Here is a 115343-nt window from a genome sequence, read left to right as displayed (position 1 = left end):
ACATCACGCGCGCCCATCCCTACATATAAGGCTTCGGTATTCTTCAGCTGATAGTCGGTACCATCAACACTAACCGTACCGGTACCACCAACGTTAATAATACCCAGCTCGCGGCGTTTTAAAAAATATTCAGCTTTTAACGGTTCCGGTGCGTCCAGCTTTACCGGGCCTGCAACCGGCACTGCGCTGCCAACCACAACCCGCTCGTAATGGGTGTAACACAGCACCAGCTTATCGGCCTGCATCAGGTTATCTACCAGAAAATGCTGGCGCAGCTCGTCGGTATCATAGTGTTTTACATCGTCCGGATGAGTCGGATAACGGCTTTCAAATAATGTTGTCATAATCACCTCTTAGAAATTTAAAATTCAGCGGGCCAGCCAGCCACCATCAACAGCCAGCACATGGCCGTTTACATAGTCACTGGCGCCTGAAGCCAGAAAAACCGCCGCACCAGCCAGATCTTCCGGCTCGCCCCAACGGGCAGCCGGAATACGGGCGGTAATAGCAGCATTACGCTCAGTGTCGGCTTGTAGTGCGGCGGTGTTATCGGTTCGGAAATAGCCAGGTGCTATCGCATTAACCTGAATATTATGCTGGGCCCATTCGTTGGCAAGCGCCTTGGTAACGCCGGCAATAGCATGTTTACTGGCAGTATAAGCGGGTACGGTAATACCCCCGCTATAAGACAGCATGGAGGCAATATTAATTATTTTTCCCTGCTTGCGCGCTATCATCTGCTCGCCCAGCCGCTGGCTCAGTAAAAAAGCGGCATCTAAATTTACCGCAATAACTTTATGCCACTCCCGCATTGGGAATTGATGAGCCGGTGCCCGGAAAATAGTGCCACCACAGTTCACCAGAATATCAATCTGACCTGTGGCCAATGCATCCGAAGCCAACTGCTCTACTGCCTGCTCATCACTTAAATCAGCAGCCAGCGCGGTAGCTTTGCCACCGGCATCGGTGATTTTTTGCACGGTATCCTGACACCCCCCGGCTGCAGAGCTGGTACAGATCAGTTCAGCGCCCGCGGCGGCCAATGCCACAGCAATGGCCTGTCCCAGACCCCGACTGGCGCCGGTTACCAGGGCTCGTTGCCCGTTAAGGGAAAATAATGCTGTCATCGCTACCTCCATTTTTTTAAGTTTACCGGCTACTGGGCCACTGCTTTTAACACCGGTATTGGCCGCATTCAGCCATTTTTGTTCATATATGGAACAGTGCAAAAAATAAAATCCACCACAAAGAACAAATTAAACAACAACTTAATTAAATCTGACCGGCTTTAGTTACAATTTAGGCTGATTTTATTTAAAGCATTAATTGACAGATTTTAGTTGATGGTGTTAGCTTTTTGCCATCGGTGGCACAAAATTGCAAGCTTTTTTTGCCACCGGTAGACAGGATACCAGCTTAGTACAGAAATGAATAAGCAGACAAACAAATCAACAGGCAGCAAACTGTTTTGCTTCTGAAAAAAATCGAAAAATGCCGGGCACGACCCAGGCAAAGATAACAAGACAAATCAGGACGAGGTGAACACAAATGGCTTATCGCAACACGCAATTTCGCCCTACCAAATTGGTACGGGCGCTGACACTGGCTGGTATGGCAACGCTGCTTAGCGCGTCTCCGGCGTTATTGGCCCAGCAAACTGACGAAACGACTGCTGAGCAAGCACAGGAGCAAGAGGTTGAAGTGATTACGGTAACCGGCAGCTTTCGTGGCAGCCTGGCCAGTGCACTGAATCAGAAACGATTTGCCAATGGTGCCACTGACACCATCGTGGCTGAAGATATTGCCGACTTCCCTGATCTTAACTTAGCCGAATCGTTACAACGCCTGCCGGGTGTTGCTATCAGCCGCGTTGCCGGTGAAGGCCGGCAAATTTCAGTCCGCGGACTCGGTCCTGACTTTACCCGGGTTCGGATAAACGGGATGGAAGCGCAGTCGACCAGCGGTGGTACCGATGCGGTGGGTGGCGCCAACCGGGGTCGTGGTTTTGATTTTAATACGTTTTCATCAGACTTGTTTACCGAGCTTACTGTGCGTAAAACCGCTGCAGCCCATATTGAAGAAGGCTCGCTCGGCGCAACAGTTGACTTACGTACCGCCCGGCCATTTGATTTTGATGCTTCAACGTTTACGGCCACCGTACAGGCCGGCTATAACGATCTGTCAGAAGAAGTCGATCCGAAAGCCTCGTTTCTATACAGCAATATTAATGAAGACAGCACCTTTGGTTATCTGATCTCCGCGGCGTTTTCCGAGCGCAATATCCTCGATGAAGGTGCCAGTACCGTACGCTGGGATAACTCCAACGATTTTGGCAGTTACCAGGGCAGTGCTGATGCCCCTGAGTTGCAGGAAATTAATGATGCGTTCCGGCCCCGGTTGCCACGTTATGACTCATATACTCACAATGTAAAACGCACCGGTGTGGCGGCAGCCTTTGAATACCGTCCTACGATGGAAACCCGTTTTAATCTCGATGTTTTATATTCCAAAGACGATTCAAGCCGCAACGAAGTATTTACGCAGGGTATTTTAAACAATAACTCGATTGCCGCTGCGATGAATGTGCTGGATTACGAAGTTGATAATACCAACACCGTTACCTATGGCTCGTTTGAAAATGCCGTGGTACGCAATGAAAACCGTTATGACGAATTATCCACTGATTTTCTGCAATTTACCCTGTCAGCTCAGCATCAGCTGACCGATGATTTAAAAATCGATGGCATGATTGGCCGGGCCAAATCTGAGTTTGATAACCCGATCCAGACGACCATCGTTATGGAAAAACGTGGTGTTGATTTCAGTTACGATTACCGGGGTGGCAAACGCACAGCACCAGAGCTGCTGTTTGGCGCTGAGGTGTATGATCCGACAGGCTGGGCTACTAACAGTGTCCGTTTACGGCCACTGGGTGCAGAAAATACCTTCGACAATGCCGGCATCAACCTGGAGTATGCGCTAACTGACAGCATGAGTTTGCGCGGCGGGCTGCACTATAAAGCGTTTGACTTTGAAAGCCGCGAAGCACGGCGACGTTCTGAAAATACTGCCGGTATCGAGATGACGCCAGATGTCATTGCCAGCTATGATTCAGGCCTTGGCTCACAGGGTCCCTGGTTAATTCCGGATCTGGCAGCGATTGATGCGCGCTACGACATTTACAGCAATACCGGTGAATTTGAAGTCAGTCCGGATTTCCGGCGGGTAGACAATTACTCTGCCGAAGAAAAAACTTTAGGCGCCTATCTGCAGCTGGTTTTTGACACCCAGTTTGGTGATACCGCAATTCGTGGTGATGTTGGTGGCCGTTATGTGCGTACCGATCAGTCATCAACTGCCTGGGCGACGTTAGGTGGCACCCAGACACTGGTAACGGCTGAGCACGATTACAACGAGTTCCTGCCATCCTTAAACCTGGTATTTGAACCGATGGACGATGTGATTATCCGCTTCGGTTATGCCGAAGTGATGGCCCGGGCCGGCCTTGGCAGTATCCGGCCTAATGTCTCGGTATCAGTATCGGGTGGTTCCCGCAGTATCAGCGGTGGTAACCCGACGTTGGAACCGACCAAAGCGAAAACCTACGACTTAGGCTTAGAGCTGTACTTTGATAATGAATCCTTACTGGGTGTGGCGGTATTTCGCAAAGACATTGACAGCTATGTGCAGGGCCTGCGTGAAACCAAACCCTTCACTGAAACCGGATTACCGATTCAGGCGGCTATTGATGCCTGTAACGCTGGGCCAGGTTATGGTGAAGCCGCAGGCTGTACTGAAAATGATGTCTGGCAAACCAATACCCCGTTAAATGGCCCTGGTGGCGATTTATATGGTTTTGAAATTCAGTATCAGATGCCCTTTACCTTCCTGCCGGAATTCTGGGATCGCTTTGGCTTTATTGGTAACTTTACCTATGTTAAAGCGCAGCTTGATTACGTTAATGCGGACGGCCAGATCCTGGCGACCCGCGATTTACAGGGCTTATCGCAGAATACTCACAGTGCCACCCTGTACTATGAAGATGAAAAATTCAGTGCCCGGGTATCAATGGCCTATCGTGACCGGTATTTAACCAATGCCCTGGGGCGCAACAACAACGATATGGAAGGCACCAACTCAACCCGAAATGTCGATGCGGCACTGGCTTATCAGCTGACCGATCAGTGGAAAGTGAGCTTTGAAGCACTTAACTTAACGGATGAAGTCGACGATCAGTGGGTAGATTCAAGTGGTAACCGCTTAACGTACTACCATGGTACCGGTCGCCAGTATTATCTGGGCGCCCAGTACAAGTTCTGACACTTTGCAGCAGGCCTTAATGGCCTGCTTTTTCTCCCGGTGACAAACCTCCCCCCTGGTGGTTTTGTTACGTAGTACCTTCGCGAGCCAGGAATGGCCCGATTTTTTCTGACGGATCGCCGTATTAATTTAACAGGTGTTTTATTGTGAATAAGGGTGTTCGATATTCATTGGCTACACTGAGCCTGGCATTGCTGGCGGGATGCAACCCCGCTTCCCCTCCTGCCAAACAACAAACCACAACCGACAGCGCTGCAGCCGATGCCGTGGCCAGTTTGCACGTTGCCAATCCCTCTTCGTTTGCCCGCACTGAAGACCTGTATCTGCCTTTTACCGATTTAGGCCTGGCAGCAAGCGATGCTGACAATCTGGTAGCAACCCTTGACGACAAGGCTATACCTTCCCAACTGATTGACCGCAGTGGCGACGGTCAGGATGATACGTTATTTGTCCAGCTGGCATTAGCGCCGGCCAGCCGGAAACAGCTGAATATCAACACTGATCCGCTATTGTTCAGCCAACAAAGCTGGCCAGCAGCTACTCAGGCTGAGCTGTCCCATAAAGTGGGCGGTGAATGGCAGGACGCCAGATACACTGGCGGTACTTTTCAGAACGTGACTGAGCTGACGCCGCCAGCACAATATACCGATCATTCAGAATGGATCCGTTACGAGGGGCCGGGTATTGAGTCTGACAAAGTGGGCTACCGGATTTACCTGGACTGGCGCAATGGCTTTGATATTTTTGGTAAAAAAACCTCAGAGCTGGTGCTGCAAAATGTCGGTCAGGATGGCTATCAGTCGTATCATGAGTTGGCAGACTGGGGCATGGATATCTTAAAAGTAGGCAAGTCACTTGGCGCCGGTGGCTACGGCTACTGGGACGACAAACAGGTGCAACTGGTATCAGAAGTTGGCCGGCATAACGCTAAAGTGATTGAAAATGGCCCGCTGTATTCGGCGTTGCAAATTCAGTATCAGGACTGGCAAATTGCCGGTAAAACCATCAACCTGACCGCTGACTTAAGCATGACAGCCGGCTCCCGCCTGGTAAATACCCGGCTTAAGTTAACTGAGCCGCTGGACAATCTGGCCATTGGCCTGGTCAGATTACCTGACACAAAACTGCTGCAGGGCGATCTGGATATTCCCGGCCATAGCTGGACTTATCTTGCCACCTGGGGTAACCAGAGCTTATCAGCGCCCGACAGCAAGCTGGGCGTGGCAGTGCTGTTTAAACGCGGCCAGCTGCTGGAGCAGACTGAAGACAACAACAGCCATGTCGCGGTGATGCGTCCGGCAGGTAATGAGCTGGAGTATTACTTTCTGGCGGCCTGGGATGGCGAACCCGGTGGGATCAGCAGCGAAGCAGAATTTGTCCGCTATCTGCAGCAGCAGGTTGAACAACTGACATTAACGCCAAGGCTCAGTCTGAAAACAGCGTTGGGCCAACAGCAAAAAGCCGGCCCGCTGACAGCGGAGGTGGCATTAGACTGGAGTGAGCGTTTAGCGAAAAGCGAAATGGCCCGGCAAACCCCTTTTTATGCCTACGGCGGCTGGGATTACGAGCGCCAGCGCCCCAGTAAATGGGAATATACCACCGGTTTGCAGCTGCAGGCTTATGACGACCTGCTAAAACTGCGACCTAACCCCGAATGGCAGCAGGTTCTCAGTGATGTAATCGGCTCTTTTATTACCGCTGAAGGCGATATCCGTACTTATAAAATCAGTAACTACAACATCGACAGTTTAAATACCGGCAATATGTTGTTACGTGAATATCAGCGCAATCCGCAGCCCCAGTATAAAAAGGCGCTGGATTTACTGCGCCGGCAACTTACTGAGCATCCGCGTACCCGTGACGGGGCTTTCTGGCACAAAAAAATCTATCCTCATCAGCTGTGGCTGGACGGTGTTTATATGGGCATGCCTTTTCTGGCCAGCTACAGTAAAGCCTTTGAGGACGGCCATGCTTTTGATGAAGTGGTAAAAGAATTCACCATCAGCCGTGACAAGCTGCGCGATCCTGCAACCGGTTTGTATTATCACGCCTGGGATGAAGCCAGGGAGCAGAACTGGGCAGACAAAGACAGCGGCCTGGCCAGTCAGTTCTGGGGCCGGGGGTTAGGCTGGCTGGCGATGGCACTGGTCGATGTGCTGGAGATTATTCCGGAGCAGCAAACTGAACTGCGGCAACCGTTACTGGCTATGACAGCTGAATTAGCTGAGGCACTGGTTAAGGTGCAGGATCCGGCGACCGGCACCTGGTATCAGATCCTGGATAAACCCAATGCACCCGGTAATTATTTAGAGTCGTCGGCCAGTAGCATGTTTACCTACTTTTTTGCCAAAGGCGTTAATAATGGATATCTGGATGCCCGCTATAAGGACACTGCCTTAACAGCCTTCGAAGGCCTGGTGGATGAGTTTATTCTGGTGCACCCCGATAACAGCGTCAGCCTGGTTAATACGGTACAGGTAGCCGGTCTCGGCTTTGGCCGCGACGGCAGCTATAACTATTATATGAGCGAACCGCTGTTCAGAAACGACGCCAAAGCAAATGGCCCCTTTATTATGGCTGGTGTGCAGATTGCCAGATTACTCAGCGACAACTGAGTATCGTCGCTGTTTTGACGGGCCGGCATTAGCCGGCCACTTCTGAGGTGTTTTATGAGACTGACCGGCTGGCTGTTTGCTTTGCTGTTTACTGCGCTTTGTGGCGGCAACGTCGCAGCATCAGAGATCATTCGTTTAACCGTGGCCCAGAACCCGGATGCCGGCTTTCGCAGCATCCAGCAAGCCATTAACAGCCTGCCCGATAACGATATCCAGGCGATTATTCAGATAGGCCCGGGTATTTACCGGGAAAAGCTGTATTTAACCCGCAACAAGGTGGCGTTGATTGGCAGCGGCGCTGATAACACCGAAATACGGATAGCAGAGCTTAGAACAAACTGGTTAAAACAACACCCCAGCGACTGGGGCGCCGCCGTAGTCAATATTAATGCCGCTGATATCGCCCTGCTGAATCTCAGCATCGTTAACAGCTACGGTGAGCTTACCGGCGATAACGAACATCAGTTTGCTGTACGTGGCTTTGAGCAGGCCACCCGGATCATTACCGCCAACTGCAGAATTATTGCCGGTGGTGCTGATACCTTAAGTCTGTGGAATAAAACCGATGGCATGTATTACCATGACAACTGCTATTTTGAAGGCCATACCGATATGGTCTGTCCGCGGGGCTGGGCATTTTTCAGCAACAGTACCTTTGTTAATAAAAAAGCCTACGCTACCTTGTGGCACGATGGCGAGCTGGATGCCCGGCAGAAACTGGTGGTACGGGATTCATCCTTTGACGGTGTCCCGGGCTTTATGCTGGGCCGGCGCCATTACGATGGCCAATTTTACCTGATTAATAATCGATACAGTGCCAATATGGCTGACAAGCCGCTGTTTCGCCATACCTACCCTGAAGAGCCCAGCCGTAACCGCGCAAATTTATGGGGCGATCGCTATTATTTCAGCCACCAGAACCCTGCCCAGGCAATTTATCCGTGGCTTAGCGCCAACTTAGCAAGCCACCCCCAGCAGCTTACAGCTGAACACATTACCGCTTTATGGACCTTCGACAACCGGTGGGACCCAGAGCAGCAACTGCAGACCCTGCTGAATAGCATTAAGGAGTAAGCGATGAAAACCCTATTTACGCTGTTAGCGGCCGTTACGCTGACAATTAACCTGCTGCAGCCATTGCAGGCCAATGAACTTAAGCCACTGAAGCTGCATCTGGTGGGCGACTCTACGATGTCTGATAAGCCTAATCTGGCTTATCCTGAACGTGGCTGGGGCCAGTTGTTACCGCAGTTTTTAAGCCCGCAACTGACCGTGGTAAACCATGCAGCTAATGGTCGCAGCACCCGCCGCTTTCTGAACGAAGGACGCTGGCAGCTGCTGTTAAGCGAGCTGGGCAAAGGCGATTATGTGCTGATCCAGTTCGGCCACAATGACTCTAAACAATCAGATCCGGCGCGTTATGCGGCCGCTGACACTGATTATCAGCGCTTTTTAACACAGTTTATCGCCGAGGTGCGTCAACAGGGTGCCACCCCAATGCTGGCCAGCCCGATTTGCCGGCGTAATTTCGCCGAAGATGGCAGCTTAAAACGCGATTTAGCCGCTTATGCCAGTGCTGCGGCTAAGGTTGCGACAGAGACAGAGGTGAGTTTTTTTGATTTACAGCAGCACAGCTGTGATTTCTGGAAGCAATTGGGTAAAGCAGCCGCCCAGCCCTATTTTATTCAGGTACCGGCAGATTTATACGCCAAGTTCCCAGCTGGCACCGAAGACAATACTCACCTCAGCGTGCAGGGCGCCAGTAAACTGGCCCAGTTTTTTGTCCGGGATTTAAAAGCACAGCAGCACCCATTGGCAGCTTATGTTTATCGGGAATTGTTGTAGATGAAAAGTAAACTAAGAATCGAATTGCTCTAAGCCAACCGTGTCCCGCAAGGATGCGGGAGACGAGCCCCCAGGGAAGGGACTCTTTACTGCGAAGGGGGCGAGTTGGCGTGAGCAATCCGGTTCGATGTTAAGCTTACTCAGATTATTCCGGTGCTTTTGACACCCCAACCATGGCCGGACGTAACAACCGGCCATTTAATTCATAGCCTTTTTGCATCACAAAAGTCACGGTATTCGGTGCAACATCAGCAGAAGGCTGAATAGTCATTGCCTGGTGTAAATCCGGGTTAAAAGGCTCACCTTGCGGGTCAATTTGCTGCACCCCATATTTGCCAACCGTATCCAGGAAGCTTTTCATGGTCAGCTCTACCCCTTCGACAATACCGGTAAAGGCTTCATCTTCGCGGTTAATAAACGCCAGCGCCCGTTCCAGATTGTCAACCACCGGCAATAAGTCACCGGCAAATTTTTCCAGCGCAAATTTATGGGCTTTTTCAACATCCTGACTGGCCCGGCGACGGGCATTTTCAGCGTCTGCTTTAATGCGCAGCATTAAATCCTGCTGGTCGGCCAGTTTAGCCTTGATTTCAGCCAGCTCAGTTTCCAGTTTAGAAATTACCGCCTGCTCACCCGATAATTCAACGGTATCAGCCTGCTCGTTGGCTTTGTTCTCCGGCTGCTGGGTATCCTGTTTCATCTCTTCAGCCTGCTCGTTCGGCTTTGCTTGCTCAGTCATGCTAACTACTCCAAATGAAAGTAGGTCTATTATGGGGATGGATTCTGTCGATTCAAGTTTAAATTTAAACGATGAGCACAGGCTTCCACTAAGGGCACCAGTCTGGCGTAGTTCATCCGTCTGGGGCCGAGCAACGCAATAAACCGATGCGGCTCAATCTGGTAGCGCTGGCTGATCACACTGACCGGTGCCAGTTCGACAAAGCCAGACTCTTTTCCCAGGATCAGTTTCGGATGCTCATCTGTCGTTACTTTCTGCAGTAAATTAATTAAACCGGCGGGTTGCTCCAGCATCTGAAACACCTGCTGTAATGCCGGATTATGCTGATACTCAGGACTTAATAATAACTGATGCTGGCCAAAAATCATCGGCTGGTGCTGTAAAAACTCATCCAGGCTCAGCTGCCCCAGTACATTATTTATCAACAGCTGGCTGCCGCCGGTTTCTTTTTTGGCCATCCCGGCAAGACGGGCAATACCATCCTGCCACTGGCCATTGGCCAGCGCTGCATTCAGTAGACAAAGCACTTTGCCAAGGGTGGCGCTGTCGATACTCTGGGCACAATCGAGCACCCGATGCAGAATATCACCATCTTCATCCACTACTACCAGCAATAAGCGGTCACTGGCCAGCCGCACCAAATCAATCTGCCTGACTTCGCGACCACTGGCTTTAGGCGCACTGATAATGGCCACACAGCCTGTCAGGTTAGTCAGCAGCTGGCCGGCTTGCTGACACAATAATGATACCGGCAGAGTTGGAACCAGCCGGCGCTGAATTTCAGCCTGCCAGCGACCACTTAGTGGCTGCATGGTCAGCATTTTATCGATAAACAAGCGGATACCACTGGTGGTGGGCACCCTGCCGGCAGAGGTATGAGGCGAGCGGATAAAGCCCTGCTGCTCCAGTTGTACCATGGTATTACGGACAGTAGCGGAGCTGACATCCAGTGCCTGATTTTCGGCAATAAGCTTGCTCGATACCGGCAAACCATCAGCCAGATACTGCTCAACAATCAGCTTTAAGATCAGCTCTGCCCTGGTTAGCGCCACCGCCATACTACCTAATACCTTATTCAGTGTTGGCTATTGATCTGGGGGCTAAATTAACAATATCAAGTTGATAAATCACTAAAAGCGCGCTGAGGCTGGTCGCGGATGAATGAGGCCGCTATACTGGCAAAATGGCAGCCGGGAACAAAACTATGAGTCACGCTTTTACTAAAATTGGTCTGATTGGCAAACCCAATCATCAGGGTGCCAACCATACGCTGGTCAGCCTGTATCATTTCCTGTCAGCCAAAGGTCTCGAGGTTTATGTAGAAGAACGGGTAGCCCAGTCGTTAGCACTGGCCGATGCCAGGGTGCTCGATCTGGTCGACCTTGGCAAAACCTGTGATTTAGCGATCGTTGTCGGCGGTGATGGCAATATGCTGGGTGCAGCAAGGGTGCTGGCACGGTTTGATGTTGCCGTTTTGGGGGTTAACCGCGGTAATTTAGGCTTTTTAACCGATTTAGCGCCTGAATTTTTTGAACAACCGTTATCTGATGTGCTGGATGGCAACTTTGTTACTGAAAAACGCAACTTACTGGAAATCTCAGTTCACCGCCATGGTAGCGTGAAAAGCAGCAACAGCGCAGTAAACGAAGCCGTTTTGCACGCCGATAAAGTGGCGCATATGATTGAGTTTGAAGCTTATATAAACAACGAGTTTGTTTATAGCCAGCGTTCAGACGGCTTAATCGTCAGCACCCCCACCGGCTCTACCGCCTATTCATTATCCGGAGGCGGGCCAATTTTAACGCCGGATTTAGACGCCATGTGTCTGGTGCCGATGTTCCCGCATACCTTAAGCAGCAGGCCATTGGTGGTATCAGGCAACAGTGAAATATGTTTAAAGGTCGCCGACAGCAACGATGCCCATCTGCAAATAAGTTGCGACAGCCATGTCATTCTGGCCGTCATGCCAGGTGATGAAATTTATATCCGTAAACACCCTACCCCACTGCGGCTGGTGCATCCACCGGGCTACAGCTATTACCACGTGCTGCGCAATAAACTGGGCTGGGGCGCAAAACTTTATTAGCGCGCAGCCTTTGCTTAAAAATCCGGCTTGCATAATTGCTAATAACTGTATAAATTTACACTGTATCTAAACACAGTATTTAACAGTAATTATTCCTGACGGGAGTCACAGCATGCTAAGCCACCTTCATATCAGCAATTTTGCTATCGTCCGGGCACTGGAAATTGACTGGCAAGCCGGTATGTCGACCATCACCGGCGAAACCGGCGCCGGTAAATCTATTGCCATTGACGCCTTGTCACTGTGTTTAGGTGAGCGCGCAGACGCCACCGTCGTGCGTCCCGGTGCCGATAAGGCCGATATTGTCGCAACCTTTGATATTGCAACACTGCCACAGGCCCAGCACTGGCTGGAACAGCAGGATCTGGCAATGGGCAGCGAATGTATAGTGCGGCGGGTCATTAATAATGAAGGCCGCTCCCGCGGTTATATTAATGGTGTGCAGGTGCCAGCCCAGCAACTTAAAGCGCTGGGCCAATATTTACTCAGTATTCATGGCCAGCATGCTCACCAGCAACTGTTAAAAGCCGATTATCAACGTCAGTTACTTGATGCATTTGCCGATAATGCGCCACTTCGCGCTAAGCTGAAGCAATGTTATCAGCAATGGCAAAGCTCTAAACAGGAATACCAGCAACTACAACACAGCCAGCAACAACGTGATGCCCAGCGCCAGTTACTGGAATACCAGGTGGCAGAGCTGGATCAGTTTGCGCCAGCAGATGATGAATTTGCCCAGCTGGAAGCAGAGCAAAGCCGGCTGAGCCATGGCCAGACGCTGTTAAGCCAGAGCCAGCAGTGTATTGAACAACTATATGACAGTGATGAGGGTTCTATTTATCAGGCCCTGTCAGTGGTCAATCAGCAGCTGGAGCAGCTTTGTCAGCTGGATAACAGTTTAACGCCACTGCAGCAGATGTTGGCAGATGCGCTGATGCAAACCGAAGAAGCCAGCCGTGAGCTGCGCCGCTATGCCGACAAAGTTGAGCTGGACCCGGAGCGGCTGCAGGAAATCGACGAGCGAATGGGCCAGTGGCTGACATTAAGCCGCAAACATCAGGTTAGTTATGAGCAGCTGCCAGAGTTTCATCAGCAACTGGCCGGGCAACTGGCAGAGCTGACCGGTGATGATAAGCGATTAGTGCAGCTGGAAGCCGAACTGACCGAAGCAGAGCAGCACTATCAGCAACTGGCTACCGAGTTGCATCAGCAGCGCCAGCAGGCGGCCGGCAAGTTAAGTGCGCTGATTGCCGCTAGCATGCATGAACTAAGCATGGCAAATTCGCGCTTTGAAATAAATGTGCAGGCCCTCAGCCTGGAGCAGGCCAGTAGCCATGGCTGGGATCAGATAAGCTTTACGGTATCGACCAATCCGGGCCAGCCGTTACAGCCGCTGGCTAAAGTGGCTTCGGGCGGCGAGTTGTCCCGGATAAGTTTAGCAGTGCAGGTTATTCTGGCAGATAAAATTACTACCCCTACCCTGATATTTGATGAAGTGGATGTTGGGATCAGTGGCCCGGTCGCTGCCGGCGTCGGTAAGCTGTTACGTCAGCTCGGCGAAACCACTCAGATTATCTGTGTCACGCATTTACCTCAGGTTGCCAGCCAGGGTCATCAACAGCTGTTTGTCGAGAAATACACTGATGGCCAGGCCACCGAAACCCGGATGCGCTGCCTGACTGACGAGCAACGGATTGGCGAAATAGCCCGCTTGCTGGCGGGTGAAAATATCAGCGCCAGCGCGCTGGCCAATGCCCGCGAACTTTTGTGCTCACCGGCAGTCTGAAAGAAGATTTTTCAGGGAGGCTGTCATAGGGTATGATAGCCGCAACCGGACTTAACAGACGAAAATGATGAATAAAGTAGTACAGATTTTAATAGTAATAGGCCTGCTGGCCAGCTTAAGCGCCTGCTCTAACGTGATATACCGGATTGACGTTCCGCAGGGTAATTACCTTGAGCAAAAAGATATCGACAAACTGCGGGTGGCGATGACCAAAGAGCAGGTAAAGTTTGTCCTGGGCAGCCCGGTGGCAGACAACATCTTCGACGATGATACCTGGCATTACTTTTATTCATTAAAAGGTGGCCGTGGCAATAACTTTGAAAAACAACTGATTGTAGAATTCAAAGACGACAAATTGCAGGATATTTCAGGCGATTTTAAGAAATCAGAAGATTTTAATACCCCGCTGGATATCTGATTTACTCCGCGGTTATTTAAAAATGAAAAGGCCTGCTTGCAGGCCTTTTCATTTTTAATGTTCCTGCTTTCTACCACCTGTAACTTTATCAGCCCGCCCTTCTTCTTTGGCTTTCTCGGCCCGCCGCCGGCGTAAGTCTTTCGGATCGGCAATAAGCGGCCGGTAAATTTCTATTCTGTCACCGTCTTTTACCTGCTCGTCAGGTTTTACCGGCCGGCTCCAGACCCCTATTTTCTGCTGACTTAAATCTATATCCGGGTATTGCTGTAAAATGCCAGACTGTTCAATAACCTGCAATACAGTACTGCCCGGCAGTACCGACAATGTCAGTAAGCTTTGCTGATGCGGCAGCGCGTAGGCGACCTCTACTGTATATTGCTCAGCCATTATTTTCCCCGTACACCACTTTCGCCCGCTGGGTAAATGCATTTACCATAGCCGCAGTCAGCTCGGAAAAAACTTTACCAAAAGCAAACTGCACCAGTCTGCTGGAGAATTCAAACTCCAGCCGCAGCACTACTTTGCAGGAAGTATCGTTCAACGGCACAAAGTGCCAGCCGCCCTGCAAACGCTTAAAAGGCCCGGCCACCAACTGCATGTCAATCCGCTCATACGGGTGCAAAATGTTACGGGTGGTAAAAGATTGGCCAATACCTGCCTTGGAAACCTGCAACTTCGCCACCATCTCATTCTCAGTCTGGCTTAAAATCTCTGCAGAAGTGCAGCCAGGCAGAAATTGTGGGTACTCTGGTACGGCATTTACCAGGTCAAACATTTGTTGCGCGCTGTAAAAAACCAAGGCACTGCGCTCAATTTGTGGCATACTCACTCCCCTTAAAACTCGCTGCTGATTGTAACAGAATAACGCGGGGCAACAAGGCCGGCAAAGCACGGCCCCATCGGGATCCAGAGCAGCGTACCCGGTCAGCGCGTTAGCAAAAATAGCGGATTATGAGCAAAAAAAAACCAACTAAAAACACCAACGGCACTATTGCGGTCAATAAAAAAGCCCGCCACGAATATTTTCTGGAAGACCGGTACGAAGCAGGTATCAGTTTACAAGGCTGGGAAGTTAAGAGCATTCGCGAAGGCAAGGTTAACTTGTCTGACGCTTACGTTATTCTGAAAGACGGCGAAGCTTATCTGTTTGGCGCGCAAATTCAGGCATTAAAAAGCGCTTCAAGCCATGTCATTTGCGACCCGGATCGCAGTCGCAAACTACTGCTGAATAAACGTGAGCTGATGAAGCTTATCGGGCTTAAAGAGCGCGATGGCTATACGCTGATTGCCACCGCCATGTACTGGAAAGCCTGCTGGGTTAAAGTCGAGTTTCACCTGGCCAAAGGTAAAAAGCAGCATGACAAGCGCGACGATATTAAAGACCGTGACTGGTCGCGCGAAAAAGAACGAATGATGAAACACAGCAAACGCTAATTTTTTTGTCTGGCCTTGAAACTATCAGGGCGTGTCACCATCTAATGGCTGTGACAGTTAGAAAGTAAGACCGGCGATTGAATGCACTGCAACATTTTGCTCCTTGTTATAAGCAGATAGCAGGCGTACAATAGCCAAACACTGAGAGTGTTAGTGTTAAACCAAAGAATTCGGGGCTGATACTGGATTCGACGGGATTCACGAACTCCTAGGTGCATGCCGAGGTGCGGTAGGCCTCGTAAAAAAACCGCAAAAAACTAGTCGCAAACGACGAAAACTACGCACTCGCTGCTTAATAGGCAGTAGAGAGCTCTTCCCCTCACGCATGTCTGTAAGCTGAGACTCTGGAAGATCACCCCTAACAGAATCGCGTCGCGTCTTCGCCTGGAGACAACACGTTAAAACCAATCAGGCTCGCCCGACGATAGCCTGCCATTCGGCGCTCATAGGGTTAACTAAATGAATGTGCTAAGCATGTAGTACCGAAGATGTAGGTTTTTCGGACGGGGGTTCAACTCCCCCCAGCTCCACCACACAAATCAAAAGGCCACCGCAAGGTGGCCTTTTGATTTTCTACTCCAAAAGTCGGTCGATTGAAACTCTTAAGGTCACTGAGCGTGGTAAAAACACTTGCTTTACTGGCTTACAAATAGTCTATAGTTAATGTGATGGCAATTAATGCAGTAGACTGTGATCTTTACTTGAACCGTTAAGCCCTGAAAGCTAGTGGCCTGCTAACCCTAATTAAATGACGTTGAGAAAAATGGATCACAGATATTACCTATGAGCAGTTCTCAAATATTCTTTAGAGCAACCATTCTCTTTATATTTTGTACGTGGTCTATTTTTTCGATAGCAGATACACCAACCTCTGAGCCTCAAATACAACTTGTTAATGACCAGTTGTATTTACTTGAAGATCCAAAATCCAGCCTGAGTCATCAGCAAGCTTTTACGGCATACAAACTCAACGAATTTAGCCAAAATAGTCAAAACAAAGTGAGTTTTGGTTTTACCCAGAGCACGATATGGGCGGTATTACCAATTGAAAATATGACAGACGGACCTTTGCGACGCATTATAAAAATAGATAATGCCTGGCTTGATAATATTGATCTTTATTTTTTTTCTGCCAACAGATTAACCAACCAGGTGTCGATAGGTGATAACGTGCCCTTTACCCAACGTTTACGAAAAGAAAGGATGCCGTCGGTGGCGCATCAATTTCCGTTGGGCACCTCTCATGTTCTTTTTCGGTTTCACTCTGAAGACCCTTTAACTATTCCTATATACATCGGTAGCGAAAAAGCAATGGTGTCCGCCTTTGCAGAAAATGCTTATTTTTATGGTGCTTTGTATGGCGGATTACTCATTCTGCTTATCTACAATCTCGCACTGTATTTTTACATAAGAGAACTCAGGTATTTACTCTACCCCATCTATCTATTGGCATTTACCGCATTCAACTTTACCTATACAGGACATGGTTTTTGGCTGATTTGGTCCGACTCTGTCACCACGCAACAGTGGATAATGCCTGGCCTGATGTACTGCTATTTGTTTTCAGCGGTAATGTTTACCATTGGCTTTTTAAATACGCGTACTTTTTTACCCACTTTGTATCGCTACAGGCACCGAATATATGCCAGTTTACTGATATTAGCCGGGCTTTTATTTTTATCTGGCAATCGTTCATTAATCATAATGATTCAGTTGATCATGTTAACCAGCCTATCCGTCTGGATGCTGCTGGTTGGATGCCTGGCATACAAAAACAAAGACCCACTCGCTAAATTTTTTATCCCCGCAATCATTATGGGAACAGGAGGGGCCACATTTTCCAGTTTTGTGACTTGGGGAATTATTCCTTATTCGCAGTGGGCATTTCGGGAAATAGAAGTAGGCATGCTGTTAGAGATGTCATTGCTGTCCATATCACTTGGTTTTAACTTCAAATTAGCGCAGCAAGCGCGTATTAGAGCAGAAAGCAATGCTCTGCACGATCCTTTAACTAACTTGTATAACCGTCGTGCATTTTCCAAGCTGGTTCACCCAAGTTGGGAGCTAGCTAAAAGGTATAATACGCCTATGTCGATTATGTTGATGGACTTAGATTGGTTTAAACGAATTAACGACCAATTCGGCCATGCTGCGGGAGATAAAGTGCTGCAAAGTGTGGCTAAAATAATAAAGAGTCGCACCCGTGATTCTGATATCGCATTGCGATGGGGAGGAGAAGAGTTTTTAATTTTTCTACCTAATACCACTAGTCACCAGGCTAGCCAACTCGCCGAAGATCTACGTGCACAAATTGAAAAAATTGACCTTAAAAACATATGCCGCGTGACGATGAGTATTGGCGTCGTTAGTGCCACGCCTGATCAACTGGACCTTGATAACTTAATTACTTTGGCCGATGAAGCACTCTACTCTGCCAAGGAGCAAGGCAGAAATACAGTGACGGTGATGCGCGATCACAAACTTACAACAAACATATAATTGCTTAGACATTGAATCTTCTTTAGTTTTTCTGCTAATACTTTCTAAGTCTACTGATTGTCTTTTTCAGACGCTGTGTAATACTGCAGCTAAACACACCTCAACTCAGGCCATTTCATGTTTAAACATCTGACCCTTAGCATCTTGTGTCTTAGCGTATTAGGCTGCTCACCTGCAGACAAACCCGTGTCGCAAGACAGCAGCAGTACCCAGACAACTGTAAAAAGTAATGAAACCTATGCAGTGCTGTTTGGTGGCACCCAGGTGGGTGAGCTCAAGGTTGAGCGACTGAATAATGAGCTGAACATTGATTATGGCTATAGCAACAATGGTCGCGGTTCAAGCAGCGTTGAAAGCCTGCGGTTATCTGATACCGGTTTGCCGTTAGCATGGCAAATTGATGGCAAAACCGTGTTTGGCAATGCCGTTGCTGAGTCTTTTCAGGCCGCTGACGGTAGCGCTTCATGGCAAGATGCCGCTGGCGGGGGTAAAGCCACCTTCTCTGACGAATCGATGTACGTGGCGCAAAACGCCAGCCCTTATGCCCTGTATATTTATGCCAGTGCGCTGCTCAATAGTGAAAATAATACGTTGCCTGCGCTGCCTGGCGGCGAACTTCGGATAGACAAAATTGATACCGTTAGCCTGAAAAGTGCCAATGCCGATACGCCAGTCGACGCCAGCATTTATGCTATTTCCGGCATCAGTTTAGACCCCAGCTATATTGCGCTTGATAGCAACCAGCAAATGCTGGCGTACTTGTCGCCCCGCTTCACCCTGCTAAAGCAGGATTTAATCGCTGAAGATCAGACATTGCGGCAGCTGGCAGCAACGTTAAATGCCAGCCGCTTTGAAGAGATCGCCAAGAGAGCCAGCAACAGCTTTGATAAACCGGTGCGCATTAACAATGTGCGGATCTTTGAGCCTGAAACGTTGTCGCTTTCCGAGCCGAAATCTGTGCTGCTGAACCAGAATAAAATTGCGGCAATTGAGCCGGTAGTGCAAACCCCTTCCGCCGACGAGGTCGTTATAGAAGGTAACGGTGGCACCCTTATTCCGGGCTTATATGAAATGCACGCTCATATGAGTGACGATGACGCCTTATTAAATGTAATGGCCGGCATTACCTCTGTTCGCGATATGGGCAATGAAATGGATGTACTGGAGGCCCTGGAAGATAAAATTGAACGCAATATTTTAATTGGCCCCCGCATTAGCAAAAGTGCATTTATTGAAGGTAAAAGCCCGTTTTCAGCCGCGACCGGCGAGCTGGCGGCAAACGAGCAGGAAGCAGTGGATTTAATAAAAATGTATGCTGAGCGCGGCGGCTATCATCAGATTAAAATTTACAGCTCTATTAAAGGTGAGTGGGTACCGGCAATGGTGGCGGAAGCCAGAAAACATGGTATGCGAGTGGCAGGTCATATTCCGGCGTTTTCTAAAGTTGATGAGATGATGCAAAGCGGCTACGACGAAGTGACCCACATTAACCAGCTGATGCTAAGCTGGGTGCTGGACAGAGAAGAAGACACCCGCACCTTGTTCCGGATCACCGGCATGAAGCGCTTTGCTGAGTTAGATCTGGATAGTGACGCGGTGCAAACTTCACTGGCTATTATGGTCGATAAAAATATCGCCATCGACCCGACCATGGTGATCCATGAATTCGGGCTTACCGGCCGCAATGGCGAAACCAGAATTGGTATGGTTGATTACATTGATAACATGCCTATTGGGGTGCAACGCTCTGCCAAACAGGCCTTACTGAATGTGGCAGATGAGGCAGAAGATAAAGCCTATAAAGCAGCTTTTGATAAAATTCTGGCCACATTAAGCCTGATGCATCAACGGGGCATTTTTATCGTTCCCGGCACTGATTTAGGGGGCGCATTTGAGCTGCACCGGGAGTTAGAGTTATTTTCAAAGATTGGGATGTCTAATGCCCAGGTTTTACGCCGGGCCTCGTATGACATGGCAAACTATTTAGCGCAGGGTGAGCAATTAGGCAGTATTGAACCTGGCAAACTGGCCGATTTTTTCTTAGTTCCGGGCAATCCGCTGGCAGACTTACGTGAAATTAAAAAGGTTGCCATGGTAGCAAAAGATGGCCGGATTTATTTTCCGTCTCAGGTTTATCCGCAGTTTGGCATTAAACCCTTTACTGAAGTGCCAGAGGTGCATCAGAGCAACTAACAGCCTGTTGCGATGTTAAACATAAGGCCACCTGAAGGTGGCCTTTATTTTTCTGACATTCAGCAAATTAATGCTCAGGTTTACCCTGGCGCAGCGCCTTGGTTTTGCTACGTTGCTTTTTACCCTCTAACCGCCGTTGCTGGCTGCCATAGGTCGGTTTGGTCGCTACCCGTTTTTTCTGTACTTTGGCCACTGACTGCACTAACTCGATAAACTGGGCCAGGGCCAGTTCCCGGTTCATCTCCTGACTGCGGCTTTGCTGACATTTAATAATCACTTTACCGCTTTTGGTAATACGATGATCACTGCGGTTTAACAGGCGCTGCTTATAGAAGTCTGGTAACGATGAGGCGGCAATATCGAAAATAATTTGCACTGCAGTCGCCACTTTATTAACATGCTGGCCACCGGCGCCTGAAGCCCGGATAAATTGCCATTCCAGCTCGCCGTCGTCGATAGTTACACTGCCCGATATTGTAATTGCCACGCATTTCCTGCCATTTGCTGCTTAAACTGCCGTTTTATGAACTTAAGCTTAATTTATATACTAAGTAGTGATAAAAAAGTTTAAAAAATTAACAACTGTAAAATCAAGTTATTACTCAGATTTTATCTTTTATCGAAACAAATCAACCTATTTCGGGTTTGACCCACAGCGCTCAGAATTGCATAGTAAATGCGCCTGAGCACCCTTAGCACATGTAGCACAATGAAGTGCGCCCTTACTTTAGCATGGACGGTTATGTCTTATCAGGCTAAGCATAAAAAAACATTAACCGTAAGTTTATCAGATAGGTTTGCTAGTACTATCATCTTTAGGGCATAACGATGACATTGTTGAATCCGACATTACCCCAGCCGGAGCAAAAAGATTGTGTACCGACAATTCCTGCAGCAAAGCCAGACAACGAACTAAACCTGTCCGATTTCAGTGCTTATTTTCAGGCTTCACAAGCAATCAGCCATCAACAAAAGAACACAGTGTTCAGGTTGCGGCACAAAGTATATTGTGAAGAACTTAAATTCGAACCTCCACGGCCTTCAGGCCTGGAGCAGGACGACTTTGACCGCCGGGCGTTGCATTGCAGCCTGGCCGACGCCCAATCGGGTGAAATTGCCGGCACAATACGTCTGATCCACTGCCAGCAGGAACCTGGCCCACTACCAATTGAAAAGTACTTTGCCGGGCGCTTTACTGCGCCGCATTTAACCCCGGCCTGCTTTCCACGGCAACATGTTTGCGAAATCTCGCGGCTGGCTGTTGCCGCGCAATTCCGGCGCAGAATTAAAGATACTGCTGCAAAAGATTTACCGGCATTAAGCAGCTCGTCACGACCGTTTAACCGCTATATCGCCATCGGGCTCTACCTGATGGCAACGGCGATGTGTCTGGAGAAAGGCTATTATCATGGCTTTGTAACCATCGAGCCCAGCCTGGCCAGAATACTGCAGCGGATTGGCATCAACTTTAATCAGATTGGCGAAGCGATCGACTTTAACGGTAAGCGCGCACCCTATTATCTGGATGCCCGGCAAGTGGTTGCCAATCTGCAGCCCGAATACCTTGATTTGATGCAGCGCTTAAGCAGCCAGTTATTAACTGAACCAGAGGCAGTCGCTTCAAGCCGGCAGATGACGACAAAAACTGAACTAACATGGGCCATGGCCTGATCAGTACCGTATCAGCATTATTGTTAGCTAACTGACCACTATTATGGATTCGTTAAGTCAAATGTGTTTGGGTGCGGGCGTAGCCACCCTGGTTATGGGCCGCAAAGTTCCGGTTAAACAAACCGTATTATGGGGCGCTGTTGCCGGCACTCTGCCCGATTTAGATGTATTATTTGATGCCGGTGATGCGATTGGCAATATGGTCGGCCACCGGGCACATTCCCATGCGCTGTTTTACCTGGCACTTTTCAGCCCGCTGCTGGCATGGTTTATCAGCGCTGTTCACCGTCAATCTGCGCTGTTTATACGCTGGTGGCTGGCGATAGGTTTGGTGCTGATTACCCATCCGCTGCTGGATGTGATGACAATATACGGCACCCGGCTGGGCCTGCCATTTACCGATACGCCCTTTGGCGTTGGCAGTATTTTCATTATTGACCCTTTATATACCTTACCGCTGTTGTTTGCTTTGATTCTGGCACTGTTCAGACCGCAGTGGAGTACCAGAGCCGCAGCTTGTGGACTGGGCTTATCATCATTGTATTTAATCTGGAGCGTCAGCAGCCAGCAGTGGCTGAATTCACTGGTCAATACGGCTTTACCGGCGCCGGCTACCGAGGCAGTGCTGGTTACGCCAACACCGTTTAATACCCTGTTGTGGCGGGTGCTGGTAATGACTGAACAAGGCTATTATGAAGGCTTTTACAATATCTTAAACCACGGTACGGCTATCGAATATCAGTTTTTTCCGCAGGATGACAGCTTAAAGCAGCAATATGCGGATCACCCCGACGTTGCCAGAATAGCGGCTTTCAGTCATGGTTTTTATAGTTTAGATTTGCAGAATGACAAGCTGGTGCTGACCGATTTACGGATGGGTTTGCGCCAGAATTATGCATTTAGCTTTCTGGTAACCCCGGATGCCTCTTCAGCCGCCACAGCCCGGCCAAGAAATTATGATATGGGCACAACCGTGCGTTGGATCCAGCAACAACTGGTTGCGGCTGACTAAGCCGCAACCAAAGTTGCCAGAATTACAGCCGGATAGCCAGACCATCGTTCAGGGCCCGCCGGTAAGCAGTAAACGCCGGAATACAGGCCAACACAGCACTGACCAGCAGTACAGCACCGGCCCAGTACAGGGTTTGCAGGCTGAATGGGTTGATATTGATAAACAGGCCATAGCTGCTGGCAAGAATATCCTGTAGCGCCCAAAGGGTTACAACCAGGGTGACCGCCGCCGCCAGCAACGCCAGAATAGTCAGTAGCAGCACTTCCAGCTGGATCAGCATAAACAAATACCATGGATGGGCCCCAACGGCGCGCAGAATGGCCATTTCCCGTTGCCGCTCTTTCATCGAGGCCAGCAAGGTCGTCATCATGCCAACCAGGCCGGCTATCAGCACCAGCAAGGTAATCAGTAATAACAGGTTTTCCACCATGCTCAGCATCTGCCATAGTTCAGCCAGCGCCACCCCCGGCAGAATTGCTGACAAGGCTTCGCCCTTAAACTCATTAATTTGTCGCTGCACCACGAACGTAGCCATTCTGGACTCGAGCCCGACCATAAATGCGGTTATCGCTTTCGGGGTCAGATCCTGTGCCAGCGCCTGTTCCGCACTGATTGTTCGCCCGGGCATCGGTGCGCCCTGCTGCCAGTCCAGATGAATAGCTTCAATACCCTCCAGACTGACATGAACGGTCTGATCCAGCGGCGTGCCGGTCGGTGCCAGAATACCGGCGACAACAAAAGGCTTATCTTTATGTTCACTGAAACTGACCGCACCAACACCATGCGACAGGGTGATCTGATCGCCAAGCTGATAACCCAGTTTAGTTGCAACCTCTGCCCCCAGCACGGTGTCATAAACGTCGTTAAAGGGTTGCCCTGCACTAAACTGTAATGACTGATTGTTGGCATAACGGTAATGGGTAAAATAATCCAGGTTAGTTCCCAGTACCCGGTAGCCACGATGCGAGTCACCCAGTGCCAGCGGAATAGTCCAGCTGATTTGCGGGTGCTTACTGATCCGCTGGTACGTGGCCCAGCTGACATTGGCAGTAGCATTACCAATCCGGAACACCGAATACAGTAATAAATTCAGCTGGCCGGAGCGGGCGCCGACGATTAAATCGGTACCGGAGATGGTACTGGTAAAACTTTGCCGCGCTTCTTTTCGCAAATGATCGATACCAAACAACAGCACCAGACTTATCGTCAGCGAAAACAAGGTCATCAGCGCCGTGCCCCGACGGTTCCATAAGCTTTGTCTGGCGAGCTTTAACAACATGGCTGTACTCCTTGTGCCAGCTGCTGCATATCCAGCTGCTGACTAAAATAACGGCGTAAACTGGCATCATGGCTGACAAAAATCACGCTGGTCTGGCAGGCCTCAGCCTGCTCCAGCAATACCTGCATAAAACTGTCGCGGTTGTCGGCATCGAGGGCGGAGGTAGGCTCATCCGCGATCAGTAAAGCTGGCCGGGTAAGGAGAGCCCGGGCAATAGCGACCCGCTGCTGCTGGCCGACACTTAGTGCTGCGGCAGGTTGCGAAATAAGCTCAGGGCCCAGTCCGAGGCTTTGCAGCAGGGTTTTAGCGCGTTGCTCACCGGCAGTCTTAGCCAGGCCGGCAAAATGACCACTTAACAACACATTGTCCAGCACCGATAAGTAAGTAATCAGGTTCAGCTGCTGAAACACCACGCCAATATTGCGGGCCCGCAGCGTGTCGCGTTTTGCTGGCGATAAACTACTGAATTGTTCACCACCGAGTTTAATTTCGCCTTGTTTTGGCGTAATAATGCCCGCAAGCAAATTAAGCAGCGTTGTTTTACCGCTGCCTGAGGCGCCTTTGATAAATAAATGCTGACCTTGCTGCAAAGTCAGTTCAGGTAAACTAAGTTGCCAGGCTGCAGTCTGATAGTAGAACACGACATTTTTGAGCTCAATGGCAGGAATTTTCGGCTTGTCGGTCACAGGTTGAATCCCGGTCATGTTATGATTGCTCCGTTAGTGAGCGTCTATTATGCAAAATTAAGAGGGTAAGCTCCAATGCTTAACAAGTTATCTGTTACGTTATCCATGGTATTGGTCGCAAGCTTTAGCATGATGCTAAGTGCCAGCGAAGTGAAAACCATCGAATGGACTGATTTAATGCCGGAAGAAGATCTGGCTGCGCTGCAGGCCATGCCGGAAGTACAACACGATTACAGTCAGCCGTCTCCGTTTGATGATAACTATAATGGTGACGACCCGGCTGCCGGCCAGTGGCAGCAAATTTTACAGTCTGCCAAAGTAAAAGAAGAATTTAATAACACCAAGGTGCGGATCCCGGGGTTTATTGTGCCACTGGAATTTGACGACGAGCAAAACGTCACCAGCTTTTTCCTGGTGCCTTACTTTGGTGCCTGTATTCACGTGCCGCCACCGCCGCCAAATCAGATTATATTTGTAAGTGGCGCCAAAAATCTGAAAGCCGATATGATTTACTCGCCCTTCTGGATTAGCGGCACCCTGACCACCCAGCCAATGAGCCATGATTTGGCAAATGCCGCTTACAGCCTGAAAGCGGATTCTGTTGAAGAATATACTTACTAACGTATTGATATAAAAAAGCCCCCGTTTAACCAAAGGTTAGCGGGGGCTTTTTGCTGCCGGCAAGCGGCTGTTTCAGATAACAGAGTTAATCTGAAAAGTATTAAAATGAAACGGTATTTTTCGCCAAACTTAATTCAGTTGCGCCCTGCTGGCCATTTATCACCCACTGCACCGTTATTTTCTGCACGCTTGGCACCAGATTAAACAAATTAACGCTCATTTCATTTAAGCGCGCCGGTTGCTGGCAAACTAAGCTGATATTGGCGTAAAAATCACTGTGGGTACTGCTCACCTCTGCCATTAAATCGGTATTGGCGTCGGCTTCAGCTATCTCACAGCCTGCCTGCGGATTAATCGCAAACCAGTTACCCTGGCGCAGCACATCCAGTGCAGCGCTAACTTCCTGACGTTGCTCGCTGGTTTTTGGCGCATGCTCAAAGCCCACAATATTATAAGCAGCCGACTGCAGGGCTACCATTGCTTCGTTGCCCTCAAGGATAACGGTTAACATGGCTTCGCCATGCACATGGGTGCCCGGGCTGCTGAACTCCTCGTCGCTATGCTGATGTTCATGCTCATGCTCATGCTCATGCTCATGCTGCTCAGCATGGTTATGACTGTGCGGCTGCGCCAGCGCATACTGCGGCGTTAACAGCAATGCCCCCATTGTCAGCGCACTTAAGCAGCCTGCAACAACCCCGAAACGAAAATCTGCCATCTGAAAAACCCTTAAGTTCTTTATATTGCCGTTATCATACCTGCTTGTTAACGCAGCGCAATATGTTGCTGTTGCCAGCAAGCCCTAACCTGATAATTGATTGATCTGCGCCCGGCAGCATCGCGTACCACTGCCTATTGTTATTATGAGTCAGGATGTATGGCCAGGCTAATCGTTATTCTGGGAGATCAGCTCAGCCCGGCGCTATCGGCGCTACGTGAGGCAGATAAAGACGACATTTTTTTGCTGGCTGAAGTTAAGCAGGAAGCCAGCTATGTTAAACATCATAAACATAAAATTATTCTGTTATTCAGTGCCATGCGCCATTTTGCAGAGGTACTGCGCCAGCAGGACAATAAGGTTATTTACCTGAAATACCAGCAAGGCTTTTCATCTCTTACCGCGGCTGTTAAGCATAGCCTGAAGCAGCACCCGCAACTAAAGGGCATTATGCTGACCGAATGCGGGGAGTATCGTTTAAAGCAGGAAATTGCCAGCTGGCAGCAAACCTTTCAGTTACCGCTGGATATGCTGGAAGATGACCGTTTTTTGTGCAACGCAACGATGTTCTCAAAATGGGCGGACGGTCGGAAGCAGCTGCGAATGGAATATTTTTACCGTGAGATGCGCCGCTACACCGGCTTACTGCTGGACAATAAAAAGCAGCCGCTGGGTGGCCAGTGGAACTTTGATAAAGCAAACCGCAAAGCCCCGCCTGCCGATTTGAAAGCAGTCGCCCCGCTGCAGTTTAAACCGGATGAGATAACCGCCGAAGTAATAGAACTGGTTGCTGAACACTTTGCTGATCACCCCGGTTCAGCTGACAACTTTTGTTATGCAGTAACCGGTAAGCAGGCACGCCAGGCCTTTAATCATTTTGTCAGCGAACAACTCGGCAAATTTGGTGATTATCAGGATGCGATGGTACTTGACCAGCCTTTTTTGTTTCATAGCATCTGCTCCATTTACCTTAATTGCGGTTTACTGGATGTGCGCTGGATGTGTCAGAAAGTGGAAGCGGCTTACAAACAGCAAAAAGTTGCCATTAATGCCGCCGAGGGCTTTATCCGCCAGCTTATCGGCTGGCGAGAGTATATCAGGGGCGTGTACTGGTTACTGATGCCGGACTATAAAACCCGCAATTTCCTTAACGCTGAGCGGCCGCTGCCAGGCTACTACTGGCATGGTGACACCAAAATGCGCTGTATGCAGCAGGCGATCAGCCATACCCTGACCCATGCTTATTCGCATCACATTCAGCGCCTGATGATAACCGGTAATTTTGCATTACTAGCCGGTCTTGATGTGACAGAAGTGACTGACTGGTATCTGGCCGTGTATGCCGATGCCTATGAATGGGTGGAACTGCCCAACACCCTGGGTATGGCCTTATATGCCGATGATGGCGTGTTAGCGTCGAAACCCTACGCAGCCAGTGGCGCGTATATCAACCGGATGAGCAATTACTGCCAGCATTGTCAGTACAAGGTTAAAGACAGCAGCGGCGATGATGCCTGTCCGTTTAATGTGTTGTATTGGGACTTTCTGGCGCGTAATGAGCAAAAGCTTGGCGGTAATGCCAGAATGCAACTGGCTTATAAAAACTGGCATAACAAAGAGCCGGCACAACAACAGGCGTTACGCGATAAAGCAGCAGATTATCTTATTAAGCTGGAGCAATTATGACCCGGCTGATCTTGCTGGATCAGGCCATGCGACTGCATGACAATCCTTTGCTCTGGTGTGGTGCGGATGCTAAGGCGACTGAGCAGCGGTTAGTCGCGGTGGTCTGTCTGGACCAGGCTGCGTTCTTTGGCCAGCAGTATGGCATGGCGCGGGCCAGCTTATTAAGACTGCAGCAACATTTACAACTGATTGCTGAAACAAAACAAGCGCTGGCCCGCTTTAATATTGGTTTGGTGACCTTATTTGGTGAACCGGCCACTGAAATAAACAAGCTGGCGACCACGCTGCAAGCCACTGAGATTGTTGCTGCTACACCAACCGGTTATCGGCAGCAACAAACACTTGCTTCACTGCAACGGCGCTATCAGGTTACTACCGTTGATCTGAACAGCTTGCTCGGTAGTGCACCTTTGATCCCCGACCTTAGCTCTTTACCGGATAGCTTCAGTGCATTTCGAAAACAGCGGGAGCCGCTGCTGCAGGTAACTCCGGCTATTTCTGAATATCAGCCACAACCCGGCCAGCATTGGCTGCCCCCTGCAGAGTCGGATAAATTTTGTGAAAATTTTAGTCAGTTAGCAGCTTTCAGCCAGCCATCAAACCAGCCAGGCAGCAGTGAGCTGCACGCATTACAGCGGCTGGATGACTACATCTGGCAACAACAGGCGATCAGTCACTATAAAAACAGCAGAAACGCGTTAAGCGGCGACTATTATGCCAGTAAGTTCTCAGCAGCGCTGGCAACAGGTTGCCTGTCGGTGCGCTATTGCTGGCAGCAGATTTTGTGCTACGAGCAACAGATCCTGGCAAATGACTCAACCTACTGGCTGAAATTTGAATTATTGTGGCGGGAGTTCTTTCGCTGGCAGTTTCGAAAATACCAGAATGCCTGGTTCAGTAAAAACGCAATTAAAGGCGAGTTGGATTTCAGCCCCGCCAGGTTGACTATGCACCAGCAACAGCAGTTAAACAGCTGGTGCGCGGCGACAACCGGGGTGCCCTTTATCGATGCTAATATGCGCCTGCTGAACAGCACCGGCCTGATGAGCAACCGGGGGCGGCAGAACGTCGCCAGTTTTCTGATTCATGATTTGGGCGTCGACTGGCGGCTGGGCGCTGCCTATTTTGAACAGCGCCTGCTTGACTATGATGTTGCCAGTAACTGGGGCAACTGGGCCTATATCGCTGGCAGTGGTAACAGCGGCGAGCGCCAGTTTAATGTTATCAAGCAAGCACTGAACTATGATGGCAATGGTGATTTTGTCCGGGCCATGTTACCAGAGCTGACGACCCAGGGCAGTCTGGTTCACCAGCCTGCCGCCGGGGTTAAAATACCAGCCCACTGGCAAAACTGGCTGGCCAAATTAACTACTGAAACGTCTTAAGCAAATGACCAGTCTGGTTTGGTTTAAACGTGACTTACGGCTGCAGGACCACCAGCCCTTGTGGCATGCGGCCAGGCAAGGCGCAGTGTTGCCGGTATATATTATTGAGCCCGATTACTGGCAGCAACCTGACGTATCGCTGCGCCACTGGCAATATATTGCTCCGGCGCTACAGCTCCTTAACCAGCAGCTAACCGCCCTGGGGCAGCCATTGCTGGTTGTAAAAGGAGCTGCCACAACGGTTTTAAGCCAGCTGTGCCAGCAATACGCAGTTTCAGGCGTATTCAGTCATGAAGAGACAGGTAATCTATGGACCTATCAGCGCGACCTGGCTGTAGGCCGGCTGCTTAAAAGCTTACAAATTCCGTGGCAGCAATACCGGCAGTTTGCGGTGTTTCGTCGTCTTCATAACCGGGATCACTGGTTTGAGCAGGCTGACAGCTGGCTAAAATCGCCAATTTGTCCAACACCAGAGGCGTTGCCCTGGCTGACCACAGCCGCTGGTAATTTAGCAGCACTGGCACCGCAACGTGCGAACGATCTCCCCGCTATTGACTCGATGCAACAACCATCAGCAGCTGCAAATATCTTCAGCGGTTTTCTTAGCCATCGCAGTCGCAATTACCAGCAACATATTTCGTTAGCGGCTAAAGCCGGTAGCAGCTGCTCCAGATTAAGTCCCTGCATCAGTTATGGCCAGCTGAGCTTGCGCCAGTTACAACAGCAAAGTTTGCTGGCAATAAAGCAGCAAAGTGATGGCTGGCACCGCCAAGGGCTACAGGCATTTTTCAGCCGTTTGCGCTGGCATTGTCATTTTATTCAGAAACTGGAAGATGAACCGGCTATTGAGTTTTTTAATATGCACCGCGGCTTTGATGGTATGCGCGAAACTGAATTTAACCCGGTGTTCTTTAATGCCTGGCGCACTGGTTTTACCGGTTTTCCATTGATAGATGCAGCTATGCGCTGCTTGCTGGCAACCGGCTGGCTGCATTTTCGTGGCCGGGCGATGCTGGTAGCGTTTGCGACTTATCATTTGTGGCTGCACTGGCGTCCGGTCGCGTTGCATCTGGCACAGTGCTTTATCGACTACGAGCCTGGCATTCATTATCCACAAATTCAAATGCAGGCCGGCACTACCGGGATTAACCCAAACCGGATGTACAACCCATTAAAACAAAGCCAACTTAAAGACCCGGATGGTAAGTTTATCAGGCAGTGGCTGCCGGAGCTGCAACAACTACCAAACAGCTGGCTGCATAGCCCGTGGCTGATGCCGCCTGCTTTGCAACAGCAATATGGTTGTGTGATAGGCCGTGACTACCCTGCACCGATTGTTAATGCAGAGCAAGCACGGCAACTGGCCAGAGCTAAGCTGTGCAGCTGGTTAAAGAGCCAGCCTCAGAGCAGCTGGCAACAACAAAAAAGCGCAGTTATGGTGCGTCATGCCAGTCGCAAGCGGCCAGCTGTCAGAAAAGCGGCAAAAAGCAGGGATCAACTTAGTTTTGACTGGTAACAACTGGTTTAAGCCCGGCTAAATGGCGTCTTCATCTTCTTCACCGGTACGTATCCGGATAACCCGCTCTACTTCAAACACAAAAATTTTGCCATCGCCTATCCGGCCGGTCTGGGCAGTTTTCATAATGGCTTCAACGCAGCGCTCTACCAACTCATCGCCGACGACAATTTCCAGCTTCACCTTGGGTAGAAAATCAACCATATACTCAGCACCACGGTATAGCTCGGTATGGCCTTTTTGCCGGCCAAAGCCTTTTACTTCGGTCACTGTCATACCGGTTATATTGATATCGGCCAGTGCCTCGCGCACATCATCCAGTTTAAAAGGCTTAATAATGGCTTCAATTTTTTTCATCACGATTTCCAAAGCTCAGGTCCAGAAGATAGCGCCAGTATAATACAAGCGCTCGTCAGCATCAGCTTTTTAGCAGTAATTAGTTGATCCTATTACCGCCAGATACGTTAAGATATTCTGCACTTTCAACTAAGGGCTGAGCAGAATGCAGGCAGAACAGATTATTGCCCAAATGCGGGTGTTACCAGAAATTGATGTCGACAATGAGATAAGCCGCCGGGTTAGTTTTATTAAAAAACAATTACAAAGCGCGGGGATGACCAGCCTGGTGCTGGGGATCAGCGGCGGCGTTGATTCCACCACCTGTGGCCGGCTGGCTCAGCTGGCGGTCGATGAACTAAACAAAGAGCACGGCGGTGGCTACCAGTTTATCGCCGTGCGCCTGCCCTACGGTACCCAGCGGGATGAAGATGAAGCGCAACTTGCGGTCCGCTTTATTAAACCGACGAAGGCACTAACGGTGAATATTAAAGATGCGGCAGATGCTTTACATCAAAGCACGCTGGCGGCACTTTATGGCCATAGTAATGCCGATGATGCAAAAGCCGATTTTGCCAAAGGCAATGTTAAAGCCCGCTGCCGGATGACAGCACAATACCATATTGCCGCACTTAACAATGGTCTGGTGTTAGGCACTGATCATTCGGCAGAAAACATTACCGGCTTTTATACTAAATGGGGCGATGGGGCCTGTGATTTAGCACCATTATTTGGCTTAAGTAAAAGGCAGGTTCGTGCCCTGGCCGCCAGACTGGGTGCACCAGAACTACTGGTAGGCAAGACGCCGACCGCCGATCTGGAATGTCTGAGCCCGCAAAAGGCCGATGAGGCCGCACTGGGCTTAACTTATGATGAGATTGATGATTTTCTGGAAGGAAAACATGTTTCAGCTGAAGTACGCGATCGTCTAGTCAATATCTATTTGAAAACCCAGCATAAGCGCGAACCCATTCCCACTATTTACGACTAACCGGCCGGCCATTAACTGCACATTTTAACGCCAGCAATCGCTGGCACTGCAGTTAAAATGCACAATAAAATACATATTTTAAATATAATTGCTACACTTTGCTTACCAAGTTTGGTTGCAAGGCGTGCAATTATGAAGACCGGGTTGTTACAGAAAGGACTGACTTTACTTGAACTTATGCTGGGTCTGGCGATTATGGCTATTCTGCTGCAAATTGCTTTGCCGGCAATGGCAGAGCTGATTAATAAGCACCGGGCAGGCAGTTATATGCAGCAGTTGAGTCGTCACCTTGGTTTTGCCAGGATCCAGGCCGCAAATAGTCAACAGCCGGTAAGAGTGTGTCCGCTTTCAGGCACTGAATGCCAGAGCGATTGGCAAACGTATCCGCTGGTGCTGAGCTTAATTAATCCACATAACGATACCGAATTTGTGTTACGGCAGATCCCGCCGGTTTTTCGGCAGCACCAGTTAAAATATAACCGCAGCCAGTTACAGTTCCGCCGTGACGGCAGTTTAAATGCGCTGGAGAATGGCACCTTTTATTATTGCCCGCAATCATCGTTTAACTGGCACTACAAACTGGTGCTAAACCAGGCAGGTCGCAATCGTCTGACTTTCCAGCAAAGTCCCTGTCCCGCTTAGTCCCAGCAGGACAACGATGATGGCAGGCTGCGATTGCGCTGACCAGTATGCTCAAGTGTAAAAACCAGACAATCCCGATCAGCCGTTTGCGCGCCTTGCGCCAATGCTGTCAGCTCGAAGCTGCTGCTATCAGCCAGCACAACCTGTAACTTATAGCGGCCAGTACTGCTGGTGCCATCTGCCGCTACCCCCAACAACAGCAAATTGTCGGTATAGCTGCCATGATCGGCAAGTTGCCGCTCCTGGATATTGGCGGCACTTAGCAATAACCGGCTGGCTTCAGCCCGATGCGTTTTCAGCACATATTGCTGATAAGCAGGATACACAATGGCACTGAGGATACCGATAACCGCTACTGCAACCATCAGCTCAATCAAGGTAAACCCTTTGCGGAAGATTAGCAGTTGCGCCATTCGTGACCGGTATATCGCTTGCAACGTCGTTCTATACATTAATGCGCTCCGGTTTCCTGGCGGTAGGTAGCCAGTTTCAGCCAGCGTGGAAACTGATCCAGCATTAGCTGCTCAGCACAATCCGGGCATGCCGGCGAAATCATCTTTAATTCTGATAATACCAGCTGCTGCTCGTCAGTATTATCCAGCACCAGCGCAGCAGAGCCATCAGCCTGTTGTTGCAACGTCAGTCTCCCTTCGCCGGATAGCAGCCGGAAACGCCGCTGGTTATATACCAGACCGGCACTGTGCAGATGCATCGCCACCAGACTGTGTTCAGCGGTTTGGTCTGCGCACTCAATGGCATTAAAATCACTGGTAGCAACCGCACTGTATATAACGCCGGCAACGACTTTGGGTGGCTGAGTAAGCTGGCCGGCCAACCGAACCCACCAACCGGCGTTATCAATAATTGCCAGCCACTGATCATGGCTCATGCCACTTTCCCGTTCCTCCGCCGTCAACAAGGTTCGATCGAATAAAGCGTCAAAGCCGACCGGTTCAGCTGTCGTGGCAATGCCAGGCATTCGAAGTGCAATCAGCGCATCTTCACCGCTAATAATGCTGCGGGCTACCAGCAGTAATAAGCGGTGCCGGCCACTTAAACCATCCGGGCGCAAAGGTAACGGCAAACTGACATCGGCAATGCCAGCACCGGCGATAAAACGCCAGTCGCTGTGTGTCAGGTCTGCCAACAGCAACGGCGCACCAAAACCGGTTGCAGTAACCTCGGTTAGCCAAACCCGGCCTCTGAAGTCAGTGCTGATAAGCTGATCAGTAAAGCCATCGTAGTCAGTGTCGAGTGGTTCAGTGCGAACAAAAAAAGGTGCGGCCAACCCCATACCGTCTGATAGTGGCCAGGCTATTAATGAGGCCAGCGCTATTTCGCTGTCAGGTGGATATAAGGCCAACTTACCAGCGCCATCAAAATCCTGCTGATGCAAAAAACGTTGCAGCGGACCGGCACTAGTGCTTCCCTCGAACTCCAGTGCGCGGGGTGTCGTAGCCTGGCGCCAGCAATCCGGGGTGGCCGCCAGCGCACTGAAACAAAATACTGCAGCTGCCAGCAGACTCAGTAATATAATAGCCAGTAATGGACCAAGCCTGACAAGTTGGCTTAATTGACCAGAGGCGTTTTGCTTTGGTTTATTACTCAACATCTAGCACCTCTCCGTCAACAATTTGCTGACGCAGCAGCATCGAGCGGTAACTGGTCGCAAAGCGATTGTCATCGGACAGCAAACTGGTTGCCAGAGTTAACAGGTCACAGTCGATAATTGATTCAGACCAGACCGCATAACTGGCCGGACAACGGCTTATTATCGTTAATTCGGCTTCACTGCTGTCGAGTGTCGCGTCGTTGACTGAGCTCAGATGCAGCGCCAGGGCACGTTGTTCAAACAACAGCTGTTGCTGCGCCGCCTGAGCTGATTTAATACTCATCTGGCTGATAAATAAATTAGCGCTGACAATTAACAACATGACCAGCAGAAAGATTAAAGCGCTTATCAGCGCTATACCGCTCTGTCGCATACAACCTCCCTGTTTCAGGTAGTATTTATATGGATGATGTTACTGCGCGTCTTCTGTTTATGGATACTTTGTTCTTTTAGCGGCAAAAGTTAAAAGGTGACATTATTAAAATACACGCTGCCGGCAAGTAATAAACGCCGGTAATGATCATCGGGGGCTTCAAACCGGTTTGTCCCCATCTGATAGGTTTGCTGGTTAACATAGCCAGCGTCCGGCACAATACTGCGCAGCAATATATAAAACCGGATACTGACAATATGGCCGTGTTGCAGTTGCCAGTGTTCGTGACTCATCAGTGCGGTGGGCAGCATATAATTTAAGCGGCCATCCAGGTTGGCATCTATACCGAACTCGAAATGCAGGCGTTCAACGCCGTCAATAACCGAGTCGGTTGCTATCCTTGCCATACCACTGGCCGAGCGCACCAGTCTTTTACGCATTAATACCGGTACTGTCAGATCATCTATCCGCTGTTGCTGGATATAAAATACTAAATGCTGGTAGGGATAAAACACATTATCAGCAGCAAGTCCCGGGCTATCCTGATCAATAATCCGGCTTTGCTGCCAGTGCGGCGCAATATAATAGCGATTTGGCCGCAACTCGTCCCGGCTAACCGCCAGGCCAATTGCCCGTTTCAATTGCAGTATTTCACTTTCTGGTGCCAGCGACGTCAGGCAGTTTAACTGGCGACCGGGTGCTGCCACTTTGGCGTACAGGCTGGCAAACATTTCATTTGCAACCGGAAAACTGCCACTGTCCAGCCCCTCTTCCCGGCAATCTGGTGCCGGTGCTGCACTATCAACTGCGGCGCTTGCAATGTCATTCAGGCTGACCCCGCCCCAGAATCCGGTATTCTGCAATTCGTTATGTAGCAGGTTAAGCGCCAGCTGACCATTCTGTTGCAACTGAGCTAATTGCTGGCTTTGCCGGGATGAAGCACTCAGGCTGGCAAAAATCTGCACAGTAAAGCCCAGCAGCAGCAACCCCAGCAGCATGGCAATTAACAGCTCTACCAGTGAAAAGCCCCGGCGCACCATTTCAGGGGATCCTTGCTGTCAATGCCAGGCCTGAACGTCCAGCCGCGGGCTCGCAGCTCAGCACCGCCGCACTGTCAGCATTGGCCCGTTGTTGCCAGCTGGCTTGCAGTTGCAGGCTGTTATCAGCAAACTGCAAACAGAATTGAGGTGCAAATAAAGGTGGTGTTGCGCCAGTTGTCGGGCCTTGCTGCCACAATTGTTGCCAGCGCCCCAGCTGATAATCACGAAGTTCAGTGGCGTTACATATAACGATTGCTGAACAGGCTGGCAGTTCAGCCGGGCTGGCAGAGCTAAGTTCAAGAGTAAAAGCGGGGTGATTATTAAGACTGGCAGCAAGCTCCTGCACTAAAGCTGCACTGAGGGCAACAGCCGTGGTGCGCTGGGTGGCATCGATAACATATTGTAAAGCCAGCGTTTGCCCGGCAAGCACGCCAAGCAAACCCAACTTTAAAATAAGTAACGTGATCAGAACTTCCAGCAGACTAAAGCCGCGTTGTAACTGCATATCCGTATGCCATAGCTAATTTACTTAACTATAAAGTTACAACAATATTTCAAAAGATCAAATTTTGATCAATAAAAATTTACCAGCAGCGCTGTATGTCTGCTACTTCAAAGCCTCCGTTAGCTCCTCTGCGCCCGGCCTGGTTTAGGGTAAGGGTACCGCAACCATCCCCTGCCTGAGCACCAGCAGGAGCCGCACTGAGGATAAAGCTACGATCAGCAACTCCGGTCAGACTAAAGGTATAGCGATTGGCAACATCATCCATACATTGCATTGCTGGCAGGACTATTCCTTCATAAGAAAATGCCGCGGTATACCCACGCTCCATAAACTGTGCCTGCTCCATCAGACAGGCAGCAGCAGCGGCACGATTCGTGCGCTGCACATAAGCCTGATAGGACGGATAGGCAATAGAGGCTAAAATACCAATTATTGCCACCACCACCATCAGCTCTATCAGGGTAATACCTTGTTGCTTGTTTTTCATAATACAACTCATTGATTAGTTAGTTCGCGCCAGGAAACCCGGCCACGCAGCACTCCCGGTGCCACTGTCACATTTGCGATCCGGGTATCGGCTAAGCCAACGACCATTTTATCTTCAAAAAATACCGGTTCACTTGGCATACCATCAAAGCGGATCCCGGTTACCGGAACTACTTCATCATCAACAAGTAAACCGTCTTCACTATCAACCACGCCATCATTATTCCTGTCATAAAACAAATAACTCAAACGACTGCCAGTGTATGGGCTAACCGACATTACCCAGCCACTACCCTGTGGGTTACAGTCATTATCACCCGGAGTAATAGTATTTATCACTAAACTATTGCCGACCAGCTGCGGCCGGTTAACTATCCGTTCCCTGGCATCACCTAAATCGATGTACCAGCCGCGCAACCCTAACATGTCATAAGGCGCACCAGGCTCAATAACCCGGGCATTATCTTCCTGCGCAATAATATCACGTGGCTTTAAATCTGCTCTGCCACTAATTACAAGACCATCGCGGATGCCATACCAGCTGTTCGGATCGCTTAGCAATGGATCTTCACTTGATAACATTTTACCTGTGCCAAAAAATATCCATAAGTGACCGGTTTCCGGTTGGGCAGACAAGGATATACCACCGGTTATCGCTTGTGCTTCGCCCACTGCATCGGTCGCAGTAAATAACGGCTGGCCACCATAAGCGACTCCCCAGTCTGAGGTAGTTGCTGAAGATAAATCGAACTTCCAGATATTACCCATAATATCGCCGGCAAAAAACCAGTCGGTATTACCATCGCCTGTCGCATCCCAGCCCTCTACCTGGCCTAAGCCGTTGGGAGAGCCACTGGTTGTTTCAATTCTTTTTAACACTTCGCCATTGGCCAGATCAATGACCAACAAGCCTGCTTTATTAGTACTGTTATTGTAACCATAGCCGGCAACCACAACCCATTTACCATTGTTCAACCTTGCAACAACAGGTTTATTGGTCGTAATTCCAAGCTCCGGGAAACGCTTATCCCAGCGAACTTTATCTACTGCTGTGTCAGTTGCTAAAGTACCTGGCGCAGTAACATCGATTGCAAATAAACTATCACCACCCCGGCCTAATGAACCCACTAATATTGAGCGCCAGGCGCTATCGATATAGGCATCAAATACAACCGATGAACCATCAACATAATATTTATGTTGATATTCAGGATCAGCAAAAGATTCAAGATCAGCCTCTTCGGTTAATATCTGTCTTGGAATATAGGCCATAATTTCGGTGCCGTTAGTGCCGTCAAACGCATGCAGCATACCGTCATTGGCCCCAACATACACAACCGGATCACGCTCAGCATTACTGGTTAAAAACGTCTGGTAGCTGCTGGCTCCATCCCAATTATAGCGCTGATAATTACGGTTAACCGGCGCTGCGACATAAAGAGGTGAAGAGTTAGCAATATCGCCCAGTAAACTTACCCGCCGCCTAAACTGAGCTGTCTCTCCCACCTCAAGAGTTTGATCGCCGCGCAGATAATTTATCAGGTTGGTATTGCCACTTAAGGCATTACCATCAGAATTGACGTTGGTTGGCGTAAACTCGGCTGCAAGCCCGCTGGTGTTGCCAAACAAAATCTTGCGGCTACTCCAGGCAGGAAAATTTGACTCCCATACCGGGGTATTGACATCATCAATATTAAATGACTTAAGAGAACCGCTCCACTCTCCCGAGTTAAAGCTGCCCTGATAAACAAAGTCATCAGCCTGCATCGAGGTTGTAGTGCCAGCCAGGTTTGAGGCAGACGCTACCCGATCAATTATAGCTGTCAGAGTGCGCTCAAGTTTTAAAGCAAATTCATCAGGCTTATCTGCAGTAAAAAATCCGCCCCTGCCATTGACTGAGGCATGCAATAAATCATCAATTTTAGCCCGGTTTTTTTGTGCAGTTGTACCTGCGAATGGGCTTGCCCAACTAATCGTTGCTCCACTGTTAATTGCAGCGAACGCTTCATCCGGCTCTTCATTACCAATAACGCCTAACCCTACCCCAAATGTTACCATATGCTGCCAGAACGCCGGATTGATGGTACTCGTTGGCACGCGGTTATCCAGATCAGTACGTAAGTCAGCTTTCCAGTACTTCATGGCAACATCGGCCAGTGTGGTGCTATAACTATCACTAAATGGTGCTACCGGAGCATAAGTATAATCAGCACCGGTATCACCTTCTGGCCGTAAAATTGTACTACCGGCATTGCCATCCTGATTATTAACTCCTGAAACCGTATCACCATCAGACCAATAACCGTCAGTCATCAGAATAGTAAAGCTCTGTCTACAGGAAATATGATCAACCGGCGCTTCACTGCCTGAACCCGGATTGACACCCCAGGGGCCACGACTATCGGTTCTGGCGTAATATTCACCGGCGGCATTAAGCGCTGTTATTAATGGCGTTCCTGCGGCAGGAATATCACGATTGTACAGATCGGAAAAGAAGTTTGATTTCGCCGCATCTTTAAACTCCCGGACACCACGCACAATCACCTTAGTATTACTTTCACCGTCGACTGTGGAATTGCCTTTATTCAACGCACCAAAACCGACCCGCATTTTTTCTGACTGGCCAACAAATGCCCGGCCGATACCCGCCCGGCTGGTTAGAATGCGTGAACGATGATAGGTATACCAGTTGGCAAAGTTCTGAATTTCCTGGCTGTAGGTACATACGCCCGCAGTGCAATCGGTCCTGCTGGTCCGGCCATGCCCGCTGTAGCTCGCAACGGCAGGCTTAATTTCAACTTTTGTATAGTTGGCCCACACCCAGTTATCACCACCATTGTGATAAAAATATGCTGCTGGCCAGAAGTTTCGGGTTGTATCTGAGTTTTCAACCGTACAACCTCCAGTACTACTGGTACAACGCACCCAACGGCTTCCATTATAATTACTGTTGGTGACCGTTAGATTACGACCGATAGAATTGACAGCACCTGAAGGGCAGGTACCGGTATTCATAGGGTTATGCAAGGCACATGACGGTGCCGCATTTGGAAAAGGAGCACCGTCAGCGTTAACCCAGGGTTTATAGGTAACGCTGGGATCGTAATAACTTTTATTCATTTGCGCCGAGCGGGCAAAGGCATTATAGGGTTGGCCATCCTGCACTGTTGGCACCCTGTTATTGTAATCACTAGGACCGTATACATCATCGGCCCTGGGGAAAATATAACGAGCTTCAGATAAAATAGCTTCATCAGGTAATAACTCAAAATGCATTGAACCCGAGTCATCAATTAGAAACATAATATTAGGCGGCACTGAGCTACCGGTTTGTAAAGGGGTCTGGGCAATTTCAATTGCCGCATGAGCTACTGCAGAGCCAAATAATAAACTGGCTACAAAAGCAAACTTAGCTGGCAGCATTTTTGAGCGTAATCGTTTCATCGTTATATCCTCAGCGACGCCAGATAGTTTGTAAGGTGACTTCGGCCCGGCCCGGTGTTGCCGGTACCCGGGCAGTAATCCGGAAAGTAGGTTGTAAGCAACCTACCGGCGGCGTAGTAGCCCGGTCGCAATGGGGTGGGAATGCCCAGTCACCCATATACTCAACAATATAATTGGCCGGATTGGCCAACCCGGTGTTCATTGGTGGTGCGCCTAACCAGGTTACCGGCTCACCCGGCGCCCAGCGGTCAGCGGCAACCGGATTGGGAATGTTATAAAATCCGGCATTATTAATCAGCGCCACCGGGCCTCCGGGTAACGGGGCATTTTGTAATATGCGCTCTGCCACTAATAACGCAGCTTCGGCCTGTTGCAAAGCCAGCTGACGGTCATGTAAATTACCGGTCATCTGTTCCTGCACGGTGGTGCGTTTCATATTACTGACAGCTAACAAAGTTATCGCCAGCAGCAGCAGTAAACTTACGACTAAGGCAACACCTTGTTGTTTAGAATATAACTTGCGCACCATTACCCCCTAACCTGTTACGAAGCGACACCAAAAAACTGATATTTTTGACATTGTTGGGCACTGCAAGCCCGCGCATTACTGCATCATCAAGCTGAACAGTAACATTTACCGCAATGATCCTGCCCCAGTTGCCATTGGCAGTAACTTCCGCCGCGGTTTCAAAATTCTGGGTAACACCGTTTAAAAAAGCCATTTGCATATCATCCACACCAAACAGCACCTCTTCATTCACCTGAGTATCGCCAATCAGCGAAGCACGGTATAACGAATAGACACTGCTATCATCCCTGCTGGGCGCAACAAACCACGCTATAGATTCAAATCGCATAAACATGGCGTTGTTTGTAAAGCCGCGCGGAGCAGCAGTGTTGGGAGCCCACTCATCTTCGAATACAAACCCCAGATTGACATCGGCATTTAAACCAGTGCCGTTATGGGTAACGGTATTGCCCGCTGCAGTGCTAACCTGAAAAATACTGGCTGCATTTTCATCACAGGCAATGGCAACTTCTCCAGGGTCAACCACAGAATCAGCGTTTAATGTAAAGGTCGAGCCATCATAATTGCTGATAGAGTTGCTGTTACCGGCCGCAAACATAATTCGTAGTGCCTGGGTATCATTTTTTGGTGCCAGACCATTAATAGCGGGTGCCGGCGCGGCCATCCCGGAAATACCTGAACCATTACTCCAGTCTGCCCACGCCGGCCGTACTCCGTCTAAAGCGATAATATTTGCAACCTGGGGGGAGTTATTGCAACCGGAGAAACCCGCATTGCGAATATCCTGCGACATTAGCTGAAAACTTAGTCTGGCGGTATTTTGCAATTCACTTAACGCCATATTGGCCCGACTGGTTGCCTGATTTGCGATAAAAACACCAATAACACCACCCAGTACCAGTAATCCCAGTACCATAGCAATCATTAACTCAACCAGTGAAAAACCTTGCTGCTTAATTTTCATGGCATTACCTGCGTTACAATTTCATTTTCAGCATCTAACCTTTCATCGCCCCAACTGATCGTTACCGTATAACGATCATCATCCCAGCTTACTACCGGACAGGCATCCTGCCGCGTGGCGGCTTTAACATCCAGCACCCAACCCGCTGTACCTAAGTCTGTGCTACCAACACAATCACTAAAGGCATAATTACCCAGGCGAGCCTGATCCGGATTGGCTCTTAACAACTCGGCAAGAGTATCAGTTAGAATAACGGCCATCGTCCGCTCCAGTGAGCTGTTAGTATTACGCATACTCGATGTTTGTAACGCTGCGACGCCTAACAAACCAATACCAAGGACTAACACTGACACAAGCACTTCCAGCAGCGAGACGCCTTGTTGCTTTTTTAAACCTAAAGGATGTTTTCTCATCATCAGTACCTTAATCAAACCGGATTAGCCGGCGCTGGACAACTATCCGCAACATCATTGCTGACCACGCGGGTGCGGCCACCTGAACGCAACTCAATGTCGCGGCTATTCGGATCAGTCTGGGTGCTGGGCAGGCAAACCCGCAACACGCCATTTAACGCAGTATTAGCACTACCGCTTCGAATTAATCCCTGAGGACTGAACCGGATAGCGCTGCCAGTACTGTCAAACGTGGCTTCAACCACATTGCTACTGGCCAGTACTGTTAAATTTGACGACAACATAACGCCGGTCGCGATAGGTGTGGCATCAATTGTGCCGCGTACCAGCCAGCCCTGCCAGCCGGTTGCAGGCGCTGCAGAGCAGGTTGCACTATCAGCAGAATGACAGAAAATCATACTTTGATTCTGCTTTATGGCTTCCGTCCGGGCTAAAATAAGGCCTGCCAGAATATCGTTGGCCTGCGCGGTAAGCCGGTTACCATTTACCAGGCTGGCAAAGCTTGGCACAGCCACCGTCAGTACTATCGCCAGCACAGCCACTGTCACCATTAGCTCAATCAGGGTAAAACCACGTTGCCAGCGGGTCGGCGGGCGCGGGGTTTGTCTGTTATCTGCAACCACTAATGCCATGAGGTTTCCTATTGTCTGTTATTTAATAACTAAAAACTTTTTGCTAGCGTTACCCTAGCAAAAGCGCTTGTTAAATCCCATGCCGGCAAGGATTAAAGGTTTATTCAGCCGATAAACGGTATTTAGGACCCATTTCACGGCGATTAACTCAGATTCAGCTTCAGCTCCTGCTTAACCTGACTAAGCGCCCTGCGGCTGACCTCCAGCCGGGTATCAAGGCCTGTTAATTCGATATAGTGTTTACCGTCTGCTGCAGCGCGTAGCGCACTAAAATAATTTTTATTAATCAGAGTGCTGCGGTGAATACGCACCAATTGCTGCGGATAACGTTGCTGCAACTGGCTCAACGTTTGTTCCAGTAATGCCTCCCCTTCGGCAAATACCATCCGCACGTATTTACTGTCGGCGCTGAAATACAATACGTTGCTTAGTTTAATCTGACGGGTAGCGGAGCCAAGCTGATAACTGATGACTTCATCTTTTGCCGGCCCCCGCTCCAGATGCGCGCGGGTGCGATTACCAAGCCGGGCCAACGCAGAATGAAGCCGCTCAGCAGAAACCGGTTTTAAAATATAGTCGGCCGGGCATACCTGATAGGCATCCAGCGCATGTTGTGGATGAGCAGTGACAAAAATAATCGCCGGCGGCAGCGGCTCTCTGGCCAGGGCTGACGCCAGCTCTAAACCGTCACCACCTGGCATTGCGATGTCCAACAACAACACATCAGGCTGCAACTGCTGGTAAAGCTGCAGTGCCTGCTGGCTGTTCTGGGCTTCGCCCACGCAGTTAAAATCCGCTTCAGCACTGAGCAACCGTCGCAACCGGGCGCGGGCCAGAGGCTCATCATCTACGATTAATACTTTCATCTGTTTGAGTCAGGCTGGCTTTTCGGAAGTACCAGTTTAACCCGAAACTTACCATCGGCAATACTCCGGGTTAAACTGGCACTGTCGCCAAAATATAACTGCAATCGCTGCCGTATATTAACCAGCGCCACACCGTTGCTACGACTTTTATCCAGCGCAGGTAAAAACGGGTTACTGATAATAATGGTTACAGACTGGCTGCTGTTAATCAGCTCGATATCGATACTGCCACCGTACTGGCAACTTTCAATACCATGACGAACTGCATTTTCCAGCAGTGGCTGAATGGTCAGTGCCGGCAGCTGCAACTTCGGTAGGCTGGCAGGCAACTGCCAGTTCTGCTGCATCCGCTCGCCCAACCGCCATTGCTCTAATGCCAGATACTGCCGGGCCAGGGTTATCTCTTCAGTCAGACTGATATGCTCGCCGGCGTGCATAGCCGCCCGGAATAAATCGGCCAGATTAAGTAAAGCCTGCTCGGCGGCCTGGCTATCCTGCTGAGTCAATTCTGCCGCGGTATTTAAACTGTTAAATAAAAAATGGGGCTGGATCCTGGCCTGTAACGCGCCCAGTTCAGCCCGGCTTTGGGCCGCCAGTTGCTGATTGCGCTCTGCATGCATCAGGCCGAGTTGAATAGCCATCAGGCCAACAACCAGCGCAATCATCAGATTAGCCAGGATGAAATGCAGAAAGCTCTGAGACAGTAATATTCCGGCATCGTGCAGCCACAACCAGGCGAGGGCGCTGACAACGGAGGTGGTTAAAAACAGTAACAACAGGCAACTTGCGGCAATGGTAAGAGGCCTTTGCCGGCTTAGCACCGGCCGCAGTTTGCAGTAACTGTAACCGGACAGCAACGCTATCCAATGAATGAACAGACTAATCAGGCCCAGCCGCTGCCAGGGGCTCTCCAGGGTACCCGGTGCAAAAGCCAGCAAAATAGCAACGGCTTGCGCTAACACCAGCACTCTGAGCACCATCCGGCCATGGCATAAATCAGGTAGCGGAAATAAAGGAGAAGGTAGTGCAGTCGCGGCTTTATTCACCTTTACTCCTTAGCTGCTGCTCATAAAGCGCTTGTCGTAATACTTACCGCATTTTTTAACGCAATTCAGCCGGAATGGCAAACACGACATTTTCCGGCCGGCCCGGGTTTTCATTTACCGTCTGGCCGCCCCACATTTGTAGCTGCGAGACAACTTGCTGCACCAGTACCTCTGGTGCTGATGCACCCGCGGTAACACCAACCGCTTTAACATTTTCCAGCCAGCTTTGCTGAATATCGTTAGCGGTGTCAATCAAATAAGCAGTACAGCCCATTTTCTGTGCCAGCTCGCGTAAGCGGTTTGAGTTACTGGAGTTTTTAGCACCAACCACCAGCAACAAATCAGCTTTTGCCGCTAAATCACGCACCGCGTCCTGCCGGTTCTGGGTGGCATAGCAAATATCGTCTTTGCGCGGACCATCAATCTCAGGAAAACGCTGGCGCAGCGCCGTAATAACATCGGCAGTATCATCCACCGACAAGGTTGTCTGGCTGGAATAGCACAGCTGCGAAGGGTTTTTAACCTGTAACCGGTCAACATCTTCAACCGATTCAACCAGATATATACCGCCTTCAGGGTTGTCGTACTGGCCCATGGTACCTTCGACTTCCGGATGACCGGCGTGACCAATTAAAATACACTCAATACCTTTGCGGCTGGCCCGGGTAACTTCCATATGCACTTTGGTGACTAACGGGCAGGTTGCGTCAAACACTTTTAAACCGCGCTGCTTTGCATTCTCGCGCACGGCCTGTGACACGCCGTGGGCACTGAAAATAACAATATTGCCATCCGGTACTTCATCCAGCTCATCGACAAATACCGCGCCGCTGCGACGCAGGCCATCAACCACAAATTTGTTATGCACTACCTCGTGCCGGACATAAATAGGATGCTCGTACAATTCAAGCGCCCGCTCCACGATACTGATGGCCCGGTCTACTCCGGCACAAAACCCGCGTGGGTTGGCTAACAAAATATCCATCGGTTCAGCTCACCTTTACTATTTCGACGTTAAAAGTCAGGGTTTGTCCGGCCAGTGGATGGTTAAAATCGACCGTGACGGAATCGCCCACCACATCGCGCACCAACCCCGGCAATTCAGAACCATCTGGCATGGTAAAACCAATTATACTACCTACTTTGGCCGGCGCATCGCTGGAGAACTTGCTGCGATCGACGTAGTAGATATTATCCGGATTGGGCATACCATAAGCGTCTTGTGGGTCCAGCGTGAAGGTTTTTTTACTGCCTTCAGTCATTCCCATTAAATGGGCTTCAAAAGCCGGCGAAATACTATTATCACCCATTTGCAGCCGGGCCGGTTTATTGTGTACCCGGGTGCTTTCGGCTGCGCTGCCATCAGTCAGGGTGATATCAAAATGAAACAGCACGGTGCTGTTTGCGCCAATTTGAGCTTTTGTCATGCTTTATCCCCGGCTGTACTGCTGAAACTGTCCCAAATTAACAAGACGGCACCAATAAAAATAACGGAGTCTGCCAGATTAAACACCGGATAACTCCAGCTTTTATAGAATACATGCAACATGTCAATAACATAGCCATACACCAGCCGATCAATTAAATTGCCAATGGCACCCGCCAGCACCAATGCCAGCGCCAGGCTTAGTTTCAGCTGCGCCCGGCCGACCCGGCTGAGCCATACTGCAATTACGATACTGATCACCACAGCAATACCAGTGAAAAACCAGCGTTGCCAGCCCCCGGCAGTGCTTAAAAAAGAAAACGCCGCGCCGGTATTATAAACATGGGCCAGCTCAAATACCGGCAATAACGGGATACTGCCCTGATAGGGAATGGCATGTAATACCCATTGCTTTGAAGCCTGATCCAGCACAATAAATAACAGGATCAGCCACCACCAGCGCCAGCCGGTCTCTTGCAGCAACCGCATCAGGCAAATATCCTTTGCTCGCCGCTACCAGCGACATTGCTGACACAGCGCAAACAAATGCCGGGATGGGCCGGATCGGCGCCAACATCGTGCCGGTGATGCCAGCAACGTTCACATTTGGTCGCGGCTGAAGCCGTCACCAGCACTTTTAAGCCGGCAATATCGGTGGCAACAGCTTGTTCAGGTGCCAGATCACTGCTGACCTGCGCCGTTGAGGTAATCAGCGCAAAGCGTAACTCATCGCCAAGTTTACCCAGCGCTGCAGCGAGCTCAGTGCCGGCATACAAGGTGACCTCAGCCTGCAGTGAGGCACCGATTTTATCTTCACGTCTGGCCGCTTCCAGTACTTTATTGACTTCATCCCGAACCTGCAGTACCTGCTGCCAGTAGCTATCATCAAACTGGCCGGCCGGCACCTTGTTAAGTGCTTCATACCAGACTTCTGTGAAAACGTATTTACTGCGCTCACCGGGCAGTGCCTGCCAGATCTCCTGGGCAGTAAAGCTCATTATCGGTGCCATCCAGCGCACCATGGCCTCAGCAATATGATACAAGGCGGTCTGGCACGATTTGCGGGCGATACTGTTTTGATGCGCGGTATACTGGCGGTCTTTAATGACATCCAGATAAAAACTACCCAGTTCAATAGTACAGAAGTTCATCAGCTTCTGGCTCACCTGATGGAACTGGTAATTGTCATAAGCATCAACAATTTCCCGCTGCAATTTAGCCGCACGGCTAACCATCCATAAGTCGAGTTCAACCATTTCATTAAATGGCACCAGATCAGTGGCCGGATTAAAGCCATTCAGGTTCGCCAGTAAAAAACGGGCCGTGTTACGAATACGCCGGTATTTATCGGCAGCCCGGTTCAGAATTTCATCTGATACGGTCATCTCAGAGGTATAGTCGGCGGTAGCCACCCATAACCGCAGAATATCTGCGCCCAGTTTATTCATTACGTCCTGCGGTGATACCACATTGCCTAACGATTTAGACATTTTGCGGCCTTCGCCGTCGACAGTAAAACCATGGGTGAGCACCTGACGATAAGGCGCATGCGTTTTGCTGGCCACGCCGGTCATTAACGAGGACATAAACCAACCGCGGTGCTGATCTGACCCTTCCAGATATAAATCTGCCTGTTTGGCATGATTAAATTCAGGTCGCTCATCCACGACAAACGCATGGGTAACACCCGAGTCAAACCAGACATCGAGCGTATCGCTTACTTTGACATATTGCTCAGCGTCGGCACCAAGCAAGTCACTGGCGTCCATATCAAACCAGGCCTGAATGCCGCCCTGCTCAACCTTTTTCGCAACCTGCTCCAGCAATTGCTGAGTATCTGGATGCAGCGCTCCGGTGTCTTTATCAACAAACAGCGCAATGGGTACACCCCAGGTACGCTGGCGCGAAATACACCAGTCCGGACGGCCGGCAACCATTTTTTCAATCCGTTGCTGGCCCCAGTCTGGGATCCAGCGGGTGTTGCTGATTTCAACCAGTGACTGCTGGCGTAAGCCCTGTTTATCCATACTGATAAACCATTGCGGCGTTGCCCGGAAAATAATAGGCGTTTTATGGCGCCAGCAATGCGGATAACTGTGTTTGTATGCCTTATGTACCAGCAGCGCACCTGCGGCTTTTAACGCTTCTACCACACTGTCATTGGCTTTAAATACATGCTGGCCGGCAAACAGCGGCGTATCGGGCAGATAAACCCCGTTGGCACCGACCGGATTAGCCACTTCCAGGCCGTATTGCTTACCCACCACAAAGTCTTCCTGACCATGGCCAGGCGCCGTGTGCACACAGCCGGTACCTGATTCGGTTGTGACATGCTCACCGAGAATCACCGGCACGCTGAAGTCATATAACGGGTGGCGGATTTGTACCAGTTCCAGTGCTTCGCCTTTGCAAAAACCCAGGGCATGGTAATGTTCGATATTGGCACGGGCCATCACCTCGTTCACCAGATCGGTGGCAATAATTAACCGCTCCGGACCATTAGGCCCCTGCTCTACCTGCACCAGGCTGTAATCGAGTTTAGCGTTTACTGCCACCGCGCGGTTTGCCGGAATAGTCCAGGGCGTTGTGGTCCAGATCACCACTGATACCGGTCCCTGGCCACGGTGTTGCTTAGGATGGTCAAATTTATCCACCACCTGCTCATCCACCACTGCAAAACGCACGTCAATTGCCGGTGAAACTTTGTCCTGATACTCGACTTCGGCTTCAGCCAGGGCAGAGCCACAGTCGGTACACCAATGCACCGGTTTAAAGCCCTGCTGCAGGTGGCCGTTAGCGATGATTTTGCCTAATACCCGGATAATATTCGCTTCAGAGCTGAAATCCATAGTACGGTACGGGTTGTCCCAGTCACCCAATACGCCTAAGCGGATAAAATCGGTTTTCTGTGCTTCAATCTGGCTCTGGGCATAATCACGACAGTGCTGGCGAAACTCTGCCACTGTTAACTTCGTGCCAGGCTTGCCATGTTTCTTTTCAACTACCAGCTCAATCGGTAAGCCGTGGCAATCCCAGCCCGGCACATAAGGGGCATCGAAATCTGACAATGTTTTTGCTTTAACAATAATGTCTTTTAAAATTTTATTAACCGCATGGCCAATATGAATATTACCGTTGGCATAAGGAGGGCCGTCATGCAAAATAAAATTTTTCTTACCTTTTTTCGCCGCACGGATCTGCTGATACAGGCCATCCGCCGTCCATTGCGCCAGCATTTGCGGCTCGCGCTGGGCCAGGTTGCCCCGCATGGCAAAGGCCGTTTCAGGCAGGTTAAGGGTATGCTTATAATCGCTCATCCGTTTTATTCCGTTTTAAAAGTTAGCTTACGCTGCCGGCAGTTGACGCCAGGCGACTAAAATACGTTTTGGCAGCATGCATATCTGCCGTAATTTGTTGCTGTAATGCGGTCAAATCAGCAAACCGCTGCTCGCTTCGCAGTTTATGACACAAGGTTACCGCTATCTGACTGCCATACAAGTCGGCTTTAAAATCAAAAAGGTGCGCCTCTAACTGCTCTCGCTGGCCTTGTACTGTCGGCCGGTTGCCAATATTGGCCACCCCCTGGAAGCAACCGTACTTGGTTTCAGCAGTAATGGCGTATACCCCATGCACCGGTAACTTGCGCCGGTACAGCCAGACATTTGCTGTTGGAAAGCCTAAATCCCGCCCCAGCTTACGGCCATGCCGTACCCGGCCGGTTAAACTGAATGGCCGGCCAAGCATGGCTTCTGCCGCCGCTAAATCGTCATGTTGCAACGCCTGGCGGATCAGGGTACTACTGACCCGTTGCTGACCCAGCATTAAACTGGATGTGCTGGTTAAACCAAACTGATAACGCTCTGCAGCCAGTGCCAGCATGGCAAAATCGCCGGCCCGATTGTTGCCGAACCTGAAATCATCGCCAACAATCAATTGCTGGGTACCCAGTTGTTTGAGTAACAGCTGCTCAATAAAAAATTGTGGCTGCATAGCTGCAAACTTAGGATTAAAAGCAACGCAGATCAAACGATCTATTCCCAGCCGCGCCAGTTCGGTATATTTTTCCCGAAAACGACTTAACCGCGCCGGCGCAGCACTGCCAGCGAATAATTCCAGCGGCTGCGGTTCAAACACCATTACACAAGAGGGCAATTTTAACCGGGCGGCAATAGCTTGTACCTTGTGCAGCACGGCCTGATGTCCAAGATGAACACCATCAAAATTACCGATCGTCAACACACAGCCATGATGCTGTGGTTGAATATTGTGTAAGCCGCGAATTAACTCCATGCCTGCCTTAACGTTGCTGCTACTGCTTATAAACGCGGCATTATAACCACTAACTTAATTGCTTTCAGCAATAGTTTGCACTCGAAAATCGGATAACCGCACTCCCAGTAACCATAACATGACAAAATAGCTGACAATACCCAGCAAACATAACAGCAATAGCCTGACTAGCTGCGCCCAGAAATCGAGGGTCAGCCAGAGAGCAAATGGCGGGCTTAGCCAGTATAAACCGGCCGCCATCAAGCCACTTGCCACGGCAATTTTTGCCAGAAAAAGCCAGCTGGTTTTACCAAAATGAAACACACCGGCCAATACCAGGCCACGGTACAGTAAAAACGCATTTAAGCTGGCAGACAACGCCGTAGCCAACGCCAGCCCCACATAACTAAGCCAGGGTGCCAGCATCAGGTTAAAGGCCATATTGGCAACCATGGCAATAATGCCTATTCGTACCGGGGTTTTGATATCCTGCCGGGCATAAAAGCCGGGGGCCAGCACTTTAATCAGCATAAAGCTCAAAAGCCCCGTGGCATAGGCCATCAGACTGTACGACACCATCATCACATCCTGCTGGCTGAACTCGCCGCGCATAAATAACAGCATAATAATAGGTTTAGCCAGTACAATCAGCGCCGCCATTGCCGGCAAACCAAACATGGCAACAAAGCGAATTGCCCAGTCCAGGGTATGCCGAAATTTTGCGCCACTGGCACTGGCATGATGCCGCGACAAATTTGGCAGAATAACCGTGGCAATAGCGATACCAAACAAGCCTAACGGAAATTCAATCAGCCGGTCAGAATAATACAACCAGCTGACGGCACCGGTCAGTAAAAACGAGGCGATTACTGTATCCAGCAGTAAGTTAATCTGGCTTACCGACACCCCGAACAATGCCGGCAGCATCAGCGTGCGGATCTTTTTCACGTTGGGGTCACGCCAGCCCCATTTTGGCATTACCAACAGCCCGGCTTTGGCCAGAAAGGGTAGCTGAAACAGCAGCTGCACCAGGCCACCGATAAATACGCCCCAGGCCAGCGCCATAGCGGGCTCGCTGAGTTGAGGTGCCAGATACAATGCTGAGCCAATAATGGCAATATTTAAAAATACCGGGGTAAAAGCAGCAACAGCAAACCGGTTATAGGTGTTAAGCACCGCTCCGCTTAACGCCACCAGGCTGATAAACCACAGATAAGGGAAGGTAATTTTCAGCATCAGGCTGGCCAGTTCAAACTTCTGGGCATCAGGCCCATCATTTAACCACTCAATAAACCAGCCCATACCGAATAACAGGGCAATAAGGGGCGACGCTATCACGCCGAACAATGTTACCAGGGTGACAATAACACCCAGGGTGCCGGCCACTTTGGCAATCAGCTCCCGCACTGCATCGTCACCATGCAGCGCTTTGACTTCACTTAATACCGGCACAAAGGCTTGCGAAAACGCGCCTTCAGCAAACAGCCGCCGTAAAAAATTTGGGATCCTGTTAGCAAAAAAGAACACATCGGCCGCTGCTCCGGCACCAACGAAATTGGCTACCACCACATCACGAACCAACCCTAACACCCGTGAAATCAATGTCATAGCACTGACAATTAAGCCAGATTTCAATAATTTTCCCGACACCCGCTACTCCTTTAATCGCGCCCTGGCTATTTTGGCCCGTTATCGCTACCGATTACCAGTAGCTGCAACAATTTAATTACGACACTTTCCGTTGAAAGCATTTGACAACGGGCCATTAAATAGGCATATTATGCGGCCTTTAAAGAGTCCGGTTTTAGTTTTTAGGAGTGTTACCTTGGCTAACATTAAGTCTGCTAAGAAGCGCGCAATTCAATCAGAAAAACGTCGTCAGCAAAACGCCAGTCAACGTTCTATGATGCGTACTTTCATCAAGAAAACCTACGCAGCGGTATTAACTGCTGACGTAACCGCTTCAACTGAAGCGTTTAACAAAATGGTACCTGTAATTGATCGTATGGCGGCTAAAGGCCTGATCCATAAGAACAAAGCAGCGCGTCATAAAGCTCGTTTAAATGCGCATGTTAAGGCATTGAAAGCAGCTTAATTGATCGTATCCAACAAAAAAGCCAGCGCAAGCTGGCTTTTTTGTTGCTGAAGATACGGTTTCAGCTGCAATACAACTTATGCATTAATGCTATAAGTTGCTCTGCTTCGTCACTGCTTAAACGGTAATATACGGTTTGGGCAACTTTACGGGTTTTAACCAGTTTATGCCGACGAAGTAATGCCAGGTGCTGCGACAACGCCGACTGACTTAAATCGAGCTTATCATTAATATCCCCAACCGACATTTCACCTTCAAGCAAGTGGCATAAAATTATTAACCGTCGCTCGTTCGACACCGCTTTTAATAGTTTTACTGCTTGCGCTGAGTTTTCCAGCATGTCATTCAAGTTCATTTTCATTTCTCTGGCTTTCTGAATTTGGCTGATTATTACCGATTAGACCAGAATGCGACAAGATAATCATTCTTGTTTAACAAGATTAAACATTAAACGAACATTAAATAAGCAAAAAAACAGTATTTGCAGCTAATGCTGCAGTGACTGTACTAAATTACATATTCGTTTTGCCGAGAAGGGCTTTACTACAAAGGCATTGGCGCCACCGGCAATCGCATCCTTAAGGTTTTCTACACTGGAGTAAGCAGACACCATAAATACCTGAGTCTGTTTATCCAGCTGTTTAAAACGTCGTAATAATACCTTGCCGTTAATGTCTGGCAGCTGAATATCAAGAAAAACTAACTGAGGATGATAAGTGGCAAATAACTGATCAGCACTGGCACCATCGGCCGCTTCATATATCCTGGTAATACCAAGTTGTGCCAAAATCTGCCGCAAATAGTCCCGGACGGCGCTGGTATCATCGACCAGTAGTGCTGAGGTATAACAATGTTGAGCTTGCATCCCTGAAGCCTTATTGCTGAAATTTAACAGAAACCTTTTGCCCGGCATTCTTATCCTGAGCAAAATGCAGTTCACCGCCCACTGCTAGGGCTGGTATAAAAAGCATGCTAAAGTCCCGATAATGTAACAACACTAAGGCAGAATGAAAAGATGAAATTGTGGTTAACAACAATAATTGCGGCAACAACCTTTGCCATAAGCCCGCCTGCGCAGGCCAGTGAGCTGAAGTTGAATAACGATCTGGCCTATAACTTAGTCGAATCACTTACCGTAGAAGTGGGCCCGCGCCTGGCAGGCAGTGAGGCTGATAAGCGCGCTGTCGCCTGGGCAGAGCAAAAGTTTAAGCAGTTAGGTTTTGACAAAGTCTGGAGCGAACCGTTTACCATGCAATACTGGGAAAGGGGCAATGCCAGCCTGCGCGTTGAAGCGCCATTTAATCAGGCACTGGTATTAACGGCACTGGGTGGTTCAGTTGGTACCCCTTTTGACGGTATTACCAGCCAGGTAGTGATGTTTGACAACCTGCAACAACTGCAGCAAGCCGACCCGGCGCAGGTTAAAGACAAAATTGTTTTTATTAACCAAACTCTGCGTAAAGATATTCGCGGCAGCTTTTATGGTCAGGTGGTGGGTGCCAGAGCACAGGGCGCTGTCGAAGCAGCAAAGCTCGGTGCCAAAGCGATTATTATCCGCTCGGTAGGCACCAGCAATAACCGCTTTGCCCATACCGGCATTATGCGTTATTCCGACGATGTACCCAGGATCCCGGCTGCAGCAATTTCAGTGCCTGATGCTATGCAGCTTAGTAAAATGCTGGCAATTCATCCCGAAACCAACCTGAGCCTGCATATGAAAAATAATCTGCCAGGTGACGTGACCAGCCACAATGTTATCGCTGAAATTACCGGCAGCAAGCGGCCGGATGAAATCGTATTAATTGGTGCCCACATTGATTCGTGGGATGAAGGTACCGGCGCACTGGATGATGGCGCAGGTGTGGGTCTGGTGATGGCAACGGCTGCCCTGCTGCAACAGCAAAAGCCAGAGCGTACTATCAGAGTAGTGTTATTTGGCAATGAAGAAGGCGGCTTAATTGGTGCCCGCGCTTACGCTGCCCGCCATGCGGCTGAACTTAAAAATCATGTATTTGCCTCAGAGTCAGATTTCGGTGCCGGTCGGATCTGGCGTTTTGATACCGGTTTCGGTGAACAGGCGCTGCCATTTGCTGCTGAGCTGCAACAGCAGCTTAAGCATCTGGGCATAGAAGCAGGAACCAATACCGCTTCAGGCGGGCCGGATGTGTCCGTACTAAAAGCAATGGGTGTGCCGGTTGCCAGCTTACAACAGGATGGCACCGACTATTTTGATTTTCACCACACACCTAATGACACGCTGGATAAAATTGACCCGGCAGCGTTGCAGCAAAATCTGCAAGCCTGGCTAATCATGATCGGTAACATTGCCAACAGCAATGTCGACTTAAGAAAATAAACCTGCAGCAGTCAGTTCAGCAGTGCCGGTCGATGCCGGCGCTGCATATTGCGGGTTAGCCACAATTGCACACCCACAATCAGCAAAATCACAGCTGACGGGTAGTAGAAATGATTAAATGGCAGAATAAAAATTGCCAGCGCACTGACCAGGCAGACAAAAGGCAGCAGCTCATACCCCCAGAACGGCACCGGCCCGTTTTTTCGTTCGGCAAAAACGTCGTCCTCTCGTCGGTGTTCTGAGCGCACAATCCACACCAGAGCGCCCGCCAGAAATAATAAGGCCCCGGATAGTACACCGAGCAGCGAGGGAACTAATACCATACTGACTATTCCGGCAAACATGTAACTGTATGGTAAAGGTTCATATATTTTTTTTGGTAGCACAACATCACCTTCTGATATCAACCATAACAACACCTGTAAGTATAGAAGCGCTGACAGGCTTTGCCGATTTTTTGTTCAAAAGTAAACCAATCTCCTTCATTCGATTAGCTTTGTTATTCGCAAAAGCGGTACCAGGTGTTGTAAATCAGTTGCTTAGCTTGAAAAGCCAACTGCACCCCGGGCTTATCCATTAGTTAATATAATGCTTAAGCAGTAAAATTACTCAGTTGATGGAATCTTAGCCACTGCGCATAATGCGCGCCATTTCAGTTGACTTCAAAGCGGTATAGTATGGAAAATATGATGTATGACATTATCAGCTGGGTTGGCTTAACCATCTGTATCGGCGCCTTTTTTATAAAAGACGTGTTCTGGCTCAGATTAGCTACATTAATAGGTTGCAGCCTGTTGTTTGTCTATTACAGCCATATTGCTATTCCACAGGGGGTTATTTCTAACCTTTTGGTGCTATTAATAAACGCCTACTATTTAGTCAGGTTTGCCAGTGCCCGCCGCAAAGCAATAAATGCCAGTAAAACAGCCTCACCGGCAAGCGTGGTATTAACCACAGAGAACTAAACAATAGCTAACTCAGGCCATCCGGGCTTTTTTCAGGCTGGCTGGCAGGCTATACTTAGCGGTCCTGAGTAGTTGGAGCCGGCCTGATGCAAGATAATGACCTTGACCTGTTTCTGCAGGAAATGACGGATGTGAAACCTTTATCGCAAGATGAAGTGCGTCAGCAAACTGAATTCAGCCCCACCTTAGCGCAACAAGCCCGGCGCAAGGCGGCTGAGCAGGAAATGGAATACGATCCGAACTATCTGAGCATGGAATATGTTGATTTAGTGAAACCGGACGACCCTTTTGCCTTTTGCAAAGATGGCGTGCAACAGGGCGTATATCGCAATTTACGGCTGGGTAAATATCAGCTGGACGCGACGCTTAACCTGCTGGGTAAAACCCTGACTGAAGCCAGAAGCCAGTTGCTGCATTTTATTGAAGACTGCCATAATCGCGGTATCCGGACCTTACTGATCCATCACGGCATGGGCCGTCACAGTAAGCCACACCCGGCAATTCTGCGTAGCTATGTCTTTAAATGGTTGCCCCAGTTACCCGCCGTACTCGCAGCACATACTGCCCAGCGCCAACATGGAGGTTACAGTGCCACCTATGTATTGTTGCAGAAGAATGCTGAGCAAAAACGGCAGAACCGGGAACGCCACAGCAAAAGTTAAAAACACTGGGAGCTAAAAACATCAAGGGGTCAGCGCTATTAACCAGCTTACGCTGACAACAACACTAACCCCTTGATTTTGGTCATTCCACTTGACCGAATCTTTTCCTGCAGCCGTAAGTTTAATTAACCGTTCAGATTAACAACCAGGCCGCTTCGGCTTTGGTCAGAAACGCCGATAGTGCCATAAGACACACAACAACGGCGATTGCAGTAAAGCCAAAACCACGACTGGACGCTTTACTCATAACATACCTCAGTGACGCATTTTCTTCTTTTTATTAGATTTTCAGGCTAAGTTTCCTTAAACCGCTGCAAAGTGTAGTTAACTTGTAACATATTTACAATAACTGTGTTTTTAACCAGTTAGTAACCCCTGAGCCGATCCACCGGATTAAGTAAATGGCGGCCCTGCTGCGCCCGGCGATAATTATCGGCAATCTGGTTAACAACGGTACTGACATTCGTTACCGCTGAAACATGTGGGGTTATCATTATCGCCGGATGCTGCCAGAACGGGCTGTCCTGGGGTAACGGTTCCTGCCGGAAAACATCAAGACAGGCTGCCGCCAGAGGCCCGTGCTCCAATGCTGCCAGTAATGCCGTCTCATCAACAATAGCTCCACGGGCGACATTAATAAAAATGGCACCGGGTTTTAGCGCCTGAAAAAAATCCTGATTTAGCCGGTTTTCTGTTGCCGGAGTCAGCGGTAACAGACAAATGACAACATCTGCAGCCGCGACCGCCTGCGGCAACTGCGCATCACCGGCGTAGCACTGAACATTTTGCAAGCTTTTACCGCTGCGTGCCCAACCAGCAACCTGATAGCCTGCCTTGTGAAAATGAGTTGCTACTGCCCCACCCAGCTCGCCCAGCCCAAGCACAGTAATAGTGTTTAACTTGCGTGGACTTTTCGGTCGCCATAGCGACTGCTGCTGCTGGCGACTGAAAATATCAAGTTGCAACCGGTAATAATTCACTATGCCATCGAGATAACCGACCATCGCATCAGTTAATGCCGGGTCGACTATTCTGCTGACGGGTAAATCGGGTAAGGTCGGGTCCGTCAGGATAGAGTCGACACCGGCGCCAAAACACTGAATGGCTTTTAAGTTAACCAGGCCATTCAGACAACCATGCGGTTGTTTCCATACCACAGCAAATTCCACCGCAGCAGGGTCTTCCAGTTCTGGCCAGATTTCAATAAGAGTATCCGGCAATGCTTGCTGCAGCCGTTGTTGTAAATCATCCAGTTTTCGATCAGGAATGATCAATGCAATGCTCATAGCCCAATTCCGTTATTGTTGCTGCCAGAAAGTTATCTAATTCTAACGCAAAACCAACAAAGCTGGCACTACAGTAATCTTCTGTAAATTGCCATAAAACTGTCGCCCCGCTGTCACATTACCGGTTTAGCCTGCAGATACAGGCCGTTGAACCGGTATTATGCGGGAGGTTTTATGTTTAATGTCGAGCAGGTTATTCAGCAACAAATGCCCGGGATCACCAGTAAACCCTGGTTGTACAAACCGGTCAAAGGCGCCTTGAGCTATTTGCTGCACGAACAGGAGTTTGCTGACTTCAGCCAGCAATACCCGCATTTAAAGGGCCTGGATTTTGTGGAGCAGGTACTGGATTACTTTAACTTCAGCTACAGTGCCCGCGACAATGAAATTGCCCGGATCCCCTCCAGCGGTAAAGTGGTCATTATTGCTAACCACCCGATAGGTTCTTTAGATGGTCTGGCGTTGATTAAACTGATTAGCGATATCAGGCCCGATGTCAAAATAATAGCTAATCAGCTGCTGATGTCAGTCACTGCATTACACCGCCTGTTGTTACCGGTTAACAATATGGAAGGTGGCACAGAGCGAAATCGTCTGGGCGAAATCAGAAAACATTTACAACAGGAAGGCGCGCTGGTGTTGTTCCCGGCCGGAGAGGTATCAAGACTTAAGCCCAACGGGGTACGGGATGGCAAATGGCATAATGGCTTTTTACGCTTTGCCAGCAGTGCTCAGGCCCCTATTTTACCGATTTATATCGACGGCAGAAATTCAGCCCTGTTTTATGGCGCCTCTATGCTTTATAAACCACTGGCAACCATGTTGCTGGTGCAGGAGATGTTTAAGCAGCAACGTAAAAATATTACCATGCGCATTGGCGAGCAGATCCCGTTTGACAGCTATGGCCAGTTGCCGCTATCTACTAAAGAGCAGCTGAAACTATTTAAGAAACATTTATACCGGCTGGCTAAAGACAAAGCCCCCCTGCTACGTACTCAAAGTACTATTGCTCATCCGGAACTACGCAGTGAATTAAAAGCAGATCTGGCAGGCTGTCAGCTGCTGGGTACCACCAGTGACGGTAAACTCATTTATCTTTATCATCACCAGCAAAGCTCGGCACTGATGCGGGAAATTGGCCGGCTGCGTGAGCAGGCTTTCAGGGCGGTAGGTGAAGGTACCGGTAACAAACGTGATATCGATAAATATGACAGCTACTATCAGCATTTAATTTTGTGGGATCCGGCTGAACTGGAAATGGTTGGTGCATACCGGCTGGCCCCCAGCAACGACGTAATAACAAATACCGGGATGGCTGGTTTATACACTGCCAGCCTGTTTCAATACAGTCAGGCCATGCAACCTTATTTAGCGCAGGGGCTGGAACTCGGTCGCAGCTTTATTCAGCCGCGCTACTGGGGTAAACGCAGCCTTGATTATCTTTGGTATGGCATCGGGGCTTACTTACAACATAACCCGCAAATTCGTTATTTATTTGGTGCGGTCAGCCTGTCAGCCAGTTACCCGCCAACAGCACGCGATTTACTGGTGTATTTCTACTCATTGTATTTTGGCAACAACCACGCGCTGGCGCTGGCCAACCAACCCTATCTGTTATCTGATGAGCAACAACATAATCTGCAGGCGCAATTCAGAGGCAGTGATTACATTGCCGACTTTACCCAGCTAAAACACCTGCTGGCTAATATGGGCCTGACGGTACCGACTTTATATAAGCAATACAGCGAACTGTGTCAGCCTGGCGGGGTCAGCTTTTTAGCTTTCAGTACTGATCCGGCCTTTGCAGATTGTGTGGACGGCCTGGTATTGGTCGATTTAGAACAGTTGAAGCCAGCTAAACAGGCTCGCTATCTGAGTGAGGCGGCAAGCAAACGCAACGTAAAGGCTGTGTAAAGATCAACCGAAGTTCAGTTAGTATTAAGTCTCAGCGGCCTATAACACCTATACTTTGTGTAAAATGTCGTCAATGCTGTTGGCGACAATACCGCCCACTGTGGAGGAAACCACTATGTATAGCACCAGTGTAAGCCTAAAAGCCCTGTTACTGAGTGTGCTGCTGATCTTTAGCGTTAACGCCAAAGCCAGTGATACCATGTCGCAGGCAGAACTGGACCAGATCCTGGCGCCGGTAGCCTTGTATCCGGATACCGTACTGACTCATGTGCTGATAGCTTCAACCTATCCATTGGAAGTGGTTCAGGCCGCCCGCTGGTCAGCACGCAATCCAGACTTAAGCGGTGATGATGCAGTGCAGGCTGTGGCCAGCGAGGATTGGGAACCCAGTGTTAAAGCGCTGGTGGCCTTCCCTGATTTGCTAAAACGGCTAAGTGATGATTTAAGCTGGACTCAGCAACTCGGTGAAATGTTTTTAACCGATGAGGCTGCCGTGCTGGCCAGTATCCAGCAATTGCGGGAACGCGCCTATCAACAGGGTTCGCTGGACAAGATGAAGCACGTTACGGTGCAACGCGAGCGCGAAGTGATTGTTATTGAACCACGCCGGCCGGAAGTGATTTACGTACCGTATTATGATACCCGGGTCGTTTACGGCAACTGGTGGTGGTCTGCTTATCCGCCGGTATACTGGCACGCTCCCCGCGGTTTTCATGCCAGCAGTCATTTTTACTGGGGCCCGAGCTTTACGGTACGGCCATCGTTTTACTTTAGTATTTTCGATTGGCATCATCGCCATATCGTAGTTAATCATCATTATTATCATAAACCGCCGCAGTATTACCCACGCCGGAATAAGCACTATACCGACGCCCGGCGCTGGCAGCACGACAGCTACCACAGACGCGGCGTGCATTACCGGCATGAAGTGTTAAACCGTCAGCATAATTTCGGCTATGCCCGTCAGGTTACCAAAGAGTACCGGGCTGAAACAGGTAAGCGCCGCGAGCAGCAATACCGTAACAGGCCCAATGCCACGGAACAAAGCCGGGAACAGCGGCAAGCTAATGTGATGCAGCGTCGTACCGCTGAACAGGTCAATTTACGTCAGGGGCCGGTTGCAACGACCAGCCGCCAGCTGAATAGCCAGTTGCGGGCTGAGCGGTCCGAACGAACAGAGCGGATTGAACAAATGGAACGAACTCAGCGGCCACATCTTAATAGCCGTGAGCACCAGGCGGGCCAGCAGCAGATCAGAACCACGGTAACCCGGCCAATGGAAACCAGCGTGACAAAAAGTGCCGAACGACAACAACAGTTTCGCCAGCCACAAGCAAGGCCGGAACAGCGGATAACACCAGTGCAACCGCAACGTCAGGTGCAACCGCAACGTCAGGTGCAGCCGCAACGTCAGGTGCAGCCACAGCGTCAGGTGCAACCACAACGTCAGGTGCAGCCACAGCGTCAGGTGCAACCACAACGTCAGGTGCAGCCACAGCGTCAGGTGCAGCCGCAACGTCAGGTGCAGCCGCAACGCCCCGCCCAGCAAACACAGCGGCCGGCAACACCGAGCGTCAGCCGCGAAGTACGAAATAACCGTGAGGCACGCAGTATTCAGTAAGCTGCAGCCGCAACTATCAGAGATAACAGCCAGGGCCACCACACCCTGGCTTTTTTTTGCGACTAAAGTGGGGGCTGGTACTTCATCAAACCGTGCTTTACAGTATTGTTATCTTTTAACGTCCAGGCAATGCAGATATGGCCACCGCACCGTTAAACTGGCAACAACTGCTTAAATCAGGTAACCGCATTTTTATCGGTTCGCACGCTGCCGTACCCACTGCGTTAATTGACGATCTGATTAATCACGCCAGCAGTCTGCACGATATTGAAATTGTCCAGCTGGTTACCCTGGCTGACAATAAATGGGCTGAGCCGCAATATCAGCATTTATTTAAAGTTAATACGTTTTTTATTGGCGGTGAAAAAATCCGCCAGGCTGTTGCAGAAGGCCGGGCCGACTATACCCCCTGTTTTATGACAGATATCCCGGCTTTATTTACCGATGGCGTACTGCCATTAGACGCGGCTTTAATTATGGTAAGCCCGGCAGATGAACATGGCTATCATTCACTTGGTGTCTCTGTCGACGTGGTTGCGGCCGCCGCCAAAGCGGCTAAAAAAGTCATTGCCCAGGTTAACCCGCAGATGCCGATTACCTATGGCCAGTCTTTTATTCACCGCGATGATATAGACACCTTCTATTATGCCGATCAGCCGCTGCCTGAAGCGCAGATGCCACAGCTTGATGCCCGGACTGAGCGGATTGGTCAGTATGTGTCGCTGCTGGTAGAAGACGGCGCAACTATCCAGTTGGGGGTTGGCCGTATTTGTGCGGCAGTTACCCGCTACTTAAGCAATCATAAAGATTTAGGCCTGCACAGCGAAATGATCACCGACGGTGTGCTGGAGCTGATTAAAAAGGGTGTGATTAATAACCGCCGCAAAACCTTTCACCCGGGCAAAAGCGTGGTCAGTTTCTGCATTGGCAGCAAGGCGTTATATCAGTTTGTTGATCAGAACCCGCACATTGGCTTTTACCCCAGCGAGTACGTCAATTCACCGGCTAATATTGCCCGCAACGATAAAATGGTCGCGATAAACAGTGCGATTGAAGTTGATCTGACCGGCCAGGTGGTATCAGATTCAATTGGGCACCATTTTTACAGCGGCATTGGTGGTCAGGTTGACTTCAGCCGCGGAGCGTCAATGAGTAACGGCGGTAAGCCGGTTATCGCCCTGCCCTCTACGGCAAAAAATGGCACTATTTCAAGGATAGTGCCGCATATCCGGCAAGGTGCAGGCGTGGTCACCAGCCGTGGTCATGTTCACTATGTGGTAACCGAGTTTGGCGTGGCCTCATTGCGCGGCAAAAGTGTTCGCGAGCGGGCGCTGGAACTTATCAGAGTAGCCCACCCGAAGTTTCGCAGCCAGCTGCTGGCCGAGGTACGAAAATTCTACTGGGTACCACATTATCAGTTGCAAACCCCGGTAGAGGTAGCCGAGCTCGGGGCTGTCGGCTTTAAGGAATTACAAATAGACGGCGAAAGCTTTGATTTAAGGCCGCTAAATCCGTCTGACGAGCGCCGCTTGCAGGAGTTTTTCTACTCTCATACCAAAGAAACCTTACAAATGCGTTATAACACGGTACCTACCCAGATGAGCCGGGAGAAATCCTGTACCCTGGTCAGTGTCGATCAAACCACCGACCTAGCATTGTGTATCGTCAAGCAAAAAGGTTCTGTGGTCGAAATTCAGGCTGTTGGCCGCTATTACCTGATTGCTGCTGATAACAGCTGCGAAGTAGCGTTTGTTACCCGGGAAAAGCACCAGGGTAAAGGCATGGCAAAACGGCTGCTGCAGCAGATGATTGACATTGCTGGCAGCCGCAAACTGAGCAAAATGCTGGCCTATGTCCGGGCTGAAAATAAACCGATGCTCAGTGTTTTTACCAAAGCCGGCTTTAAACGCAAAAGCTATGACGATCCAGCCGAAGTGTTTCTCGAACTTGATTTAGCTGCTATCGCAGCAAAAGGAGCCGGTTAATGGCCATTACCCTATTCAGCCATGCAATTTGTCGCCAGCACAATGCCGGGGATGACCACCCGGAGTGTCCGGCCCGCTTAGATGCCATAAATGATCAGTTAATCCGCTCAGGGCTCGATTATATTCTGCAGCAAAAAGATGCCACTGCTGCCAGTAAAGCTGATTTATGCCGGGCCCACAGTACCCTTTATGTCAGTGAGTTATATGCCAAAGCGCCGACAGACGGCAATATCTGGCTGGATCCGGATACCCAAATGATGAATAAAACCCTGCCGGCGGCCTTGTATGCTGCCGGTAGTGGCATTAACGCCGTAGATGAGGTAATGCAGGCCAGCGATAAACAGGCATTTTGCGCCATTCGTCCGCCCGGACACCATGCCACCCACGACCAGGCAATGGGCTTTTGTTTTTTTAATAATATTGCTGTTGCCGCTGAATATGCGCTGGATAAGTATCAGCTGCAGCGAATAGCGATTGTTGATTTTGATGTGCATCATGGCAACGGCACCGAAGATATTTTTAACAACGAACCGCGGGTATTATTCTGTTCATCATTCGAATATCCGTTGTATCCGCATACCGGCGCCGATACCGTGTCAGATCATATTATTAATCTGCCGCTGCCGGGCGGCTGCAAAGCCAGTCAATGGCGCTCAGCGGTCAGCAGCGAGTGGCTACCGGCTCTGGATGCTTTTGCCCCTGAACTTATTCTGGTCTCTGCTGGCTTTGATGGCCATGCTGAAGATGAGATGGCGCATTTTATGCTGCGCGAAGACGATTATCACTGGCTGGCAACAGAGCTGAAAACGCTGGCCAGCAAACATTGCCAGGGCCGGATTGTCGCTATGTTAGAGGGCGGTTATGCCCTCAGTGCGCTGGGCCGCAGTGTAGTGGCTTTTTTAAAAGGCTTGATGTAAGCAGAACCAGGCGCTTAGCTACCGTTTTATTGATGCAGAACAAAGTAAACCACTGCCAGGAGAGCCTGCTGATTTTTTTATTGATCCAGGCCAATATTCTGTTTTAGCCAGGGCGCACAATAACCACAGAACTAAACTGTGGAGCATAATATGAAAACCGTTTTAATCGCTATTCCCCTGATCTCTGTACTAGCCGCCGCCCCGGCCTTTGCTGATTTTGCTGTCAATATCGGCGCCATTAATGTTGCGCCGGATGACAGCAGTTCAAGCTTAAATGTAATTGAACAAGTCGCCGGCCTGCCAAATGGCTCAACAGCGCTGGCAGTAGACAGCAATACCCAGCTTGGCCTGACATTTGATTACCGGGTTAAACCACACTGGGCCGTCCAGTTAATTGCTGCCACACCGTTCAGTCATGACATCAAGGTGAAAGGTTCCGCCATCGACGGTCTGAAAGTAGGTAAAACCAAACATCTGCCACCAACGTTACTGGCACAGTATCACTTTATGCCAGAGCATCAGACGTTCGACCCCTTTGTCGGGGTCGGCCTGAACTATACGATTTTCTTTGATGAGCAGATTGATACTCAGTTATCAGACACCCTGCAGGCGCTCGGCGTGACCAGTGCGACCGACAGCGTAACATTAAAAGCCAAAAACTCTTTGGGCTTAGCCTTTCAAGCCGGGGTGAATATTAAACTCAGCGACACCCTGGGTGTGCACATGATGGTCAGCAAAATGGATATCGACACCACTGGCCGGGTGCAGGTAAACGGCACTACCGTGCAAAGCGTTAATATTAATATTGACCCTTATGTGACAATGATTGGCCTGCGCTGGAGCTTATAATCCATCTAACTTGGTTATTAAAAGTCAGATTTAAGTGATTAAAAAACCCTGCAAATGCAGGGTTTTTCGTTGATGTAAAAGAGCTTTTACCCCAGCCAGACCCGGGCGTTACGGAACATCCGCATCCACGGGCTGTCTTCCTGCCAGTCATCCGGATGCCAGGAGTTGGCAACGGTGCGGAACACCCGCTCCGGGTGCGGCATCATAATACTGACCCGGCCATCGGTGGTGGTTAGCGCAGTAATACCTGCCGGCGAGCCATTGGGGTTAGCCGGATACTGCTCAGTAACCTTAGCGAAGTTATCAACAAAGCGCATGGCCACGGTGCCACTGTGGTTAGCTTTCGCCAGGGCTTCATTGCTGGCAAATTCGGCATGGCCCTCACCATGAGAAACCGCAATTGGCATCCGCGAGCCGGCCATGCCGCTGAAGAACAGCGACGGACTTTGCTGAATTTCGACCAGGCTGAAACGCGCTTCAAACCGCTCTGACTTATTGCGGACAAAATGCGGCCACAATTCAGCCCCCGGGATCAGGGTTTTCAAATTCGACATCATCTGACAACCATTGCAGACCCCCAGCGAGAAGGTCGTTGGCCGCTCAAAAAATGCAGCAAACTGCGCCCGGGCAATGTCATTAAACAACACTGACTTTGCCCAGCCTTCACCGGCACCCAGTACGTCACCATAAGAGAAGCCGCCACAGGCCGCTAAACCGTTAAAGTCGCTGAGTTTTACCCGGCCGGCAAGAATGTCGCTCATATGCACATCTACTGCACTGAAACCGGCGCGGTTAAAGGCTGCGGCCATCTCCAGATGAGAGTTAACCCCCTGCTCGCGTAAAATAGCCACTTTGGGCGCGACGCCTTTAACAATATAAGGCGCTGCAATATCGTCATTCTGATCAAAGCTGAGTTTTACATTCAGGCCAGGATCGGTGTCATCGGCTTTACTGGTGAACTCCTGCAGGGCTCCGGCCGGGTTATCACGCAGTGCCTGCATCTGATAAGTGGTTTCGGCCCAGATACAGCGTAAGCGGGTGCGGCTGTCACTGAATACCTCTTTATCAGCGCGGCTGAACGTCAGCTTATCACTGGCGCTTACCGGGCCCAGAGTATGACTGCAGTCAGCCAGATTATGCTCAGCCAGTACCTGCCGGACATAGGCCAGCTCACTGTCCGCTACCTGAATAACCGCGCCCGGCTCCTCGTTGAACAGCACCGCTAAATCGTCGTCACCGAGGGTGGCGATATCGGCGCTGAAGCCTGCTTTACCGGCAAAGGCCATCTCGGCCAGGGTAACAAATAGGCCACCATCAGACCGGTCATGGTAGGCCAGCAGTTTCTGCTCACGCAGCAGTTGCTGCACCGCAGCAAAAAAATTAAGTAATAAATCGGGGCTGTCTAAATCAGCAGGGGTATCACCCAGCTGCTTATATACCTGGGTTAAACAGGACGCGCCCAGCCGGTTAGCGCCCTGACCTAAATCAATCAGCAGCAGGCTGCTGGCGCCTTTGTCAGTGCGAAGCTGCGGGGTGACCGTTTTGCGGATATCTTCTACCCGGCCAAAGGCAGTGATCACCAGTGACATTGGCGAGGTAACCGCCTGCTCGCTGCCATTTTGCTGCCATTTGGTTTTCATCGACATCGAGTCTTTACCGACCGGGATGGTAACTTCAAGCGCCGGGCATAACTCTTCGCCAATTGCTTTAACTGCAGCATATAAACCGGCATCTTCACCCGGGTGACCGGCAGCAGACATCCAGTTGGCTGATAATTTAATCCGTTTCAAGTCACCAATATCACTACAGGCGATATTGGTAATCGCTTCGGCTACCGCCAGCCTGGCTGATGCAGCAAAGTCCAGCAGCGCCACCGGTGTGCGCTCGCCCATCGCCATCGCTTCACCATGATAGGTATCGTAGCTGGCGGCAGTAATACCACAGTTGGCTACCGGTACCTGCCACGGGCCCACCATTTGATCGCGTGCCACCAGACCGGTAACGGTGCGATCGCCAATGGTTACCAGAAAGGTTTTCTCGGCTATTGCCGGCAGGCGTAACAAGCGCTCAGCGGCATCGGCAACGGTAATACCGTCACGGTTCAGCGGCGTACCAACGGCGTTGGTACTTTGCACATCACGGTGCATTTTCGGCGCCTTACCCAGTAAGACGCTCAGGGGTAAATCAATCGGGGTATTACCAAAATGCTTGTCGGTTAAGGTCAGGTGTTGCTCACTGGTCGCTTCACCTACCACCGCATAAGGCGCGCGCTCGCGCTGACAAATCTGCTCAAATACCGCCATTTTTTCCGGCGGAATGGCCATTACATAGCGTTCCTGCGACTCATTACACCAGATTTGCAGCGGTGACATGCCCGGTTCATCGTTTGGCACATTGCGCAGCTCAAACTTACCGCCGACGCCGCCATCGTTCACCAGCTCAGGGAAGGCATTGGATAAACCACCGGCGCCGACATCGTGAATAAAGCAAATCGGGTTATCACTACCCAGCTGCCAGCAGCGGTCAATCACTTCCTGGCAACGCCGTTCAATTTCCGGGTTTTCCCGCTGTACTGAGGCAAAATCAAGATCTTCGGCTGACTGGCCCGATGCCATCGACGAAGCGGCACCACCACCCAGACCAATATTCATAGCCGGGCCACCTAATACCACCAGTTTGGCACCGGGCGGTAACTCGCCTTTTTGTACGTGATCGGCGCGGATATTACCCAGGCCACCGGCAATCATAATGGGTTTATGGTAGCCGCGGATTTCCTCGCCATTATGGCTGCTGACTTTTTCTTCATAGGTCCGGAAATAGCCGTTAATGGCTGGTCGGCCAAATTCATTGTTAAATGCTGCGCCACCCAACGGGCCTTCCAGCATAATATCCAGCGCGCTGACAATCCGCTCCGGTTTGCCAAAGTCGCTTTCCCACGGTTGTTCAAAGCCAGGAATACGCAAATTAGATACCGAAAAACCAACCAGGCCGGCTTTGGGTTTGGAACCGATACCGGTTGCGCCTTCATCGCGAATTTCACCACCAGAGCCAGTAGCGGCACCAGGATAAGGTGAAATCGCCGTCGGGTGGTTATGGGTTTCCACCTTCATCAGAATATGAATATCTTCATGGTGGTAGTTATATTCGCCAGTGCCCGGCACCGGGAAAAAGCGGCCGGCTGCCGAGCCTGTCATTACCGCGGCGTTATCTTTATAAGCAGATAACACATAATCCGGCGTCTGCTCGTAAGTGTTTTTAATCATTTTGAACAGCGATTTGGGCTGCACTACGCCATCGATAGTCCAGTCGGCATTAAAAATCTTATGCCGGCAATGCTCAGAGTTGGCCTGGGCAAACATATAGAGTTCGATATCGTTCGGGTTACGGCCCAGCTGCTGGAAATTTTCGACCAGATAGTCAATTTCATCATCGGCCAGTGCCAGACCCATCGACATATTGGCGTTGGAGAGCGCCTGACGGCCGCCGTTGATAATATCAACTGAGCTTAATTCAGCTGGCGCAGCATGCTGGAATAATGCCTCGGCCTGATTTAACTCAGTAAAAACCACTTCCATCATCCGGTCATGCAATAAACCACTGACCGCAGCCACTTCGCTGGCGCTTAAAGCCCGGCTGCTTTCAATATAATAAGCAATACCCCGCTCTAAACGCTTAATTTTGGTCAGGCCGCAGTTATGGGCAATATCGCTGGCTTTGGACGACCACGGCGAAATAGTACCAGGGCGCGGGGTCACCAGTAACAGCTGGCCAACAGGCTCATGGCTGGCAATCGCCGGGCCATAGGTCAGCAGTTTATCCAGGGTGCTTTGCTCATCACTGCTCAGCGCAGCGCTGTTATCAGCAAAATGGATATACTCGGCGTAAATGGTGATTACCGGCAAGGTGCGCTCAGCACATTGGTCAAGTAACTTGGCAATTCGGAATTCGGACAGTGCAGGTGCACCACGCAGGATCAACATAGGCTAGGTTTCCGTTGGTTGAGCGTCGATGGAAGCTGATTTAAGCGCGCTATTATAAAGAAAATTGGCGCTAAGTGGTATGTGAAAAAACTGACTGCTTCGCTTAAGTTTGATATAACTGTGGTCAGGGTAGTAAATTTCAGGTTTTGCATGCAACTCAGAGTGCTTTTATGGCTGGCCGTTTGCCTGCTTAGCGCTTGTGCGCCGGTAGCAGAGCAAAATTCGCAGCTTGATACTATTTATCAGCGAAACAGCCTGCGGGTTGGCTTGCTGCATGGCCCAACCAGCTATTTTATCGGGGTAGATGGCCCTGCTGGCTTTGAATATGAGCTGGCACACACACTGGCCCACCGCTTAGATGTCGAGCTGGAATTATTTCCAAGCTACCACCTGGATGAATTGCTGCAAAAACTCGATACCGGTCAGGTCGATTTTATTGCCGGTGGCTTAACGTTGACGCCACAAAGGCTTAGTCGTTACCGGGCGGCACCGGCTTATCGCTGGATCAGTGAATTACTGGTATTTCGCCAGGGTGATGACTGGCCGCGCTCACTCGATGATATTACCCAGCCGATAGTGGTGATCCAGGATAGCAGCCATGCCCAGACCCTCGACAGGTTAAGTCAGGATTATCCTAACCTTAGCTGGCTTGAGCAAAAAGATCTTGATGCCGACGATGTTTTACAACTGGTGGTCGACGGTAAAATCCCCTACACCCTGACCGACTCAAATCAGCTGGCGATTAACCGCCGGTTTTATCCTAATTTAAGCATTGGCTTTACCGTCAGCGACAATCAGCCTGTGGCCTGGTTGCTGGCGAATAATAACGACGATTCGCTGTTAAGTGTGCTGATCGAGTTTTTTGGCAATATTTATCAGACCGGTGAGTTAATCACCCTGGAAGATCGCTATTTTGGTCATGTCAGTCAGTTTGACTATGTCGATACCCTGCAATATATCGATGCCATCAGTCAGACTCTGCCCGCGTACCGGCAGCTGTTTGTTCAATATGCCGGCGAGCTGGACTGGCGATTGCTGGCGGCATTATCGTATCAGGAATCACACTGGGACCCGAAAGCCCGCAGCCCGACCGGCGTGCGGGGTTTGATGATGCTGACGTTACCCACTGCCCAGCAAATGGGGGTAAGCAGCCGGCTCGACCCTGAACAAAGTATCAGGGGCGGCAGCCGTTATTTACATCGCTTAGTCAGCCGGATCCCGGAGCGCATAGCAATGCCTGACCGGCTGTGGTTTGCGCTGGCATCCTATAATGTCGGTTGGGGCCATGTCGAAGATGCCCGGATCCTGACTCAGCAGCAAGGTGCCGATCCGGACAAATGGCTGGAGGTAAAACAGCGTCTGCCATTGCTGCGGCAAAAAGCGGTGTATCAGCATACCCGTTATGGCTATGCCAGAGGCGATGAAGCGGTAACCTATGTTGAAAACATCCGCCGCTATTACGATACCCTAGTATGGACCGATGAAAAGCAACAGGCCGAGCAGCGGCTGGAACAACAACGGTTGCGACTGACAGAACAATTGCTACCGGAAACAACCGTCCCTTCCTCAGAGCTGCAATCGCCAGATGATATTGAGCACTAATTTCTGCGGTTTCGCCTGCAGGCCCCTTGTTGTCAGGCCGGCCTGGCTCTATAGTAAGCGCATAGCAACGTTGCATTGGCAATGTCAGAAAAGATTCAGGTAAATTATGCTCAAACGAAAAAAACCGGCATTAAAACGCCGTAAACTCAGTGCCTTTGCCATAAGCTCCAGCCGGCGCCGGGTAAAACGGAATACTGATTTATTGAAATTACACCGCAGACGGCGTAACTATCAGACGATTATGCAGGATCATCCGGGGCTTCAGGAACACCCGAACCCCCAGTAGCGTTGCCAGAAGCAGCCTTAACAGCAGGCTGTTTTGCGGCCTTTTTTTCCTGCCGCCGCCGCTTAAAAAAAGCTGACAAACTGGCAGCACATTGTGCTGCCATTACCCCACCGGTTACTTCAAGCTGATGGTTTAACTGCGGATGCTGAACCAGATTCATCACCGAGCCGGCAGCCCCTGTTTTATAGTCGCTGGCACCAAATACCAGCCGGGCCAGCCTGCTGTGCACCAGCATGCCAGCACACATACTGCAGGGTTCCAGCGTTACATACAGGGTGCAATCCGTTAGCCGGTAATTCTGTAAATGCTGACCAGCCTGTCTTACTGCCTGCATTTCAGCATGAGCAGAAGGGTCGTTTAAGCTAATCATCTGGTTATAGCCCTCAGCAATCAGCTTGCCCGCTTTTACAATTACTGCGCCAACCGGTACTTCGCCAGTCTCTTCTGCTTTCACCGCTAATTGCAGCGCCCTGGCCATCCACTGTTGATCGGTCATAAACTCTTACAATTTTTTAAACACCTTGACCAAGTTTACCACTACTATCTGGTGATATTGACTAATCTTTCGATATTTATGCTAAAGTCATAGCAACAGTAAAAATGCAAAGCATTGATTAAACTAACAATTAAAACAATGGCATCAGCCTTGCTGTTGATCAGACACTAATTAAAAAAGGGAGAATCTCATGGGACCATTTGAAATAGCCGCTCTCGCCATTGTCGGTGGCTTTGTTTACGCAGGCTACGAAATTTATATGAAAACTAAGGGCAATGCCGGTAAAGGCGAACTGGACGCCCTGCAATCTGAATTACAGCGGCTGAAAGAGCGGGTAAGTACCCTGGAAAGTATCGTTACGGACAAGTCGTATCAGCTGAAAGATCAAATCAATAAACTGTAATCAGACCTTCGTTGTTATTAAAAGCTGCCTGTATTACTGGCAGCTTTTTTTTTGCTTTAACGCCATACAAGTTTCACCATTATTTAGTTAAAACCACTATCACAGCTTTAAATCGCCAGAACACCTCAACACAGTTAAACTCTAAGCTATTGTTTAATATGAAAATAAAAACATGGCATAGCTCTTGATACTTTTTGCTATAACGTCAAAAAGGAAAAAAGCTGATGAACAAAACTATTGTTATTATTATTGCTGTAGTACTGGGTATTTACTGTCTGCCAACCATTCTGGCGATTATCGGTTCAGTATTTGGTATTCTGCTTGGAGTGGTCGCCGCAGTATTTGCCATTGGTATTACTGCAGTCGTAACCCTGGCACCGTTATTGTTATTTGTCTGGCTGGTCTGGTGGCTGGTGCGGGATAATCGTAAACAGCGCCAGTATTAACAACCACTAAGCCAACTAACGAAAAGCCAACTGATAAAAAGCCCTGCCTGGTACTTTCCAGACAGGGCTTTTTTACTGACTTGCGCGGTTACTTATTCAGTTTGCGCAGCCGTAGTATATCGCGAACAACCTCGTAGCCAGGGATCAGGCTGGCGATCAGTAAGCCGCGTTTTACTGCTTGCTGCAAGGCTTCCGGACTGAAGTATCCGCTCCAGTTAGCAGTATCAAGCTGCAATACCGGCCCCAGAGTTGCCAGTAACACCAGGATAATCACAAAAGCAAGATTTACAATCAGGTTAAGCGATAGCATTGGGCGACTCCAGAGCCGGAGCTGCAACTGCCATAAACTGCTCAACACGCCCAGCACAATAAAAGGGCTGAACCACATCAGTAACTGCAATGACTGCTGAGTGAATACTGAACTGACCGGCTCGCCCGAGGCAAACCATTGCTGCCACAGTGGAAACCAGATTATCAGCAACAAAAAGGTATAAGTGGCTAAATCAGTAAAAACATCACTTAGGCTGATATGCTGCCAGCCCGCGCCGACAGGTGGTAGATCTGCTGGTTGCCACTGGTCAGCACTTTTACACTGGCCTGACCGGGTGTTCGCCGGCATCAGAGCAAACCCCAGGGTAATAGCAGTAAAACCAAATATCGCATCTTCAATAAAGCCTGAGGCGATGCCCAGCACAAAAGAGATCGGCCCAAGCTCGCTGCCGGTTAACCAGTGGCTGGTCATAAATACTATCTGCAGCACAAACAATACCCCCAGCACCATATACATCGTATATTTATACAGCGGCATCAGGTGTGCCGGGATAAGTGGCTGGTTCGGGCAGAACTGACGGGCAACCTGTTGCGGCGGGCCCATATTTTTCAGCACACTGGCAATTTGCTGCTCAGAAAGTGCCGCACCCTGCTCTTCGGCCAGCGCATCAAGCTGATCCATAATATTTGCCTGTAGCTCACGGCCAATTTCCTGCCGTTTCTGCTCCGGTAAATCGCGTTGTACTGCGGCAATATAGCGTTTAACTAATTCCATTAGCCTTGCTCCTCTGTTTGCTTCGCTGACGCGGTTTTCTGTGGCTGCAACAGCGGCCCCAGCGCGTTATTTAATGTGGTCCATTCGCCGGTAAGCTGCGTTAGCAGTTCAGCGCCCAGCTCAGATATCTGGTAATAACGCCGTTCCCGTCCTTCGCCCTGCTGCCATTCACTGTCAAGTAGCCCCTGCTCTGCCAGCCGTCTTACCAGCGGGTACAAGGTGCCTTCGTCAATATCAATGCCGGCGTCCTGCAAGTGCCGGCGCAGCGAGTAGCCATAATGACGCTCGCGCAGGGCTGCCAGCACCGCGAGCACCAGCACGCCGCGGCGCAGCTCCAGCCGCATTTTGTCTAATTGAGCCGTGGTCATAAGCCATTCCTTTGTAAGCTGTAATTTATACTGTGCACCACATACTGTGCACCACATACTGTGCATCACACAGTAACAATACTAGGCGCCACACAGTATAAAAGCAAGTGCCAGATGGTGAGTTTTGCTAAAAAGTAGCGTCCTGATACTTTCGCTACTAACCAGGTAGATATAAATAACTGTTTATATTGAATAATAATGTTGGCGCGATTTCTGCCTGATAAAAGCATATTTATAAAATAGGATCAGAAAATGAGTGTGTTCAGAATAATATTTAATATTTTGTGGTTTGTGCTGGGTGGCTTTGTCATGGGGTTGCTATGGTGGCTGGTGGGTCTACTGTGTTTTATCAGTATTATTGGGATTCCGTTTGGCCGCAGTTGTTTTGTGATTGGCGAAATGGCCTTCTGGCCCTTTGGCCAGGATGCGGTAAACCGGCGCTATATTAACCGCTACGATGATATTGGTACCGGCACTTTAGGTACCCTTGGCAATATTATCTGGTTTTTACTGTTCGGCTTCTGGCTGGCGCTTGGGCATCTAGGCCATGCTATTGTCTGTTTTATCAGTATTATCGGTATTCCGTTTGGCATTCAGCATTTAAAACTGGCGATGCTAAGCCTGGCGCCGATAGGTAAAACCGTTGTGGCTCGCAGCGCAATTTGACTCTGTGCAACAGATACGCAGCGACTAGGGGTAATTCTTCGGGGGCTTATCAGCCAACTTTATCTGGCGTCTGCGGGGACCTGCCAGCACTGATGCCAGCCATGTTGGTGCAACAAGAATATGGAACCCGAGCAGGCTGATAGCAAGAGTAGCGCCACTGCTGAGCAGAAATTTAACCCACACCGCCAGCGGCAAATCAATCAATAGAAACTGGATAAAAAACAGCAGGGGCAAATGCACGATATACACCCAGAAACTGACCTTTGACAGATACGCCAGCCCGGCGCTGTCCCAATCCAGCCAGCGTCTGGCATATAACACGGCGCACAGCGTCCATAACACCGCACTGCTGCTTTCAAACAGGGTAACAGCCAGCTTCAGCAAGCCTTGCGGCTGGCTCTGGGCTACCAACGTTTCAGGCAATAAGGCATAGTAAAACGCATAGCTGACAGCGCCCAGCAGCAAATAAAAATGCCGCTGCGGATCAAAGCGGGCCAGCAACGTCGGTAGCATGAAACAGGCATAACCCAGGCTGAAAAAAACGCCATAAAACCACAATGCCCACAAGGCCGGAAAAATCCATTCCGGTGCCGGAAATGGCACCGACACACTATACAACGCTGGCAAACAGGTAAGGATTAACAGCAGCACTAGCTGATAAGGCCTGCGTTCGCTAAGCCATTGCACCAGCTGGCGATTGAGCAGAATACGACCACACCAGGTCAGCAGATACAAAAACAGTAAATGGTATAAAAACCACAAATGCATGGTACTCAGCGGCATTGCCGGTGGCCCGGCCATAGACATCACCGACTGGATAAAAGTCAGAAATGGCGGCTGTTGCTGCACATGCGCCAGGCCAAACTGTATTACCGCGCCAACAGCCAGCGTAAGCAGCGGTAAAAACAACAGCAAGGGCAAACCGACGCGGCGCAGTCGGTTTTGCCAGAAAGCGCCATCACCATATTTATCCAGCAACATGGCAGCAAAAAAACCTGCCAGCAGAAAAAACACCGGCATCCGAAACAGATGGCTGGCCCAGGCAAATACATCAAACAGCGGATGGTTAAGCACATCGGCACTGGGCCAGAACGGCTGCGCCATAGGGCTGTATGCCAGGGCCGCGTGAAAAAATACGCCAGCCAGCATTGCCAGAGCACGCAGATTATCCAGGTAAAAGAGGCGTGTGGATCCCGTACCATCCGACATAGCGCTGGCTCCTTCTGGCAACAGTTGCCAGGCTGCTTTTATTAAAAAGCCGGGGTTATAAAAAGCTGGTTTTCCGCTTTTGTAAGTAGGCAGTCAGCAGTAACACACTGATCACTAAAACCGTACCTGCCGCCAGCAGACCTAGCGTTGTGCTATTCCAGCTGGCCGTTGACGCTTCCAGCGTTTGATGCACTGCCGGCATCCTGATAATCCAGAATATAAAGCCATTAAGTAGCAGGTTGGTAAGGATCATCACAGTTATGGTATAACCTTCAGAATAAGTCAGCAGTGCGGTGGCAAGATAACAGCAGTACGACAGCAGAATAAACAGGCTTACCAACACTACCAGCGGGATAACGCCGTTAGTGACTGGAGTACTGACAATCACCAGCAGCATGCCCAATACCAAGAGCAGCCACGGCACCAGATACAACGCCAGATTCGCGCCAAGTTTGGCCAGCGCATAATCCTCTGCGGTAACCGGTAAACTCATCATAAACGTTAAGGTCTGGTCTTTCTTTTCGTTAACCACCAGCTCAATGGCCGAGCGGGCACCAATCACAATCATCAGCGTGATCATTAAAATGGCGCCACTGTTAAACATCAGCGGTGTGGCCATGCCCATCATGCCAACAACCAACACGCCAGCGGCCATATAAGCGGCTAGCGACTTTTTCATCAGTTGCCAGTCTTTTACGATCAAACGTTTAATCATCAGGTTATTATTCAGCGCATTTAGCATTTTGCCAGCTCCTATCGGTTACGTTTGACATTGGCGACAAAAATTTCCTCAAGCGACATCCGATGTTGCTCAATCACTTTAAAACCGGCTTGTTGCAGCGCAACAGCAAAATCGCTGCTGGATTGATCGGTGATAACCTCGGCCAACTGGCCGCTGCGGCGGATACTAACGGCTCCCGGCACACTGTCCTGCGCCTGAGGAAGCAGCTGACAACGAAAGCGCGCCCAGCTTTGCACAAAGCTTTCTTTATCCTGCAGTGCCAATAACTTACCCCGGTCTAAAAAGGCAATTTGGTCCGAAAGCTTTTCAATGTCATGGGTGTTGTGCGATGAGAACAACACACTACGTTCATCATCACGCAGTATATCGGCCAGCTCAGTGATCACTTCGTCCCGGGCGACCGGATCCAGGCCGGTAGTAGGCTCATCCAGCACCAGCAATTTCGGCCGTCTGGCCAGTACCAGCAACAAACAGGCTTTAACACGTTGACCATGCGATAAGCCGGTTATTTTCTGATCAGCAATCAGTTCAAAACGCTGCAATAAATCCCTGGCATAGGTGTGATCAAAATTCGGAAAAATACTGTGAATAAAATCCATATGCCACTGTAACGTCTGGTTTTTATACAAACGCATATCATCTGAGGCAAAGCCAATATCGTATTTAGCCTGTACCTGCTGTGCCGGCAGTTTATATCCCAGTACGTCTACCTGGCCGGTATCTGCCTTTACCAGTCCCATTAAAATACGGATGGTGGTGGATTTTCCGGCGCCGTTAACACCTACCAGCCCCAGCACCTGGCCCTTTGCTAAAGACAGATTAAGATTTTCCATAGCAAAATGCGGGTAGCGGATACTGATGTTGCGCATGTCAAAAGCATATTGCTGCATTGCGTTTGTCCTCGTTGTCGCCGCCGGTTAACGCTGCGATTTCAGTTTCTGTTGCAACTGTTCCAACAGTTGTTGATCTGTCAGTTGCAGCTGCCGGGCTAAATCGACCAGCTGCTCTAACTGTTGGCTCAGCTGCTGCTGCTTAAGCTGCTGCTGTAAATCCGGATGTGCTGCCACGAAAGAGCCGCGGCCAGGCTGAGTCACAATTACACCAGCGAGCTCCAGCTCGGCATAGGCCCGTTTGACGGTGATCACACTCACCTGAGTTTGTGCCGCCAGTTCACGAATAGACGGTAATGGCATATTGGCTGGCCAATCGCCCAGCAGCACTTTGCTGGTGATTTGCTCGACAATTTGTTCATACATTGGCTTTTTGTCTGTTGCCGACAGAAACAAGCCATCAGTCATAGAAGATCCCGCATGCACACCAACCGTGTATATTTGATATGCACAGTATATATACAGATATACACAGTGCAACAAAAAAATTTAAATTTATGCTTTTATACCGCGCCAAACAGCACAATGTTGGCCGCAATGGCGTTGCAGTGTTAATTTAACGGCAGATACAAAGAGGTTTCAGTGAGAGGACAACGGTGGCGGCAGATAAGTATCAACGGATCTGGCAAACAGTATTGCAGATCCCCAGCGGTAAAGTAGCCAGCTATGGCCAGATTGCCGATTTGGCCGGCCTGCCCGGCAGAGCCCGGTTAGTAGGTAAAGCCCTTGGTTATGCGCCGCCAGAACTGGCCGTGCCATGGTACCGGGTACTGCGAAGCGATCGCAGCCTGGCATTTCCCCCGGGTTCTGCCACTGCACTGGAGCAACGACAGTTATTGCTGGCTGAGGGAGTGTTACTGCACAACAACCGGGTTGCCAAAGCTGACTTATGGCAACCCAATCTGGCCGAGCTGTTGTTTAAGCTACAATACTAGTTGGTGCACCACTAGTTATTTCAACACCAGTCCCCATTTTGCGCCGTAACAGCCATAGCCCCAGCAGCAATATACTAAGTGACGTACTGCCACCGGAAGAACCGGTCGCTGCTGGTGGCGGCGGTAGCGGTGGCGGGCTGGCCACGACCGTCAAGGTAATACTGGCGGTTGCTGCTGCGCCTCTGGCATCAGTAGCAGTAACACTCAGCACCAACTGGCTGTTACTGGCTGGCGCAATAAAGTTTACGCTGCTGCTGGCCGCGTTTTGTAACGTCACAGCGGGGCCACTTTGCTGCTGCCACTGATAACTGATCGCATCGCCTTCTGCATCAGTTGCTACTGCCGTTAAGCTGACACTCTGACCGGCATTAAGCTCACGGTTCTCGCCAATGCTGACCGCAGGAGCGGTGTTCGAATCATTGTCCAGAATTGTCAGGGTAAATTCGGCTATTTCGCCGGTTTCACTGCCGGCAACGCCTGTCAGTCTGAGCACTGCAGTTTCATCTTGTTCCAACAGTTCATCATCAATAATTTGCAACGCAATCTGCCGCTCGCTGCTATCGCCATCGTCCCAGTTAAGCTCGCCACTGGCTGCGACAATATCCTCGCTGATGCTAGCCGTGCCATTTTCCAGCTGGTAAGTCACGCTGATAGCACCATCACTGCCACCTAAGCGGCGCACCACCACGGCAACAGTGGTATCTGCTTCCACTACCGATAATCCAGCCTCAACCAGGCTTACCACGCCAGCGCGCGGTGGGTCTTCGCCAAAACGCAATCGCAGATAAGACGGACTGCTCAGGCTGGCCCCGTTTGCCGGGTCAAACAGCCGCACAAATAACTCACGCTCTGCGTTCAGGCCCCGGTCCAGCGTAGCGATACTAAGGGTTTTATCACTGGTATCGTTAGCAGCCCAGTTTAACCTGCCGTTACTGACCTGATAATCCAGCTCCGGTTCAGCCCGGGTAGCCAGGATCTCATATGCCACGTTAATAGCCGCAGTACCGCCCGTTCGCTGCACCGATATCTGTGCCACGTCGCCGGGGTTTACCCGCAGTTCGGGCTCGCTGAATGACACCGCTCCTGCCTGTGAGCTAACAGTATTGTCCCGAAACAGATAAAAACCACTGTTGATATCACTGCCCAGAATAAGGCCCGACGGTAAGTACGGATATACACCCCATAAACCGTTAAATGCCGCGCTGTCAGAGGCCGGAAAGGTATCAAAATACCCCGCTTGTGTTGGCGCGGTCGGATCGGTAATGTCGAGAATGGTTAAACCACGCTGGTAGTTCGACATATAGTAGCGATTGCCGCGAACAAAGCCGTTATGATCAATGGCTTTGGTAGGCCCGGTATAGGTGGCTGCCAGTACCGGCGCCGTTAAATCGGTTAAATTAAATACCCGTACCGTAGAATTTAAACCATGACTGGTTTCATCCAGCTCGTCGTGCACCAGTAAATATTGCTGATCTTCAGTCCACCAGCCGGAATGGACATAGCTGGCCAGACTATAGCTAAAGTCGGCCAGCGCCAGATTGCTGGCACCAGTGATGTCCCATAGCTTGATATTCTGCTCATTAAAGTCAAACAACACCTGGCATGCTGGCCGGTCGCACTGATTTGCAGCACGCTGATCAGTAACCAGCATAGAGGCAACATCATGGCTGTAGTTACTGCGGCTGGCACCGGTTTGCAGCCAGTTGGCATTTAACTGCAACGGATTAGCCAGGCTATAACTGGATACAGCACCGCCCTGCTGTGGCTGACCGGCAATATGCAATGCTGGTTGCTGGCCGGTAAGTGCGGTGTTGCTGGTGTAATCAACATTGCTGATGTATAAATTATGGGCCGAACTGGCCGCGTTATCGGCCGCAGCCAGTCGCACACTGAAAGGTAAATGATTTAAATCGATAATCTGAATATTATTATTAGCTTCCGACGACACGTAGCCATATGCCTGCCAAAGGCCAAGGCTATCATCAAAAAACTGTAATACTTTGATATCGCGCCAGGTGGTATTACTGCCCGCAATAGTACCTACCTCCACCGGACTAGCCGGGTCGGCCAGGCTTATCACCGCAGTGCCATTATTCAGCCCCATTAACGCATATTCAATGCCAGTGTTCAGATCAGTATGGCCCCAGATATCGCTTGCTGAGCCTGGCGCGGAGCTAAAATCGGCCAGCGCCAGATGGGCCACTAAATCAATTTTTTCACAGCTGTACACTCCGGCTTTTCCGGCAACACAATCTGCGCCCTGCTGGCTTTGCTGCAGTGCACTGTGGGCGGCCAGTTGCTGACGCACTTCAATTCCAAAGCGTCCCGGGCCATCATTAATAATCTGAAACCCGCGCTGGTGCAGCGGGTTAACAAATTCGGCCGGCACGCCGGTTAACACCGTTTTATTCAGCTGGGGAGCCTGTTGTAAGAAATGATCGAACCGGTTAAATCCCCCCAGCACCGGTACAATTTCACTGAGTAGCAATACCGCTTCATCGGCACTGCCAAGTTGATACTGGCCTGAGGCAACCAGCACCTTATCACCTTTACCTGCCTGGGCTAAGGCATAGCCTATGGTCCGGCAGGGCCGCAATACATCTGCGCAACGTCCGCTGTCGCGGCCGGTTTCAGCGACAAAACGTGCTTTATCATGTTCCGCATGCGCCTGCACCTCCGGGCTGAACACGCAGCCATAAATAAGGGCAGTAACCGTCAGTCCGGCCACTATTAATGCTTGCCAACTTTTACACAAATTCATCGTTGCTGCCTGTTTTATGTTTCGCCCGTTAATTATAGTAGCCACTTTCAGGCGATAGCCTGTTCGATTTTCAGCTAAGTTTAGCGTATTGTTTACCGCAGCTTTACTAATTACAACTCAATTATGAACAACGTTCCCGCCATTATCGGCAAATCAGCTCTGCTTGCAGTTTTCGGTTTAGTAAGCAGTTGTCAGCCGGTTACTGACACTACGCAGCAACGCCAGCTTGCCCTGGAGCTGAACTGGCAGCAGCAGGCTGTCAGTTGTCAGACATTTATTACCGTGGCAGACCAGCAATGGCAGCTGCAAAGCCTGCGCATGTATTTGAGCGATTTCAGTCTTAACCAGCAACCACTTATGCTTGCCGATACCCCCTGGCAACAATCACGGCTGGCGCTGCTTGGAACCGACTGTCAGGACAACAGCAACTGGCAATTGCAGTTTGCTGAACCGTTAGCTGCTGGCGAGCTGAGCTTTACCCTCGGCTTGCCGTTCGAGTTAAACCATCAAAATCCACTAACTGCCCCCTCGCCGTTAAATCACAGCGACATGTTCTGGAGCTGGCAGCTGGGCTATAAATTCCTGCGTCTCGATTTACAGGGCCCGCAACAGGGCTTCGCATTTCATCTGGGCTCTACCGGTTGTCAGTCGGCCAGTGTGTTGCGCCCACCTGCAGCACCCTGTAAAGCGCCTAACACCTTTAACGTCACTCTGGATTATCAGCCAGGCCAGAGCCTGCAGCTGGATTTAGCCCTGCTGTTGCAACAAATTAAACTGGCAAGCGACAACAGTTGTATGTCAGACAGCCTGCAAGCAGCTTGCCGGCAATTGTTTACTAACTTAGCCCAGCCAAATCTGTGGCAGCTGGTTAGCAGCAATGAGTAACAACAGGCTGATAAACAAAATGTCTGGCCGATGGGCATTAGTGCTAATGGGCATATTGTCAGGGCTTATTATGCTCGGCAGCTGCAGTAAAACCACTGAGCCTGCAGCCAGCTGGCAATGGCAATTACCGGAAGGCATGCCAGAGCCAAGGGTACCGCCGGAAAACCCGATGACAGTAGCCAAAGTAGAATTGGGACGTTACCTGTTTTATGACACCGGGCTGTCAGCTAACGGCAGCCAAAGCTGTGCCAGTTGTCATCAGCAGCAATTCGCTTTTGCTGAGCCCACAGCACAGTCGGTTGGCAGCACGGGGCAGCAACACCGGCGCAATGCGCTGGCCCTGGTGAATATTGCCTATAACAATACCCTGACCTGGGCGCACGATGGTCTGACCGATATTGAACAACAGCTGCTTATCCCGATGTTTAGTGACAACCCGGTAGAACTGGGTATTAGTGGCCAGGAAAATACGGTACTGCAACGCTTAAAGCAGGAGCCTTATCCGCAATTATTTCAGCAGGCTTTTGGCAACACTGAGCCTGACCTGCAAAAAAGTGTGCTGGCGTTGGCCAGCTTCGTTCGCAGCCTGTTGTCCTTTCAATCTGATTTTGATCGCTACGCTTACCAGAACGAAGATGCTGCGTTAACCCCACAGCAAATTGCCGGAATGAACTTGTTTTTTTCTGAACGCCTGGAATGCCATCATTGTCATGGCGGCTTTAACTTTACCCAGGCAACCAGTCACAATAAGCAGCCGCTGGATTTACGCCCCTTTCACAATACCGGCCTGTACTTTGTTCAGACAGGCGAAAGCAAAGCCGCCGGATACCCGCAGCGAGACCGGGGCCTGGCAGAAATCACCATGGATCCGGCAGACGACGGTCGTTTCCGGGCTCCCACTTTGCGTAATATAGCGCTGACCGCCCCTTATATGCATGATGGCAGCGTGGCGACCCTGGAGCAGGTAATAGATTTTTATGCGGCTGGCGGCCGGCAGATCAGCAGCGGTAAAGAGGCCGGTGACGGCAGGCAACATCCCCGCAAAAGCCAGTTTGTAAATGGTTTTGCGCTGACTGCTAACGAACGGGCCGCCGTGCTGGCATTTTTACACAGCCTGACCGACCCGCATTTTATTAATAACCCTGCGCATAGCAACCCATGGTCAGCACAGCCATAACCAGGGCGTGTTGTGTCAGGATAATGCCATCTGTTACATGCGGTAATTCACTGCCAAACCGACACAAAAAAACGGCCCTGAAAGGGCCGGTTTTTTATTGATGGATTACCAGGGTGCACTTTGCACCTCGGTTATCTACTTAGTAGTTTTTCTTCGCTACTGTCAGCTGATTATCAACCCGCTTTACATCATTGGTTTTTTTGGCGATAGCCTCAGCTAAATCTTTTTCTGCATCAGAATCGACCTCGCCCTTAAGCATTACCACGCCATTTTCAACATCTACATCAATGGCAGTGCCACTGGTTTCTGACTCAAACAGCAAACGGGTTTTTACCACGGTAGCCACTTTTGCGTCAGTTAACCCACCGGCATCTTCGTCATGGTCTTTTTTATTGCGCATGTCGTTTGCTTTAACAACAGTTAATCTGTTGTCGACTGAGGTTACACCATCCAGATTTTCAACTAATTCGGCGGCAAGGGCTTTATCCACTTCCCGGTCTACTTTACCGGTCAGGATCACTTTACCATTTTTAACATCAGTGTTGATATTAAAGGAGTTCAGGTTACCGTTTAACAATAAGGTTGTTTCGGCTTTGCCATCTATCCAGGCGTCTTTAGCACCATCTTGCCAATCGTTTGCATTTGCGGCAACTGAAGTACCTGCCAAAGCTACAGTCATCATTACGGCTAAAGTAGTACGTTTCATAAAATCACTCCTGTGTTGTTAGACAACTTTACTGTTGCCAGTTTGATGCCAACACTTTGAATATGTCTAAGTCGTTGTTTTAATAAAATATGTAATTTTATCATTCATTTAGTGTTAATTTTTTGATTGTACTTTTAACCTGTCTACCGGTAAATATTTCATAATTCGCTTTTTAACAGCAGCGGGCAAAGTTGGTCGGTCACTATTTGCAGCCCTGCCGTCAGATTCGCCAGCGCTTTGGCATTTTCAGTCTGCTTCAGGCCACGGCTCAGCCGCTTAAACGTATCCAGCTGCCAACGCAATTGCTGGGGCAATTCGGCTAACCAGCGTTGTTTTTCATCTGCTGGCTCCGCTGCATAACTGCGGTACCACTGACAAATGGCATTAACATCCTGGTCGGTAGCAACTTTGATATTGTCAGAGGCAGTAAAGGTTTCAGCCTGCTGATGTAACAGTTCCAGCTCAACAAAATAGCGACGTATGTTATTGTCATCTACGAAGGACGCCTTTCGTTGATAAAACAACCGGGCCTGTTCACTTACCGCCAGCACCAGGCTTAATATGGTCTGGTCGCCCGTATTGTGTTTTACTTTATGGGGGTCGTATGCCAGCACAATTCCGCCTCCTGTAACTACTCTTCCCATGAGTTCATATTCAATTCATATACCAAGTTTAAACTTATGATTTTTATAGGTAATTTAAAATGGCATTTTACTTTTAATGATATTCCAGTAAATTTTACTGATGGCAGTTGTTAAATTTACATTGCTGGACTAGAGTAGTTCACCACTACAGGGAGTGAAGCCATGAGCAAACCCAGGTTATTTATCCATCTGCGTGATCAGGAACTGGCTGAAAAACTACTGCAGTCACCGGTAGTCAGACAATTTATAATTGTTAAAAGCAGTGATAGTTCCGTCTGGTCTGAGCAACTTCAGCAACAAGACTGTGATCTTGCTGTTATAGAGTCTGATGATAGCGACAATGATGACTATCAGCGGCTGCTGGTCAGCAAAGTGTTAACAGAAATCGATTTTATTTTTATCAGCAGTGGCACGCCAAATGAACTGCTGGACACGTTAATGCGCCGGGGTGCAGGTTACCATTTCCGGGCACCACTGGATTTTGGTTCAGTTATCGACACTCTGCAGGATTTTTATCTGCAACTCAGCACTGAACGTAAGCAGGTGAAGGCGACATCAAGTGAACTTGATCAGTTTGGCATGTTAGTCGGGTCTTCCAAACCTATGCTGAAACTGTACCGCACCATCCGTAAAGTCGCGATTACCGAAGCCAACGTACTGATTGTTGGTGAAAGTGGTGCGGGTAAAGAGCTGGTTGCTAATACCCTGCACCTGGCCAGTTTACGGGCCGATAAACCTTTTGTGGCGATAAACTGCGGTGCGCTTAGCCCGGAGCTGATTGACAGTGAGTTATTTGGCCATATTAAGGGCGCATTTACCGGCGCCCACAGAGATCATCAGGGCGTTTTTGCCCAGGCTGAAGGCGGCACCCTGTTTCTGGACGAAATTACTGAAATGCCTGTTGAGCAGCAGGTAAAATTATTGCGTGTGCTGGAAAATGGCGAATACCGTCCGGTTGGCAGTGATAAAACCGCTACCGCAAATGTCCGGATAGCCGCCGCGACTAACCGCGATCCAATGCAGGCTATTGCCGAGGATATGTTGCGGGAAGACTTGTATTTCCGGCTGGCGCAGTTTCCGGTGGCCGTGCCACCACTGCGGGATCGGGATGAAGATATCCTCGGGCTTGCTCAGCATTTTCTGGCTTACCGCAATGTTCAGGAACAGCAAAATAAACTGTTTTCAGCAGAAGCACAAAGCCTGATAGCCAATCATAGTTGGCCTGGCAACGTCCGGGAATTAAAGCATGCGGTAGAACGGGCTTATATTCTGGCTGACAACATCATTGAACCGGAACATTTGTTACTGGATGAGCCTCATATAGATACCAACGATGACTCTGTCGCAGACGCTATCCCGGCTGGGGTGCGATTAGATGAGTTAGAAAAAGCGGCAATACTGCGTACACTAGCCAGAAATGGCGGCAATAAAACCGATACCGCGCAACAGCTTGGTGTCAGTGTAAAAACATTGTACAACAAGCTGGAGAAGTATCAGCTGGAACGCTGATAACGGGTAGAGCTGATAATGGTTAGAAAAGAGCCACTGCAACAAGCTGCAGTGGCCAGTTTGTATGTTACAGGCCAAATTACCACTACATTTTTGGCTTGCGGCCCCTTAAGGCACCCGCAAGTAATGATATAACCAGCAGCACGATAAAAATAAAGAAGATAATCTTAGCAATACCTGCTGCAGCGCCGGCGACACCACCAAAACCCAGTACACCTGCAATTAACGCGATAACTAAAAAGGTTAATGCCCATCCTAACATTTTTGCTCCTTAGTGCATGGTTCGCACTTTACCTGAAATATTCACGGTAGATAATGCGAATGGCGTGCCAAAAATTATTTCGGAATAACATCATGATTTAAATCGGATTTTAAAAATATAATTGCTAAGCTGCCATCAGCGTCGCTCACAATCAGCAATTATTACTTACGGTCAGGTAACTTTTTCCTGACAATTATTTACTGTGATGTGTCTCACTGTCAGCGCTGAGCAAAATTATCCAGTAAGATAATATTTCAAAATGAGAGGCAATAATCTTCAGACACACTAATAACGGAATCGCGATCAGTACGCCCACCGCCCCCCAAATCCAGCCCCAGATAAACATCCAGATAACCACCAGCAGTGGGTTCATATTAAAACGCTTACCTAACGCCATCGGTGTTACCAGTTGCGATTCAATCACGTTTAAAACCAGAAACACTGCTGGCACTAACAGCGCCTGGCCTGGGCTTTGAAATTCAACAAAGCCCACCGCCGTCAGCAATAACGTCAGCACAAAAGGTCCGAGATAAGGAGCGAAATTCAGGATTGTTGCCAGCACACCCCATAGCAATGGGTCTGCCACTCCTATCATACTCAGCACCAGAAATGTCGCCACCCCCAGCAAGGTATTAATAGCGGTAATGACCAGCACATAGCGGCTAATATCGTGTTCAATAGTCTGGTACATTTTTACCAGATTTTTCTTTTCATGCAGAGTTGACGCCGCGCGCACAATATTACGCAGTAAGGTGCCCCCGAACAGCAGAAATAAATAAGTAAGAATAACCACCGTTGCCAGCTGAACCAGGACAATAGCGGTAGTTTGTGCCAGCATTGATAACAGCGGCAGAAAGCTGGTGCCAATTGCCGACTCCAGCGGATGCTCTTCATCTTCTGCCGTTGCAGGCGCTTTGGCAGAATCAGGCAGCATGGAAGACTTCAAGGACTCGAGCGATTCAGCCATCCCATCAACCTGCAGCGCCAGCTTATTGCTAAGTAGCGGTAAGCGTTCCAGCCAGGTTGCAGCAGGGTTGTAAAGCAGGCTGACAGCGTAACCAATGCCGATAATCAGCATGGTGAGTACGACTAACGATGCTAAAGGTTTAGGGCACTTTAAACCGACAAGGAATCTGACTGCCGGGCTGGTAAATAGAGCGATAAGCGCAGCCAGAATGATTGGTAACAACAGGCTACGGGCAAAATAGAACGTATATAGAACTGCCAGCAGTGTCAGAATTTTCAATGCTAATTCTGTATTCAGCCGCCTTACCCTGACAGGCTGTCTGGCAGGCAAAGGTTCCATCGTCAAAGGTATCTCTCCGGCGCTGAATGAAGTGTTATGGTAAATAACAGTGCAACAGGATGCGCTATAATAAACGTCGCAGCCATTGCACCGCTCCAATACCCCGCATTGTCTTAACCATGGCATTGTGACGCAACTGCATCAGCAGACCTGCACTGAAGCTCAGAGTCAAACCCGGTGCTGAACCAATAAACTGCTTGCAGCGCTGCCCCGCCAGCCATAAATATGCGTAACGCAGCTGCTGCTGTTGCTCAAAGCGGGCGGTGCACTGCTGTAGCTTTAGTTTATCTTTCTTAATCAACAGGTCTATCAGCATTGGCACCTCCAGCGGGTCCGGCAGAAAATCGAAACATCTCTCTTAGCTGAGACAGGGTATTACTCAACCCCACTTGCTTTAACGAATACCGCATATTTCGTAAGCACCAGTAAAGCATGACAATTTGCAATCCAAGTAACAACGCTGCGGTAAGTGGGATTGATGCCGTGGCCTGATACAGTAAATAACCTGCAAAGGCTAATATCGACCCCCAAAACATGATGACACCTGCGCCAAGGACCACAAGTAAGCCAGCCGCCAGCATTAAGCCACGGCGGGATAAGGCCATTTCAGCACTGGCGGTTTGCCTGGTTATATGGGTTTGTTGCTTATACTGCTCTGCTGTCAGACTTAATAAGGCGGCTATCTCAGTTAACTGAGCCATTACTTTTTCAGGTAATGGCTCAGTCGCCGCTTGCTGCGGCTGTGGATCCCGGGGTTCTGTCATAATTAATTGCCGCGGCGAAGCAGCGCGCTTACCAGCATACCTGCTGCAAAAGCAATACCGGCAGCAGCCAGTGGATTTTCCTGGGCAAATTGTTTACTACGCTCGTAAGAGCCTTGCATCTGCATTTTCAATTCTTCTTGCTTCTGATCGATAGTCGCTTTCGAACTGGCTGCAGTTTTCCGTAACGTATCCTCTGCCGATCCCGCTTTCTCGGCCATTGCATCCACAGCGTGATGGGCCGCTTCTGAGGCTCTTTCGGTAACCGGCGAATTAATCGCTGCGTTTTTAGATGAATTGCCTGCGGTAGTACTACGACCTTGAGTTGTAGCCATTATAGACCTCCTGCTTGATTAACGAAGACACTACTGTGCTCAAGCATTGTCACTTTTGCTCAGTTTGTATCAGTAATTGCTATCCGGATGTGCTGCAAAGCCTGTGCCACAATAGCATTCTAAAAATACATTAATATAAACAACAACTTAAAAAATGCCAATTTGCAGGGCCGGTTAAAACTTTATTAGTATAGTGTAGAAGTTACCCGGTAACAGTAAACATTACCGGTAAACCGGAAATAAAAAACCAGACCGCAGTCTGGCTTTTATTTATTGAAAGTAATTACTTATCGTGTTGCAGGCGCATGTGTGGGAACAGAATAACATCGCGGATAGAAGCGGCATCTGCCAGCAGCATGACCAGCCGGTCAATACCAATCCCCTGACCTGCCGTTGGTGGTAAACCATGCTCCAGCGCGGTGACAAAATCTTCGTCATAAAACATGGCTTCATCATCACCGGCATCTTTTTGTGCCACCTGTTCACGAAAACGTTCAGCCTGATCTTCAGCATCATTCAGTTCGCTAAAACCGTTGCCCAGCTCGCGACCACCAATAAAAAACTCAAAGCGGTCAGTAATTTCCGGATTGTGATCGTTACGCCGGGCCAGCGGCGATACCTCGGCCGGGTACTCGGTAATAAAAGTAGGATGGCGCAGCTTGGTTTCCACCAGCTCATCAAACACTTCCATCAGAATCCGGCCATGGCCATAATTTGGTTTTACTTCAATCCCCAGACTTTTTGCCAGCTCGGCTACGGTGTCCCGCGTGGCCAGTTGCTCTTTGGTCAGTGTTGGGTTGTAGTGCAGAATAGACTCGGTAACCGACATCCGCGCAAATGGCTTACCAAAATCGAACACTTCACCCTGATAAGGCACTTCGGTGCTGCCCAGTACATCCTGCGCTAAACCCCGGAACAGTTTTTCGGTTAAATCCATTAAATCGTTATAGTCAGCATAGGCCCAGTAGAATTCCAGCATGGTAAATTCCGGATTATGCCGGGTCGATACACCTTCATTGCGGAAATTGCGGTTAAGCTCAAACACTTTTTCAAAACCGCCAACCACCAACCGCTTTAAGTACAGCTCGGGCGCAATCCGCAGAAACATCTGCATATCCAGCGCGTTGTGATGCGTTTCAAACGGCCGGGCGGAGGCTCCACCCGGAATTGCCTGCAGCATTGGCGTTTCTACTTCTAAGAAACCCTCGTCGTTAAAGAAACGACGAATATAAGCCACGGTTTTGCTGCGCACTAAAAAGGTATGACGCGACTGCTCATTGGAAATCAAATCCAGGTAACGCTGGCGGTAACGTGCTTCGTTATCGGTTAAACCGTGGAATTTATCAGGCAGTGGCCTTAGCGCCTTGGTCAGCAAACGGATATCGCTGAGCCAAACCGTTAACTCACCGGTCTGGGTTTTAAATAAATGACCGGTAGCGCCAATAATATCGCCCAGATCCCACTTTTTAAATTGCTCGTTATATACCCCTTCCGCCAGACTGTCGCGGGCAACATACAACTGAATTTTACCGCCCATATCAGCAATGGTAGTAAAACTGGCTTTACCCATGATCCGACGGGTCATGATCCGGCCACCCAGGCTTACGGTAATTTTCTGTGCTTCCAGCTCTTCCTTACTCAGATGATCGTATTTGGCAATCAACTCGGATGAAATACTGTCGCGCCGGAAATCATTCGGGAACTTAAAGCCATCTTCACGCAGCGCAGCTAACTTATGTTTTCGCTCAGCAATCAGTTTGTTAACGTCCTGAATTTCGTCATGGGGGGTATGCTGTTCAGCCATTTTTGATTCCTGAGTCATGTAAATATTAGCGTTATATAACTTATAAACCGGCTTTTAGGCTGGCTTCAATAAACTTGTCGAGATTGCCGTCCAGCACCGCCTGAGTATTGCGGGTTTCGATACCGGTCCGTAGGTCTTTAATCCGCGAGTCATCCAGTACATAAGAGCGGATCTGACTGCCCCAGCCGATATCCGATTTGGTATCTTCCAGTGCCTGCTTTTCGGCATTTTGTTTTTGCAATTCAAACTCATACAGCTTAGCGCGCAATTGCTTATAGGCATTGTCACGGTTTTTATGCTGGGAGCGGTCGTTCTGACACTGCACTACGATATTGGTGGGTAAGTGAGTGATCCGAACTGCAGAGTCAGTCCGGTTAACGTGCTGACCACCGGCGCCCGAGGCCCGGTAGGTATCTATCCGTAAATCCGCCGGGTTAATCTCAATTTCAATATCATCGTCAATTTCCGGCGCAACAAACACCGAAGCAAACGAGGTATGTCGCCGATTACCGGAGTCGAACGGACTTTTGCGGACTAAACGGTGCACACCGGTTTCGGTACGCAACCAGCCGTAGGCATAATCGCCACTGAATTTAATGGTACAGCCTTTAATACCGGCGACATCACCATCAGTGACTTCATACAGCTCCGGTTTAAAGCCTTTATCTTCACCCCAGCGTAGGTACATTCGCATCAGCATGCTGGCCCAGTCCTGCGCTTCGGTGCCACCCGAGCCAGCCTGAATATCCAGATAACAGTCATTCTGATCATTTTTGCCAGAGAACATCCGTCGGAATTCCAGCAGCGCCAGTTGCTTTTCCAGCTCAGCCAATTCTGTTTTGGCTTCTTCAAAGGTTTCTTCGTCTTCAGCCTCTACGGCCAGCTCAACCAGGCCGGCCACATCTTCCAGCCCCTGATCCAGCTTATCAATAGTGCCTACTACCTGTTCCAGCGTTGAACGCTCTTTGCCCAATGCCTGGGCTTTTTCCGGGTTATTCCAGACAGCAGAGTCTTCCAGTTCACGGGTAACTTCTTCTAGGCGCTCTTTTTTGCCATCATAGTCAAAGATACCCCCGAAGCACTTTGGTGCGTTCAGTAAGATCTTTAATGCTGTTGTACACCGGATTGACTTCAAACATGCTGTGCTCGGTAACCTTGAATAACGGGAGAAAAAATATGCAGGGATTGTAGCAAATTTATCGCAGGACGTGCAGCCATCTAAGCCTATTATTTTGCTACAACTAAACTGCTAGAACGCTGATTTATCTGTCTGGTATTATGTACATTGCCAATAATTTTCTATAATTTAGCAGTATTGTTTGTGTTGTAGGCGAAAGTATGTTGCTCAACTGCTTTATAGCAAAAAGATTATTGTACTATGCAACAGCACTGTGTTTTGTGCTTTTTACTACTGACCTGTCCGCACAGGACCAGCCAACACCGGTAATTTATGCCTGGACGGAATCGATGTCCTATGATACTCGTGGACATTACCAAATAGAACTATTGAAATTAGCACTGGCTCGCTCACCACGTTCCTACGTTGCCGTACCAAGTAAACATGAACTGAGTCAATACCGTACACTGCGCCATGTGCAGCTGGAACGTGAATTGGATGTACTCTGGACTTTTACCAATTTAAAGCGGGAAAAAGAGCTGCTGGCCGTCCCTATTCCAATTGACCGCGGGTTATTAGGTTGGCGTTTAATGCTGATTAACAGCAAAGACCAGGAAAAATTTAAACAGCTTAGTGTCGAGCAATTAAAGGAACTTCGCAGCGGCCAGGTTCATGACTGGCCTGATTTGACCGTGCTGCAGGAAAATGGTTTTAATGTGGCGCCCTCCTCAAGCTATAAGGGCTTGTTTGCCATGTTAAAGCGCCAGCGTATTGCTTATTTCCCGCGTTCAGCCACTGAGATCTGGCCCGAATTAGAGCAACATAAAGACGAAGGTATCAGCGTCGATTCTCACTGGGCTTTGTACTACCCAGCTCCATTGTATTTTTTTGTTAGCAAGGAAAAACCTGAGCTTGCACAAGCTATTGAACAGGGCTTAAGGGCTGCAATGGCGGATGGCAGTATGAAACAGCTTTTTTTACAACATTTTGCCGATTATATTGCACGTGCTGCGCTGGATAAGCGTCAGGTTATTCAACTGATTAATAATGATTTGTCTAACAGTACACCGCTGACCGACAAAAGCCTGTGGTTCGATCCAAAAAAGGGGTACTAACATTGACTGAAAGACTTATGCATGCCGCTTAGACAAGCCCATCGTAAGCTTAGCGTTTACTTTATTGTGGTAACACTCGGCTTTACCGCATTTATGGCGCTTCTGGTTACCTGCTTACAAATTTATCTCACCTACAGTAGCGAAATGGCCGAGCTAAAAAGCCGCTTTGCACTGATTGAGAAAAGCTACCTGCCAAGCGTTAATGAAAGCTTATGGAATGTGGATGAACCAAGATTGCAAGTGGTACTGGATGGGCTAATAGAACTTCCTGGTATTGGCGAAATATTGCTGGAAGATGATATGGGCAATCAATGGCACCGTCAGCGTGCCGATGTCCAATCTGAAATCGTTAGCGACAGCTTTAAACTGCAGTATCATATCGACAATGACGTTTACGATCTGGGAGAGCTACACATTACTTTGGTGGCCGATGCCATTTTTCAGAAACTTAAAACCAAAGCGCTGGCGATAAGCATTACTTCTACCCTGTCATTATTGGTTGCAGCATTCATTTTGTTGTATTTATTCCGCAGTACGATAAGTCGCCATCTGGAAAACATGGCTGATTATGCGACCAATATCGACAGTAGCAATCTGACAAAACCACTTAATCTTAATCGTGCTCAAGCCAGTACACCGGATGAACTGGATATGGTGGTAGAAGCCATCAATAAAATGCGCATCAATATTCTGGAAGATTTAAACAAAAGAACCGAGATTGAACTGGAACTGACCCGCCATCGCCAACATTTAGAAGAATTAGTATCAGTACGCACCCAGGCGCTGGAGCAAAACAATACACTCCTTAAACAGCAATCCACCGAATTGGCCGAGCAAAATGCCGAGCTTAACGCGTATGCCCATACCGTGGCGCATGACTTAAAACATCCTCTTACCGCACTATTAGGCCAAACCACCCTGCTGCAAAATGCAACGGCGGTACTCTCAGACAAGCAGCGTAACCTGTTGCTACAGGGCATCCATGACAGTGCAGATAAAATGAATAATATTATCAACGCTTTGTTGTTGCTAGCCAGTGTCAGGCAGTCAGGATCTGTCAAAAGCAGCGTAATTGATGTCCAGGCTATCGCGGGCGATGCCGTCAATACTCTGACTGAATTTGCTGCTACACATCACGCTCATATTCGCATAAGCGGAGATTGGCCGCAGGCAATAGGTTTTGCACCATGGATCGAACAGGTGTGGGTAAATTACCTGTCAAATGCGATTAAGTATGGCGGTGACGCCCCGGTAATAGTGCTTGGCGCCGATATCAAAACAAACCACCAGGTAAAATACTGGATAACGGACAACGGGCCGGGCATTGCCCCGCCATACCAGGCTGAGTTGTTTTCACAATTTCAACGGCTGGACCCCAATAAAGCAGACGGCCATGGACTTGGTCTGTCCATCGTTGCCCGGATTATCCAACGCCTGGGCGGCGATACCGGTTATGAAGCAGTGGCTGACGGTGGTAGCTTGTTCTGGTTTACCTTACCTGCTGCCGACAATGTCACCCAATAGGGTTCATAATGCCAACATATGTCTGACAATAAGCTGTAAGCTGAATTTATCCCGGTACTCGTTGATATCCAGCTGATAAGCCAGATGCACTTTTTTAACGTTTACGTCAGGCCAGGTTTTCGTATCGGCATTAAACCAAATTGCATCCACTAACAAACCGTTGGGCCCTTGCAGCATCAGTTTCAGGTGACGCTCGGCCAGCAATTTCTGGTTTATTAAGACAAACTCGCCATCAAACACCGGTTCCGGAAACGCCTGCCCCCAGGGGCCGGCATTTTGCAGCAGTTGAGCAAAACCAATATCAAAACAGTCCGCAGCCAATTCACCATCACTGTAAATGACAGCGGTCAGTTGCTCAGCCGTTAAGTGCCTTTTCGCCGTCAGGCTCAGGGCCAGTTGAAAGGTTTCCAGCCGATCAGCAGCAATCGTCAAGCCCGCCGCCATGGCATGGCCACCAAACTTTTTGATAAGCCCAGGGTACTGACTGGCAATTTCTTCCAGTAAATCCCGGATATGTAGCCCGGGAATGGAGCGCGCCGAGCCTTTCAGCTCGCCGTTGTCACCGTCGGCAAAAATAATCGTTGGCCGGTGAAACTGTTCTTTTATTCTGCCGGCCAGAATGCCTATTACACCCTGATGCCAGTCACTGCGATATAAGCACAAGCATTCTGGCAAACTGGTACCATCAAATGATAGTTTGCTTAAAAATGCCTGAGCTTCCAGTTGCATGCTTTGCTCTATCGCCCGGCGTTCAACATTCAACGCATCAAGCTCGGCGGCATACTGGCGGGCCAGGCCCAAATCAGGCGCCAGCAGGCAGCTTATGCCCAGCGCCATATCGTCCAGCCGGCCGGCGGCATTTAACCTGGGTGCCAGAGAAAAGCCAAAATCACTGGCCGTCAGTTTATCGGCCCGCCGGTTGGCAACATCAATTAGTGCCTGAATACCGGGCCGGCATTTACCGCTGCGAATTCGCATCAGGCCCTGATGCACCAAAATCCGGTTATTGCTATCCAGTGGCACCACATCTGCCACGGTGCCAAGCGCCACCAAATCGAGCAGTTCAGCAATATTGGGCTCTGTCAGGCCTTTATCGCTAAAGTAATTACTTTGTCGCAGCGTGGCACGAAGTGCCATTAACAGATAAAATGCCACGCCAACCCCGGCCAGCGCTTTACTGGCAAATGCACAGCCCGGCTGATTAGGATTGACAATAGCATCGGCATTGGGCAGGACATTGCCGGCTAAGTGGTGATCAGTCACCAGCACTTTTACCCCGGCTTTTTTTGCCAGCGCCACCCCTTCTACTGCAGAAATACCGTTATCGACGGTAATAATCAGTTCCGCCCCCTGCGCCACCACTAATTCGGCCAGCTCCGGGGTCAGGCCATATCCGTATTCAAAACGGTTTGGCACCATATATTCCAGGTATTTAAAACCAAAGGCTTTTAAACCGGCCATTAATACGGCGGTACTGGTAGCACCATCAGCATCAAAATCACCGACAATCACAATATGCTGCTGCTGATGCAAGGCATCGATTAACAGCTGTGCCGCCTGGTCGATACCTTTTAACGCACTAAACGGCAACAAACCGGCAGCGCCCCGTTCCAGCTCAGCACTGCTGCTGATGCCACGGTTTTGATATAACCGGCGCAGCACCGGATGCAGGTTGTCTGCTATCACCTGAACGGTTACCGGCTCACGCCGGCTGATTTGTTTTAACTGCACAGCTGATACCTGCTTAAAATTTTAAACGGCTGCTAAACTAAAAGGCGATTAAAGTTGTGATCAGAAGGCTATCGCCTCCTTACCCTACCACTGTCAGTTAGCCTCAAATTGCTTTAATAATCCTGCTACCGGTTGGTAACCCGGAATAATCCGGCCGGTGTCCAGGATAAGGGCCGGCGTGCCGTTAATACCAAACGACTGGCCCAGTTCATAATGTTTTTTAACCGGGTTATCACACATCGCCGGTGGGTTGCGCTTGTTATCTTTGGCCAGATCCATCGCTTTTTGCTGATTACGTGCACACCATAAATGTTGCATTTCCAGTGCGGTTTTACTGTTCAAGCCGCCACGCGGAAAGGCCAGATAACGGATCGTAATACCGGCATCATTATACTGCTTCATTTCACTGTGCAGCTTCTGACAATAGCCACAGGTTGGGTCAGTGAAGGCGTACACTACGTGTTTTTCATCTTTTGCTTTGTATTCAATGTAGCTGTCAGCTAAAGCGGGCAACTGGCCGGTGACATAGCTGCGCATCTGCACATCATTGACCAGCTCGGCCTGCTGTAAATCATAAATATTACCTTCAATAAAAAACCGGCCGTCGCTGCTGGTAAAAAACAAGCCGCGCTGAGTAAATACCTGCAATAAGCCGGGCATCGGGCTATTAGCCACCGCATTAACCTGTAACCCCAGAGGCGCAAGACTTTGAGAAATTTCAGTAAGCTCCGGAGCCTCATTCGCTTTTTGCGCAACCACAGCAGAGCTAAAGCTCAATATGCCCAGTGTAAAAGCACCTGATAACCAGTTTTTCATAACCTTTCCTAATTAGCATGGCTGATAAACTATTAGCCACGCGGATGATGTTGTTGATGCAGCCGCTGCAATCGCGCCTGGGCCACATGGGTATATATTTGGGTAGTGGATAAATCACTGTGCCCCAGCAGCATTTGTACGACCCGCAAATCGGCGCCATGGTTCAGTAAATGGGTAGCAAAGGCATGGCGCAGTGTGTGTGGCGACAGTGTTGCCTGAATGTCCGCTACTTTCGCATAAAACTTAATCCGGTGCCAGAAAGTTTGGCGGGTCATCTGGCCGCCGCGGCTACTGGCAAACACTAAATTACTGTCGCCTTTAACAATATCAGGTCGGGCCTGGTGTAAATAGCGGCTAAGCCAGTCCTGAGCCTCTTCCCCCATCGGTACCAACCGCTCTTTGCTGCCTTTACCAAGCACTCGCAGCACCCCCTGATTAATACTGACCTGCTGCAGGGTAAGACTAATCAGTTCGGTGACCCGCAGACCACAGGCATAAAGCAGCTCCAGCATGGCTTTATCCCGAAACTGAATAAGCTCATTGCAATCCGGTGCCTGCAGCAGTGCTTCCACATCCTGCTCTGACAGGGTTTTCGGTAAACTGCGGCCAATTTTCGGGTTAACCAGCTCGGTGACCGGATTAACCGCACAACGACCGGCTTTATGATAATGCCGGTAAAAACGCCGCAAGCTGCTTAACATCCGGGAGCTGCTGCGTGGGCTTAATTGCTGCTGATAGCGAATGGCCAGAAACTGATTAATTAACTGGCTATCGGCATTTAACAACTGTTGCTGCTGGCCGGCCAGAAAACGCCCAAACTGGGTTAAGTCACTGCCATAGGCACTTAACGTATGCGGACTAACATCTTTTTCCAGCCAGAGCTGGTCCAGAAACTGTTGGATCAGGGCCTGCTCGGCCGGGTCAAGGGCTCGTGGTTGTTCCGGGTTCATTGTTCAGGGCCTGGCAACGGTAAGCTGAAATAGCGCTTATCTTAGCCGATTGCCGCCCCAGGGCATAGTCTGGCTTGGGCAGCGCCAGCAGCTTCTGCTACAATGCGCCGCAGAATCAGCTGGCGGAATTCAGATGAAAATAGGTTTATTTTACGGCTCAACCACCTGCTACACCGAAATGGTGGCAGAAAAAATCCAGGCATTAATTGGCGCTGATGTTGTTGATTTACATAATATCAAAACGGTGCCGCTGGCGAAAATGGCTGATTATCAGCTATTAATTCTCGGGCTATCAACCTGGGACTTCGGTGAAATTCAGGAAGACTGGGAAGCGCACTGGGATGACATCAGCCAGGTGGATTTACGCGGTAAAACCATCGCCATTTATGGCATGGGCGATCAGCTTGGCTACGCTGAATGGTTTATTGATGCCGTCGGCATGCTGCACGACGCTATTGCGCCGCAACAGCCCGACCGTATTGGTTTCTGGCCCACCAGCGGTTATGACTTTATTGCTTCCAAAGCCCTGACCGATGACGGCGAGTTGTTTTACGGTTTAGCATTAGACGACGAAAACCAGTATGAACAAACTGACGAGCGGTTAAACGCCTGGGTAAGTCAGATCCTGACTGAAATTGCGGAACGGCTTTAAAAATTCAGATAAAAATCTCTTAGCAACGCTCGGTATGGCGCACTGTAGCTGCCATCATCGTTATGAATCACCAACTGTTGCTTAGCCGTCTGGCACCGCTGACGCTGCCATTGCATTAGGCGGCGTATCGGTGCTTTATCCGCCCGGCTTTGCACCTGACAGCTGGCCAGGGCAAACCAGCCCTGCTGATGCGCCAGGTGGCTGAATGTCTCTGCAGCAGCTTCTGGCAGGATCAGCGCAAAACTACCGTCTGGCGTTAACAGCTCTGCCGCTTTTGCCAGCAATAGCGGTAAGGGCAAACTGGCGGTGTGTCTGGCCTGATGACGCTTTGGATCAGCAGCTGGCAGGGCATTCTCGAAAAAAGGCGGGTTAGACACAATTAAAGCATAACGTTCAGCGGGCTGATAGGTTAGAATATCGCCTTTTAATAATTGCAGGCGACTGGCAAAGGGGCTTTGCTGGAAATTAAACTTCGCTTGCGTGGCTGCTGCCGGGTCCAGTTCAACCGCTGATATTTGTGCCAGTGGCGCGCGCTGCGCCAGCATCAGACTGATTAAACCACTGCCAGTGCCGATGTCTAAAAACGTGCACTCAGCAGCGGTAGCTGCAGTGGCTGTGGGGCTTATGCCAGAGGGCAAGCTGGCCCAGGCCCCGAGCAATAAGCCGTCAGTCCCGACTTTCATCGCGCACTGGGCATGGCCTACAAAAAATTGTTTACACTTAAAACCAGACGACATCTTCACCTCTGCCATCAGTTTACTGGCTGCCAGACCGGTTTGTCATCTGAATACTGCCATTCTGAGGAACACCTTTTATGAGCTTTGCCGATTTTCAATTCGACGACTCTATTAACCAGGCGCTGGAGCAGGCTGGCTTTACCGAGCCAACCTTAATTCAGCAACTGGCCATTCCGCCAGCGCTCGATGGCCGCGATGTACTGGCCAGCGCACCGACCGGCACCGGTAAAACACTGGCTTTTGTGTTACCGGCAATTCAGTATTTACTGGATTTCCCGCGGCGCGATCCGGGTTTCTGCCGGGTGCTGGTAATGACCCCTACCCGCGAGTTGGCATTTCAGGTTTACGAAGAATTTAAACAGCTGGCGCAATACACCAAGCTTAACGTCGGCGTGATTACCGGCGGTATTAATTATGGCAGCCATAAAGATACCCTGGAAAAAAACAATGATATTCTGGTGGCCACTCCGGGCCGGTTAACTGAGTATCTGGATGAAGAAAGCTTTCAGGCAGACGAAGTGGAAGTGCTTATTCTGGATGAAGCCGACCGGATGCTCGATATGGGCTTTATTGGCGAAATGAACCGGATAGTGCTGGAAGCACGGCGCCGGCGCCAGACCTTTTTATTCTCTGCCACCCTGGAAGGTTTGAATTTAGAGCGCTTTGCCGCGCGGGCGTTAAAAGAGCCTGAACAAATTGAAGCGGTACCGTCGCGCAAGGAAAAAGCCAAAATTCTACAGTGGCTGCATCTGGCCGATGACAACGTTCATAAACTGGCGTTGTTAACCCATATTCTGAAGCAGGAAGACGTTACCAAAGCTATCGTTTTTGTGAAAACCCGCGAGCGGCTGGCCAGCTTAACCGGTCAGCTGGAAAGCGCCGGTATTAAATGCTGCTGGTTACAAGGCGAAATGCCGCAGGATAAAAGGTTACAGGCCGTACAGCGTTTCAGTAAAGGCCAGGTGCCGGTGCTGATTGCCACGGATATCGCCGCCCGCGGCCTGGATATTGACGATATCAGCCACGTGATTAATTACGATATGCCACGCAGTGCCGATACCTACGTCCACCGGATTGGCCGCACCGGCCGGGCTGGTAAAAAAGGCACCGCGATCTCGCTGGTTGAAGCGCATGATATGGCGATGGTTGCCAAAATAGATCGTTACACCGAGCAAAAGCTGAAACGGCGGGTGATTGAGAGCCTGCGGCCAAAGCATAAAGAAGCGAAAATAGGCAAGAAGAAGAAAAAGCCCGGTAAGCTGGCGGCCAAAAAGCTGGCCAAAAAAGCGCCTAAAAAATAATCTGATCTGGCTCTGGTATTAAGCCGCTTATTCCAGCAAACCGGCGCTTTTTTGTGTCGGTTCTGCTGCATTTCTAATAAAAGCATGCTATCAATAGCAATAAATTAGGAATAATTTATTACTAAGAGGCATTAAATCATGAATAAACGCCAATTTCTGCAATCGAGCGCGCTCGCACTCACTGCATTACCGCTTGGATTATTACCTCTTAGTAGTTGTGCTGCTGTAAGCAACAAAACAATTGCCGCCAATAGCGACATTATTCTTCCCAAGAAGCTTAACCCGGGTGACACCGTGGCATTGGTCAGCCCCTCCAAAGCCACAGACGAGCGGCTGGATATTCAGATTGCCACTGAAGTGATGCAGGCGCTGGGATTTAAGGTAAAACAGGGCGAGCATCTGCAGGGTCGCCGCGGCCATCTGGCCGGCACTGATCTTGAGCGGGCCAGCGATATTAATGCCATGTTTGCTGATCCGGAGGTAAAAGCGATTATTTGCCTGCGTGGCGGCTCGGGCGCGGCCCGGCTGCTGCCGCTACTGGATTATCCGCTGATTAAACGCAACCCTAAGGTTTTGCTTGGTTATTCTGATATTACCGCGCTGCACAATGCCATTAACGCCCAGACCGGGCTGGTTACTTTTCATGGCCCTAACGGCACCGGCAGCTGGAACAGCTTTAATGCCGACCAGTTTCAGCGGGTATTTTTTCAGCGCGAACTGATGCAATATCAAAATGAGCTGAATGCCAAAGATGAATTGGTACCGCGGCAAAACCGGATTGAAACCATTACCGGCGGCAAAGTGCAGGGCCAGCTGGTTGGCGGTAACTTAACGGTGTTAACAGCATTAGCTGGCTCGCCGTATTTGCCGGACTTCAGCGGTAAAATTTTATTTTTAGAAGATGTCGAAGAAGCGCCTTACCGGGTAGACAGAATGCTCAGCACCTTAAAACTGATGGGCGCGCTTGATAAAATTGCCGGCTTTATTTTTGGTGAATGCACGGCCTGCCGGCCCGGTGGCGGTTATGGCTGGTTAACGATGGATCAGATTTTTGATGACCATATTAAACCGCTGAAGATTCCGGCCTACCGCGGGGCGATGATTGGCCATCTCAGTAAACAGTTTATTGTGCCGCACGGCGCCCCGGTAGAAATGGATGCCGACGCGGGTACTTTCCGGATGTTGAATAACGTGTTTCAGGGTTAAAAAACCGGCCCCGCAAAGCGGGGCCGTTTATTACCGCTCCCAGTAAGCCTCTTCCAGGCTATCTTCCCGCTCCGGTAAGCCTTTTGATAAGCGTGGTGCATTCTGGGCCAGAATTTCATAACTTACCCGGTTGGCATATTTACAGATCTGGGCGAAGCTTGAATACGCCAGGTACGGCATTTCATGTTTACCGGATAACGGCTGCACCTGCTTATGAAAATGATTAGCCGCCATATCGTGCAAAATGGCCGACAAGGCACCATCACCGGCCCCATTGGTATTCTGAATACGCTCCGGCCCGCCCAGATACGGATCGATATGCGAATATACCTTCAACGGCAGTTCACAGTATTTGCGTAACATCGGCCGGCTGAATTCATACTGGTTAAAATCGGCCAGACTGGCTGATTTTATCGGGTTGCTGCTCTCACGCTTTACACTTTCATCAGTATGACCACACAAATACAGGCCATCCGGCCCGGCAGTGATCAGCACCATATCGGTATGATCCAGAATAGCTTCCGCCGCTTTTAGCGGATCACTGAAACCAGTCAGCGCTTCCGCTTCCAGTTCATTCATTGCCAGCACATTTACGTAATTTTTAATGGTACTGATAATCTGCTCGCGGTTCTCTTCCACCAGATGGCGGGTACCCAGGCTCATCACTACCGGTACATCATGCACTTTGGCATCTTCCAGTGCCTTGTGCATGGCCTGTTGAATGGGCTGGCCGATGGCCCGCAGCGGATAAGCACTGACCACAAAGGCCGAGGCGGCAGCAATAATATCGGTTGGAATATAATCGGGCTCAAGCTGGTCCATATCACTGGGGTCAATGACAAAGGTCCGCTCCCCGTCCGGAGTGATCATGGTAATACCGCGGCCGATATCACCGGCCACGCCCTGCAAATGGTTCATATCCACTTTTGAGCTGGTATGACAGACATAATGGTAGGCTGGTGAACCCAGCGCAATATTGGCCGACATCACGCCAAGCAGAACTGATTTATCGTCCGCCAGTACCGAATAGTTATGAATGGTGTTGCCGATAGTACCACCGGCAAAATGATCTGATATCGCCTGCTTACTGACCAGTTCCTGATAAATGGCATTGGCTTTGGCATGTTCAACCAGATTGGATAAACCTTTCTGAATCTCATACCGGATCAGAAAATCATCGGTAACACTGGCCACGACATCAACGATGGTTTGGTCCAGGCCGACGATATAGGTATCCAGCTCAGGCCGCACTTCAAAGCTTGGCAGTTGCGGCTTTGGCTGAGACACAGGAAAGTAATGCTTAATTTTACGCAGGCCGGGAAATTTCATGCTAAAGGCTCAACAACAAACAGGTGGCTATTTTAGCAAAAATGTTGGTAAAGCCTAAGCGCCTTATTGATGCTTTGCTGAATTATTCTGACTGTTGGCGTAAAAACACCGGTTTATCGGCGCTTGAGTCCTGTTTACTGTACTGGTAACCGGCCAGATTAAAATCAGTTATCGCTTTTGGATCAGTAAGTTGCTTCTCAATGACATAGCGTGCCATCAGGCCGCGGGCTTTTTTGGCAAAAAAGCTGATAATTTTATACTGGCCGTTTTTAAAATCCTTAAATACCGGGGTTATCACTCTGGCCTGCAGCGCTTTGGGCTTAACCGCCTTAAAATATTCCTGCGATGCCAGATTCAGTAATAGCTCGGCGTTTAACTCAGTAAGTTGTCTGTTCAGATTATCGGTGATCTGCTGCTGCCAGAAGGCATATAAATCCTTGCCGGCCGGGTTGGTTAATTTAGTACCCATTTCCAGTCGGTATGGCAGCATTAAATCCAGTGGTCGCAGTACGCCATATAAGCCGCTTAAAATCCGCAGATGTTGCTGGGCAAACTGCAGCTGTTTAGTAGTCAGGCTTGCCGCATCCAGCCCCTGATAGACATCACCGTTAAACATAAATAATGCTGCTTTCGCTTCATCAGCAGTGTAGTCCTGATGCCACTGACTGAAACGGGCGGCATTTAAACCGGCCAGCTTGTCACTGATATGCATCAGCGAACCCAGCTCAGCCGGGCTGAGTTTTTTACAAATAGCCGCCAGTTCAGCTGCCTCGGGCAACAGCGCGGGCTTAGTGGTAGCCAGCTGCAGTGAAACGGGGTTTGCATCAAGATCTTTTGCCGGGGAAACAACCATCAACATAAAAATTACCTGTATTGCGAATTTATAAAAGTAAAGCAGCTGGTACGTGACGAGACACTGGTTGGCTCAAAGCCCGGCGTGACGTTGATACCAGCTTCTATTTTGCGCTACTCCAGATACAGCTCGGGTAAATCATCGGTTAAACTTGCTAACCTGCTGCGTTCTTTGGCGGTTAATGCCTTACTGTTTAACAGCTGCAATGCGCAACTGGCCAAGGGCTTTAACGCTTTGTGACCGGGCAACGCCCCCAGCACCTGGATCAGGTTTAGCGCTGTTGTGCTGTGGGCCGGACACAGTAAAAATGCACTGCGTAAGGTCTGCAACGCCGCTTTAGGCTTGTTTTCCTGCAGCTGCCCGGCGCCCTGCTGCTGCCATTGCTGCAATTGTTTACTGCTGCTGTTAAGCATAGTGGCAAAGTGCTGCACTTGCAGCCAGGGCATACTATCGCCTCGCTGGCGCCATATATCAGCGCTGGCTTTCGCCTGCTGCAATACCGCACCAGCTGCTTTAGTGTCATTGCATGCAAAGTGATACCAGGCCAAATCCAGCAAACTACTGATTGGCAAGTCGTTGTCAGCGGTGCTGACTTCGGCCATTAATGCTTCACTTTTTGCGCCATCCCCCTGCAGCAGATAACCATGGGCCAGCAAAATTTTTTGCTGGCTAGCCCCCTGGGCAGTCAGTAATTTCAATGGTACGGTTTGCAGGGTATCAAAACATTGCCTGATAAGCGGGTTGCTACCGGTCAGATCAGCTGACTGCGCCGCCCGTAAGTGGCTGCGGGCCAGCGCCAGATAGGGTTCAATATGGTCAAAAGCGGAAAACCGGTATTGTTGCAGCAGTTTTTGCCAATAGGCCGTCGCAGCCACTTCATCAGCCATTAAATGTAATAAATTGCCATAATATTGCTGATAAATATTGTCAGTAGCGTTATAGCGTAACAGTTCAAGTACCCAGTCTTTTGCCTGTGACAGCTCACCCTGAACCAATGCCAGTTGCACCAGATACGCCAGTGCTTCAGGCTTTATATCTTCCTGGTTAACCAGAGCTTGCAGTGCGGTTGCCGCCTCGTCATAGCGAGTCAGTTGCAAAAGTGCAATGGCCTGACCTAAGCGGGCCCAGCTGAAATCACGTTGCTGGCAAACAAACTGATACAAGGTCAGCGCTGACTGCCCATCACCGGCAGCCAGCATCACTTCCGCTTTTAAGCGCAAAGTTTGCAAGGTAAGGGCCGGGTATTGTTTTACTACCTCATCAGCCTGAACCAGGGCAGCCGGATAGTCTGCCGCAGCAGCCGCCTGGAAAACCTTGCGCAGGGCAATTCCGGTTTGAAACGCTTTGCCCAGCTTTTTTTCCAGCTCAACATAACTGAAGGGTTTCAGCAAATAGCAGTCCGGTTGCCCAGCTAACACACCATGTACCGGTTGGCGTACCGGTTCGGCTGACATAATGGCAAAGCAAGCGCCGTTTTTCAGCCAACCCTGTAATTTTAATTCAGTGAAAAACTGACTGCCATCTTTGCCATCACCTAACTGAAAATCCGCTAAAATAAAATCGAACGGCTGTTTTTGTGCCTGTAACAAAGCAGCACCGGCATCAGCGACAGCGGTAATTTGTTCGAAACCTATTTGTTGTAGCATACCTTTAACGGACGCACGCACAGGTTCACAGTCTTCAACCAACAACAATTTTTTAGTTTTATAGAACCGGCTTTGTAAGATCATTTGCATCCTGTGCTAAGGTGATCAGTAAACTGCGACGCTGGGCATAAATGGCGCAAAGTAGCGCTATGGCAATATAGTAATTTAGCGATACCCGTGCAATGCTTTTTCGGAAAACCAGCTGACAACTGGTCTTTTTGTAGTAATATTCCTACATTTATTGCCTGAAATCGTTAACAACCCTAGAATGCTTCAAAAAAATGGTAATTAAACAATATGAGTGATTTATTAAGCCAACTTAAAGCCGTCACCACCGTCGTGGTAGACAGTGGTGATTTAGGTGCAATTGAACAGTTCCGGCCGGTAGATGCCACCACTAACCCGTCACTATTACTTAATGCCAGTCAGCTTGATTTTGCCAGGCCCATGCTGGCCAGTGCCATCAGTTATGCCAGGGCCCATGCCAGTGATCAGGCAGCCACACTGGAGCTGGCATGTGATAAATTTGCGGTGGATGTCGGTACCGCGATCAGTAAGCTGGTGCCTGGCCGGGTATCGACCGAAGTGGATGCCCGCTTATCATTTGATACCGAAGCCACGGTCGCCAAAGCCCTGCAACTGATAGAGCTGTATCAGCAAAACGGGATCAGTACCGAACGGATCCTGATTAAAATAGCCTCTACCTGGGAAGGCATCCAGGCAGCCAGGCAGCTAGAGCAGCAAGGGATCCAGTGCAACCTTACCCTGCTGTTTCATATGGCCCAGGCCCGCGCATGCGCCGAGGCAGGTGCTTACCTTATTTCGCCTTTTGTCGGTCGTATTCTCGATTGGTACAAAGCCAATACCAAGCAGGACTATACCGCCGAAACCGATCCGGGCGTGTTGTCGGTACGGGATATTTATCATTTTTACAAAGAGCATGGTTACCCTACCGTGGTTATGGGCGCCAGTTTCCGTAATACCGGCGAAGTGCTGGCGCTGGCCGGCTGTGACCGGCTGACCATCAGCCCTGCTTTATTGGATGAGCTGAGCAAACAAAACGGTACTCTTGAGGTAAAACTGGTTGATGGTGGCGCAAAAACGGTCAAGCCAGCGGCGCTGAGTGAGAGTGAGTTCCGCTGGATGCTGAATGAAGATGCCATGGCAACTGAAAAGCTGGCGGAAGGGATCCGGAAATTTGCGGTAGACCAGCGCAAGCTGGAGCAGTTAATTGCCGGACAACTGTAACGACAGACACTAGTGAACGTATTGGCAGCAGAACAGGAGTACGACATGTCAGGCAACGTTATTGATCGTCTGAGCCCGCTGAGCTCACTTGCTACACAAAGCGGTAATTTACGCGACGCATTTAAACAGGATGCCCGACGGGCAGAGCGTTACAGCACCTCAGCCTGTGGTATTACCCTGGATTATGCCAAAAACCTGATTAATGACACCAGCTGGCAGGCGCTGCAGCAACTCGCCGTTGACAGTGATATCAGTAAGTTGCGAAAGCAAATGCTTGAAGGTGCCGCGATAAACAATACCGAGCAACGCGCGGTCTGGCATACCAGGCTGCGCCAGCAGGATGTCAGTGGTCTGATGCTGGATGGCGAAGACATTGGTCAACAAATCAGCGACTGCCGGGCCAGAATGGCGGCGCTGATAGATACCTTGCATCAACAGCAATATCTGGGTTATCAGGGCAGCGCCATTACTGATCTGATTTGGGTAGGTATAGGCGGCTCGTTACTGGGGCCACAGATGGCTGTTGAAGCACTGATCCCTTATCACTGCAGCCCGGTTAAGCTGCATTTTGCCGGCAATATTGACGGTGCTGTGGTCAGCGATATCCTCGCCGGATTAAACCCTGCTACTACCCTGGTGGTGGTAGCATCAAAATCGTTTGGCACCGAAGAAACCAAACAAAATGCATTGGCTATCCGCCAGTGGTTTACCGCACATGGTGCAGATAAAAAGGCCATTGCTCATCACTTCTGGGCAACGTCATCTAATATTGCGGCCGCCGCCGAATTTGGCATTGAACAGAAAAACATTCTGCCGATGTGGGACTGGGTTGGCGGCAGGTATTCGCTATGGTCCGCCATTGGCTTGCCAGTAGCCCTGATGATAGGCAACCAGCAGTTTAACCAGCTGTTAGCCGGTGCGGCAGCGATGGACCAGCATTTTTTCAATGCGCCTTTTACCGAGAATATGCCGGTTATTCTGGCTTTACTCGGCATCTGGTATATTAACGGCCATCATTGTCAAGCTCAGGCTCTGCTGCCCTACAGCCATTACTTACGCCTGCTACCTTCTTATGTGCAGCAACTGGATATGGAAAGTAATGGCAAAAGGGTCGGTCGTGACGGTACCGCCTTACCCTATGCGACCGCGCCGGTTATTTGGGGCGATGCCGGCACCAACGGTCAGCATGCCTATCACCAGCTGTTGCATCAAAGTGCGCAGGCAGTGCCGGCCGACTTTATTCTGCCGCTAAAAGTAAAACACCCGCTGCAGGATCAGCATATCCGGCTGGCAGCGCACTGCTTTGCCCAGACGCAGGCGTTAATGCAGGGCAAAACGCTGCAGGAAGCAACGGCTGAATGTCTGGCCCAGGGCATGAACGAACAGCAGGCAAAAGCCCTGGCACCACATAAAGTGTCGCCGGGCAATAAGCCCAGCAATACCCTACTGCTGCCCGAGTTATCACCTTACTATTTAGGGGCTCTGATAGCGCTGTACGAACATAAAGTATTCTGTCAGGGAGCGATCTGGCAGCTGAACAGTTTTGATCAATGGGGAGTGGAGCTTGGCAAGCAGTTATCCGGGCCAATTTATCAGGCATTGGCAGGAAATAGCAGCCATAACGCTGCAGGTTCTGCTTTTGATAGTTCAACAGCGGAACTGATGCAACGTTTTTTAGCCGCGCAGGATTAAACAGCAGATTACTCGCACTGCATGCTGCAGTGGATAACCATCGCCAACATTATCGTGTTATTGATCAATTTCAACTCAGCTTATAACAAGGCACCTGATTAGAGGTGCCTTGTTAAACTGGTTACTTCTGAGGCGGGTGAGTTTGGCTAATGCTGCGTCGGTCTTCGCATATTTCATTTGCTAAGTTCTGCCACCTATCAGAGATTTTAGAAACTTTTAAGGTCAAATCCACGTTGGCTCAGATAATCAGTAAGTCCATAAACTCATTAACCGCTAATTTTTCAAACGCCGCTTTGTCATTACAAATGCCGACAATGGCTTTCGCCCGCTTAGCTGGAAACCGGGTTTTTACATTGCGCGCAAATTTAGCTTGTAACAATGGAATACCCTCTGCCCTTCGAAATTTATGTCCAAGCGGATACGCCACGGCTACCTTTTCAGTACTGCTACCATCTTTAAAAAAAACTTGTACAGCATTGGCTATACTACGCTTGTTTGGATCAAGATAGTCTTTCGTATACTGCGGGTCTTCAGCGACCCGCATTTTTTCTCTTAACGCATCAATGCGGCTATCCATTGCAACCTCATCTTCATAAGAATCTGCATTTAAATCGCCAAATAATAGCCCTATTGCCACCATGTATTGCAAACAGTGATCGCGATCGGCAGGGTTATGCAATGCTCCTTGTTTGCTGATAATCCGAATGGCAGATTGGTGTGTTGTTAATTCAATACGATCAATATTGGCCAAACAATTAACCACAGCGGGATGCAATTTAATGGCGCACTCTATCGCGGTCTGAGCATGAAACTCTGCAGGAAAAGAAATTTTAAATAACACGTTATCCATTACATATTCACCATAAGGCCGGGGTAACGTAAAGGCTTTACTGTTGAATAATACCTGATAAAAACCCCAGGTCTTTGTGCTTAACACGCTGGGATAGCCCATTTCACCAGAGAGAGTCATCATGGCTAAACGTACTGCACGACTGGTGGCATCGCCGGCAGCCCACGACTTACGTGAACCGGTATTGGGCGTATGCCGGTAGGTGCGTAAGCTTTGACCATCGACCAATGCCTGGGACAGCGCCGCCATAATATCGGACCGGCCCCCACCCAACAGTTGGGTCACCACCGCAGTAGAGGCAATTTTAACTAAAACAACATGATCCAGCCCAACCCGATTGAAACTATTTTCCAGCGCCAGGACGCCTTGAATTTCGTGTGCTTTAATCATCGCTGCCAGCACGTCTTTCATGCATAAAGGTTTGTGACCGCGGGCTAACCGTTGACGGGACACATAATCAGCTACGGCTAAAATGCCACCCACATTGTCTGATGGATGGCCCCACTCAGCCGCTAACCAGGTATCATTAAAATCTAACCAGCGAATACTACACCCTATATCAAACGCGGCTTTAATCGGATCCAGTTCAAATTGTGTCCCTGGAACCCGGGCGCCGTTAGGTACTAACGTCCCCGCCACAATCGGGCCGAGATGTTTAGCGCACTCCGGGTATCGTAACGCTAAAAAACCGCACCCCAGCGTATCCATTAAACAAAAACGGGCAGTGTCATACAGGGTGTCATCTACAATCTGATAGTCGGTGACGTAACCGGCAATATCACTGATGGGGCGGTCATAATCGGGTTTGCTATTTGATTCTGCATTCGTATTCATCCGTGACTCCAATGAATGGTTGTCCACTTATGGAACAGGGTATCAAACACCCTTAAGCCAACTTATGTAAGCGCAGTAGTATAGCTCGTCATACACGCCTTTGCTGCGGTTGGTAATAACGGTACTGCCAACATTAAACTTTAACCGTCAGGGTCAAACCTTCAGTGTCACGCCTCATGGGATGCCCCACTTGATTCTGCTGCTTCCCAAGACAAGGCGCTTTGATTCACAGCAATACCCAACGTTTTGTTGCAGCAAAAAGGTTTTTTCTATCTGCCTCCGTCGTTTGGTTAACCCGACAAAAATCGACTACGCTTCTAGTTAAAGATATTTCCCTCTGCCCGTATCGTGACGTAACCGGCAACTGCCAGCGAACCCAGCCAGACAGGAGGACATACTATTAACGCTAAACATTCTGATAGCAGCAGCCAGCAAGACACCGGGAACAATAAGGCCGTATCGGCAAAGCAGACAGAACCGAAACCGGTGGTATTGATCACCGGTTCAGGGGGTAGCATTGGTTCAGCCCTGGCAGACAGTCTGCGGCCGGATTATCAGGTTGTCGGTATGGACAGGGATGAGGCTGAAAACACTCTGGTCGCTGATCTGACGTCTGCAGACTCACTGGCACTGGCATTTCATCATTTCCGTGAACAATACGGCGAACATATAGCTGCAGTCATTCATCTGGCTGCCTATTTTGATTTCACCGGCGAGCAATCGCCGCTGTATGACGAAGTCAATGTCAAAGGTTCAGAAAAACTACTGGCCGCGTTGACTGACTTTAAAGTGGAACGATTTATTTATTCCGGAACCATGCTGGTCCATCAGCCGGTGACTCCGGGTGATAAAGTCAGCGAGGCGACGCCAATAGCACCCAAATGGGCCTACCCGCAATCAAAAGCAGCGACGGAGGCCACTATTCGTCAGCATCGTAACGGCATTCCCTGCACATTTTTGCATCTGGCCGGCCTGTATAGCGATCATAACGCCGTGCCGACCCTGAGCCATCAGATAGCCCGCATTTACGAAAGGGACCTGAAATCTCACTTATATGCGGGCGATCTGGATGCCGGCCAGTCGTATATTCACCAGGACGATATGATAGCGCTGTTCAGGCGCTGCGTAGAGCGGCGTAACGAGTTACCCGAGGACTGCACTATTCTGGCAGGCGAAGCAGAAACGCTAAGCTACAGCGCGCTGCAGGACCAGCTCGGCAAGTTAATTCACGGTGAGCAAAGCTGGCATACTATCAGTTTGCCGCAGCCGGTCGCTAAAGCCGGTGCCTGGCTGCAGCTGAAAGCCGAGCCTGTGGTACCTGATGCAATCGATCATGGCGAACCGCCCTTTATCCGGCCGTTTCTAATCGAACTGGCATCCGATCATTATGCGCTCGATATCAGCCGCGCCCGTCAGCTACTGGACTGGCAACCGCGCCATAGCCTCAGCGATGTGCTGCCGCAAATGGTCAAACAACTGAAAAAAGACCCGCTGGCCTGGTATCAGGACAATGGCATCCGCCCGCCCGACTGGCTGAAAGAAGCAGAAGAGCTTACCGACAATCCGGAAACTTTGCGTAAACGCCACGAACGCTGGTACCGCCAGGAATACAGCCGTAACCTGTGGGGCCCGATGTTTAATATTGGCCTGGGGGCCTGGTTAATTGGCTCTGTTCCGCGCCTTAATTATCAGTCTGACGCCCAGATTTACAGTGATTTAATCTCAGGTCTTTTGCTGATGATTGTGGCAACACTATCATTATCATGGCGACTGCCTGCTACCCGCTGGGCCAGTGCGGCTATCGGCTGCTGGGTGCTCACTGCACCACTGTGGTTCTGGACACCAGAGCCTGCGGTGTATTTAAACAGCACCATTATCGGATCCATGGTGATAGCCTTCTCAGTGTTATTACGTCCGGCTCCCGGGGTATCGCCGGTGGCCGTGATGACCGGCCCCGACATTCCTCCCGGCTGGTCTTATTCGCCGTCAACCTGGTATCAGCGGCTACCCATTATTATTCTGGCTTTTATTGGCTTTTTTATCTCTGCCTATATGGCAGCCTATCAGCTGGGCCATATTGATGCCATCTGGGATCCGTTTTTTGCCGGTGCCATTGCCGGTGATGGTAAAAATGGTACCGCTGAAATTATCACCTCTTCAGTGTCAGAAGCCTGGCCGGTGCCCGATGCCGGCGCTGGCGCGCTGGTGTATCTGTTCGAGATACTGGTGGGGCTGGCAGGCTCTCGCCAGCGCTGGCGTACTATGCCCTGGCTGGTGATCCTGTTTGGCTTTCTGATTGTGCCAATGGGTGTGGTCTCCATTACCTTTATTATTATCCAGCCTATTATCCTTAATACCTGGTGCACCCTGTGTCTGATTGCCGCCACGGTCATGCTGTTGCAAATTCCATTTTCACTGGATGAGCTGATTGCGACCTGTCAGTTTCTGAAGCGCCGTAAACAGCAGGGACAGTCTGTACTGCGGGTATTTTTTGTCGGCGACACCGATGACGATGATGGCAGACGGGATCACGATGACTTTGCCGATTCGCCTAAGCACATTATTCAGGCCGTTTTCGGTGGCGGTGTGCGCTGGTGGTGTCCCGGACTGCTTATCTGCATTGTGCTGGGAGCCTTGTTGATGTTCAGCCGACTCCTGCTTGGCGTGGAAGGCGCTATGGCAGATGCCCATCATCTGCTGGGCGCGCTGTTAATCACCATTTCGGTGATTGCCCTGGCAGAGAGTGGTCGCGCGCTGCGGTTTATTAACCTGTTTCTGGCGCTTGCATTGATGATTTGTGCCTTTGTTATTCCGACCAGCACCAGTAGTGTTATTGCCAGTTTACTGGCTACCGTGCTGATTATGGCAGCCAGCATCCCGAAAGGACCAGTACAAAGCCAATATGGCCGCTGGTCACGGCTGATTGTCTGATATTTTTCCGACACAACGGAGGATAGTTTTATGAGTGAACAACTCAATAGAAATACCATTAACGAACTGATGAAAATTAAAGATACGGTTTGCCTGTCATTGTATATGCCGACCCACCGCAGCTTTCCTCAGCGTAATGAAAATCCGATTTTGTTCAAAAATCTGGTAGCGCAATTATCAGAAAAACTGCAGCAGCAGTATCCTGATGCCGATCATGCCAAACTGATGCAGGGCTTTGAAAAACTGCAGGATGATGAGGAGTTCTGGCAGCATCCGCAAAACAGTCTGGCAGTGTTTGCAGCCGATGGTTTTTTTAAAGTGCTGCAGCTGGAACAGCCAGTGGCAGGGCGCACCTTTGTCTGCGATCATCCTTATATCTCGCCGCTAATCCGGCTGAGTCAGACTACGGAAAACTATCAGGTATTATGTTTAAGTCGTGACAGCATCCGTTTGTTTGCAGGTAACCGCGATACGATAAATGAAATATCGCTTCACCCTGATGTGCCGACAACCAAAGAACAGGCTTTAGGGCATCAACTTACCCCCTCTGACCAGACAGGCTATCATCAGGGTTTTGGTGCGACCAGCGATCGCGGCGATCCCTACGCCCACGAGTCAGGTGGCAACGATAAGCAGCAAGAAATAGACATTGACCGTCAGCGCTACTTCCGGGCGGTCGATAAAGCCATTACCGAGCATCACTCCCAACCTTCGGAATTGCCCCTGATTTTAGCAGCGTTGCCGGAAAACCAGGGCTTTTTCCGCGAAGTCAGTCACAACCCTAATTTGCTGGCGGACGGTGTCACTGTTGATTTAAGCGACCTGGACACTAACAAATTGCGGCAGCAGTGCTGGCAGCTTATGGCAGAGTCGTACCAGCAGAAAATTGACGACATGCTGCAACAGTACAACCAGTCAGCAAATCAGGGGTTGGCCTCCAATAAACTGGCTGACATTGAACAGGCTGCAAAAATAGGCCGGATTGCCACTTTACTGGTCGGCAAAGACCGGCTTGACGTGGCAAAAGTAGATAAGTACCACGCCAGCAACGAGCATCCGGATTTACTGGAAGAACTGGTACTGAAAGTCATCCAGCAAGGTGGGGACGTGATGGTCATCCCGGCTGAACGTCTGCCCGATCAGAGCGAAGCGGCTGCAATTTACCGTTTTGAGTTAGCAGGCACGGAATGACGGCATCTTGCCCGGGCAGCAATGCTGTCCGGGTAGCGCTGCTGCACAAATAGCGCCGCAGCACAGATAGCGCCGCGGCACAGATAGTGCCATTGCCACCACTTTATTTATGCTGCGCCATTGATCCCCCCTGCCAAGTCCCTTAGACTTCTGAACATCTATTTGCAGGCTGGCAGCTTGCCGGAGGTAACGCGTTGCAACCTTTGCCCAAACTCAATTTACAATCCAAAGTTAGTGCTGATGAATGGCAGTTGCGGCTGGACTTAGCTGCCTGTTACCGGTTGGCAGAGCATCATCGCTGGGGCGATTTAATTTATACTCACTTATCAGCGCGGCTGCCCGGCACCGACCATTATTTAGTGAATGCCTTTGGCCTGACCTTTGATGAAGTCACCGCCTCTAATCTGGTAAAGGTCGATTTAGACGGCAATATTCTGGACGACACGCCGTTTCAGATTAACCCGGCGGGTTTTACCATTCACAGTGCTATTCATGAAGTTCGGCCTGACGCCCATTGTGTGATTCATCTGCATACCAAAGAAACCATCGCCGTTGCCACTCAGCAGCAAGGCCTGCTGCCGCTAAGCCAATACGCGATGTTTTCCTTAGGCTCGCTGGCCTATCATCAGTATGAAGGCTTAGCAGTTAACCAGGATGAGAAAGCCCGGCTGCAGGCCGATTTAGGCCAGCACAACCATATGTTGCTGGTAAACCACGGTGGTTTAACCGTAGGCCCCACCGTTGGCGATGCCTTTATGCGCTTTTACGATTTGCAGCGCGCCTGTGAAATTCAGCTGGCGCTGCAGGCCAGCGGCCAGCCGGTCATTCAGGTACCGCAACCGATAGTCGACAACATCAGCAACCAAGCCAATGTAGTCCACAGTGGCAGCACCGGCGGTCAGTTAGCCTGGCCAGCGATGCTCCGTAAAGCCTACCGGCTTGATCCCGGTTTTGCTCAGTAGCCGTCCGCGGCCAAACAGGAGTCTCAATGAAAGTTACCCGCGTTGAAGTATTTGATATTTATTGTCCGGATCGTCCGGCATGGACCCCGGTTTTTGTCAGAATTCATACTGATGAAGGTATCAGCGGCGTCGGTGAAGCCGGCCTGGCCTATGATTTAGGCCACAGTGCGGCGGCAGCCATGATAAAGGAAATGGCCGAAGCGTTTTTAATTGGCCATGATCCGTTTCAAACCGAAAAGCTCTGGTCACGGATGCTGCGTGAAAGCTTCTGGGGCCTGGGCGGCGGCCCGGTAATTTATTCAGCGATGAGCGCTATCGATACGGCTTTGTGGGATATAAAAGGCAAGGCGCTGAACCTGCCGGTGTATCAGTTACTCGGTGGCAAAGTTAACGACAAGTTGCGTACTTACGCTTCACAACTGCAGTTTGACTGGGGCCCGGAATTTAAAGCGCTGGTGCACCCCGAGCAGTATGCTGAAGCAGCCTTAAAAGCCATTGCGGAGGGCTATGATGCGGTAAAAGTTGACCCTATTCAGTACGATAAAGACGGCAATACCTACTACGACCGCACCAATATTATCTCCCGCACGGAAATGAAGCTGTACCGCGCCAGAATGCAAGCTATCCGCGATGCGGTCGGCGACGAAGTCGATATTATTTTTGAATGCCACAGCTTGCCGGGTGCCACTTCGGCGATTCAGATTGGC

The 115343-nt window shown here is 49.8% G+C and carries 105 protein-coding genes, 1 other RNA gene and 1 pseudogene (1 of these 107 running past the window's edge); 47 read left to right on the top strand and 60 right to left on the bottom strand.

Features of this window, described 5'->3' with window-relative positions:
• Together kduI and kduD are read right to left on the bottom strand one after the other, a co-directional pair.
• A protein-coding gene (gene kduI, locus R3187_RS14990) for a 5-dehydro-4-deoxy-D-glucuronate isomerase (protein WP_318967866.1) crosses the window boundary here: on the bottom strand, positions 1–344 show its 5' end (the start). The gene continues 499 nt to the left of window position 1, outside the view; the window shows 344 of its 843 coding nt (coding positions 1–344); its start codon is at positions 342–344; its stop codon lies beyond the left edge, outside the window.
• Positions 345–368: 24 nt separating this feature from the next.
• Positions 369–1127 (bottom strand): 2-dehydro-3-deoxy-D-gluconate 5-dehydrogenase KduD, encoded by a 759-nt coding sequence (gene kduD, locus R3187_RS14985; protein WP_318967865.1) that lies wholly within the window; start codon positions 1125–1127, stop codon positions 369–371.
• Between the two features lie 421 nt (positions 1128–1548).
• Here kduD and R3187_RS14980 point away from each other — a divergent pair, with 421 nt between their 5' ends.
• From R3187_RS14980 to R3187_RS14965, 4 genes are all read left to right on the top strand, one after another.
• A complete protein-coding gene (locus R3187_RS14980; protein ID WP_318967864.1) occupies positions 1549–4320 on the top strand; it encodes a TonB-dependent receptor in 2772 nt (923 codons plus the stop codon).
• Between the two features lie 146 nt (positions 4321–4466).
• Positions 4467–6935, top strand: a complete 2469-nt coding sequence (locus R3187_RS14975; protein ID WP_318967863.1) for a glycoside hydrolase family 88 protein — start codon at positions 4467–4469, stop codon at positions 6933–6935.
• 54 nt (positions 6936–6989) lie between these two features.
• Positions 6990–8009 carry a pectinesterase family protein gene (locus R3187_RS14970; protein WP_318967862.1) on the top strand — a complete coding sequence of 340 codons (1020 nt, stop codon included), beginning with the start codon at positions 6990–6992 and terminating at the stop codon, positions 8007–8009.
• Between the two features lie 3 nt (positions 8010–8012).
• On the top strand, positions 8013–8780 hold the full coding sequence (locus R3187_RS14965; protein ID WP_318967861.1) for a rhamnogalacturonan acetylesterase: 768 nt from the start codon (positions 8013–8015) through the stop codon (positions 8778–8780).
• A gap of 145 nt (positions 8781–8925) precedes the next feature.
• On the opposite strand, the gene grpE is transcribed toward R3187_RS14965, so the two are convergent.
• Entirely contained in the window at positions 8926–9519 is a 594-nt protein-coding gene (gene grpE / locus R3187_RS14960) for a nucleotide exchange factor GrpE (RefSeq protein WP_318967860.1), read from the bottom strand.
• 29 nt (positions 9520–9548) lie between these two features.
• Positions 9549–10577 (bottom strand): heat-inducible transcriptional repressor HrcA, encoded by a 1029-nt coding sequence (gene hrcA / locus R3187_RS14955; protein WP_318967859.1) that lies wholly within the window; start codon positions 10575–10577, stop codon positions 9549–9551.
• A 146-nt stretch (positions 10578–10723) separates the two neighbouring features.
• Between hrcA and nadK the strand changes: the two genes are divergently transcribed.
• The 3 genes from nadK to R3187_RS14940 all read left to right on the top strand — a co-directional run bounded on the left by nadK (position 10724) and on the right by R3187_RS14940 (position 13809).
• Positions 10724–11605, top strand: a complete 882-nt coding sequence (nadK, locus tag R3187_RS14950; RefSeq protein WP_318967858.1) for an NAD(+) kinase — start codon at positions 10724–10726, stop codon at positions 11603–11605.
• Between the two features lie 112 nt (positions 11606–11717).
• The gene (gene recN, locus R3187_RS14945; RefSeq protein WP_318967857.1) at positions 11718–13391 is read left to right on the top strand and encodes a DNA repair protein RecN; all 1674 of its coding nucleotides are present in this window, start codon (positions 11718–11720) and stop codon (positions 13389–13391) included.
• Between the two features lie 64 nt (positions 13392–13455).
• Complete coding sequence (locus tag R3187_RS14940) at positions 13456–13809, top strand: outer membrane protein assembly factor BamE (RefSeq protein ID WP_318967856.1); 354 nt, start codon at positions 13456–13458, stop codon at positions 13807–13809.
• Positions 13810–13863: 54 nt separating this feature from the next.
• Here R3187_RS14940 and R3187_RS14935 read toward each other — a convergent pair whose 3' ends face one another.
• The gene (locus tag R3187_RS14935) at positions 13864–14196 is read right to left on the bottom strand and encodes an RnfH family protein (protein WP_318967855.1); all 333 of its coding nucleotides are present in this window, start codon (positions 14194–14196) and stop codon (positions 13864–13866) included.
• Positions 14189–14632 (bottom strand): type II toxin-antitoxin system RatA family toxin, encoded by a 444-nt coding sequence (locus R3187_RS14930; RefSeq protein ID WP_318967854.1) that lies wholly within the window; start codon positions 14630–14632, stop codon positions 14189–14191. The genes R3187_RS14935 and R3187_RS14930 overlap by 8 nt, the downstream gene beginning before the upstream one ends.
• A 128-nt stretch (positions 14633–14760) precedes the next feature.
• Here R3187_RS14930 and smpB point away from each other — a divergent pair, with 128 nt between their 5' ends.
• From smpB to R3187_RS14910, 4 genes are all read left to right on the top strand, one after another.
• The gene (gene smpB / locus R3187_RS14925; RefSeq protein ID WP_318967853.1) at positions 14761–15243 is read left to right on the top strand and encodes an SsrA-binding protein SmpB; all 483 of its coding nucleotides are present in this window, start codon (positions 14761–14763) and stop codon (positions 15241–15243) included.
• 172 nt (positions 15244–15415) lie between these two features.
• Positions 15416–15776, top strand: a transfer-messenger RNA (tmRNA) gene (ssrA, locus tag R3187_RS14920).
• 250 nt (positions 15777–16026) lie between these two features.
• Positions 16027–17742 carry a diguanylate cyclase gene (locus R3187_RS14915; RefSeq protein WP_318967852.1) on the top strand — a complete coding sequence of 572 codons (1716 nt, stop codon included), beginning with the start codon at positions 16027–16029 and terminating at the stop codon, positions 17740–17742.
• Between the two features lie 117 nt (positions 17743–17859).
• A complete protein-coding gene (locus tag R3187_RS14910; protein WP_318967851.1) occupies positions 17860–19935 on the top strand; it encodes an amidohydrolase family protein in 2076 nt (691 codons plus the stop codon).
• A gap of 67 nt (positions 19936–20002) precedes the next feature.
• Here R3187_RS14910 and arfB read toward each other — a convergent pair whose 3' ends face one another.
• Positions 20003–20422, bottom strand: a complete 420-nt coding sequence (gene arfB / locus R3187_RS14905) for an alternative ribosome rescue aminoacyl-tRNA hydrolase ArfB (protein WP_318967850.1) — start codon at positions 20420–20422, stop codon at positions 20003–20005.
• Positions 20423–20763: 341 nt separating this feature from the next.
• Here arfB and R3187_RS14900 point away from each other — a divergent pair, with 341 nt between their 5' ends.
• The gene (locus tag R3187_RS14900; protein WP_318967849.1) at positions 20764–21606 is read left to right on the top strand and encodes a PEP-CTERM/exosortase system-associated acyltransferase; all 843 of its coding nucleotides are present in this window, start codon (positions 20764–20766) and stop codon (positions 21604–21606) included.
• Positions 21607–21649: 43 nt separating this feature from the next.
• Positions 21650–22618, top strand: a complete 969-nt coding sequence (locus tag R3187_RS14895; RefSeq protein WP_318967848.1) for a metal-dependent hydrolase — start codon at positions 21650–21652, stop codon at positions 22616–22618.
• Between the two features lie 22 nt (positions 22619–22640).
• On the opposite strand, the gene R3187_RS14890 is transcribed toward R3187_RS14895, so the two are convergent.
• Together R3187_RS14890 and R3187_RS14885 are read right to left on the bottom strand one after the other, a co-directional pair.
• The gene (locus tag R3187_RS14890) at positions 22641–23897 is read right to left on the bottom strand and encodes an ABC transporter permease (protein ID WP_318967847.1); all 1257 of its coding nucleotides are present in this window, start codon (positions 23895–23897) and stop codon (positions 22641–22643) included.
• Entirely contained in the window at positions 23888–24601 is a 714-nt protein-coding gene (locus tag R3187_RS14885; RefSeq protein WP_318967846.1) for an ABC transporter ATP-binding protein, read from the bottom strand. Before R3187_RS14885 ends, R3187_RS14890 begins: the two co-directional genes overlap by 10 nt.
• A 57-nt stretch (positions 24602–24658) precedes the next feature.
• Here R3187_RS14885 and R3187_RS14880 point away from each other — a divergent pair, with 57 nt between their 5' ends.
• Positions 24659–25204 carry a DUF3299 domain-containing protein gene (locus tag R3187_RS14880; RefSeq protein ID WP_318967845.1) on the top strand — a complete coding sequence of 182 codons (546 nt, stop codon included), beginning with the start codon at positions 24659–24661 and terminating at the stop codon, positions 25202–25204.
• 100 nt (positions 25205–25304) lie between these two features.
• Here the strand turns inward: R3187_RS14880 and R3187_RS14875 are convergent, their stop codons facing one another.
• Entirely contained in the window at positions 25305–25922 is a 618-nt protein-coding gene (locus tag R3187_RS14875; protein ID WP_318967844.1) for a DUF2796 domain-containing protein, read from the bottom strand.
• A gap of 159 nt (positions 25923–26081) precedes the next feature.
• On the opposite strand from R3187_RS14875, the gene R3187_RS14870 reads away from it, so the two are divergent.
• Genes R3187_RS14870 through R3187_RS14860 form a run of 3 tightly spaced genes read left to right on the top strand, consistent with a single transcriptional unit; the run spans position 26082 to position 30509 of the window.
• Positions 26082–27608 (top strand): cryptochrome/photolyase family protein, encoded by a 1527-nt coding sequence (locus tag R3187_RS14870; RefSeq protein WP_318967843.1) that lies wholly within the window; start codon positions 26082–26084, stop codon positions 27606–27608.
• Complete coding sequence (locus R3187_RS14865) at positions 27605–28993, top strand: DASH family cryptochrome (RefSeq protein ID WP_318967842.1); 1389 nt, start codon at positions 27605–27607, stop codon at positions 28991–28993. The genes R3187_RS14870 and R3187_RS14865 overlap by 4 nt, the downstream gene beginning before the upstream one ends.
• 4 nt (positions 28994–28997) lie before the next feature.
• Positions 28998–30509, top strand: a complete 1512-nt coding sequence (locus R3187_RS14860; RefSeq protein ID WP_318967841.1) for a cryptochrome/deoxyribodipyrimidine photo-lyase family protein — start codon at positions 28998–29000, stop codon at positions 30507–30509.
• Positions 30510–30527: 18 nt separating this feature from the next.
• On the opposite strand, the gene glnB is transcribed toward R3187_RS14860, so the two are convergent.
• Positions 30528–30866, bottom strand: a complete 339-nt coding sequence (glnB, locus tag R3187_RS14855; protein ID WP_046555721.1) for a nitrogen regulatory protein P-II — start codon at positions 30864–30866, stop codon at positions 30528–30530.
• A gap of 145 nt (positions 30867–31011) precedes the next feature.
• Here glnB and nadE point away from each other — a divergent pair, with 145 nt between their 5' ends.
• Positions 31012–31836: an ammonia-dependent NAD(+) synthetase gene (nadE, locus tag R3187_RS14850; protein ID WP_318967840.1), complete on the top strand. Its 825-nt coding sequence runs from the start codon at positions 31012–31014 to the stop codon at positions 31834–31836.
• 132 nt (positions 31837–31968) lie between these two features.
• Positions 31969–32478, top strand: a complete 510-nt coding sequence (locus R3187_RS14845) for a GspH/FimT family pseudopilin (protein ID WP_318967839.1) — start codon at positions 31969–31971, stop codon at positions 32476–32478.
• On the opposite strand, the gene R3187_RS14840 is transcribed toward R3187_RS14845, so the two are convergent.
• The 19 genes from R3187_RS14840 to murJ all read right to left on the bottom strand — a co-directional run bounded on the left by R3187_RS14840 (position 32475) and on the right by murJ (position 51733).
• Positions 32475–32930, bottom strand: a complete 456-nt coding sequence (locus R3187_RS14840) for a type IV pilin protein (RefSeq protein WP_318967838.1) — start codon at positions 32928–32930, stop codon at positions 32475–32477. The genes R3187_RS14845 and R3187_RS14840 overlap by 4 nt on opposite strands.
• Positions 32930–34090, bottom strand: coding sequence for a hypothetical protein (locus R3187_RS14835; RefSeq protein ID WP_318967837.1), 1161 nt, complete (start codon positions 34088–34090; stop codon positions 32930–32932). Before R3187_RS14835 ends, R3187_RS14840 begins: the two co-directional genes overlap by 1 nt.
• Positions 34080–34463 (bottom strand): hypothetical protein, encoded by a 384-nt coding sequence (locus R3187_RS14830; protein ID WP_318967836.1) that lies wholly within the window; start codon positions 34461–34463, stop codon positions 34080–34082. The genes R3187_RS14835 and R3187_RS14830 overlap by 11 nt, the downstream gene beginning before the upstream one ends.
• Positions 34464–34552: 89 nt before the next feature.
• Positions 34553–35503 carry a PilW family protein gene (locus R3187_RS14825; protein ID WP_318967835.1) on the bottom strand — a complete coding sequence of 317 codons (951 nt, stop codon included), beginning with the start codon at positions 35501–35503 and terminating at the stop codon, positions 34553–34555.
• A 1-nt stretch (position 35504) separates the two neighbouring features.
• Positions 35505–36008, bottom strand: coding sequence for a prepilin-type N-terminal cleavage/methylation domain-containing protein (locus R3187_RS14820; RefSeq protein ID WP_318967834.1), 504 nt, complete (start codon positions 36006–36008; stop codon positions 35505–35507).
• Positions 36009–36087: 79 nt separating this feature from the next.
• Positions 36088–36495 carry a type IV pilin protein gene (locus R3187_RS14815; RefSeq protein ID WP_318967833.1) on the bottom strand — a complete coding sequence of 136 codons (408 nt, stop codon included), beginning with the start codon at positions 36493–36495 and terminating at the stop codon, positions 36088–36090.
• Between the two features lie 8 nt (positions 36496–36503).
• Entirely contained in the window at positions 36504–39938 is a 3435-nt protein-coding gene (locus R3187_RS14810; RefSeq protein ID WP_318967832.1) for a pilus assembly protein, read from the bottom strand.
• 10 nt (positions 39939–39948) lie between these two features.
• Entirely contained in the window at positions 39949–40467 is a 519-nt protein-coding gene (locus tag R3187_RS14805) for a PilX N-terminal domain-containing pilus assembly protein (RefSeq protein WP_318967831.1), read from the bottom strand.
• Positions 40445–41431, bottom strand: a complete 987-nt coding sequence (locus tag R3187_RS14800; RefSeq protein ID WP_318967830.1) for a prepilin-type N-terminal cleavage/methylation domain-containing protein — start codon at positions 41429–41431, stop codon at positions 40445–40447. The genes R3187_RS14805 and R3187_RS14800 overlap by 23 nt, the downstream gene beginning before the upstream one ends.
• A complete protein-coding gene (gene pilV, locus R3187_RS14795) occupies positions 41428–41844 on the bottom strand; it encodes a type IV pilus modification protein PilV (protein ID WP_318967829.1) in 417 nt (138 codons plus the stop codon). The genes R3187_RS14800 and pilV overlap by 4 nt, the downstream gene beginning before the upstream one ends.
• Positions 41845–41858: 14 nt before the next feature.
• A complete protein-coding gene (locus R3187_RS14790) occupies positions 41859–42476 on the bottom strand; it encodes a GspH/FimT family pseudopilin (protein ID WP_318967827.1) in 618 nt (205 codons plus the stop codon).
• 143 nt (positions 42477–42619) lie between these two features.
• On the bottom strand, positions 42620–43342 hold the full coding sequence (locus R3187_RS14785) for a LytTR family DNA-binding domain-containing protein (protein WP_318967826.1): 723 nt from the start codon (positions 43340–43342) through the stop codon (positions 42620–42622).
• Positions 43339–44388 (bottom strand): sensor histidine kinase, encoded by a 1050-nt coding sequence (locus R3187_RS14780; protein ID WP_318967825.1) that lies wholly within the window; start codon positions 44386–44388, stop codon positions 43339–43341. Before R3187_RS14780 ends, R3187_RS14785 begins: the two co-directional genes overlap by 4 nt.
• 55 nt (positions 44389–44443) lie before the next feature.
• Positions 44444–45373 carry a 4-hydroxy-3-methylbut-2-enyl diphosphate reductase gene (gene ispH, locus R3187_RS14775; RefSeq protein WP_318967824.1) on the bottom strand — a complete coding sequence of 310 codons (930 nt, stop codon included), beginning with the start codon at positions 45371–45373 and terminating at the stop codon, positions 44444–44446.
• 4 nt (positions 45374–45377) lie between these two features.
• The gene (gene fkpB, locus R3187_RS14770; protein WP_318967823.1) at positions 45378–45815 is read right to left on the bottom strand and encodes an FKBP-type peptidyl-prolyl cis-trans isomerase; all 438 of its coding nucleotides are present in this window, start codon (positions 45813–45815) and stop codon (positions 45378–45380) included.
• Positions 45812–46303 (bottom strand): signal peptidase II, encoded by a 492-nt coding sequence (lspA, locus tag R3187_RS14765; protein WP_318967822.1) that lies wholly within the window; start codon positions 46301–46303, stop codon positions 45812–45814. Before lspA ends, fkpB begins: the two co-directional genes overlap by 4 nt.
• A complete protein-coding gene (gene ileS, locus R3187_RS14760) occupies positions 46303–49131 on the bottom strand; it encodes an isoleucine--tRNA ligase (RefSeq protein WP_318967821.1) in 2829 nt (942 codons plus the stop codon). Before ileS ends, lspA begins: the two co-directional genes overlap by 1 nt.
• 22 nt (positions 49132–49153) lie before the next feature.
• Positions 49154–50104 (bottom strand): bifunctional riboflavin kinase/FAD synthetase, encoded by a 951-nt coding sequence (ribF, locus tag R3187_RS14755; RefSeq protein WP_318967820.1) that lies wholly within the window; start codon positions 50102–50104, stop codon positions 49154–49156.
• Positions 50105–50158: 54 nt separating this feature from the next.
• Positions 50159–51733 carry a murein biosynthesis integral membrane protein MurJ gene (gene murJ / locus R3187_RS14750; RefSeq protein WP_318967819.1) on the bottom strand — a complete coding sequence of 525 codons (1575 nt, stop codon included), beginning with the start codon at positions 51731–51733 and terminating at the stop codon, positions 50159–50161.
• A 175-nt stretch (positions 51734–51908) separates the two neighbouring features.
• Between murJ and rpsT the strand changes: the two genes are divergently transcribed.
• Positions 51909–52178 (top strand): 30S ribosomal protein S20, encoded by a 270-nt coding sequence (gene rpsT, locus R3187_RS14745; RefSeq protein ID WP_019677096.1) that lies wholly within the window; start codon positions 51909–51911, stop codon positions 52176–52178.
• Positions 52179–52239: 61 nt separating this feature from the next.
• Here the strand turns inward: rpsT and R3187_RS14740 are convergent, their stop codons facing one another.
• On the bottom strand, positions 52240–52533 hold the full coding sequence (locus R3187_RS14740) for an ArsR/SmtB family transcription factor (protein WP_097111986.1): 294 nt from the start codon (positions 52531–52533) through the stop codon (positions 52240–52242).
• A gap of 132 nt (positions 52534–52665) precedes the next feature.
• Positions 52666–53043: a response regulator gene (locus tag R3187_RS14735; protein WP_318967818.1), complete on the bottom strand. Its 378-nt coding sequence runs from the start codon at positions 53041–53043 to the stop codon at positions 52666–52668.
• 150 nt (positions 53044–53193) lie between these two features.
• Here R3187_RS14735 and R3187_RS14730 point away from each other — a divergent pair, with 150 nt between their 5' ends.
• Positions 53194–54534: a M20/M25/M40 family metallo-hydrolase gene (locus R3187_RS14730; protein WP_318967817.1), complete on the top strand. Its 1341-nt coding sequence runs from the start codon at positions 53194–53196 to the stop codon at positions 54532–54534.
• A gap of 11 nt (positions 54535–54545) precedes the next feature.
• Here the strand turns inward: R3187_RS14730 and R3187_RS14725 are convergent, their stop codons facing one another.
• Positions 54546–54857, bottom strand: coding sequence for a hypothetical protein (locus R3187_RS14725; RefSeq protein ID WP_318967816.1), 312 nt, complete (start codon positions 54855–54857; stop codon positions 54546–54548).
• Positions 54858–55211: 354 nt separating this feature from the next.
• Between R3187_RS14725 and R3187_RS14720 the strand changes: the two genes are divergently transcribed.
• Both R3187_RS14720 and smrA read left to right on the top strand, forming a co-directional pair.
• Entirely contained in the window at positions 55212–55499 is a 288-nt protein-coding gene (locus R3187_RS14720) for a hypothetical protein (RefSeq protein WP_318967815.1), read from the top strand.
• Positions 55500–55585: 86 nt separating this feature from the next.
• Positions 55586–56161, top strand: a complete 576-nt coding sequence (gene smrA, locus R3187_RS14715; protein WP_318967814.1) for a DNA endonuclease SmrA — start codon at positions 55586–55588, stop codon at positions 56159–56161.
• Positions 56162–56526: 365 nt separating this feature from the next.
• On the opposite strand, the gene R3187_RS14710 is transcribed toward smrA, so the two are convergent.
• The gene (locus tag R3187_RS14710) at positions 56527–57447 is read right to left on the bottom strand and encodes a glyoxylate/hydroxypyruvate reductase A (RefSeq protein WP_318967813.1); all 921 of its coding nucleotides are present in this window, start codon (positions 57445–57447) and stop codon (positions 56527–56529) included.
• A 174-nt stretch (positions 57448–57621) separates the two neighbouring features.
• On the opposite strand from R3187_RS14710, the gene R3187_RS14705 reads away from it, so the two are divergent.
• The 5 genes from R3187_RS14705 (at position 57622) to R3187_RS14685 (ending at position 64733) form a co-directional block, all read left to right on the top strand.
• Positions 57622–59361 carry a lysophospholipid acyltransferase family protein gene (locus R3187_RS14705; protein ID WP_318967812.1) on the top strand — a complete coding sequence of 580 codons (1740 nt, stop codon included), beginning with the start codon at positions 57622–57624 and terminating at the stop codon, positions 59359–59361.
• 115 nt (positions 59362–59476) lie between these two features.
• The gene (locus R3187_RS14700) at positions 59477–60982 is read left to right on the top strand and encodes a DUF3300 domain-containing protein (protein WP_318967811.1); all 1506 of its coding nucleotides are present in this window, start codon (positions 59477–59479) and stop codon (positions 60980–60982) included.
• A 137-nt stretch (positions 60983–61119) separates the two neighbouring features.
• Positions 61120–62967 carry a GNAT family N-acetyltransferase gene (locus tag R3187_RS14695; RefSeq protein WP_318967810.1) on the top strand — a complete coding sequence of 616 codons (1848 nt, stop codon included), beginning with the start codon at positions 61120–61122 and terminating at the stop codon, positions 62965–62967.
• Entirely contained in the window at positions 62967–63884 is a 918-nt protein-coding gene (locus R3187_RS14690; RefSeq protein WP_318967809.1) for a histone deacetylase family protein, read from the top strand. The genes R3187_RS14695 and R3187_RS14690 overlap by 1 nt, the downstream gene beginning before the upstream one ends.
• A gap of 150 nt (positions 63885–64034) precedes the next feature.
• Positions 64035–64733: an OmpW/AlkL family protein gene (locus tag R3187_RS14685; protein ID WP_318967808.1), complete on the top strand. Its 699-nt coding sequence runs from the start codon at positions 64035–64037 to the stop codon at positions 64731–64733.
• A gap of 86 nt (positions 64734–64819) precedes the next feature.
• Here R3187_RS14685 and purL read toward each other — a convergent pair whose 3' ends face one another.
• Positions 64820–68713: a phosphoribosylformylglycinamidine synthase gene (purL, locus tag R3187_RS14680; RefSeq protein ID WP_318967807.1), complete on the bottom strand. Its 3894-nt coding sequence runs from the start codon at positions 68711–68713 to the stop codon at positions 64820–64822.
• 150 nt (positions 68714–68863) lie between these two features.
• Here purL and mltF point away from each other — a divergent pair, with 150 nt between their 5' ends.
• Positions 68864–70315: a membrane-bound lytic murein transglycosylase MltF gene (mltF, locus tag R3187_RS14675; protein WP_318967806.1), complete on the top strand. Its 1452-nt coding sequence runs from the start codon at positions 68864–68866 to the stop codon at positions 70313–70315.
• 239 nt (positions 70316–70554) lie between these two features.
• Here the strand turns inward: mltF and tadA are convergent, their stop codons facing one another.
• A complete protein-coding gene (tadA, locus tag R3187_RS14670) occupies positions 70555–71097 on the bottom strand; it encodes a tRNA adenosine(34) deaminase TadA (RefSeq protein WP_318967805.1) in 543 nt (180 codons plus the stop codon).
• A gap of 190 nt (positions 71098–71287) precedes the next feature.
• Between tadA and R3187_RS14665 the strand changes: the two genes are divergently transcribed.
• Both R3187_RS14665 and R3187_RS14660 read left to right on the top strand, forming a co-directional pair.
• The gene (locus R3187_RS14665) at positions 71288–71500 is read left to right on the top strand and encodes a hypothetical protein (protein WP_318967804.1); all 213 of its coding nucleotides are present in this window, start codon (positions 71288–71290) and stop codon (positions 71498–71500) included.
• Between the two features lie 224 nt (positions 71501–71724).
• Positions 71725–71946, top strand: coding sequence for a hypothetical protein (locus tag R3187_RS14660; RefSeq protein WP_318967803.1), 222 nt, complete (start codon positions 71725–71727; stop codon positions 71944–71946).
• Positions 71947–72034: 88 nt separating this feature from the next.
• On the opposite strand, the gene R3187_RS14655 is transcribed toward R3187_RS14660, so the two are convergent.
• The gene (locus R3187_RS14655; RefSeq protein ID WP_318967802.1) at positions 72035–72991 is read right to left on the bottom strand and encodes a hypothetical protein; all 957 of its coding nucleotides are present in this window, start codon (positions 72989–72991) and stop codon (positions 72035–72037) included.
• Complete coding sequence (locus R3187_RS14650) at positions 72991–73359, bottom strand: PadR family transcriptional regulator (RefSeq protein ID WP_318967801.1); 369 nt, start codon at positions 73357–73359, stop codon at positions 72991–72993. Before R3187_RS14650 ends, R3187_RS14655 begins: the two co-directional genes overlap by 1 nt.
• 252 nt (positions 73360–73611) lie before the next feature.
• On the opposite strand from R3187_RS14650, the gene R3187_RS14645 reads away from it, so the two are divergent.
• Positions 73612–74025, top strand: coding sequence for a YccF domain-containing protein (locus R3187_RS14645; protein WP_318967800.1), 414 nt, complete (start codon positions 73612–73614; stop codon positions 74023–74025).
• 24 nt (positions 74026–74049) lie between these two features.
• Here the strand turns inward: R3187_RS14645 and R3187_RS14640 are convergent, their stop codons facing one another.
• From R3187_RS14640 to R3187_RS14625, 4 genes are read right to left on the bottom strand one after another with little or no spacing between them, the layout of a single operon-like run.
• Positions 74050–75234, bottom strand: coding sequence for an acyltransferase family protein (locus tag R3187_RS14640; RefSeq protein ID WP_318967799.1), 1185 nt, complete (start codon positions 75232–75234; stop codon positions 74050–74052).
• Between the two features lie 55 nt (positions 75235–75289).
• Positions 75290–75976: an ABC-2 transporter permease gene (locus R3187_RS14635; RefSeq protein ID WP_318967798.1), complete on the bottom strand. Its 687-nt coding sequence runs from the start codon at positions 75974–75976 to the stop codon at positions 75290–75292.
• A gap of 11 nt (positions 75977–75987) precedes the next feature.
• Positions 75988–76866: an ABC transporter ATP-binding protein gene (locus R3187_RS14630; protein ID WP_318967797.1), complete on the bottom strand. Its 879-nt coding sequence runs from the start codon at positions 76864–76866 to the stop codon at positions 75988–75990.
• Positions 76867–76893: 27 nt separating this feature from the next.
• Positions 76894–77274 (bottom strand): GntR family transcriptional regulator, encoded by a 381-nt coding sequence (locus R3187_RS14625; protein ID WP_318967796.1) that lies wholly within the window; start codon positions 77272–77274, stop codon positions 76894–76896.
• 188 nt (positions 77275–77462) lie between these two features.
• Here R3187_RS14625 and R3187_RS14620 point away from each other — a divergent pair, with 188 nt between their 5' ends.
• Positions 77463–77801: an MGMT family protein gene (locus R3187_RS14620; protein WP_318967795.1), complete on the top strand. Its 339-nt coding sequence runs from the start codon at positions 77463–77465 to the stop codon at positions 77799–77801.
• On the opposite strand, the gene R3187_RS14615 is transcribed toward R3187_RS14620, so the two are convergent.
• Positions 77785–80562, bottom strand: a complete 2778-nt coding sequence (locus tag R3187_RS14615) for a choice-of-anchor B family protein (RefSeq protein WP_318967794.1) — start codon at positions 80560–80562, stop codon at positions 77785–77787. The genes R3187_RS14620 and R3187_RS14615 overlap by 17 nt on opposite strands.
• Positions 80563–80685: 123 nt before the next feature.
• Between R3187_RS14615 and R3187_RS14610 the strand changes: the two genes are divergently transcribed.
• Together R3187_RS14610 and R3187_RS14605 are read left to right on the top strand one after the other, a co-directional pair.
• Positions 80686–81447, top strand: coding sequence for an MbnP family copper-binding protein (locus R3187_RS14610; RefSeq protein WP_318967793.1), 762 nt, complete (start codon positions 80686–80688; stop codon positions 81445–81447).
• 19 nt (positions 81448–81466) lie between these two features.
• On the top strand, positions 81467–82624 hold the full coding sequence (locus tag R3187_RS14605) for an MbnH family di-heme enzyme (RefSeq protein WP_318967792.1): 1158 nt from the start codon (positions 81467–81469) through the stop codon (positions 82622–82624).
• 139 nt (positions 82625–82763) lie between these two features.
• Here R3187_RS14605 and R3187_RS14600 read toward each other — a convergent pair whose 3' ends face one another.
• Positions 82764–83330: a BON domain-containing protein gene (locus R3187_RS14600; protein WP_318967791.1), complete on the bottom strand. Its 567-nt coding sequence runs from the start codon at positions 83328–83330 to the stop codon at positions 82764–82766.
• A 158-nt stretch (positions 83331–83488) separates the two neighbouring features.
• Positions 83489–83944: a hypothetical protein gene (locus R3187_RS14595; RefSeq protein WP_318967790.1), complete on the bottom strand. Its 456-nt coding sequence runs from the start codon at positions 83942–83944 to the stop codon at positions 83489–83491.
• A 192-nt stretch (positions 83945–84136) separates the two neighbouring features.
• Between R3187_RS14595 and R3187_RS14590 the strand changes: the two genes are divergently transcribed.
• Complete coding sequence (locus tag R3187_RS14590; RefSeq protein WP_318967789.1) at positions 84137–85483, top strand: sigma-54 dependent transcriptional regulator; 1347 nt, start codon at positions 84137–84139, stop codon at positions 85481–85483.
• Between the two features lie 85 nt (positions 85484–85568).
• Here R3187_RS14590 and R3187_RS14585 read toward each other — a convergent pair whose 3' ends face one another.
• The 7 genes from R3187_RS14585 to prfB form a co-directional block, all read right to left on the bottom strand.
• Positions 85569–85745, bottom strand: a complete 177-nt coding sequence (locus R3187_RS14585; RefSeq protein ID WP_318967788.1) for a DUF1328 family protein — start codon at positions 85743–85745, stop codon at positions 85569–85571.
• Between the two features lie 193 nt (positions 85746–85938).
• The gene (locus tag R3187_RS14580; RefSeq protein ID WP_318967946.1) at positions 85939–87051 is read right to left on the bottom strand and encodes an AI-2E family transporter; all 1113 of its coding nucleotides are present in this window, start codon (positions 87049–87051) and stop codon (positions 85939–85941) included.
• Positions 87052–87115: 64 nt separating this feature from the next.
• Positions 87116–87367 (bottom strand): hypothetical protein, encoded by a 252-nt coding sequence (locus R3187_RS14575; protein WP_318967787.1) that lies wholly within the window; start codon positions 87365–87367, stop codon positions 87116–87118.
• Positions 87345–87815, bottom strand: coding sequence for a hypothetical protein (locus tag R3187_RS14570; protein WP_318967786.1), 471 nt, complete (start codon positions 87813–87815; stop codon positions 87345–87347). The genes R3187_RS14575 and R3187_RS14570 overlap by 23 nt, the downstream gene beginning before the upstream one ends.
• A 2-nt stretch (positions 87816–87817) precedes the next feature.
• On the bottom strand, positions 87818–88147 hold the full coding sequence (locus tag R3187_RS14565; RefSeq protein ID WP_318967785.1) for a DUF883 domain-containing protein: 330 nt from the start codon (positions 88145–88147) through the stop codon (positions 87818–87820).
• Positions 88148–88430: 283 nt separating this feature from the next.
• Positions 88431–89951, bottom strand: a complete 1521-nt coding sequence (lysS, locus tag R3187_RS14560) for a lysine--tRNA ligase (protein ID WP_318967784.1) — start codon at positions 89949–89951, stop codon at positions 88431–88433.
• 40 nt (positions 89952–89991) lie between these two features.
• A protein-coding gene (gene prfB, locus R3187_RS18805) for a peptide chain release factor 2 (protein ID WP_413229031.1) occupies positions 89992–91090 on the bottom strand; the annotation gives its coding sequence in 2 pieces (ribosomal slippage) (positions 89992–91014 and positions 91016–91090; 1098 coding nt in all).
• 328 nt (positions 91091–91418) lie between these two features.
• On the opposite strand from prfB, the gene R3187_RS14555 reads away from it, so the two are divergent.
• Positions 91419–92183 (top strand): hypothetical protein, encoded by a 765-nt coding sequence (locus R3187_RS14555; RefSeq protein WP_318967783.1) that lies wholly within the window; start codon positions 91419–91421, stop codon positions 92181–92183.
• Between the two features lie 21 nt (positions 92184–92204).
• Positions 92205–93707 (top strand): sensor histidine kinase, encoded by a 1503-nt coding sequence (locus R3187_RS14550; protein WP_318967782.1) that lies wholly within the window; start codon positions 92205–92207, stop codon positions 93705–93707.
• Between the two features lie 3 nt (positions 93708–93710).
• Here the strand turns inward: R3187_RS14550 and recJ are convergent, their stop codons facing one another.
• The 3 genes from recJ to xerD all read right to left on the bottom strand — a co-directional run bounded on the left by recJ (position 93711) and on the right by xerD (position 97204).
• Positions 93711–95438, bottom strand: a complete 1728-nt coding sequence (gene recJ / locus R3187_RS14545) for a single-stranded-DNA-specific exonuclease RecJ (protein ID WP_318967781.1) — start codon at positions 95436–95438, stop codon at positions 93711–93713.
• A 93-nt stretch (positions 95439–95531) separates the two neighbouring features.
• Positions 95532–96254, bottom strand: a complete 723-nt coding sequence (gene dsbC, locus R3187_RS14540) for a bifunctional protein-disulfide isomerase/oxidoreductase DsbC (RefSeq protein WP_318967780.1) — start codon at positions 96252–96254, stop codon at positions 95532–95534.
• A 32-nt stretch (positions 96255–96286) separates the two neighbouring features.
• Entirely contained in the window at positions 96287–97204 is a 918-nt protein-coding gene (gene xerD, locus R3187_RS14535) for a site-specific tyrosine recombinase XerD (RefSeq protein WP_318967779.1), read from the bottom strand.
• A 133-nt stretch (positions 97205–97337) separates the two neighbouring features.
• Between xerD and fldB the strand changes: the two genes are divergently transcribed.
• Positions 97338–97856 (top strand): flavodoxin FldB, encoded by a 519-nt coding sequence (gene fldB / locus R3187_RS14530; RefSeq protein ID WP_318967778.1) that lies wholly within the window; start codon positions 97338–97340, stop codon positions 97854–97856.
• On the opposite strand, the gene R3187_RS14525 is transcribed toward fldB, so the two are convergent.
• Entirely contained in the window at positions 97853–98593 is a 741-nt protein-coding gene (locus tag R3187_RS14525; RefSeq protein ID WP_318967777.1) for a tRNA1(Val) (adenine(37)-N6)-methyltransferase, read from the bottom strand. The genes fldB and R3187_RS14525 overlap by 4 nt on opposite strands.
• Before the next feature lie 77 nt (positions 98594–98670).
• On the opposite strand from R3187_RS14525, the gene srmB reads away from it, so the two are divergent.
• Positions 98671–99894 carry an ATP-dependent RNA helicase SrmB gene (srmB, locus tag R3187_RS14520; RefSeq protein ID WP_318967776.1) on the top strand — a complete coding sequence of 408 codons (1224 nt, stop codon included), beginning with the start codon at positions 98671–98673 and terminating at the stop codon, positions 99892–99894.
• Positions 99895–100032: 138 nt separating this feature from the next.
• A complete protein-coding gene (locus R3187_RS14515) occupies positions 100033–101100 on the top strand; it encodes an LD-carboxypeptidase (protein WP_318967775.1) in 1068 nt (355 codons plus the stop codon).
• Between the two features lie 30 nt (positions 101101–101130).
• On the opposite strand, the gene R3187_RS14510 is transcribed toward R3187_RS14515, so the two are convergent.
• The 3 genes from R3187_RS14510 to R3187_RS14500 all read right to left on the bottom strand — a co-directional run bounded on the left by R3187_RS14510 (position 101131) and on the right by R3187_RS14500 (position 105012).
• Complete coding sequence (locus R3187_RS14510; protein WP_318967774.1) at positions 101131–102429, bottom strand: inosine/guanosine kinase; 1299 nt, start codon at positions 102427–102429, stop codon at positions 101131–101133.
• An 82-nt stretch (positions 102430–102511) separates the two neighbouring features.
• Positions 102512–103288: a peroxide stress protein YaaA gene (gene yaaA / locus R3187_RS14505; RefSeq protein WP_318967773.1), complete on the bottom strand. Its 777-nt coding sequence runs from the start codon at positions 103286–103288 to the stop codon at positions 102512–102514.
• Between the two features lie 107 nt (positions 103289–103395).
• Entirely contained in the window at positions 103396–105012 is a 1617-nt protein-coding gene (locus R3187_RS14500) for a response regulator (protein ID WP_318967772.1), read from the bottom strand.
• A gap of 213 nt (positions 105013–105225) precedes the next feature.
• Between R3187_RS14500 and tal the strand changes: the two genes are divergently transcribed.
• Complete coding sequence (gene tal, locus R3187_RS14495; RefSeq protein WP_318967771.1) at positions 105226–106176, top strand: transaldolase; 951 nt, start codon at positions 105226–105228, stop codon at positions 106174–106176.
• A gap of 45 nt (positions 106177–106221) precedes the next feature.
• Complete coding sequence (gene pgi, locus R3187_RS14490) at positions 106222–107868, top strand: glucose-6-phosphate isomerase (protein ID WP_318967770.1); 1647 nt, start codon at positions 106222–106224, stop codon at positions 107866–107868.
• Between the two features lie 238 nt (positions 107869–108106).
• Here the strand turns inward: pgi and R3187_RS14485 are convergent, their stop codons facing one another.
• The gene (locus tag R3187_RS14485) at positions 108107–109552 is read right to left on the bottom strand and encodes a bifunctional 2-methylcitrate dehydratase/aconitate hydratase (RefSeq protein ID WP_318967769.1); all 1446 of its coding nucleotides are present in this window, start codon (positions 109550–109552) and stop codon (positions 108107–108109) included.
• Between the two features lie 486 nt (positions 109553–110038).
• Between R3187_RS14485 and R3187_RS14480 the strand changes: the two genes are divergently transcribed.
• From R3187_RS14480 to R3187_RS14465, 4 genes and pseudogenes are all read left to right on the top strand, one after another.
• Positions 110039–112483, top strand: a complete 2445-nt coding sequence (locus R3187_RS14480; protein ID WP_318967768.1) for a vitamin K epoxide reductase family protein — start codon at positions 110039–110041, stop codon at positions 112481–112483.
• Positions 112484–112513: 30 nt separating this feature from the next.
• Positions 112514–113674 (top strand): hypothetical protein, encoded by a 1161-nt coding sequence (locus R3187_RS14475; RefSeq protein WP_318967767.1) that lies wholly within the window; start codon positions 112514–112516, stop codon positions 113672–113674.
• 194 nt (positions 113675–113868) lie between these two features.
• Entirely contained in the window at positions 113869–114636 is a 768-nt protein-coding gene (locus R3187_RS14470) for a class II aldolase/adducin family protein (protein ID WP_318967766.1), read from the top strand.
• Positions 114637–114662: 26 nt separating this feature from the next.
• A pseudogene (locus tag R3187_RS14465) lies at positions 114663–115343 on the top strand (mandelate racemase/muconate lactonizing enzyme family protein); the annotation flags it as partial.

This window comes from Arsukibacterium sp. (genome assembly GCF_033721375.1).
Classification (GTDB): Bacteria; Pseudomonadota; Gammaproteobacteria; order Enterobacterales; family Alteromonadaceae; genus Alishewanella.
This window is presented reverse-complemented; position numbering and strand designations above follow the sequence as displayed.

Bases quoted from the DNA above. Each gene is read 5' to 3' on its own strand.
- kduD (WP_318967865.1), bottom strand. From the start codon at position 1,127: ATGACAGCATTATTTTCCCTTAACGGGCAACGAGCCCTGGTAACCGGC.
- R3187_RS14980 (WP_318967864.1), top strand. From the start codon at position 1,549: ATGGCTTATCGCAACACGCAATTTCGCCCTACCAAATTGGTACGGGCG.
- R3187_RS14970 (WP_318967862.1), top strand. From the start codon at position 6,990: ATGAGACTGACCGGCTGGCTGTTTGCTTTGCTGTTTACTGCGCTTTGT.
- R3187_RS14965 (WP_318967861.1), top strand. From the start codon at position 8,013: ATGAAAACCCTATTTACGCTGTTAGCGGCCGTTACGCTGACAATTAAC.
- grpE (WP_318967860.1), bottom strand. From the start codon at position 9,519: ATGACTGAGCAAGCAAAGCCGAACGAGCAGGCTGAAGAGATGAAACAG.
- hrcA (WP_318967859.1), bottom strand. From the start codon at position 10,577: ATGGCGGTGGCGCTAACCAGGGCAGAGCTGATCTTAAAGCTGATTGTT.
- nadK (WP_318967858.1), top strand. From the start codon at position 10,724: ATGAGTCACGCTTTTACTAAAATTGGTCTGATTGGCAAACCCAATCAT.
- recN (WP_318967857.1), top strand. From the start codon at position 11,718: ATGCTAAGCCACCTTCATATCAGCAATTTTGCTATCGTCCGGGCACTG.
- R3187_RS14940 (WP_318967856.1), top strand. From the start codon at position 13,456: ATGATGAATAAAGTAGTACAGATTTTAATAGTAATAGGCCTGCTGGCC.
- R3187_RS14935 (WP_318967855.1), bottom strand. From the start codon at position 14,196: ATGGCTGAGCAATATACAGTAGAGGTCGCCTACGCGCTGCCGCATCAG.
- R3187_RS14930 (WP_318967854.1), bottom strand. From the start codon at position 14,632: ATGCCACAAATTGAGCGCAGTGCCTTGGTTTTTTACAGCGCGCAACAA.
- smpB (WP_318967853.1), top strand. From the start codon at position 14,761: ATGAGCAAAAAAAAACCAACTAAAAACACCAACGGCACTATTGCGGTC.
- R3187_RS14915 (WP_318967852.1), top strand. From the start codon at position 16,027: ATGAGCAGTTCTCAAATATTCTTTAGAGCAACCATTCTCTTTATATTT.
- R3187_RS14910 (WP_318967851.1), top strand. From the start codon at position 17,860: ATGTTTAAACATCTGACCCTTAGCATCTTGTGTCTTAGCGTATTAGGC.
- R3187_RS14900 (WP_318967849.1), top strand. From the start codon at position 20,764: ATGACATTGTTGAATCCGACATTACCCCAGCCGGAGCAAAAAGATTGT.
- R3187_RS14895 (WP_318967848.1), top strand. From the start codon at position 21,650: ATGGATTCGTTAAGTCAAATGTGTTTGGGTGCGGGCGTAGCCACCCTG.
- R3187_RS14890 (WP_318967847.1), bottom strand. From the start codon at position 23,897: ATGTTGTTAAAGCTCGCCAGACAAAGCTTATGGAACCGTCGGGGCACG.
- R3187_RS14885 (WP_318967846.1), bottom strand. From the start codon at position 24,601: ATGACCGGGATTCAACCTGTGACCGACAAGCCGAAAATTCCTGCCATT.
- R3187_RS14880 (WP_318967845.1), top strand. From the start codon at position 24,659: ATGCTTAACAAGTTATCTGTTACGTTATCCATGGTATTGGTCGCAAGC.
- R3187_RS14875 (WP_318967844.1), bottom strand. From the start codon at position 25,922: ATGGCAGATTTTCGTTTCGGGGTTGTTGCAGGCTGCTTAAGTGCGCTG.
- R3187_RS14870 (WP_318967843.1), top strand. From the start codon at position 26,082: ATGGCCAGGCTAATCGTTATTCTGGGAGATCAGCTCAGCCCGGCGCTA.
- R3187_RS14865 (WP_318967842.1), top strand. From the start codon at position 27,605: ATGACCCGGCTGATCTTGCTGGATCAGGCCATGCGACTGCATGACAAT.
- R3187_RS14860 (WP_318967841.1), top strand. From the start codon at position 28,998: ATGACCAGTCTGGTTTGGTTTAAACGTGACTTACGGCTGCAGGACCAC.
- glnB (WP_046555721.1), bottom strand. From the start codon at position 30,866: ATGAAAAAAATTGAAGCCATTATTAAGCCTTTTAAACTGGATGATGTG.
- nadE (WP_318967840.1), top strand. From the start codon at position 31,012: ATGCAGGCAGAACAGATTATTGCCCAAATGCGGGTGTTACCAGAAATT.
- R3187_RS14845 (WP_318967839.1), top strand. From the start codon at position 31,969: ATGAAGACCGGGTTGTTACAGAAAGGACTGACTTTACTTGAACTTATG.
- R3187_RS14840 (WP_318967838.1), bottom strand. From the start codon at position 32,930: ATGTATAGAACGACGTTGCAAGCGATATACCGGTCACGAATGGCGCAA.
- R3187_RS14835 (WP_318967837.1), bottom strand. From the start codon at position 34,090: ATGTTGAGTAATAAACCAAAGCAAAACGCCTCTGGTCAATTAAGCCAA.
- R3187_RS14830 (WP_318967836.1), bottom strand. From the start codon at position 34,463: ATGCGACAGAGCGGTATAGCGCTGATAAGCGCTTTAATCTTTCTGCTG.
- R3187_RS14825 (WP_318967835.1), bottom strand. From the start codon at position 35,503: ATGGTGCGCCGGGGCTTTTCACTGGTAGAGCTGTTAATTGCCATGCTG.
- R3187_RS14820 (WP_318967834.1), bottom strand. From the start codon at position 36,008: ATGCAGTTACAACGCGGCTTTAGTCTGCTGGAAGTTCTGATCACGTTA.
- R3187_RS14815 (WP_318967833.1), bottom strand. From the start codon at position 36,495: ATGAAAAACAAGCAACAAGGTATTACCCTGATAGAGCTGATGGTGGTG.
- R3187_RS14810 (WP_318967832.1), bottom strand. From the start codon at position 39,938: ATGAAACGATTACGCTCAAAAATGCTGCCAGCTAAGTTTGCTTTTGTA.
- R3187_RS14805 (WP_318967831.1), bottom strand. From the start codon at position 40,467: ATGGTGCGCAAGTTATATTCTAAACAACAAGGTGTTGCCTTAGTCGTA.
- R3187_RS14800 (WP_318967830.1), bottom strand. From the start codon at position 41,431: ATGAAAATTAAGCAGCAAGGTTTTTCACTGGTTGAGTTAATGATTGCT.
- pilV (WP_318967829.1), bottom strand. From the start codon at position 41,844: ATGAGAAAACATCCTTTAGGTTTAAAAAAGCAACAAGGCGTCTCGCTG.
- R3187_RS14790 (WP_318967827.1), bottom strand. From the start codon at position 42,476: ATGGCATTAGTGGTTGCAGATAACAGACAAACCCCGCGCCCGCCGACC.
- R3187_RS14785 (WP_318967826.1), bottom strand. From the start codon at position 43,342: ATGAAAGTATTAATCGTAGATGATGAGCCTCTGGCCCGCGCCCGGTTG.
- ispH (WP_318967824.1), bottom strand. From the start codon at position 45,373: ATGGATATTTTGTTAGCCAACCCACGCGGGTTTTGTGCCGGAGTAGAC.
- fkpB (WP_318967823.1), bottom strand. From the start codon at position 45,815: ATGACAAAAGCTCAAATTGGCGCAAACAGCACCGTGCTGTTTCATTTT.
- lspA (WP_318967822.1), bottom strand. From the start codon at position 46,303: ATGCGGTTGCTGCAAGAGACCGGCTGGCGCTGGTGGTGGCTGATCCTG.
- ileS (WP_318967821.1), bottom strand. From the start codon at position 49,131: ATGAGCGATTATAAGCATACCCTTAACCTGCCTGAAACGGCCTTTGCC.
- ribF (WP_318967820.1), bottom strand. From the start codon at position 50,104: ATGGAGTTAATTCGCGGCTTACACAATATTCAACCACAGCATCATGGC.
- R3187_RS14740 (WP_097111986.1), bottom strand. From the start codon at position 52,533: ATGAACTTGAATGACATGCTGGAAAACTCAGCGCAAGCAGTAAAACTA.
- R3187_RS14735 (WP_318967818.1), bottom strand. From the start codon at position 53,043: ATGCAAGCTCAACATTGTTATACCTCAGCACTACTGGTCGATGATACC.
- R3187_RS14730 (WP_318967817.1), top strand. From the start codon at position 53,194: ATGAAATTGTGGTTAACAACAATAATTGCGGCAACAACCTTTGCCATA.
- R3187_RS14725 (WP_318967816.1), bottom strand. From the start codon at position 54,857: ATGGTATTAGTTCCCTCGCTGCTCGGTGTACTATCCGGGGCCTTATTA.
- R3187_RS14720 (WP_318967815.1), top strand. From the start codon at position 55,212: ATGGAAAATATGATGTATGACATTATCAGCTGGGTTGGCTTAACCATC.
- smrA (WP_318967814.1), top strand. From the start codon at position 55,586: ATGCAAGATAATGACCTTGACCTGTTTCTGCAGGAAATGACGGATGTG.
- R3187_RS14710 (WP_318967813.1), bottom strand. From the start codon at position 57,447: ATGAGCATTGCATTGATCATTCCTGATCGAAAACTGGATGATTTACAA.
- R3187_RS14705 (WP_318967812.1), top strand. From the start codon at position 57,622: ATGTTTAATGTCGAGCAGGTTATTCAGCAACAAATGCCCGGGATCACC.
- R3187_RS14700 (WP_318967811.1), top strand. From the start codon at position 59,477: ATGTATAGCACCAGTGTAAGCCTAAAAGCCCTGTTACTGAGTGTGCTG.
- R3187_RS14695 (WP_318967810.1), top strand. From the start codon at position 61,120: ATGGCCACCGCACCGTTAAACTGGCAACAACTGCTTAAATCAGGTAAC.
- R3187_RS14690 (WP_318967809.1), top strand. From the start codon at position 62,967: ATGGCCATTACCCTATTCAGCCATGCAATTTGTCGCCAGCACAATGCC.
- R3187_RS14685 (WP_318967808.1), top strand. From the start codon at position 64,035: ATGAAAACCGTTTTAATCGCTATTCCCCTGATCTCTGTACTAGCCGCC.
- purL (WP_318967807.1), bottom strand. From the start codon at position 68,713: ATGTTGATCCTGCGTGGTGCACCTGCACTGTCCGAATTCCGAATTGCC.
- mltF (WP_318967806.1), top strand. From the start codon at position 68,864: ATGCAACTCAGAGTGCTTTTATGGCTGGCCGTTTGCCTGCTTAGCGCT.
- tadA (WP_318967805.1), bottom strand. From the start codon at position 71,097: ATGACCGATCAACAGTGGATGGCCAGGGCGCTGCAATTAGCGGTGAAA.
- R3187_RS14665 (WP_318967804.1), top strand. From the start codon at position 71,288: ATGGGACCATTTGAAATAGCCGCTCTCGCCATTGTCGGTGGCTTTGTT.
- R3187_RS14660 (WP_318967803.1), top strand. From the start codon at position 71,725: ATGAACAAAACTATTGTTATTATTATTGCTGTAGTACTGGGTATTTAC.
- R3187_RS14655 (WP_318967802.1), bottom strand. From the start codon at position 72,991: ATGGAATTAGTTAAACGCTATATTGCCGCAGTACAACGCGATTTACCG.
- R3187_RS14650 (WP_318967801.1), bottom strand. From the start codon at position 73,359: ATGACCACGGCTCAATTAGACAAAATGCGGCTGGAGCTGCGCCGCGGC.
- R3187_RS14645 (WP_318967800.1), top strand. From the start codon at position 73,612: ATGAGTGTGTTCAGAATAATATTTAATATTTTGTGGTTTGTGCTGGGT.
- R3187_RS14640 (WP_318967799.1), bottom strand. From the start codon at position 75,234: ATGTCGGATGGTACGGGATCCACACGCCTCTTTTACCTGGATAATCTG.
- R3187_RS14635 (WP_318967798.1), bottom strand. From the start codon at position 75,976: ATGCTAAATGCGCTGAATAATAACCTGATGATTAAACGTTTGATCGTA.
- R3187_RS14630 (WP_318967797.1), bottom strand. From the start codon at position 76,866: ATGCAGCAATATGCTTTTGACATGCGCAACATCAGTATCCGCTACCCG.
- R3187_RS14625 (WP_318967796.1), bottom strand. From the start codon at position 77,274: ATGACTGATGGCTTGTTTCTGTCGGCAACAGACAAAAAGCCAATGTAT.
- R3187_RS14615 (WP_318967794.1), bottom strand. From the start codon at position 80,562: ATGAATTTGTGTAAAAGTTGGCAAGCATTAATAGTGGCCGGACTGACG.
- R3187_RS14610 (WP_318967793.1), top strand. From the start codon at position 80,686: ATGAACAACGTTCCCGCCATTATCGGCAAATCAGCTCTGCTTGCAGTT.
- R3187_RS14605 (WP_318967792.1), top strand. From the start codon at position 81,467: ATGTCTGGCCGATGGGCATTAGTGCTAATGGGCATATTGTCAGGGCTT.
- R3187_RS14600 (WP_318967791.1), bottom strand. From the start codon at position 83,330: ATGAAACGTACTACTTTAGCCGTAATGATGACTGTAGCTTTGGCAGGT.
- R3187_RS14590 (WP_318967789.1), top strand. From the start codon at position 84,137: ATGAGCAAACCCAGGTTATTTATCCATCTGCGTGATCAGGAACTGGCT.
- R3187_RS14585 (WP_318967788.1), bottom strand. From the start codon at position 85,745: ATGTTAGGATGGGCATTAACCTTTTTAGTTATCGCGTTAATTGCAGGT.
- R3187_RS14580 (WP_318967946.1), bottom strand. From the start codon at position 87,051: ATGGAACCTTTGCCTGCCAGACAGCCTGTCAGGGTAAGGCGGCTGAAT.
- R3187_RS14575 (WP_318967787.1), bottom strand. From the start codon at position 87,367: ATGCTGATAGACCTGTTGATTAAGAAAGATAAACTAAAGCTACAGCAG.
- R3187_RS14570 (WP_318967786.1), bottom strand. From the start codon at position 87,815: ATGACAGAACCCCGGGATCCACAGCCGCAGCAAGCGGCGACTGAGCCA.
- R3187_RS14565 (WP_318967785.1), bottom strand. From the start codon at position 88,147: ATGGCTACAACTCAAGGTCGTAGTACTACCGCAGGCAATTCATCTAAA.
- lysS (WP_318967784.1), bottom strand. From the start codon at position 89,951: ATGGCTGAACAGCATACCCCCCATGACGAAATTCAGGACGTTAACAAA.
- R3187_RS14555 (WP_318967783.1), top strand. From the start codon at position 91,419: ATGTCCTATGATACTCGTGGACATTACCAAATAGAACTATTGAAATTA.
- R3187_RS14550 (WP_318967782.1), top strand. From the start codon at position 92,205: ATGCCGCTTAGACAAGCCCATCGTAAGCTTAGCGTTTACTTTATTGTG.
- dsbC (WP_318967780.1), bottom strand. From the start codon at position 96,254: ATGAAAAACTGGTTATCAGGTGCTTTTACACTGGGCATATTGAGCTTT.
- xerD (WP_318967779.1), bottom strand. From the start codon at position 97,204: ATGAACCCGGAACAACCACGAGCCCTTGACCCGGCCGAGCAGGCCCTG.
- fldB (WP_318967778.1), top strand. From the start codon at position 97,338: ATGAAAATAGGTTTATTTTACGGCTCAACCACCTGCTACACCGAAATG.
- R3187_RS14525 (WP_318967777.1), bottom strand. From the start codon at position 98,593: ATGTCGTCTGGTTTTAAGTGTAAACAATTTTTTGTAGGCCATGCCCAG.
- srmB (WP_318967776.1), top strand. From the start codon at position 98,671: ATGAGCTTTGCCGATTTTCAATTCGACGACTCTATTAACCAGGCGCTG.
- R3187_RS14515 (WP_318967775.1), top strand. From the start codon at position 100,033: ATGAATAAACGCCAATTTCTGCAATCGAGCGCGCTCGCACTCACTGCA.
- R3187_RS14510 (WP_318967774.1), bottom strand. From the start codon at position 102,429: ATGAAATTTCCCGGCCTGCGTAAAATTAAGCATTACTTTCCTGTGTCT.
- yaaA (WP_318967773.1), bottom strand. From the start codon at position 103,288: ATGTTGATGGTTGTTTCCCCGGCAAAAGATCTTGATGCAAACCCCGTT.
- R3187_RS14500 (WP_318967772.1), bottom strand. From the start codon at position 105,012: ATGATCTTACAAAGCCGGTTCTATAAAACTAAAAAATTGTTGTTGGTT.
- tal (WP_318967771.1), top strand. From the start codon at position 105,226: ATGAGTGATTTATTAAGCCAACTTAAAGCCGTCACCACCGTCGTGGTA.
- pgi (WP_318967770.1), top strand. From the start codon at position 106,222: ATGTCAGGCAACGTTATTGATCGTCTGAGCCCGCTGAGCTCACTTGCT.
- R3187_RS14485 (WP_318967769.1), bottom strand. From the start codon at position 109,552: ATGAATACGAATGCAGAATCAAATAGCAAACCCGATTATGACCGCCCC.
- R3187_RS14475 (WP_318967767.1), top strand. From the start codon at position 112,514: ATGAGTGAACAACTCAATAGAAATACCATTAACGAACTGATGAAAATT.